This window comes from Hydrogenophaga sp. L76 (assembly GCF_057654755.1).
The window spans coordinates 1996052-2109287 of sequence record NZ_CM172807.1 but is presented as its reverse complement, the minus strand read 5'-3'; the positions used below and the strand labels follow the sequence as shown (position 1 = coordinate 2109287).

Sequence of the window (113236 nt, the reverse complement as noted above, 5' to 3'; positions counted from 1 at the left end):
GCGTCAACGTGCCCATGATGGTGATGTTGACCTACGGCGCAGGTGCTGCGCTCGCCGCACTGGCCGGTGTGCTGGCCGCACCCATCATCCAGGTCAGTCCGATGATGGGTTCCAACCTGATCATCGTGGTGTTTGCGGTTGTTGTGATCGGGGGCATGGGGTCCATCATGGGTTCGATCCTCACCGGCCTTGCACTGGGCGTGGTCGAAGGCATGACGCGCGTTTTTTATCCCGAGGCGTCGAACATCGTGGTGTTCGTCATCATGGTCCTGGTTCTCATGGTGCGCCCGGCCGGCCTGTTCGGCAAAGAGGCCTGAAGTCACAAGCAGCTCACCCGCGCTGTTCGCCCAGCCACACATATGAAAAAACTGTCCAACTCCACCCGCCTGACCTACGCCGTCCTGCTGGCGCTGGCCGTGGTCGCCCCCCTGGTGGGCCTGTACCCCGTGTTCCTGATGAAGCTGCTGTGCTTCGCGCTGTTCGCCTGTGCGTTCAATCTGCTGCTCGGCTTCACCGGACTGCTGTCCTTCGGACACGCGGCTTTCTTCGGTTCTGCGGCCTACATTTCGGGTCACATGATCAAGACCTATGCGCTGACACCCGAGTGGGGCTTGCTGGCCGGCACGGTGGGCGCCGGGCTGATTGGTCTCGTGGTGGGCCTGGTTGCGATCCGCCGCCAGGGCATCTACTTCGCCATGATCACCCTGGCCATCGCGCAGATGGTCTACTTTCTCTGTCTGCAGTTGCCCCAGACCGGTGGCGAGGATGGCTTGCAAAGCGTGCCGCGCGGAGAACTGTTTGGTCTGATCTCGCTGGCTTCGGACACCAGCATGTACTACCTGGTTCTCGCGATTTTTGTCGCCTGCTTCCTGGGCATATCCCGCATCGTCCACTCGCCCTTCGGACAGGTGCTCAAGATGATCCGCGAGAACGAACCGCGTGCCATCTCCCTCGGTTACCAGACCGATCGGTACAAGCTGGTGGCGTTCGTGCTGTCAGCCGCCCTGGCTGGCCTGGCGGGTTCACTCAAGACGCTGGTGATGGGCTTTGCAACCCTGTCCGACGCGCACTGGAGCATGTCGGGAGAGGTCATCCTCATGACCCTTCTGGGCGGGGTGGGCACCCTGTTCGGTCCCGTGCTCGGCGCGGGCATCGTGATCGCCCTGCAGAACTTGCTGGCTGACAAGGTGGGTTCCTGGGTCACCGTGATCATCGGCGTGATCTTCGTCGTCTGTGTGCTCGCGTTCCGCAAAGGCATTGTCGGGGAGCTGCACGCCACGCTGGTGCGCCGATTGAGGGCCTAGACATCTTGCTCGCCGCCGAAGGGCAGGCGCCCGGGATGTCGCAGGCGGGCAGGGTGAACCCGTCGAACACGGTCACCGGCTGCCACGCTGCAGCTGCGCCAGGCACGGTTCATGGCGCACCATTACAGTGTGCCGGTGGTCGTGGAGGTGATCCTGGAAAAGATGACCAACATCGATGAACTGAAAAAACACCAACATGCCCCGCTTTGCCGCCAACCTCTCCATGCTCTGGAGCGAGCTGCCCTTCCTCGACCGCTTTGAAGCCGCCGCCAAGGCTGGCTTCAAGGCGGTGGAGTTCCTGTTCCCCTACGACCACCCGGCCGAAGCCATTGCCCGGTTGCTGAAGGCCAACGGGCTGGAACTCGTGCTGCACAACCTGCCGCCCGGCGACTGGGCCGCGGGCGAGCGCGGCATGGCCTGCATTCCGGGCCGTGAGGGTGAGTTCCGCGCCGGTGTGGCGAAGGCGGCTGAATACGCGCCGGTGATCGGCGTGCAGCGCTGGCATTGCATGGCCGGGCTGAAGCCGGTGGGCGTGAGCGAGGCGCAGGCCCGCGCCACCTGGGTGGGCAATGTGCGTTTTGCGGCGGCCGAGGCGAAGAAGCTGGGCCTGCCGCTGCTGATCGAACCCATCAACAGCTTCGACATGCCGGGCTACTTCGTCAACCGCCCGCGCCAGGCCATCGAGATGATGGACGAAGTCGGCGCCGACAACGTTTTTCTGCAGTACGACATCTACCACGCGCAGCGCATGGAAGGCGAGCTGTGCAACACCATCCGCGACCTGCTGCCGCGCATCGCCCACATGCAGCTGGCCGACACGCCCGGCCGCCACGAACCCGGCACCGGCGAGATCCACCACCGCAACCTGTTCGACCACATCGACGCGCTGGGCTACAGCGGCTGGATCGGCTGCGAATACAAGCCGAAGGACGCGACGCCCGGCGGTACCGACCGCGGTCTTGGCTGGATCGCTGCGCATGGACAGCAGCTGTAAACACAACAACCAGGAGACAGGCACACGATCCAGAGCGGATTCCGGGTCGGCTCCATGGTCCTCGGCATCATGGGCACGCCCATGGCGCTGAACCTCAGCCAGGCCGGGCACCCGCTGTTCGTCAGCCGCCGCAGCAAGATCCCGGCGGCACTGGCGGAGCAGGGCGGGCATGACCCCTCTCCCGCGTGTGGGAAGGGGCTGGGGTGAGGGTCAGCGCCTACGTAACAACACGGCAGCCAGGCGCCGGTCATTTCCTTACACTTCCTGCCCATGACCGACGCCACCCCCACCGTCCCCAGCCTGGCCAACCCCCGTGCCCTGCTGCGCCACCTGTACGACGTGGCGGTGCAGCGCGCCCTGCCGCTGCACAACACCGCAGCCCACCTGCCCCAGCCACCCCAGGGCCGCACCCTCGTGCTCGGCGCCGGCAAGGCCGGTGGCGCGATGGCGCAGGCGGTCGAAGCGCTGTGGCCGGCCGACGCCCCGCTGTCGGGCCTGGTCGTCACGCGCTACCACCACATCCCCCCGCGCCCCGAGGGTCTGCCGCAGCGCATTGAGGTCGTCGAAGCCTCGCACCCCGTTCCCGACGCCGCCGGCCTGGAAGCCGCGCAGCGCATCCTGCAGCTGACCGAGGGCCTGACCGCTGACGACCTCGTGCTCTGCCTCATCTCGGGCGGCGGCTCGGCCCTGCTCACACTGCCCTGCGAAGGCCTCACGCTCGAAGACAAGCAGCGCATCAACCGCCAGCTGCTGGAGAGCGGCGCGCACATTGGCGAGATGAACACCGTGCGCAAGCACCTCTCGGCCATCAAGGGCGGGCGCCTCGCGGCGGCCTGCGCGCCGGCGCGCGTGGTCACGCTCACCATCAGCGACGTGCCCGGTGACGACGTGAGCGTGATCGCCAGCGGTCCCACCGTGGCCGACGCGTCCACCTGCGCCGAAGCACTGGACATCCTGCGCCGCTACGCCATCGAGGTGCCTGAAGCCGTCAGGCAGCAGTTGGAGAGCGGCGCACTGGAAACGCCCAAGCCCGGCGACGCCGCGCTCGCCGGTATCGCAACGCACCTGATCGCCACCCCCCAGCAAAGCCTGGACGCTGCCGCCGAGGCCGCCCGCGCGCTGGGCCTGAACGTGGTGGTGCTCAGCGACGAGATCGAAGGCGAGTCGCGCGAGGTCGGCAAGGTGCACGCTGCGCTCGCGCGCTCCACGGCGCTCGGTCGCAGCAGCTTCGCCAAACCCTGCGTCATCCTCAGCGGTGGCGAAACCACCGTCACGGTGCGCCCGCGCGCCGAAGGCCAGAAGAAAGGCCGCGGCGGCCGTGCTGGCGAGTTCTGCCTGGGTCTGGCCCAGGCGCTGGGCGGGCAGGGCGGTGTGTGGGCGCTCGCGGCCGACACCGACGGCATCGACGGCGTGGAAGACAACGCCGGCGCGCTGGTCACGCCCGACACCCTGGCCCGCGCCGCCGCGCTGGGCCTGAAGGTCACCGATCACCTGGCCCGCAACGACGCCTACGGCTATTTCGAACCGCTGGGCGATCTGGTCATCACCGGCCCCACGCACACCAATGTGAACGATTTCCGGGCCGTGCTGGTGGTGTGAACCCGGCCCGGACCGGCGGTTACAAACCCGCCGGCGGGATGGTTTCTAATTACGGCCTGCCGCCCGGCCCATCGGCCGGTCCGGCGCCAGCCCCCCGTTCGGGCCGGCAAATCCCCTGTTTTCCTCCACGCTCAGGCGCCCTGCGAGGCGCTGCGGACCGTTTTGCGCAGTTCTTTCTTCCACACCCAACCCACCGCCCTGGTGCGTCAGCTGGCGGGCTTTCTGCCCGCGGGGGCGGTTGCGCCCGGCGACGCGGCGCGGCAGGACGTGGCCGAGCGCCTGGGGCAGTGGCTCAACGTGGCCGACGCCATCAGCCTGAGTTCGGCGCACGCGGCCATCGCCGCCGCCGGGCGGCAGGCCGCCCGCACCCCCGGCCACCAGGCCACCAGCGCCGCAACGCTGCAGGCCGAGCTGGAGCGCGTGCGCGCCGTGCTCAGCCAGTCCATCACCACGCGCGACACGCGCCACCAGCCCGACCCGGACGACCTCGACACCGAGTTCGCCTTCTGCCTGCAGCGCTACCAGGACCAGCAACGCCGTCTGGAAATGAGCGTGGACGCGCTGCGAGAACACGTGCGCCAGACGCTCGCCAAAGGCCCGCCGCGCCTGGCCCAGCTCGCTGCGCTCGACGCGGTGCTGGGCGAGATGCTGGGCGGGCGCGAGCAGCGCCTGTTGAACAACGTGCCTGCTTTTTTGAAGCTGCGGTTCACCGAACTGCGCCGCCAGCCGCTGACCGCCGAAAACAACTGGCTGGCCACCTTCAACACCGAGCTGGAGCAGACCCTGCTTGCCGAACTCGACCACCGTCTGCAGCCAGTCGCCGGAATGATCGAATCCATTTCCCATGAGCCCTGAAGCCACCCCCATGAACCGTTCCACCAACGCTCCCCTGCTCATCGGTGCCTTCCTGCTCGGCCTCTTCGCCATCGCCTGGGTGGGCTTCGGCTTCATCGGCACCAGCAGCTGGCTCGCCCTGGGCATGACGGTGGCCATCGCCGTCGCCTACCTGGTGGGCGCATTTGAAATCCGCCGCTTCCGCAGCGCCAGCCACGGCCTGGCCCAGGCGCTCGCCCACATCTCGCAGCCGCTGGGCAACCTTGCTGACTGGCTCGCCCGCGTGCCAGCGCCGCTGCAGAACGCTGTTCGCCAGCGCGTCGAGAGCGGGCGCGGCGCACTGCCCGGCCTGTCGCTCACGCCCTACCTCATCGGTCTGCTGGTGATGCTCGGCATGCTCGGCACCTTCCTCGGCATGGTGGTCACCTTCAAGGGCGCCGTGTTCGCGCTCGAAGGCTCGGCCGATCTGGGTGCCATCCGTGGCGCGCTCGCCGCGCCCATCAAGGGCCTGGGCATTTCCTTCGGCACCTCGGTCGCCGGTGTGGCCAGCTCGGCCATGCTGGGCCTCATGTCGGCCATCGCCCGCCGCGAGCGTTTGGACGTGGCCCGCGCGCTGGAGCAGCAGACCGCCGGCGCTCTGCGCCCCTTCACCGCCGCCTTCATCGCGGCAGAAAACCGCGACCACACTTTCACCGCCCTGCAGCGCCAGGCCGATGCGCTGCCCCAGGTCGTCACGCAGCTGCAGGCGCTGATGGAGCAGGTGGAGCGCCGCCACCAGCAGCTGGACGAACAGCTCAGCGCGCGGCAAGACCAGTTCCATCGCGAAGCCGCTGCCGCGTACACCGGCCTCGGCCAGTCGGTGGCGCAGACGCTCAATCACAGCCTGTCGTCGAGCGCCCGCGTGGCCAGCGACAGCATCAAGCCCGTGGTGGAAAACGCCATGGCCGCCATCGCACAAGAGTCGACCCGCCTGCACGAGCGCGTGAGCGCGGCGGTGCAGACGCAGCTGACCGGCTTGTCCACCCAGTTCGCCGCCACCACCGGCACCGTGGCCGAAGGCTGGGCCACCGCGCTGCAGAACCACGCGCGCACCAGCGAGCAACTGGTGAGCGGCCTGGGCAACGCCTTGGACCAGTTCAACACCAGCTTCGAAGCCCGCGCTGCCCAGCTGCTGGCCAACGTGCAGCAGGCCACGGCGCAGCAGCACAGCGAGCAGGCCCAGGCCGAAGCGCTCAAACAGGCTGCGTGGACCACCGCGCTGCAAGGCATGGCCAGCGGCCTGCAAGCTGAATGGCAGCAGGTGGGCGCGGCCAACCTTGCGCAGCAACAGGCTGTGTGCCAGACGCTGGAGCACACCGCCAGCGCCATCCAGCACAGCGCCAGCGAGCAGGCCACGCGCAGCATGGAAAGCGTGGCCCGCCTGCTGGCACAGAGCGAAGCGCTGGTGCTGGCCCGCACCGAGTCGGAAGCGCAATGGACGCAACAACACGGCCAGCGCATGGATCAACTGGCCGCCCTCTGGCGCAGCGAACTCGCCGCCTTGCGCAGCGAAGAAAGCACGCACTTGCAGACCCTGCGCAGCGAAGAAGCCGCGCGCGGCCAGGCCGCCGCCGAACGCGCCACCGCGCTGCACGCCGAGCTGACCCAGCAACTGCAAACCCTGCGCGCAGAAGAAGCCGCGCGCCAGCAAGCCACCGCCGAGCAAGCCGCTGCGCTGCACACCGCCATCGGCACCCAGCTGCAAGCGCTGCGCGCAGAAGAAGCCAGCCACCTGCAGACCCTGCGCAGCGAAGAAGCCGCACGCGGCCAGGCCGCGGTGCAGCGCCTGGGCGAGCTGCAGGCCGCCGTCACCGAACACCTCGCCACGCTCGGCACCTCGCTCGAAGCGCCCATGTCGCGCCTGCTTGAAACGGCGTCCGAGGCGCCCAAGGCCGCGGCCGAAGTCATTGGCCAGTTGCGGCAGGAGATGAGCCGCCTCACCGAGCGCGACAACCTGGCTTTGCAGGAACGCACCGAGCTGGTGACGCACATCAGCAGCCTGCTGCAGAACGTGCAGCAGACCACCGGCGAGCAGCGCGCCGCCATCGAATCGCTGGTCGCTTCGGCCACCACCGTGCTCAACCAGACCGGCGCGCAGTTCGCGCAGACCCTGGGCGCGCAGGCGGGCAGGGCCGACGAGCAGACCGCACAACTCGCCACCAGCACCGCCGAACTCGCCGCGCTGGGCCAGGCCTTCCAGCAAGGCGTGGAGCTGTTCAGCAGCACGAATGAAAAACTCGTCGACGGCCTGCAACGCGTCGAAGGCGCCATCGGCCAGTCCATGGCGCGCAGCGACGAACAGCTCGCCTACTACGTGGCGCAGGCGCGCGAGGTGATCGACCTCAGCATCAGCGCACAGCAAGGCATCGTGGAAGACATGCGCCAGCTGCGCGCCAGCAAGCCTGCCGCCGCCAAAGCCGCCGCGCCCGCTGCACCTTCCGCTCAGGGAACCGTGTGATGAGCAGCAGCATGGACGACACCGCCATCGACGACGGCCTCGGCGAAACCGCGCCCGTCTGGGCCGTGTTTGGCGACCTCATGTCCGGCGTGGTCGGCGCGTTCGTGCTCATCCTCATCGGCGTGCTGCTGGTGCAGATGGACCTGGTGAGCAGCCTGCAGTCCGAGATCGCCAAACGCCAGCAGGAAGAAGCCCGCCGCATGGCGCTGGAAAAAGCGCTCGCCATTCCGCTGCAGAGCGGCCGCGTCACGCTCGACAACGGTCGCATCGGCATCAGCGGCAGCGTGCTGTTCGACTTCAACTCCGACCAGCTGCGCCCCGAAGGCCAGCAGCTGCTCAAGAGCCTGGTGCCGCCGCTGGAGGTGTACCTCGGCGAGCGCGACGAGATGCTCATGGTGAGCGGTTTCACCGACGACAAGCCCATCATCCAGGGCCCCCACCAGCGCTTCGAAGACAACCTGGAACTCTCGGCCCAGCGCGCGCTCACCGTGACGCGAACGCTCGTCAAGGAAGGCATGCCGCGCCAGCGCGTGTTCAGCGCCGCCTTCGGCGCCGAACAGCCCGTGGCCAGCAACGCCGACGAAAAGGGCAGAGCGCTCAACCGCCGCGTGGAAATGGCCCCCGTGCCCCGCGCCGCGCCCACGCCGAGCACGGCGGCGCCAGCGGCCACCGCCAAGCCATGAACACCAAGCGCTCTCCCCTGGCGGCCCTCAACGCCCACATAGCCCAAGCCAGCCAGGCCGCAGCAGGCGGACAAAAATCAAACGGCGACCAGTGGCCCGAACTGCGCAGTGCCCAGCGTTTCCGCGAAACCTGGGAACGCCTCGGCGCCGAAGACGCCGTGGTGAAGGCCACGCACCGCGCGCCTGAAAACGCCGGCCCGCTCAACTCCCACATGCTCGTGCTGCGCACGCTCGGCCTCATGCGCGAGCTCTCGCCGCACTACCTGCGGCGCTTCCTCTCCCACACCGAATCCCTGCTCTGGCTGGAGCAGGCGCAGGGGCAGCTCAAAGCGCCGGCGGGCAAGGGCAAGGCGGTGAAGGCGGCTCGACAGAAGAAGTGAAGTCGTCGGCCATGGCGGCGGGGAAAGCCCATGTGGCTGGTGCAAGAAAAAGTGGGGGCGTATCGTGACAAACCCCCGCGCGCGCTCATCGCCGAGTTCTCCGACCCCGACCGGTGGGCGACCGATGGGCCCCGCCGTGCAACACCACAGGAGAACCCCCATGTCTTACATCGACGGTTTCGTGATCGCGGTCCCGACCGGGAAACAGCAGCAGTTCATTGCCCACGCCAACACGGTTGACAGCGCCTTCATCGATCACGGCGCGACGCGGGTGGTCGAGTGCTGGGGGGCCGATGTGCCCAAGGGCCAGACCACCGACTTCCAGGGCGCGGTGGCGGCGCAGGACGACGAGACGGTGGCGTTCTCGTGGATCGAGTGGCCCGACAAGGCCACGCGCGACGGTGTGATGGGCCGGATGGCCGAACTGGCCAAGACCGACGAGCGCTGCGACCCGGCGAAGAACCCGATGCCGTTCGACGGCAAGCGGATGATCTACGGCGGCTTCGAGCCGATCGTCGAACAAGGCGAGGCGGCCGCCGACAGCTACGTCCAGGGCTTCGTCATCCCGGTGCCGACGGGCCGGCGCGAGGACTACCGGCAGGTGGCCGAAGAGGCGTGGGTGTTGTTCAAGGAATACGGTGCGCTGCGCGTGGTCGAAGCCTGGGGCGACGATGTGCCCGATGGCAAGCTCACCGACTTTCGCCGCGCCGTGAAGGCCGAGCCGGGCGAGAACATCGTGTTCTCTTTCATGGAATGGCCGTCGCGCGAAGTCTGCGACGCCGCGCACGACAAGATGGTGAAGGACGAGCGCATGAAGCCGCCCGAGGGCATGGACTGGCCGTTCGACGCCCAGCGGATGATCTATGCCGGGTTCACCCCGGTCGTGACGCTGGAGAAGTGACATGAGCAACCCCAAGGGCGACTTCATACGGTATCGCCCCGTCCCCGCCTTTTCATCATGGGTTCGACAGTACTTTCTTCATGCGCTTGAGATCTCGCCCGTATTTGCCCGCCAGTGAGATCTTTTGCTTGTCTGTCAGGATCTTTCCAGCCTGCTGAAAAAAGCCGCGTTCCTCCTCCTTCAGGTGGTGGCGAACTGTCTGGCTGAGCTCGACCGCCTTTTTTTGCCATGCGGCCGTGGATTTGTCGTTGACCGACATGTCTTCCAGAATCTCCTCGATCTCGTGATGCTCCGACAAGGCATGCCGCGAAGGCGTCAAACCGTTGTCGTCCATCAGGATGGGACAGTAAAGGTAGCGCTCCTCAGCGGCTGCGTGGGCCTCCAGTTCAATCTTGAGCTCCATGAATGTCGCCTCCTTTGCTGCCGTGCCCGACCTGGAACGGACCAGTCGGGTGCAAAGCTGGCGCTGGATGTCGTGGCTTTCGCGAAGGGCTTCAAAAATCGTGGTCGGCATAAGGGTCTCCTGGTTCAAGGGTTGCACCGTCCTGCTTTCTGATGGACCTTGCCACGCGGCCATTGTTGAGCGCTGCGTGCCGTCCAAGATCTGTCATCCACCAGGACGCTTTGGTGAACGGCTAGGGGTCGGCTCCACCAGTATGCGCGCGTGGGGTGCTGCACAGGCTGGAGGGCGAGGGGCGGAGCACAGGGTATGTGTTGGTCAGATCGGAAGTGCCGCTGCCGTGAATGTTCAAGATCGGCCATCTGCCGTCGTTCACGGCCGGCCGCTGAACGGCAGGCCAACAACATCGCAGCAATCCTGCCCGCGCCGACAATGCGTTTTGCGCATGCACCGCGCGGCATCAAAAAGGGCCAACCCCATGACCTTCCGTCCCGCCAATTTCGATCCGTCCATCGATCCCACGGCCGATCAGGTGCGCGCATTGCGTGATGCCGGCCCCGACGGCCCGGTGGTGATGCTCAATCTTTTGAAGTTCCGCGAGCAAGCGAACTACCCCGCAGGGTCTCCCCACGCGCCCTGTTCGGGTGCCGAGGCCTATCGCAGGTACCAGACGGCATTCGTGGAAAGCGTGGGCGACGTGAGCCGTGCCGAGGTGGTGTGGGAAGGGAAGATCGACAGACCCTTCATCGGCGATGCCAGCCAGGACTGGGACAAGTGCCTGCTTGTCCGCTACCCCAGTCGCCAGCACTTCCTCGCGATGATGGCCAACGCCGCGTACCGCGAGGCGCTGGTCCATCGCTACGCGGGCCTCGAGCGCACCATCCTCTTGCAGATGCAGGGCTGACGACTCGGCCTGCGAGCAAGGAGGCGTGGTACGGCCTGAGCCTCGCGGCTGTACAGGTTTTCCCTGTGGACGCGATCTGCCGCCTGAGTGCGTGATGATCGGTCTACCAAGTGCGCGGCGATCGGAGGGCAGTGCCTTGGTGCTGCGGCCTGCAAGCCGGCCGGCAAACGTTGCCGTCGTGGCAACTGGAGCATACAAGGCTGAGCACAGTCGGCCATGAGCAGCCAGTCACCAGTGACCTCCTTGAGCGTGGTACACATGGGCCTGAACGCTGTACATAAAACGACCATTGGGCGAGAAAAACGGCGTCGAGCGCTTGACCAGCAAGCTGCCGCCAACGCGTCGAACGGCCAACAGGGCAGAATGAAACTACATTAAAACGAGAAGATCCGATGACGACATTATCTGACGTCGAAATAGAGACCCGCATGGCAAAGGGCGAGCTCGTGCGAAACGGGTCCACTCGACAACTGGGGCCCGCTTGCTACGAGCTTCGCATGGGCACCGTGTACTACGACTTGACGGAGGGGGACAGGCGAATAGACGTTCCGGCGAACGGCACCGTCCTTATCAAGCCTGGTCACCGTGTCGTCCTCATTAGTTTGGAGGAGTTGGTTATTCCAAATGATGTGATCGCGCGCGTAACCAGCAAGGGGTCACTTTTCAGCATCGGACTAAGTCCGGTCAGCACGTACGCTGACCCTGGTTTTTCAGGAAATATTGGCATAGTCACGCAAAACTTGAGCGAGAAATTCATCGAATTGCCGGTAGGGGAGCCCATCTCGAAAGTCGACTTCTCGATGCTTTCCAGCAGTGCTAGAAAGCCTTACTGCGGGCAGCATGGTTTTCAGACACAAATCTGGCCAATTCGGCACCAGCTTCAAAAGACCTATGAGGAACTCAAGAACGATCCGCGGGTGGACAGCGAGGAAGTAGAGGCATACAAGATACTTCCAAGGGCTACCGTCAGCGTACTGCGAAAGATACAGCGAAGACAGCGCCGTATCGACTGGGCGATTCTTGGCGCCGTATTCCTAAATGCCCTGGTCCTTGCTGCAGTGACTAATAATTGGTTAGAAATAGCGGTCGCGATATGGACCAACCTGATTTCAACCGCACTCGTCGCAGGCTTTGTTTGGTTTCGTGACAAGGAGTAAGGCGATGGACTTGAAAAAAATAGCAGAGATGCAAATAAAAATGGATGAGTTGCACGGATTTCCTGTGCAGTTCCCGACAACGCAAGAGAAATACCAGCAACTCACTAAGGACCTCGTCGGACTGTTCGGAGAGATCGGCGAGTTCTCGAACATTGTCAAGAAGGTTAATATCAAACTCGATCGACCTGACGAATATCCACTCGAATTGCCGGAGGCCGAGAATCTCTTAAAGGAAGAATTGGTCGATAGCTTTATATACATCATTCGCATTGGTGCCATCTTGGGCATTGACCTCCAGGCCGAAACCTTGGACAAGATGCGCCGAAACGAGTCACGCTATGCGAAGTTGCGTCGAAAGTAGGAAGTACTTCTTCCTTGCGGTGAACACCGGATTCGCTATTGGAGGGGAGCCAGACTCAAGATGTCGTGATTTTTATCGTAGCCGCAGCGGCAACGGCCTTCACTGTGCAATTGTGGGAAACGTAGTTACACCACAAGGAATCGGAAGCAACGACGTTTGCGCTGAAATCTCCGACTCTGTGTCATGGCGAGAGCTCGCTCAAACCATTTCAGAACAAGGTGCGTTAGCAGGCGTTCAGCTCAGCTCAGCGTGGCAGGGCTACATCGGAATGAAGCAATTTGTCCCCCGCGCGGGAGAGGACCCACTGAACGAGTACAGGATGCTCGGAGCTTCCATTTCGGAAGCGCGTGCGAGAGCAGCATTCGATGAGCTGTTTCGCGGTACAGAACTCGCAATCAAAGCTGGCTTCCGACACGTTCAACTCCACGCTGCTCACGGTTACTTGTTCAACGTTCTGGTGGATCGTCGCCTGTCTTCGCACGCCGACTTCGCGTTTAGGTCAATCCGCCGTTGGGCGGAAGAGTTGGCATCAAGCCATATTGAGACATCGGTTCGCTTTTCAATGTGGGCCGGTCATCCAGTACTAGATCAAGATCGTGCCGCACAGTTCGCGGATGAGATCGCTGCCCTGCCAGTCAACTAGGTAATCCCCCCAATTTCCACAGTCCGCAGAAGTAGAACGGTTATGCAGCCATGGCCAGATGCTGCTTTGGGGTGAATCCGCCCAGGGCCATGTTCGGGCGGTCGTGATTGTAGGACCACATCCATTGCGTGGCGAAGTCCTGAACCTCTTCAAGGCTTGACCAGTGATACTGGGATAACCATTCGTATCGCACCGTCCGGTTGAACCGCTCAACGTAGGCGTTTTGCTGCGGCTTACCAGGCTGGATGTATTCGATCTGGATGCCCCATTCACTGGCCCAGTTCTGAATGGTGCCGCTGATGTTCTCCGGCCCGTTGTCGCAACGAATCACCAGCGGCTTGCCTCGCCAGGCAATGATCTGCTTCAGCGCCCGGATCACCCGCTCACTGGGCAGCGAGAAGTCCACCTCAATGCCAAGCGCCTCACGGTTGAAGTCGTCGATCACGTTGAACAAGCGCAGATTCCTGCCGTCCTCCAGCCTGTCGTGCATGAAGTCCATGGACCAGACCTGATTGATAGCCTGCGGCACGGCCAATGGTTGCGGCTTCTCCCGCATCAGCCGCTTGCGTGGCTTGATGCGCAGGTTGAGCTCCAGCTCGCGGTAAATGCGGTAGACCCGTTTGTGGTTCCAGCCAAAATTCTTCACGTTGCGCAGGTACAGGTAGCACAGGCCGAATCCCCAGTTGCGGTGGTTGTCCGTCAGGCGCATCAGCCAGTTGGCAATCTCCTCGTTCTCGGCGTTTTGTTTGCACTCGTAGCGGTAGCAGGATTCACTGATCGAGAACACCGCACAGGCGACTCGTATGGCGACGGCACGCTGCTGCACGACTTCCTTGGCCATCTCGCGCCGACGAGATGGCCGTGTTACTTTTTTGCGAGGTACTCGTTGGCGATTTCAGCCTTGAGCTTCTCCTCCAGATACATCTTCCTGAGGCGCCGGTTCTCGTCTTCAAGCTCCTTCATGCGGGCCATCATGGAGGTGTCCATACCGCCGAACTTGGCACGCCACTTGTAAAAAGTAGCGGTACTGATCCCCACCTCCCGGCAGATCTCTGGCACCGCCAGACCGGCCTCAACTCGCTTCAAGGCAGCCATGATCTGGCTGTCGGTAAATCTCGACTTCTTCACGTAGAACTTCCTTCTTGGAAAATTCTACTTCTGGGAACTTTGGTTTTTCGGGGGGATTACCTGACGACGTGAATGTTGCTTATGGGTCGGTACCGCCAGTCCAGGTGAAGGGGAAGCGGTCGGTGGTGCGGCGCCAACCTGGTCGCGAAAGCCCTATGACCGCAGTTCCTCATGCTGCCGCCATTCGGGCCAGCGCCGGTCGCCATACCGAACAGCCGCTTCGTGGCAGTCAGCGTGAGTACGCTTGGCAGAACCCACCGGCCGCTGTCGCTGCAAAGCCACATTTGGAACTCGTGGATCGCTTCAGGCTGTTTGCAGCCGGCCAGATTTTTAGGGGCCGGTCACTGCCACCGCCGGAACCTGCCATTCCGTGTTTGCCAGGCGACCGACCGTTGCACCTCCAACAGCGGCCACTCAACAGCACCAGTAAAAAAATGACTCCCGGGTGGCCTTTTCTCGGTCGGGTGAGGATTAGAACTTGAAGCCGACATCGTCGATAAGTCCCTGCAAATTACTCCTCGATAGGCCAGCAAATGTCGTAGTCGCCAGATTGGCGTTCAGCCTTGGCCTTCACCTTCTCGGCTTGCGACATCAGGGCGCACTTGTATCGTGGGTCCATCCCGGTCACCTTGTGGACCCCGTTCTCTGCTCTGGTCACAAACCATGCTGTCATGGGCGCTCCAAGCAGATTCTTCGCCAAGACTCCTACTGCTACTTGATCATCAACCGTTTTAGTCTCTACAACCTGAACGGGTGTCTTGATGCAGTTGTCCATTGCCATGCAGTTCCCAAGCCATTGAAGGCCAGAAACGATGTTATTGCCGAATCTATGCTCAGAGCCTAGTGTGCTGCGGATCGCCTCAAGATTATTTGCTTTGTAGGCCGTGATCAGCGCGTTAATGGCTTCTTCAGGTGTTTTTGCTTCTGCGAAAGGCGCGGCTTGTTGCTGGGTTGCCTTTTCCGAGCAGGCGGCGGTGAGAAGAACAAGTGCACCAGAAATTAGCGCTTTCGCGATACGAGAGGTCATTTTTCCTACCTATGATTATTCGTAAGCTCCCGTCAAAGGCCAAGGACAGGTTCCAGCAGCCCTACGGGAAACCCGGTGTCTGACAAGAGCGGTAAGTGCTCAATCCGTGAGGGTGTCGCTAGAGGGCTGAACTATGCCACAACCATCTTGCCCGCTGCGAGCGAGGCCCTCAAGTCAATGGCAGCTTCCTTTGATCCAACTTTGTATGTGTACGACAGAGACTTTCCTCTCGCAATGTCGATGAGGTCAATTAGAGATTCCGTTGCCCTCAGAGCTTCAGCCGGAATTTCTTGAGGCTCATAGCTGCTAAGTATGCCTTCCTTCATGTGAGCGATCTGCTGGTGTCGAATCTTCACGACTGGCTCAGAAAGTAGAAGAAATCTATCGACAGCAACTTTTACTTTGACGCGCGATACCGGGAACGAGCCTCTCTTTAAGAGCATATACACAGATCTTACGTCCCTCCGTTTATCAGCGAGACGAGCTATGCGGATCACTAACATTTCCAGTAATGCATTGAGGGCTACAAGCTGATTCGCCAGTTCAAATCTTGTCACGCTATTCGGAAGGCGTTCCACCAATCGCTGATATGTGTAAATGGACGTCAGAATGTGCCAAGCCTCAACCTCAATTTCATCAAGTATCGTCATGAATCCATCATCGTAGCATAATGAATGCATTCTGTAGCATCTACAGGGTAAACTGGAGAGTGCAAAGTATTCTAGCCATCCTTGTATTAAAGTTGAGCTTCAAAAGCTATCGTTTCAAATTGGAAATTGCGACGATTTCTGCTTTATTTTTCAGTTTCACTTCTTGCTTCCTCCATGGAGTCGTACTCTTTGTAATATCCGGATGGATGAGAAACAACTACCTTGCCATTGCCTCGAAGTGAGAAATCAAGGACCATGCCACGACCGATTTTACCTTTCTCAACTTCATGCTCGAATTGCATTTTTGGCTTATTTGAAAGTGTCTCGACATCGTGCGCAGCAGCTAGCGCATCATCTATTGTATTAAATCCTTGGTCGGAGAATATGTATTTATTTAGTATTTCGTTTTTGGAAATATTGTATTTTTTTACAAGATAGTCTTGATAGCCGATCAATTGAAGATTGACTGGGCCTGCGTATGATATTTTTTGGCTGATCCCATCGTTCTCCTTTTGAGGCGTATTAGGCAGCTCGCTTCTGCATGCAGGGCAAATTTTTGCAGCTTCAGGAATGATCGAAGAGCACTGAGGGCACTTCTTCATGCCTGGTGTATTCTCGTCTGGCTTTATTAACAAAGAGTGAATCAAAGCTATTAGAAAAAATGCTAAACCATAAAAATACCAAGGTGCAAAACTTCTTCCTTTGTTGCTCGCAATCATTGCGGGGATAATGGCCAGCAGCAAGACTAAAAGTATGAATAGTTCCATGATAAAATGAGGATTTTGTGTACTTCGGGGAATAAGAATGTATTGAATTCTATTAATTCTCATTGGAAACTTTGCGCATTCTAGACCAAGCGCAAGAAGTTTGATGATAATATAGCAGTAGGCTTGAAAATCGAATTCGCGCGAGAGCGAAACCACTCGGCGGGAGCCTTCTAGCCGAGGGACTTCCTGATCTTTGCAACAGGGAGGCGGTTGTGAGACCCCGTTTTCAGATGACTGCAACGGGTCGCAACCGGGCACTCACTCTTCGTGATCTAGGAACGTGGCGCAGGAAACGGCAGCGGCTGCCCGCTGTTCAGCTTGGGCATCGCCGCTTCGAACAGGGGGTGACTTGACCATCGGTCAAGCCACCTCGTCAACGCCAATAGCGGCAGCTCCCCAAACCACGCCGGCTCCACCGCAGCGAACTGCCGCACAAACGGAAAGATGGCGATGTCGGCCGCGCAGGGGGCCTGGCCACCCAACTGGCCGGTGCTTTGCAGCTGCGCGTCCAGTGGCCTCAGCAACACGTCCACCGCCTGTTCGCGGTGATGGACCTTTGAATCAACGCCGTCGAAGCGCTCGGGGTATTTGTACCGGTCCAGCTGGTGTTTGAATCCGCCGTCGCAGACCGCCAGCAGCTCCAGGTTCGCCGCACTTTGCGCGCGCGCCCACCAGCCATCGGCATCGCCGGTTTCCAGGAAGGCCCAGCGCATGATGTCCAGGCTCTGCTCCAGCACCTGGCCATCGGGCAGGCGCAGCACAGGCACCGTGCCTTTGGGGGAGAGGGCCAGCATCTCAGCGGGCTTGTCGCGCAACACGATCTCGAACGCATCAAACGCCACGCCCGCCTGCAACAGGGCCAAACGCGCACGCATGGCGTAGGGGCATCGGCGGTAGGTGTAGAGCAGCGGGGCGGGTGCGGCTTCGAGCGCTTGCAAGTGGTTTCCCCTCATACCATCCAGCGGCTCATTGTCCACGCTGGCGCCCTTGCCGCTCAACGAAACAGCTGCGCTTCACCAAAGTCCCCCACCGGCTGCAGGTGGGTCACCAGCTGCCCGTCCTGCACGGTGTGGACGTAGTAGCCGGGCGGCTCGAAGATGAACGAGGGCGGGCTGTCGGGCGCCAGGCCGAGGGTGATCTGGTGCGCGGTGGACGGCGCGGTCATGGCCACGGTGCCGCCGAAGCGGCGGGTGATGGGGCGGTGCAGGTGGCCGCAGAGGATGCGTTCGACCTGCGGGTGCAGGGCCATCAGCGCCTCCAGTTCGTCAGCCCCTTCGCGCAGGCCCATGCCATCCATGTGGCGGATGCCGGTGGTGAACGGGGGGTGGTGCATGGCCACGACGGTGGGGGTGTCGGGTGCGGCCTCCAGTTGCACTCGCAACCAGCCGAGGCGGGCGGCGCACAGGCTGCCATGGGGCTTGCCGGGCACCACGGTGTCGAGCGCGAGCAGGCGGCGGCTGCCCAGGCTCGCGGCATACAGCGCGAAGCCGGACAACGCGGGTTCGTGCGCTGTGCTGCTCAGGTAGCCGTGGTCCGCAAACGCCTGGCGCAGGTGGGGCACCGCGTCGTGGTTGCCCGGCATCAGCAGCACCGGGCAGGGCAGAGGCGCCAGCAGTTCCCGCAGGTGGGCGTATTCGTCCAGACCGCCGCGCTCCACCAGGTCGCCCGTGATGAGCACGTGGCTGGGCGGGGTCGGCAGGGCACGGACATGCGCCACGGCGCGCGCCAGGAACGCGGCCGTGTCCACCTGGCCCATGAGCAGCCGACCTTTGGCCACGATGTGCGGGTCGGAGAGTTGAACGAAGCATTCGGGCGTGGTGGCGGTGGTCATGAAGGGCACTCCCCTGTGTGGTTCTGGCGTGTTCATCTGAACACAGCGGTTTGACACGTGTGTGTCACGAGCGGCTTACAGAATTTCAAGTATGGAATCTTTAGACGTTCACATGAACACCAAAGAGGGGGATGTCTTTTCACGTGACCAGTCCATCGTGGATCTGGTGAGCGCGAAAGGGCTGGTCGACATTCACGATCTGGCGGAGCAGTTCGGCGTGACGCCGCAGACCATCCGCCGCAGCGTGAACCGCTTGTGCGAACAGGGGCTGCTGCGCCGCGTGCACGGCGGTGTCACGCTGCCCGCGTCGGTTTCCAATTTGCCATGGGACACGCGCCAGGTCCAGCAGCTGGACGCCAAGCGCGCCATCGCCATGAAGGTGGCCGTGCTGATCCCGGACGGCAGTTCGGTGTCCATTGGCCTGGGCACCACGCCCCATCAGGTGGCGCTGGCCTTGCGCGGCCACCAGGACTTGCGCGTGATGACCAACAGCCTGCGCGTGGTGCTGGCCCTGGCCGCTGCGCCGGGCGTTGAAATCCGCGCGGCCGGGGGTGCGCTGCGACTGCCCGACATGGACGTGGTGGGCGAGGCGGCGGCGCAGTTCTTCGGCAACTTCAAGACCGACTTCGCGGTGTTCGGCGTCGGGGGCATCGATGAAGACGGCGCCTTGCTGGACTTCGACCCCGCGGAGGTGACTGCCCGCGAGGCCATGCGCCTGAACTGCCGCAGCGCCGTGCTGGTGGCCGACCTCACCAAATTCGGCCGCGCGGCCGTGGCCCGGGGTGGCTCGCTGGGCGCGATGGACCACCTGGTCACCAACGGGCGCCCGGCCGAGCCGTTCAGCCAGCTGGTGGAGCAGGCGCCGCGCCATCTGCACCTGGCGGAGGGGTTGCTGTGAGCCGGGTGGTGCTGCACAACGTGAGCCGCCGGTTTGGCGCGCACACCGCTGTGGATGGCGTGAACCTGGTGGCCGAACCGGGGGAGTTCGTGGCGCTGCTGGGGCCATCGGGCTGCGGCAAGAGCACCACGCTGCGCCTGCTCGCCGGTCTGGAGCCTTGTGATGGCGGCAGCATCCACATCGGTGGTGTGGACCTCACGCAGGCGCCACCGGCCCAGCGTGGCGTGGCCATGGTGTTCCAGAACTACGCGCTGTTTCCGCACCTCTCGGTGGCTGAGAACATCGTGTTTGGCCTGAGCGTGCGCCGCGTGCCTGCGCCTGAGCGCCAGCGTCGGCTGGCGCGCGCGGCCGAGCTGCTGGGCCTGGGGCCCTACCTGGACCGCAAGCCCTCGCAGCTCTCGGGCGGGCAGCGCCAGCGCGTGGCACTGGGTCGCGCCATCGTGGCCGAAGCGCCGGTGTGCCTGATGGACGAACCGCTCTCCAACCTGGACGCCCAGCTGCGCCAGCAGATGCGCGCCGAGATCCGCGAGCTGCAGCAGCGCCTGGGCATCACCATGCTCTACGTCACCCACGACCAGACCGAAGCCATGACCATGGCCGACAAGGTGGTGCTGATGCGGGCGGGCAAGGTGGAGCAGCAGGGCAGCCCGCAAGAACTGTACGGCCAGCCGCAGACCAGCTTCGTGGCCGGCTTCATCGGCTCGCCGGCCATGAACCTGTTGCCCGCTGCGTTGCTGCAGCCAGGCCACCCGGACATGCTGCTGGGCGTGCGCCCGGAAGACATGGCCATCGCCACCGATGCGCCGCTGTTGCAGGCACGTGTGGTGGCGGTGGAGTACCTGGGCGCCGAGAGCCTGGTGATCTGCGAGGTGGGCCGGGAGGTCAGTCTGGCTGCGGGTCAGCCGGTTGACCCGTCTGGCGCCAGCGGCCCGCACCGGCTGGTGCTGCGCACCGGCGCCCTGCCCAAGCTGCCGCGGCGCGGCGAGGTGATGGGCCTGACCTGGCCTGCCGACGCGGTCCATTGGTTCAGCCCGAGCGATGGCCAGCGCATCACCGGCCCGTCACCCGTGGCACACGGGCCGTAGCTCTTGCTTCATCCCTTCGATTTTTCCCTTGTGGCCACCCGGCCGTTTTCCCCCAACCGCACTCAGGAGAGTCACCGTGAAACCCTGGAAACATGCCCTTTGCCGCCTCAGCGGCGCCTTGATCGCTGCGGCCGCCATTTCATTGCCGGCGGCTGCTCAAGAGCTGAGCTTCTACTACCCCGTCGCCGTGGGTGGCCCGGTCACCAGGATCATCGACGAGATGGCCGCCGACTTCGAGAAAGAAAACCCCGGCATCAAGATCAAGCCGGTGTACGCCGGCAGCTACCAGGACACCGTGACCAAGGTGCTCACGGCCGCCAAGGGCGGCGATGCACCGCACATCGCGGTGATGCTGTCCACCGACATGTACACCCTGATCGACGAAGGCGTGGTGGTGGCCATCGACGACCTGCTGAAGGCGCCCGAAGACAAGGCCTGGCTGAACAGCTTCTACCCCGGCTTCATGCAGAACAGCCAGACCGGCGGCAAGACCTGGGGCATCCCGTTCCAGCGCTCGACCATCGTCATGTACTGGAACAAGGACCTCTTCAAGCAGGCCGGTCTGGACCCGCAGCGCCCGCCCCAGAACTGGAACGAACTGGTGGAGTTCGGCCAGAAGCTCACCCAGCGCGATGCGGCCGGCAACGTGAGCACCTATGGCGTGCAGGTGCCGTCTTCGGGCTTTCCGTACTGGCTGTTCCAGGCCTTCACCACGCAGAACGGCGTCGAGCTGATGAACCCGGCCGGCACACAAACCTACTTCGACAAACCCGAAGTTGTGCAGGCGCTGCAGTACTGGGTGGACCTTTCTCGCAAGCACCAGATCCACCCGGCTGGCGTGGTGGAGTGGGGCACCACGCCGAAGGACTTCTTCGAGCGCAAGGCCGCCATGATCTGGACCACCACCGGCAACCTCACCAACATCCGGACCAACGCCAAGTTCGACTTCGGCGTGGCCATGCTGCCCGCAGGCAAGCAGCGCGGCACGCCCACCGGCGGCGGCAACTTCTACGTGCTGAACAAGACCACGCCGGCCGAACGCGATGCCGCCGTGAAGTTCATGAAGTGGGCCACCACGCCGGAGCGCGCAACGAAGTGGGCGATTGCCACGGGTTATGTGTCGGTCACGCCCGCGTCGTGGGAAACCGACGCCATGAAGAAGTACCTGTCCGAGTTCCCGGCCCCCACCGTGGCGCGCGACCAGCTGAAGTTCGCCAGGGCCGAGCTGTCCACGCACGAAAACCAGCGCGTGACCAAGGCGCTGAACGATGGCCTGCAGGCCGCGCTCACCGGCAGCAAGACGCCCGAGGCCGCGATGCGCGACGCGCAGCGCGAAGCCGATCGCATCCTGCGCAGCTACCGCTGATTCGCTGCAGGCGCTTCCAGGTCGAGTGCACATGAACACCCGTCGGCAATCCGTCACCGGCTGGCTGCTGTTGCTGCCGGCGGCGGTGCTGCTGGCGGCCTTCACGCACTACCCGGCGCTGGCCACCTTCTGGCACAGCTTCTTCACCACCCCGCGGGCCAACCGGACCGCCCGTTTCGTGGGGCTGGAGAACTACGAACTGCTGCTGGAAGACCCGGTGTTCTGGACCGCGCTCACCAACAACGCCTGGTACGCGCTGGGCACCATCCTGCCGTCCATGGCGCTGGCCATCGTGATGGCGCTGTGGGTGAACCGGCAGATGGTGGGCCGGGGCTGGGTGCGGCTGGCCTACTTCACGCCGACGGTGTTGCCCATGATCGCCGTGGCCAACATCTGGCTGTTTTTCTACACGCCCGACTACGGTCTGCTGGACCAGGTCCGCAGCCTGTGGGGCGGTGCGCCGCACAACTGGCTGGGCTCCAATGAAACCGCCCTGGGCGCGGTGGTCGCGGTGGCGGTGTGGAAGGAAGCCGGCTTCTTCATGATCTTCTACCTGGCGGCCCTGCAGCAGCAGTCGCCGGAACTGCGCGAGGCGGCGGCGCTGGAGGGCTGCAACCGCTGGCAGTTCTTCTGGCGCGTCACCTTCCCGCTGCTGATGCCCACGACCCTGTTCGTGCTGGTGAACGCGGTCATCAACGCCTTCCGGCTGATCGACCACATCTTCATCCTCACGCGCGGCGGGCCGGACAACGCCAGCTCGCTGCTGCTGTTCTACATCTACGAGGTGGGTTTCAAGTTCTGGGACGTGTCCTACGCGGCCGCGCTGACCGTGGTGTTGCTGCTGGTGCTGGCGGTGGTTGCGCTGTTCCAGTTCGGGGTGCTGGAACGCAGGACCCACTACCAGTGAACACCCACAGGCCACCGGCATGCTGAACCCCACCCGCTTCGACAACGCCCTGAACACGCTGGGCGCCTGGCTGCTCGCGCTGCTGTGGCTGCTGCCGCTGCTGTACGCCGTGTGGTCGGCCATTCACCCCAGCGAGTTTTCGGCCCGCTTCGACCTGCTGGCGCCGCTGACCACAGACAACTTCACCAGAGCCTGGAACGCCGCGCCGTTTCCGCGTTACTTCCTCAACACCTCGGCGCTGGTGCTGGCCATCCTGATCGGGCAGATCGTGCTGTGCACCCTGGCCGCCTACGCCTTTGCCCGGTTTGAGTTTCCCGGCAAGGACATCGCCTTTGCGCTGGTGCTGGTGCAGCTGATGGTGATGCCCGACGTGGTGCTGGTCGAGAACTACCGCAGCATGCACCGGCTCGGTCTGGTGGACACGCTCAGCGCCATGGCCTTGCCCTACATGGCATCGGCCTTCGGCATCTTCCTGCTGCGCCAGACCTTCAAGACCGTGCCCCGGGAGCTGGAAGAGGCCGCGCGCATCGAAGGCTGCGGCACCTTCGGTGTGCTCTGGCGGGTGTATGTGCCGCTGGCCCGGCCGGTGTACCTGGCCTATGCGCTGGTGTCCATCAGCCACCACTGGAACAACTTCCTGTGGCCGCTGGTCATGTCCAACTCGGTGGAGACCCGGCCACTCACCGTGGGCCTGTCGGTGTTCGCCAGCACCGACCAGGGCATCGACTGGGGCATCATCAACGCCGCCACCCTGATCTCCAGCGCGCCGCTGCTGCTGGCGTTCCTGCTGTTCCAGCGGCAGTTCGTGCAGAGCTTTCTGCGGGCGGGGATCCGGTAGTCGCCTGGCCGGCGTTTACCATCCCCCCATGACCCAAGACACCCAAGACCCGATCCACGAAGACCGCGTGTGGAGCGACGAGCACTGGACCGCGCGCGTGATCAAGAACGAAGACGACGATGGCTGGGCGGTGGCCATGTTCCTGGACGGCCAGGTTGAGCCCGCGCTGGTGGGCCCCTGGACCATGGGGCGCAACAAGAAGGACCCCAAGCCGCTGGACACCAGTGCGTTCAACACGCTGGTGAAGACGGCCAAGGAAGTGATCCGCCGCTCCGAGCAGCAGCGCTTTGCCGAGCTGAACAAGAACGTGAGCATCACGGTGGGCGGCCAGCGCATCCGCGTGGAGCTGGCCATCGTGCCCGACGAAGAGGGCGCCACCGCCACGCTGCGCGCGGTGAACGAGTTCGACGAGGAGCTGGCCCGCGTGCCGGTGTCGCCCGGCTTCAAGCTGAACGTGAACAGCGCCGAGGCCTGGGTGGTCTCGGGCTATGAAAGGCCACTGAAATGATCGACGGACTCATAGCCGGCCGCCTGATGGGCGACGCCTCCCGCCGCGTGGACAAGGCGGGCCGCACCTACATCGTGGCGCGCGTGCTGGCGCGCAACAAGATGGACGAAGAGTTCATCGTCAACGTGATCGCGTTCGACGAGGCGCCCTGCGCGGCGCTGCTGGCGCTGGCCGATGGCGAGGCGCTCACGCTCTCGGGCGCGCTGACGCCCAAGGTGTGGACCGACAAACAGGGCATCGCCCGCCCGAGCCTGGACCTCATCGCCACGCAGGTGATGACGGCCTACCACGTGAGCCGCAAGCAGGCGGCGCTGGGCGGGGCGGACGGCGAGCCACTGTGAGCCCCGGTCAGACCCGGATCACCTCACCCTTGAGGGACCAGAGGATGGCCAGCACTTCGCTGCGAGTGGGCGAGTCGACGCCGCAGGTTTCGAGCGCGGCCATCGCATCGTCGATCACGGCGACGAATTCCTGCTCGCTGATGTTCATGCCCTTGTGCGTGGCCAGCATGTCTTTGCCGCTGTAGGTTTCGGGTCCGCCGGTGCCGGCGCAGAAGAACTCGATGGCCCGCAGCTCCACACGGTCGATATCGTCGCTGGCGGCGTAGCGCGTGCTGATGAGCGGGTTGGCCAGGTGGTTCTTGATGAGCTGGCGGGTGATGTTCGTGATGCCGGGGCGCTTGCCCAGGCGTTCGTACAGGGTAGCGGCTGGTGTGTTCATGATGTTTCTCCTCGGGTGGGTGCGGGTTGGCTCGACGGTTGTGGTGGCATGGCGCGCAGCCGGCTGATCCATGACGCGTATTCGATGGCGCCCGGGCTTTGTTCGTCCGGCGCCGAGCGCTGTGGTGCGCCCGGATGCGTGCCCGGGTCGGCGGCTGTGCGCGGGGTACGGGGTGGGTGGGTTGTCTGCTGCTGCATGGTGCGGTCCTCCTGGGAGCACAGACCGGAATTGATCTGCGCACCCGCAGCCTGACGGCGCGGCGTTCCTGCAGCGTTCCTGGCGCAGCCGGTGCTTGCCGACAGCGCCCCGTCGCCGCACACTGGCGCCCATGAACAGCGGTCTGCCCCCTGCGTCAACCCGTTCGTCGGCCCGCCTCGGGGTGCGGCTGCTGGGCGGATTCGCCGTGTCGATCGATGGGGTCGAGGTCCCCGCGGGGCAATGGCCGGCCTTGCGCGCGGCCCATCTGGTGCAGCTGCTGAGTCTGCAGCCCCGCCACGGCATGAACCGCGAGCAGGCGATCGATGCGCTGTGGCCCACGCTGGAGCCCGAGGCCGGCGCCGCCAACCTGCGCAAGGCGGTTCACTACGCCCGACAGGCGCTCGGTCGGCCGGACGCGATGACGCTGCAAGGCGGCATGTTGACGCTGTGGCCAGACGGGCCGGTCGAAGTGGATGCCGAGACCTTCGAGCGCCAGGCAGAAGGCGCCTTGCGCCTGCGCGATGCAGGGTCTTGTGCCGACGCCGCTGCGCTATACGGGGGCGAGCTACTGCCCGCCGCGCGTTACGAGCCCTGGACCGACGTTGCCCGCGAGCACCTGCGGTTGCGCTGGCTGGACCTGCTTCGCGCCAGCGCGCAATGGGAGCGGCTGGCCGCGCTGGAGCCGACCGACGAGCCCGCGCACCGGGCGCTCATGGCGCGCGAACTCGATGCCGGCAACCGGGCGGCCGCCGTGCACTGGTATGCGCGCCTGAGAGACGCTTTGCAGCACACGCTGGGCGTCTTGCCCGATGCGCAGACGGAGGCGCTGTACCGGCGCTGCGTCGAGGGGTTGCAGGTGGCGGGCCCGACATTTGTGGGCCGTTCGGCCTTGTTGGCGCAGGCCGCGGCCTGGCTGTCGGCACCGGCTACCCAGCGGGCGGGCGGCATCGTGCTGCGGGCACCCGCCGGCATGGGCAAGAGCGCCCTGTGCTGCGAGATCGCGGCCCTGGCGGGCCAGCGGGGCTGGCAGGTGTTGCGGGTGGACGTGGCTCAGACGGGCCGGGCCTATGCCGTGACCACGCTGATCGCCGAGCGTTTGCTGCTGGGCGAGCGGGCCTTGCTGGAGCGCATCGGGCCGGCGGCGCGCGCGGTGCTGGCCCTGCTGACGCCGTTGGCTGGACCGGCCGGCGTGCTGCCCGGCCCCCTGGGCCGCCACCAGGTGGTGGGGGCTGTGCGCCGCCTTCTGCTGGCAGCCTCTGCAGAGGGTGGCATGCTGCTGCAGGTGGACGACGCGCACCTGCTGGAAGACGCAGACGTGGATGTGCTCTTGCAAATGGCCATGGCGGGCGCACCCGTGGGGCTGGTCCTGACCACGCGGCCGCCGGCCCAGGCCACCCCACTGGCCAAAGGGATTCACCGTCTGCAGCGCAGTGGGGCCCTGCTGTGCTTTGACCTGGAGCCTCTGGATGAAGACGACAGCCGCCGGCTGGTGACCCGTGCGGCGCAGGCGCCGCTGCCCGACGCGCTGGTTTCGCGCATTGTTCAGGCGGCCGAGGGCAATGCGTTTGCCTTGATCGAGCTGGCGCGTTGTGCACGGCCGGTCGATCCGGGGCACCTGCCCGGCGGGACCGCCGAGGCCATTGCCGAGCGCCTGTGCGACGTGCCCGCCGGGGCACTCGAGTTGTTGAAATGGATGGCGCTTGGCGGCGAGGAGCTCGATGTTGGAATGATCGAAGTGCTGGCCTTGCAGGCCGAGGTGCCCTTGCTCTCCTCGCTCGACGAAGCCCTGGACGCCGGGGTCCTGGTGCTGGCGGGTGCCGGCTACCGGTTCCGGCACGACCTGGTGCGCCAGGCCCTGCTGGCCCAGGTGCCGCCACATCGGCGCGTGGCCATGCACCGGGCCCTGGCCACGGCGCTGGCGCCGATGGGTGCGGCACCCAGCCTGGTGGCGCAGCATTGGTTGGCCGGTGGGCGGCCGCGCGAGGCCCTGCCGTGGTGGCTGCAGGCCGCACGCGACGCCGTGCGGCTGGCGGCCTTTGGCGATGCCCTGCACCACCTGGCGCCCGTGCTGGAGGTCGAGCCTGCTCAGGCCGAAGCGCTTCGCCTGCGGGCCGAGTCGCTGGACGCGATGGGCGACCCCGCTGCGCTGGCCGCTTACCGGCTGGCGGCCGACGCGGCGGGCGAACCCGGCTGCCACGACCTGCGCGCCAAGGCCGCGCTCGCCCAGGTGAAGCTCGGCGATCCGAAGGGTGCCTTGCTGGCGCTGGAAGGCGTGCATCCCACCACGGTGGAAGGCCGGCTGTGCGAAGCCCTGGCCTACAGCGGGGCGGCGGCGCTGGGGGTGGCGGACCCGGCCATCGGCACGGCCAAGTCGGCCGTGGCGCGCCGCCTGGCGCTGGAAAGCGGCGACACCGCCGCGCTGGTGGTGGCCTCCTGGGCGCAGGCCGCCGCCGCCCATGCGCGCGGTGAGCTGCACGCCAGCGTGATCGCGGACCTGCAGGAAACCAGCCAGGTGCCGCATCTTGCGCTCAGGGTCTTTGACGGACACCTGTGCATCACGCAGCGGTTTCTTTACGGCGCGCGCCCCTATGCCCAGGTGATCGCTTTCGCGGACGCCTTGGCCACCCAGGCGCAGCGTCTGGGTGCCGCGCGCGGCCATGCGTTCGGCGTGACCTTGCGCGGCGAAGCCGAGCTGCTCTCGGGTGATCTGACCGCAGCACGGGAGCACCTGACCGAGGGCGCCCGCTTGCACCGCGCCATCAGCGGTCCGGTGGGCGAAGCGCTGTCGCTGCAGCGTTTGTCCGAACTGGCCCTGCACGAAGGCCGCCGCGATGACGCGCGCGCGCTCATCGATGAAGCGCTCGACGTGGCGCGGCAGACCGACATCGGGTTCCACCTGCTCGATCGCATCTACGGCGCGCGCATCCAGCTGCACGCCGACGACCCGGCTGCGGCCCTGCATGTCATGGAGGACGCCAGCGAATCGGTTCGCGGGCCACTGGAGACCTGCCCGGGCTGCCGGATCACCTTTGCCGTGCCGGCGGCCATTGCCGCGGCGCGCGCCGGTGAAGTCGAGCTGGCGGATCGCCACGAAGCCCAATGCGCCTACCTGGCGAATGTGGTGATGCGATTGCCGGCCTGGTACGCGGCGCACGACGAAGTCCTGGGCCACCTGGCCCTGGCGCGGAGCCGGCCAGCCGACGAGGCCCTGGCGCGCTTCGCGGCGGCCGGTGCCCGTTTCCGGCAGGCGGGTCATCGGCTGGACGCCGAACGCTGCGAGCGCCTGGCCGCAGGGGGCGGTCCGGGCAGGTCTTGAGGGACGGTGTCCTGGCGGGACCGGTGGTAAGGGAAGGCAGGTGGGCTGGGCATCGGCTTTTCGCGTCTGCGGCGAGACGTGCCGATCCACGGCCACGCCTTTTCCCTGTTGCTTGCGCAAGCTCAAACAAGCCGCCCACTGCAGGGAGGAAACTGCCATCATGGAACTCAGTGAATGGGGCATGGATGCATGGCTCGCCCCCAGCATCAGCGAGCTGGCAGCGCTGGACCTGTGTCCTGCCCGGGTGACGGCGGTGGACCGGGGCCGCTACCTGGTGCGCAACGAAGCGGGCGAGGTGCCCGCCGAGCTGACGGGCAAGCTGCTGCACCTGGCCGAAAGCTCGGCCGATCTGCCCTGCGTGGGCGACTGGGTGGGCGTGCGTTACCGCGATGGCGGCACCCAGGCGAGCATCCACACGGTGTTGCCGCGGCGCTCGTTCCTGCGGCGCAAGACCGCGGGCCGCGATATCGAGGTTCAGATGATCGCCGCCAACATCGACGCGGCGTTCATCGTGATGTCGTGCCACTTCGATTTCAACCTGCCCCGGCTGGAACGCTACCTGGTGATGGCGCACGACGGACACATCGAGCCCGTGGTGCTGCTGACCAAGACGGACCTGATCAGTCCGGAGGCGCTGGAGCCGCTGATCGGGCAGATACGGCGCGTGGGCGTGGACGCAAAGATCGTCTGCGTCAGCAGCGTGACCGGCGCGGGCGTGGAGCAGGTGCGCGAGCTCATGACACCGGGCCAGACGTACTGCCTGCTGGGCTCATCGGGTGTGGGCAAGACGACGCTGATCAACCGCCTGCTGGGCGACGGCGATCTGGCCACCCGCGAGGTCAGCCACACCGGCGAGGGCCGCCACACCACCACGCGGCGCCACCTGATCGTGCTGGCGCACGGCGCGCTGTTGATCGACATGCCCGGCATGCGCGAGCTGGGCCTGCTGGGTGCGGGCGAAGGCATCGAAGACAGCTTCGCCGACATCGCCGCGCTGGCGGGCCAGTGCCGGTTTCCCGATTGCACGCATGGCAGCGAGCCCGGCTGTGCGGTGCGCGCGGCGGTTGAGCGGCACGAAATCAGCGAAGCGCACCTGCGCAACTACCTGAAACTGCGCAAGGAGTCCGAGTTTCACGAGCTCTCGCTCACCGAGCGGCGCAACAAGGACCGGGCCTTCGGCCGCTTCATGCACAGCTACAAGAAGCAGAAGGGTGGCCCGGACCGGGATTAGCGCCGGATGCGGTGCCCGGTCTTGAACACCCACCACACGACGGTCAGGCAGGCGAGCATGAAGGCCAGCGTCATGCCGGTGCTGACGGCGATGTGCACGTCGGCTGCGCCGTAGAAGGCCCAGCGCAGGCCGCTGATGAGGTAGACCACCGGGTTGAACAGTGACACGGTCTGCCACAGCGGTGGCAGCATGTTGATGCTGTAGAACGCGCCGCCCAGGAAGGTGAGCGGCGTGATGATGAGCAGCGGAATCACCTGCAGTTTCTGGAAGCTGTCGGCCCACAGGCCGATGATGAAACCGAACAGGCAGAAGGTGATGGCGGTGAGGATGAGGAATCCCACCATCCACACCGGGTGCGCAATCTCATACGGCACGAACAGGCGCGCGGTCAGCAGGATCAGCAGGCCCAGCGTGAGGCTCTTGGTGGCCGCTGCGCCCACGTAACCCAGCAGCACCTCGACCCAGTTCACCGGCGCGCTCAGCAGTTCGTAGATGGTGCCGGACCACTTGGGCATGTAGATGCCGAAGGCGGCGTTGGAGATGCTTTCGCTCAGCAGCGACAGCATGAGCAGGCCGGGAATGATGTAGGCGCCGTAGCTCACGCCGCCGATGTCGCCCATGCGCGAGCCGATGGCCGAGCCGAAGACGATGAAGTAGAGCGAGGTGCTGAGCACGGGCGCGATGATGCTTTGCGCCCAGGTGCGCAGGGCGCGGTTCATCTCGAACTGGTAGATGGCGCGGACAGCATGGAGGTTGAGGCCCATCATGTTCAGGCCTCCACTTTCTGTTCGTGGACCAGGCTGACAAAGATGTCTTCGAGGGAGCTTTCGCTGGAGCGCAGGTCCTTGAAGTGGATGCCGTGTTCGCCCAGCGCGGCCAGCAGCTCGGCGATGCCGGTGTCGTCTTTCTGCGCGTCGAAGCTGTAGGTGAGCGTGAGGCCGTCGGCCGTCAGCGTGAGCGGCCAGCGCGCCAGCGCCTCGGGCACAGTGGCCAGAGGCTGCTGCAGCGTGAGTGCGAGCTGCTTCTGGCCGAGCTGGCGCATGAGCGTGGCCTTTTCTTCCACCACGATGAGTTCGCCCTTGCGGATGACGCCGATGCGGTCGGCCATGTCTTCGGCTTCTTCGATGTAGTGCGTGGTGAGGATGATGGTGGTGCCGGCTTCGCGCAGCGCACGCACCATGCGCCACATGTCGTGCCGCAGCTCCACGTCCACACCCGCGCTCGGCTCGTCCAGAAACAGGATCTTGGGCTCGTGCGACAGCGCCTTGGCGATCAGCACGCGGCGCTTCATGCCGCCCGAGAGCGTCATGATCTTGTTGTCCTTCTTGTCCCAGAGCGAGAGGTCTTTCAGGATCTTCTCGATGTAGGCCGGGTTGGGCGCCTGGCCGAACAGGCCCCGGCTGAAATTCACCGTGGCCCACACGGTTTCAAACGCGTCGGTGTGCAGTTCCTGCGGCACCAGGCCGATGGTGGCGCGGGCTTTCCGGTAGTCGCGCACGGTGTCGAAGCCGTCGGCGGTGATCGTGCCCTCGCTGGCGTTGACCATGCCGCAGATGACGCTGATGAGCGTGGTCTTGCCGGCGCCGTTGGGGCCGAGCAGGGCAAAGATCTCGCCGCGGCGGATGTCGAGGTTGACGTTTTTCAGGGCCTGGAAGCCGCCGGCGTAGGTCTTGTTGACGCCGCGCACGCTGACGATGGCGTCGGCGGTGGCGACCGCGACAGGGGATGGGGTCATGGTGTGCTGGTGGTGGGTGGTCGGCTGCCGCACGGGTCCGGGTCTTCCGGGACGGTGACGGCAGCGGTCATGGCCCTGCACTTTATACAGGTCCGGGAACGGCCTTGCAGCGCCGGGGGTGAGCGCACGCGCCGGCTCGAAAAACCGGAAACAGGGAGGCGCGGCAAGGCGGTGGCTTTCCTCGCGACGCCGGGTGCTTCGATCCGGACCTTGTCCGTGCTGCGTCCGGATTCGCCGTCCCGCAGAGGTCCAACTATAGAGCTTATCGAATTCTCGTCGCCCGTCTGTGCGTTGGCGCACGGACGGCGCCGGTTTCGGGCCCCATGATGTCTCAATGATCTGCCACCCTTCCACACCCCCGCCTGCGAGAACGCGCGATGCCGCACTCCGGACGGCACTTTGCCGCTTGCCGGAAGTGATCCGGGTCTGCGATGGGCAGGGCCGCACCCCGCACCGCAACCCGGCGACGATCGCCATCGAGGAGGGTGAGCGTGTTGCCAACCTGAGCCGATTGTCTGGTTGCCTGACTCGGGTGGTCTGATTCAAAAACAACTCTCGTCAAAGGCCTCCCATGTTCAAAAAACCCCTTCTACCCTTTGCGATTCTGGTCCTGAGCCAGGGCGTGTATGCCCAGCAACCGCCGAGTGCCGGCAGCCAGATTCAGCAGATTCCGCCGGCCCCCACGCTGCAAAGAGCCGAGCCCACCATCCGCATCGAGCCCAGCACAGCGCCCGCAACGCCGGCTACCGACGCGGTCAAGATCACCGTCAACAGCCTGCAGGTGACGGGCGCGCGCGCCTATCCCGAAGCCGAACTGCTGGCACTGACCGGGTTCATGCCCGGCAGCGAACTGACCCTGGCCGACCTGAACGCCATGGCGCTGAAGATCACCGACCGCTACCGCAGCGATGGCTATTTCGTGGCCCAGGCGTATCTGCCCGCCCAGGAGATCCAGAACGGCGCGGTCACCATCGCCGTGATCGAGGGTCAGTATGGCGCGGTGACCGTGCGCAACCAGAGCACGCTGTCCGATGGGCTGATCCAGAGCCAGCTTGAGGGACTCAACAGCGGCGATCCGATCGTCATCGAGCCGATTGAAAGACGCCTGCTGCTGCTGTCCGACATTCCGGGCGTGAAAGTCAGCTCCACCCTGGCGCCGGGCGCATCCGTCGGAGCTTCCGACCTGATCGTTGACGTGGTGCCCGGTGATCGCATCACGGGCAGCATCGATGCCGACAACGCCGGCAACCGCTACACCGGCGAATACCGCCTGGGCGCCACGGTGAACCTGAACAACCCGGCGGGGCACGGCGACGTGGCCTCGCTGCGCGTGCTGACGACGGGCTCGGGCCTGAACTATGCACGGGCGTCCTATCAGATGCAGTTCGGCAAGGCGACGGCTGGCGTGGCGTACAGCTGGCTGGGTTACGAGCTGGGCAAGGAATTCAAGTTCGCGCAGGCCACCGGGACGGCCAGGGTGGCTAGCGTGTACGGAAGCTACCCGTTGATCCGTTCGCGCAACACCAATCTGTACGCCGGTCTGGCCTTTGACGCCAAGACGTTCCAGGACAAGCGGCCGCTGAACCTGGACATGCCGGTGGAAGACAAGAAGGCCCAGGTGCTGATGGCCAGCTTGCGTGGCGAACACCGCGACAGCCTGGGCGGCGGCGGGGTAAGCGGCTTTTCGCTGACCTTGTCAACGGGCAACATCGACCTGGAAACGCCCGGCTTGATGCGCGCCGACGCGCTGGCGCAAACCAGCGGTCACTTCAACAAGCTGGGTTTCAGTGCCATGCGGCTGCAAAGCGTGACCGATACCGTTTCGCTGTACGCCGGCATCAACGGCCAACTGGCCTCGAAAAACCTCGATGTCTCTGAAAAGATGGCGCTGGGCGGCATGTACGGCGTGCGGGCCTATCCGGAAGGCGAAGCCTATGCGGACGAGGGTTATGTGCTGACGCTCGAAGCCCGGATGCGGCTGCCCACCCCCGACCAGTTTCCCGGGCAGCTGCAGCTGATCGGTTTTGTCGATGCCGGCAGCGTGAGCATCAACAAGAACCCCTGGCCGGGTTCCGGGCCGAACAGCAGAACGCTGAGCGGCGCCGGCGTGGGCCTGAATTGGTCTGAGTACAACAACTATCTGGTGAGGGTGTTTTACGCCCGCAAGCTGGGCAACGAAATGGCCACCTCGGCGCCCGACAAGTCGGGCCGGTTCTGGATCCAGGCCGTCAAATATTTCTGAACCCGTCCAGCGCAGGCCGGGCCTGCGCTGATGCCGGACAGACGCCGCTTTTTTGAAGAACACGCGAAAGATCACCATGAACCTCATTCACCGCTCCATCTGGAACGACCGGACCGGCACCTTCGTGGCCGTTTCTGAAATGGCCCGCAGCGCCGGCAAAAAAATCTCGTCCTGCACGGCCGTGTCGGGCGCTGGCGGCCGCTTCAGGCTAAAGGTCCTGGCCTTTTCCCTGCTGCTGGTCTGCGGAGCCAGTGTCTATGCCCAGCCCACGGGCGGCGTGGTGACGGCTGGCAGCGCCACCATCGGTGGCACACCCGGCAACATGACGATCACCCAGACCTCGTCCAACGTGGCGATCAACTGGCAGAGCTTCGGCATCCAGTCCGGGCAATCGGTTCAGTTCGCGCAGCCGGGCAGCAGCTCGGTGGCGCTGAACCGGGTCATCGGATCGGATCCCTCGAACATCCTGGGCAGCCTGTCGTCCAACGGCAAGGTGTTCCTGGTCAACCCCAACGGCATCCTGTTCGGGGCGGGTGCATCGGTCAACGTGGGTGGCCTGCTGGCGTCCACGATGGCCATCTCCGATGCCAACTTCATGGCCAACAACTACACCTTCTCCGGTGCGGGCGCGGGTTCGGTGGTGAACCAGGGCTCGATCAACGCAGCCGACGGCGGCTATGTTGCCCTGCTGGGTGCGAATGTCAGCAACCAGGGTGTGATTGCCGCCCGGCTCGGCACGGTCGCTCTGGCGGCCGGCAACGCGGTCACGCTGGACATGGCGGGCGACAAGTTGCTCAACATCACGGTGAACCAGGGTGCGGTGAACGCGCTGGTTGACAACGGCGGCATGATCCAGGCCGACGGTGGCCACGTGCTGATGACCACGCAGGCGGCGGGCAGCCTGCTGGCAAATGCCGTCAACAACACCGGCATCATCCAGGCGCAGACGATCCAGAACGTCAAGGGCACCATAATGCTGATGGGCGGCATGGAAACCGGTGTCGTCAACGTGGGTGGAACCCTGGATGCGTCGGCGCCCGCAGGTGGCAACGGCGGCTTCATCGAAACGTCCGCGGCGCATGTGAAGATCGCCAGCGACGCCAACATCACCACGGTCGCCCCTGCGGGGACGACGGGCGATTGGTTGATCGATCCGGTTGATTTCAATATTGGCGGACTAGGGCGTGTTAACACTAATTGCTTTTGGACATCTCGGCTGCGAAACTATCGGCCATGGAGATCACAAAAGAGCAATTCGCGCGCATTGAACACTGCCTGCCCTTGCAGCGCGGCAACGTCAGCATGAGCAATTTGGAGGTCATCAACGCCATGCTGTATGTGGCCGAGCACGGTTGCAAGTGGCGCGGACTTCCCAAGCGGTTTGGCAACTGGCACACCATCTACACGCGCATGCGTCGCTGGACCAAGGCCGGTGTGCTGGACAAGATGTTTGATGCGCTGCAGCGCGAGCAGATCGTGCGCATCAAGATTGAAGCGGTGTCCCTGGACTCCACCAGCATTAAGGTGCATCCCGACGGCACAGGCGCTCTAAAAAAAACGGACCTCAGTCCATCGGCAAGTCCCGAGGCGGATGGAACACCAAGATTCATATGGTTGCCGCGGATGCTCGAACGGCCGTAACGTTCAGCCTCTCACCGGGCCAGGCGCATGACGCACCCGAAGGTCGGCGGTTGCTTCAGAGCCTGGGCGCAGCGAGTCGGCCGGTACATCTGCTCATGGACCGAGCCTACGAAGGAAACGAGACGCGACAGTTGGCGCTTGACCTGGGATTCATCCCGGTAGTGCCGCCGCTGAGGACGCGAATCGAACCATGGGAGTACGACCGTGAGATGTACAAGCGCCGCAATGAAGTTGAACGCCTGTTCCGCCGACTCAAGGGCTACAGGCGCATCTTCAGCCGCTTCGAGAAACTCGATGCGATGTTCCTGGGGTTTCTTAGCTTTGTGCTGGTGGTCGATGGCCTTCGAAGTTTGTGTTAACAGGCCCTAGATGCTGACATTGCCGCCGCCGACCTCAATGCCTTGCTCGTCAACAACAACGTGACCATCAGCACGGTGGTCACAGGAACCAGCACGTCGACGGAATATTTTGCGGACCCTGGCCAAGGTGATATCAACGTCAATGACGCAGTTTCATGGGTCGCAGCGACCACGACTGCGACCACGCTGAGGTTGGAGGCGGTGGGCGATGTGAACATCAACGCCCCCATCTCAGCGACCAACGGCAACCTGTTTGTGTGCTGCGGACGCGATGTGAATGTGCAAACGGGCGCAGACATCACGACGGTCAACGGCAGCGTTTTTCTCGGTGCCGGGAACAACATCAATTTGGATGGCGCTCTGACGACAACCGACGGCAACGTCATGATGTGCGCCTCGAACGACATCAACATTGCGGGCAAGCTCACACTGACCCACACCACCGGCATCGTTCCCAGTCAGAGTCTGGGCCTGCCGCTGGGCCTGGTGCTGAGTGCCGGGTATGGTGCGAGCGGTCCGGGTGTTGGCGGCGGTACGGTGACGTTCAGTCAGCCGGCGACGGTCACCATTGCGCCGACGACCATCATTTACAACCCGGTCACGTACGATGCGCCGACCGATTTTTCTCCCGACATCATCGGTGCCGCACCCACCCAGCAAATGCTGGTGTTCGCCCAGGGTGAGGACAAAGTCTTCGACGGAACCACCACGGCGACACTCTCTCCGTTTTTGATGGGAAACCCTGACGGTGTGACGCTGCTGGCAGGTTCCGGCAGCACGGCCAATTTCGACAACCCCGACGTGGGAACGGACAAGCCCATCACCTGGACCGGCTACAGCCTGAGCGGTGTTGATGCCGGCCTGTACGCCTTTGCCGTTCCCTGCTGCAGTGGCACTGTGGCCAGGACGACCGCCAACATCACCGCGGAGACTGTGATTCCTCCGGACACGCCTCCCGTGACTCCGCCGGTGGTGAGGCCTCCCGTGAGGCCACCCGTGGTGACGCCTCCGGTCGTGGTGGCTCCGGTGGTACCTCCGGTGGTGGCATCACCGACAGCGCCGACCCAGGACCTCGGGCCGTTTCCTCCCGTGTGGACGCCGTCCACACCACCCGCCGTCGACCGTCCCGAATACGTTCTCACGGTGCTGTCGCCAGCGCCCTTGCCGCCTTCGATGCTGGTCGTGGTCGCACCACCTCCTCCCCCACCCCCACCGGTCTCCGTGCCTGTTGTGGTGCCTGTCGAAACGCCGCCCGAGGTGTACCAGCCGCCCGTGCGCAAGCCCAGGCCGGAACGCAACTGAAATGGCGGTTGTGGGAAAACCTGTGACAGAACGGCGCTCATGATCCGCGAAATTTTCCTGGGCTTGCTGGCCGCTGGACTGATCAGCACCCAGGCGCACGCATCGCACGATGCTGCGCATGGGCCTGGCACCGGGTCGGGGTCGGCATTGTCGGGGCGGTCCGCTGAAGGCCAGGCTGTCCCGGCGGTCACGCCAACGCCAACCGCAGCGGTGGGGAAGAGCCCAAGACGCGCCCACTTTGCGCAGGCCAAAGCCTCCACGGAAGCCCGGCACGTGGCCCACTGGGTGGTGGATTCGGGCGACAACCGCAACAAGCCATTTGTCATCGTGGACAAGCGGGAGGCCAAGGTCTTCGTGTTCGATGCCCAGGGGAAGCTGAGTGGCGCGTCTTCCGTGCTGCTCGGACTGGCCATCGGCGATCACTCGGTTCCCGGCATTGGAACCAAAAAGATGTCCACCATTCGCCCGGAGGAACGCACCACGCCGGCAGGCCGTTTTGTGGCGAACCTGGACAAAAACATGAAGGGCGATGAAATGCTCTGGGTGGACTACGACACGGCCATCTCCATGCACCGTGTGGCCACAGGCAATGCCAGGGAACGCCGCGTCGAAAGGCTGGCCAGTTCGTCACCGGCCGAGCGCCGGATTTCCTATGGTTGCATCAACCTTCCCGTCAAGTTCTACGACAAGGTGCTGAGTCCGGCCTTTACCGGAACGGACGGCATTGTGTATGTGCTGCCCGAAACCCGCTCGGCCCGTGAAGTGTTCGGGTCCTACGACGTCGAGGAAGCGGCCAGCCTGCAGGCCGAACGTTAGGCCCCGCCAGCACCGGTGGACTGCCGCGCAGCCGGGAGCCTGCAGAGTGGCCCGGCCCCGCGCCCGCTGCGGGCTCCACGCGCTCCCGCCTGGCTTGCGGTGGATCGGGTGGGGTGGTCTTTTCAGGGCGTTGACGCTAAAGTCTGGATATCCATCCAGTGGTTTTCTTCCAGCGTCCCGCCATGCCCGACATCCTCATTCCCCTGCACGCCATCAAGGGCCGCGGCATCGCCCACCGCCAGCCGCACCGCTTCGAGCGCGATCTGCGGGCGGCGTTCGACGATGGCTGGGGCACGCTGGACGATGCGGCCGTCGCGGGCGAAGAAGCCGCCGCGCCGGCCACGCAGGTTACGTTCGAAGACGCCCGCAGCGCCATCACCCGAAACGACTCGCCCGACATCGGCTTCACCCTCGGCCTCAACCCCTACCGCGGCTGCGAGCATGGCTGCGTCTACTGCTACGCCCGACCCACCCACAGCTACCTGAACCTCTCGCCGGGGCTGGATTTCGAGACCAGGATCATCGCCAAGCGCAACATCGCCGCCGTGCTGCGCGACGAACTGCTGCGACAGGCCTATGCGCCCGACCTGCTGGCCATCGGCACCGTGACCGACGCCTACCAGCCCGTCGAACGCGAGCTGCGGCTGACGCGCGAGGTGCTCGAAGTGCTGCACACCGCGCGCCACCCGCTGGCGATGGTGACCAAGGGCAGCGGCGTGGAGCGCGACATCGACCTGCTCGCGCCCATGGGGCAGCAGCGCCTGGCCGCGGTGTACGTGACCATCACCACGCTGGATGCGCAGCTCGCGCGCATCCTGGAGCCGCGCGCGGCCGCGCCGCACCGGCGCCTGCGCACCCTGCGCACGCTGGCCGAGGCGGGTGTGCCCACGGGCGTGAGCGTGTCGCCGCAGATCCCGTTCATCAACGACGACATGGAACGTGTGCTCGAAGCCGCTTACGAAGCGGGTGCGCGGCGTGCGTTCTACCAGGTGCTGCGCCTGCCCTGGGAGCTGAGCGACATGTTCCGCCAGTGGCTGGCGCAACACTATCCGGACCGCGCCGCGCGTGTGATGGCGCGCATGCAGGACCTGCGCGGCGGCAAGGACTACGACGCCGACTTCGCCACCCGCATGAAGGGCCAGGGCCTCTGGGCCGACCTGCTGCGCCAGCGCTTCGTCAAGACCTGCGACCGGCTCGGCTTCAACCGCGACCGCGAGCCGCTGGACACGAGCCTCTTCCGGCCCGCGGCCCTCCGCGGGCAGGGCGATCTGTTTTAGGCGGCTGCGGCCAGCAGCGCCAGCGTGTCCACCCGCCAGTGGTGCAGCGCTTCGTAGTACCCCTCCCACACGCAGCCGTTGCAGCCGCGCCCGCAGCAGGTCGTGGGCTCGGGCGGTGGCGGGCGCAAGGCGGTGTCGAGGTCGATGCCGCGGCGCTGCGCCAGGCCGCGCAGGTGGGCCATCAGCGCGTGCGCCGTGGGCAGGTCGCCCAGCGGCACGGCGGCCGGTTCGTGGCGCACGAAGCGGGGCTGCTCCTGGCCGTCGAACACGCCCGATTGATTGAACATCGCCGCCGGTCGCACCCACAGCCCTCCCTTCGCCAGACCTTCGCCGTAGAGGGCGCGGTACAGCGTCATGCCCTGCAGCGTTTCGCTGCAGCGCACGGTCTCGAGAACGTCGTACCAGCCGCCCTTGTAGTGGCGGTACAGGCCGGGCGGTGTGGCGTTCAGCGGGGGCAGGTCGTGGTCGGTGGGGGCGGTCATGGGCGCGGCGCAAACGGGGGCAGGGCCCCGAGTGTGCCAAACCCGGGCGTGGCAGCAGACCACACCGAAGCCCCAAGAAAAAAAGCGCCCTCGAAGGGCGCTTTTTTCATGGGCTGAAGCCGGCGACCGGCCAGGGCATCAGATCTTGGCGCCGCCGATGTAGCTGTCGTAGCGCCACTCGGAGAACTTGCTCCACAGCACCTGGTCGCGCTGGAAGGCGCGCATGTCCTGGTGGATCTTCTTGAACTCGGGCGACTTGGCCTCGTGTTCGGCGAACACTTCCATGGCCGCCTTGAAACCGGCGTCCATCACCGCCTTGCTGAAGGGCTTGAGCTGGGTGCCGCTGGCCACCAGACGCTTGAGCGCAGCCGGGTTCTGGGCGTCGTACTTGGCCGTCATGTCACGCGCCGCCACGGCACCGGCCGCGCGCACGATGGCCTTGTTCTCGGCCGAGAGCGCGTCGAAGGCTTTCTTGTTGATGAAGAACTCCAGCTCCGCGCCACCTTCCCACCAGCCGGGGTAGTAGTAGAACGGGGCCACCTTGTTGAAACCCAGCTTCTCGTCGTCGAACGGGCCGACAAACTCGGTGGCGTCCAGGGTGCCCTTTTCCAGCGCCTGGTACACCTCGCCCGCGGGCATGTTCTGCGCCACCACGCCCAGCTTGTTCATGGTTTCACCGAACAGACCGCCACCCAGGCGCATCTTCAGGCCCTTGAGGTCGGCCACGGTCTTGATTTCCTTGCGGTACCAGCCGCCCATCTGGGTGCCGGTGTTGCCCGCGCTCATCGAGGTGATGTTGTACTTGGCGTAGAACTCGTCCATGTACTTGCGGCCGTTGCCGTGTTCCATCCAGGCGTCCATGTGGCGCGCGGTCAAGCCAAAGGGCACGGCGCAGCCGAAGGCGAAGATCGGGTCCTTGCCGGTGAAGTAGTACGACGCGGTCTGCGCCATTTCCACGGTGCTGTTCTGCAGCGCATCGACCACACCGAAGGGGGGCATCAGGTCACCGGCGGCGTGCACGGACACCTCGAACTTGCCGCCCGACAGGGCCTTGACGGTTTCCGAAAACTTCTCGGCCGAGCCAAAGATGGTGGGCAGCGACTTGGGAAAGCTCGATGCCAGGCGCCAGCGCACGGCGGCCTGGGCATGCACGGCGGGGGCGATGCCTGCGGACAACACGCCGGCAATGCCAGCGTTCTTGATGAGGGAACGACGATCCATGAAAGTACTCCTGAGGAAGAAAGTGCCGGTGCCCCGTGGCGGCAGGCGCCCCGATCGCCCGGCGTTGACGAACCCCTCAACCATACCCCAGTCGCGGGTTAACCCCGCCGGCCCGGTGTCACACCGGTTCTTCGATGGACAGCGAGGCGTGTGGCAGCGCGGGCACCGCGTGCCGGCCCCGTCCGGTCAGACCCGTTTGCCAGGCCGCCAGCCACACGGGCAGGGTGGTCGATGGGTCGTCGCCCAGGCCGCGCACCACGCAGCCACCGGCTGCGCCCGCCGCGGCCACGGCCTGCAACTGTGCCGGCTCCAGGATGCCGCCGATGCCCACCACCGGCGCGGGCGCCATGTGCGCCCACCAGGCGAGGTTGTCCATGCCTTGCGGCCGCCACGGCATGTCCTTGGTGGTGGTGGGCCACACCGGACCGCAGGCGATCAGGTCGGGCATCAGGGCGGCGGCGCGGCAGAGCTCCCACAGGCTGTGTGAACTCAGGCCGAGCATCACGCCCTGAGCGCGCGCAGCCTGAAGTTGCGCGCGGTCTTCCGGCGTGAGGGCGAGCAGGTCTTCCTGCCCCAGGTGCAGCGCGCGGGCGCCCGCTTGCAGGGCGAGTTGCCAGTGGTCGTTGATGACCAGCGTGGCGCTCGCCGCATGGGCCGCGCGCTGGCTGCGCTGGATAGCTTCGCTCAGCTGCGCTGTCCATGTCGCATCGGCCACGCCGGCCGGGCGCTTCATGCGCAGCTGGATGGTGGGTACGGTGGGTTGCGCGCGCAGCACGGCTTCCACGCGTTCGGCGCTGTCCACGATGGCGTAGACACCGGGCTCGAGCCCACGCAGGCGCTCGGGCCAGTCGGCGGGCGCGCTGTCGTCCAGGCTCAGACGCGGAAGCAGCGTGGGGTCGTTGCCGAAGCCGGGCAGCGCGATCACCGGACCCGCACCCTGGCCCACGGCGCGCGCATGGCGCAGCGCGTGGGTGGTGGCCATCTTGGCGAGCACGGCGGCGTCGGCCGCCACGAAGCCCAGCGCCAGCGCGGTGGCCAGCGAGGAGGCGAAGGTGCAGCCGGTGCCGTGGTTGTTGCAGGTGTCCACGCGCGGCAGGCTGAGCCAGCCTTGGGCGTGGGGGGTGTGCAGCCAGTCGAGCGAGAGGCCGGGCGTGCCGGCGTCACCGCCCGTCACCACCACCGCCTGCGCACCCAGCCGCTGCAGGGCCCCGGCGAGCCCGGGCACGTTGTTCGCCGCACTGGCGCCGAGCAGGGCGGCGGCCTCGCGCTGGTTGGGCGTGATCATGCTGGCGCGTGGCAGCAGTTCGTCGCGGTAGATCTGCAGCAGCTCGTCGCTGGTGAATGCCGCGCCGGTGCTGGCGCGCAGCACCGGGTCGATCACCAGCTGCACCGGCCCGCGCTCACGCAGGCGGTCCACCCAGCGCGCCACCACCCGCGCGTTGGCGGCGCTGCCGAGCAGCCCGGTCTTGATCACACGCGGCGGCAGGTCGGCGGCCAGGGCTTGGAGCTGAGCGTCCAGCAGCTCGGGCGCCACAGCCTGCACCTGCGTCACGGCGGTGGTGCTCTGCGCGGTGACGGCCGCCACCACCGGGCAGAGGTGCACGCCGAAGGCATCGGCCGCGCGCTGGTCGGCTGCCAGGCCCGCGCCGCCACCGCTGTCGGTGCCGGCGATGCTCCAGATCACAGGGGTCATGGTCAGTTGATCAGAAAAGGATGACCGGACACCGGCGTGCTCGCCACCGCCATGTCCTGCGGCGCCATCACACCCGCCTCGTACGCCGCGCGACCGGCTTGAATGGCCAGGCCGAAGCCGCGAGCCATGCGCACCGGGTCCACGGCCTGGGCCACGGCGGAGTTCAGCAGCACGGCATCGAAGCCCAGCTCCATGGCGGCGGCGGCGTGTGAAGGCGCGCCGATGCCGGCGTCCACGATCAGCGGCACGCCGGGCAGCCGCGCGCGCAGGGTGCGCAGCGCAAACGGGTTGATGAGGCCCTGGCCCGAGCCGATGGGCGCGCCCCAGGGCATCAGCACCTCGCAGCCCGCGTCCAGCAGGCGCTGGCAGGTGACAAGGTCGTCGGTGCAATAGGGGAACACGGCGAAGCCGTCTTTGGTGAGCTGCGCGGCGGCTTCCACCGTGCCCCAGGGGTCGGGCTGCAGGGTGTGTTCGTCGCCCACCACCTCGAGCTTGATCCAGCGCGTGCCGTAGAGCTCGCGTGCCATGTGCGCCAGCGTGATCGCCTCGCGCGCGGTGCGGCAGCCGGCGGTGTTGGGCAGCAGCTGCGCGCTGTGTTCGCGCATGGCGCTGCGGATGATCTCCACAAAGCCGTTGTCGCCACCCGCGGCCAGCGTGCGCTTGAGGCCCACGGTGACGATCTGCGTGCCGCTGGCGGCGATGCTGTGGGCCAGCACCTGTGGTGACGGGTAGCCGGCTGTGCCGAGCAGGAAGCGGCTGTTCAGTTCGACGCCGTAGGGCGCCCAGGTGTTTGTCGGTGTGCTCATGGTGTTCATCCGCCCACGATGGCTTGAAAGGTCAACACGGTGTCGCCGGCCTGCAATCTGTGTTGTGCCCGCAGTTCGCGAGCCACGAACTCGCCATTCACCGCCGTGGCCATCTGGTTGGCGTCCATGCCTTGCGCGTCCAGCAGTGCGGCCAGTGTCAGACCGTCTGGGCAGGGCAGGGTGTGTTCGTTGAAGCGCAGCGTGGCCTCGACCGGGATCAGGGTTTCAGGCATGGGCAGGCTCCTTCTCCATGTCGGCCAGAGCCGCCAGCGCGTCCTGCACCAGCGCCGGCGCGAGCAACCAGCCGTGGCGGAACAGACCGTTGATGCGCAGCAGGCCGGGCTCGGTGTGGGTGTGGGGTTCGTTGTCGGGCAGGGCGGGGCGCAGGTTGGCTTCCATGTGCACGATGCGCGCCTCGGCCAGTTCGGGCAGCACGCTCTGCGCCGCGGCCATCAGCTCCACGGCGCTGCGCAGGCTCACCGGCGAGCGGTCTTCGCTCTCCACCTCGCTCGCGCCGACCACGAACAGGTCGCCCGGGCGCGGCACGATGTAGACCCGGTGGCGCGGGTGCAGCAGGCGCACCGGGCGCTGCAGCGTCACGCCGGGGGCGTGCAGCCAGATGACTTCGCCACGCACGCCTCTGAGCGGCAGGTCGGGTGTCGCTCCCACTCCTCGCACATCGATGGCGAGATCAAACCGCACCGGCCCTTCACCCATCAAGTGCAGCACACCAGGCGCCACGCGTTCCACGCGTTCGCCCCAGCACCAGTGCACGTTCTTAGCGTGCACGGCCAGCGCGCTGAGCATGTCGCGCGACATGACCTGCGCCTCACCGGGCAGCAGCCAGGCGTGCAGACCCGGCGCCAGCGCGGGCTCCAGCGTGGCCAGCGCCGCACGGTCCAGCGGCTGCGGCGCGGGCAGCTCGGCGGCCAGGGTGGGCGCGGTGTCCAGCCGGGCCAGCACGCGGCGCGCCGCGCCCAGGTCGGACCCGTGCGCCAGCATCAGGCTGCCGTGCTGCTCGAACAGCGGTGCCCTGCAGCCGTCGGCGCGCAGCGCTTCGGCCACCTCGCGCCACAGGGCCAGCGATCGCCAGCCCAGGCGGGCGATCTCGGGGCCGGCGTTGTCCAGCTCCGCGATGGGGCTGAGCATGCCGGCGGCGGTGAAGCCCGCCGCAAACGGTGCGCCGCCCACCAACTGACCGGTTGGCGGAGCCTCTGGCCCCGAAGCCGGGTCGAACACCGTGACATGGTGCCCCGCGCGGGACAGCTGCCACGCGAGCAGGCGGCCGAGCACACCCGCGCCAGCGATGCCGATGCGTGCCATGGTTCAGACCTTGGTCGAGATGGATGACACCGGCACGTAGAACTCGCCGCCCACCGCCTTGAACTCCGCGCTCTTCTGCGCCATGCCTTCGGCCAGTGCCGCTTCTTCGCTCACACCTTTGGCGGCGGCGTAGTCGCGCACGTCCTGCGTGATCTTCATGCTGCAGAACTTCGGCCCGCACATGGAGCAGAAGTGCGCCTCCTTCGACGAGTCCTTGGGCAGGGTTTCGTCGTGGTAGTCCTCGGCGGTCTGCGGGTCCAGGCCGAGCGCGAACTGGTCGCGCCAGCGGAATTCGAAGCGCGCCTTGCTCATGGCGTCGTCGCGCGCGCGGGCGCCCGGGTGGCCCTTGGCGATGTCGGCCGCGTGGGCGGCGATCTTGTAGGCAATGATCCCTTGCTTCACGTCGTCGCGGTCGGGCAGGCCCAGGTGTTCCTTGGGCGTCACGTAGCAGAGCATGGAGGTGCCCATCCAGCCGATCATGGCAGCGCCCACGGCGCTGGCGATGTGGTCGTAGCCGGGTGCGATGTCGATGGTCAGCGGACCGAGGGTGTAGAACGGCGCTTCGTGGCAGTGCTTCAGCTGCTCGTCCATGTTGGCCTGGATCAGGTGCATGGGCACGTGGCCGGGGCCTTCGATCATGGTCTGCACGTCGTGCTTCCAGGCCACCTGGGTCAGCTCGCCCAGCGTCTTGAGTTCGGCGAATTGCGCTTCGTCGTTGGCGTCCGACGCGCTGCCCGGGCGCAGGCCGTCGCCGAGCGAGAAGCTCACGTCGTAGGCCTTCATGATTTCGCAGATCTCGTCGAAGTGCGTGTAGAGGAAGTTCTCTTTGTGGTGGGTGATGCACCACTTGGCCAGGATCGAGCCGCCGCGCGAGACGATGCCGGTGCGGCGCTGTGCCGTGAGGTGGATGTAGGCCAGGCGCACGCCGGCGTGGATGGTGAAGTAGTCCACGCCCTGTTCGGCCTGCTCGATCAGCGTGTCGCGGTAGATCGCCCAGGTCAGGTCTTCGGCCACGCCGCCCACTTTTTCCAGTGCCTGGTAGATCGGCACCGTGCCGATGGGCACCGGGCTGTTGCGCACGATCCAGTCGCGCGTGGTGTGGATGTTCTTGCCGGTGGACAGGTCCATCACGTTGTCGGCGCCCCAGCGGATCGCCCACACCAGCTTGTCCACTTCTTCCTCGATGCTGGAGGTGACGGCCGAGTTGCCGATGTTGGCGTTGATCTTCACGCCGAAATTGCGCCCGATGGCCATGGGCTCGACCTCGGGGTGGTTGATGTTGGCCGGGATGATGGCGCGGCCGCGCGCCACTTCGTCGCGCACGAATTCGGGCGTGAACAGCTCGGGGATGCGCGCGCCCATGGGGTTGCCGCGCAGGCGCGCTTCACGCGCCGGGTCGCCCAGGTACTCGCGCATCCACTCGCGCTTGCCGTTTTCGCGCAGGGCCACGTACTCCATCTCGGGCGTGACGATGCCTTTGCGCGCGTAGTGCATCTGCGTCACGTTCTGCCCGCTCTTTGCACGGCGCGGCGTGCGCTGCAGGCCGGCGGCCTCGGCGCGCAGGGCCTCGATGCGTTCGATGGTGGTGCCGTTGTTCTGCGCCTCGTTCTTGATGCCGTCGTCCAACGCGGCGCGCTGGCGGCCGGTGTAGGTTTCGGTGTCGCCACGCGCCGCGATCCAGGCGCCGCGCACGTCGGCCAGGCCGGTGCGCACGTCGATGGCGGCGGTCGGGTCGCTGTAGGGGCCGGAGGTGTCGTACACCGTGACCTGCTCACCATTGCTCAGCAGGATCTCCCGCATGGGCACCTGGATGCTGGCCTGCGAGCCGGGCACGTAGATCTTGCGCGAAGCGGGGAAGGGCTCGCGGCTGAGTGCGAACTGGTCGGCGAAGGGAATCTTGTCGGGGGCGTTCATGGCGGCGGTCTCCTGTTGGGGCTGTAAATGCTCCGGAGACCGCCCGTCAAAACATGCACCCGGGCCCACCGCTGGTGTGGACGGACCCGTTGCACGAGGAACGGGTCGGGGATGCAGGCCCTGGGGGCTGCGCTCTTCTTTCGCTGGTACTAGCCAGATCAAGTTCACGGGTTCGGTTTTTCAACCATCTCAGCGCTGGACCTTTCGGTCTGTGCACCCCGGAGCAGGGCGGAGTGTATCCCGGTTTTTTGAATGCGCTGAGCACCGACCCCACGGGGCGCTTGCCTATTGCGTTGCGCCCCGTGTCCGCCACCGCACCAATCATGCTGCCGCGTTTTGTTACGCTGCTTGATCGTGTTCCGCCGCCAACCCAAGCCATCGAGACCCTCCACGCCCATGACCTGGCTCACCTGGCTGTTCCTCATCGTCGCGGCGCTCGCGCTGATTTTCGTGGGCCTCACCGCCGTCGGCGGCATGCGCTGGACCGGGGCGACGCAGGCGATCCTGGCGCGTCTAGAGGCGAAACGCCTGCCCGCCGCACCCGCACGATACGACCCGCGCGAAATCGAAGGCCTGCCCGCGCCCGTGCAGCGCTATTTCAGCACCGTGCTCACGCCGGGTCAGGCCATCGTCACCGCGGCCACGCTGGAGCACACCGGCCGCTTCAACCTGTCGGCCACCGGAGAACAGTGGAAGCCGTTCACCTCGCGCCAGCGGGTGGTCGTGCAACGCCCGGGTTTTCTGTGGGACGCGCGCATCGCCCTGGCGCCCGGCGTGTCGGTGCGTGTGCACGACAGCTATGCGGACGGCGAAGGCCTGCTGCACGCTGCCGTTTTTGGTCTCTTCAGCGTGGCCGACCTGCGGGGCGGTGGCGAACTGGCGCGCGGCGAGCTGATGCGCTTCTTTGCCGAAGCCGCCTGGTACCCCACCGCCTTGTTGCCCAGCCAGGGCGTGCGCTGGACCGCGGTGGACAGGCACTCCGCCAAGGCCACGCTGACGGATGGCGCGCTCTCGATCACCCTGCTGTTCCGCTTCGATGCATCGGGCCTGATGACGTCCATGCGCGCCGAAGCGCGCGGCCGTATAGTCGGCAATGAGGTCAGTTCGGCTCCGTGGGAGGGCACCTGGGCCAACCACCAGCGCGTGGATGGCATGACCGTGCCCCTGTCCGGCGAAGTGGCTTGGCTGCTGCCCGAAGGCCGCAAGACCTACTGGCGTGGCACAGTCACCTCTCTCAACCACGAATGGTCGCCCTGAACCGGTCGCCGCCCAGCGAACCGCCACACTGTCACCCCGCCCCTCCCACCACCGCAAGGACATCACCATGTACGGATTCACCACCACCATCCAGGGCACCTCGTTCGATGAAGCGCTCGCCCACACCATCCAGGCCCTCAAGGAAGAGGGCTTCGGTGTGCTGAGCGACATCGACGTGCAGGCGGCCATGAAAGACAAGCTCGGCGTGGACATGCCGCGCTACCGCATCCTCGGCGCCTGCAACCCGCCGCTGGCGCACCAGGCCTTGCAGGCGGAGCCCGACATCGGGCTGCTGTTGCCCTGCAATGTGATCGTGCGCGAAGTGTCGAGCCACGAGATCGTGGTGGGCTTCCTGGACCCGCAGGTCATGGTGGGACTGGTCGGTGGCGCCGGGGTGAAAGCGGTGGCCGACGAGGCCGAGCAGCGCCTGCGCCGGGTCTGCACCAACCTTGGCGGACACACCGTCTCCGAGTGATGGAGGGCAGCACCTCGTGCTCATGCTCTTGAGCGGTGTCTGCCCGACGCTCGACGCCTGCCGGGGCGCTTGACCGCATGCCCACGGTGTATCGCGCCTTGCGCGGCCTGGTTTTGGCGCTGGGCCTGGCCGCGGGTGGCGCCTGGGCGTCCGAGGTTTCGTTGTGGTTCGCATCGGGCCGGCCCGGCCCCCAGGCCTGGCAGGCTCTGGACCTGCTGGCCGAAGCGCCCGGCCATGGACTGATCGCCGAAGACTACGAGATCGACACGCTGGCCCGGCAGGTGGGCGAGGCGCATCGAGGGCCGCCACCGGATGACGCTGCCCAGGAGCGGCTGGCACAAACCCTCAGCGCGACCCTGCAGCGCTACCTGACCGACCTGCACCAGGGCCGGCTGGACCCGCGGCACATTGACCACCATTTCAAGTCGTCGGTGCGCGCGGACTTTGATTCGGTTGCGCGGCTGCGCGACGGCCTGCAAGCCGGGCGGCTGGCCGAACTGGTGCGCGAGGCCGCGCCGCAGTTGCCGCAATACGAAGCATTGCGCGAGGTCCTGGCCCGGATGCGAGCGCTGGTGGACCACCCCGCCTGGCAACAGGAACTGCCTGCGTTGCCGCGCCCGGCCCACCCCCAGCCGGGCCGGACCGGCAAGCTGGCGCCAGGCCAGTCCTGGGCCGGCCTGGCCCTGCTGGCCGAACGGCTGCGGCTGCTGGGTGACCTGACGGCTGACGAGCCGCTCCCGGCGGTCTACGAGGGCGTCTGGGTGGAGGCGGTCCAGCGCTTCCAGGAACGCCATGGGCTGGACGTGGACGGTGTGGTCGGCAAGGACACCTGGGCCGCGCTGCAGGTGACACCGGACCAGCGGGCGCAGCAGATCGCCCTCAATCTGGAACGTCTGCGCTGGACGCCGCTGACCGAAGCCCCGCGCATGATCGTGGTCAACATACCGGAGTTCGTACTGCGCGCCTACGAAGTCCGCGAGGGTCGCATCGTTGTCCAGCAGTCCATGAAAATCATCGTCGGCAAGGCCATGGACACGCGCACGCCTGTGTTCTCCGAAGACATGCGCACCATCGAGTTCAGCCCTTTCTGGAACATTCCCCCGTCGATCGCGCGCACCGAAACCGTCCCCAGGCTCCAGCGCGACCCCGCTTACCTGGCGCGTGAGGACATGGAGTTTGTCCTGGCAGACGGCAGCACCGGCACCGAGGTCACCCCGGAAGTGTTGGCCGATGTGCTGGCGGGTCGTGCCCGCATCCGCCAGCGTCCCGGGCTGAAGAATGCACTCGGCGCGGTCAAGTTCTCCTTTCCGAACCGCGACCACATCTACCTGCACCACACGCCCGCGGCGCAGCTTTTTGGGCGCGGGCGCCGCGACTTCAGCCACGGCTGTGTGCGCGTCGAGCATCCGGTGGAGCTGGCCCTGTTCGTGTTGAAGGACATGCCCCAATGGAGCGAGCATCGCGTGCGCGAAGCCATGGCCTCGGGGCAGTTGCAGGCCGTCCGGCTCAGCACGCCGGTGCCGGTTCTGATCGCCTATGGGACGGCGCTGGTGAAACGGGGTCGCCCTTACTTCTACCCCGATATCTACGGTCATGACGGGGAGCTGGCCGAAGCCTTGCGCCAGCGATAGACCGCGGTCAGCGGCTGTGCCGGGCTCGGTGAAGGACCAGCCGGTCAGATCGGGTCGGCGAGCAGCTTGGACAAGGCGGCGATGTTGGCCGCGCTGGGCACTTGCGGTTTCATTTCGTCTTCCTCGGCGGTGGCGTTTTCGTGTGCCTGGATCGCGTTGACCAGGGCGTACTGGTTTTCCCACGAGAGGGTCTTGCCTTCCGGGCACATGTCGCGCAAAGTGCCAAACCAGTAGTAGCCGTCCTTGCCGCCGAACAGCGTGTCGATGGCGCCGGCGTCGCCGGTCTTGATGCCTTGGGCCGCGAGGATGAGCTTGAGTTTGTGGTGGGAGACGGAATAGTGCATGAGTGCTTCGAGGTTGTTTGGCCAGGTCAGGGCGGCCCGCCATTGTGCGGGTCACCAGGGGCGAGGATTTTACTGAAGGCGCCGCCGACCGGCGCGCTGCGCTGCAGCGTATCCTCGGGCGCTGTTGAAACCCTGCCGCCGAGGTGAACACCGATGCTCGATCTGCTGATCACCCACGCCAACCTGCCCGACGGCCGCACCAACATGTCGGTTGCCGTGCGGGACGGCCGCATCGTTGAAGTGGCCGAGGGACTGCAGGCGCTGGCGCATCAAACGCTGGACGCGGCCGGCCAGCTGCTCTCGCCGCCGTTCTGCGATCCGCACTTCCACATGGATGCGACGCTCAGCTACGGCCTGCCGCGGATCAACCAGAGCGGCACGTTGCTCGAAGGCATCGCGCTGTGGGGCGAGCTCAAGCCACAGCTCACCGAAGAAGCCCTGGTGGAGCGCGCGCTGACTTATGGGGACTGGGCGGTGGCCAAAGGTCTGCTGGCCATCCGCAGCCACGTGGACACCAGCGACCCCAGCCTGCTGCCGGTGCGCGCGATGCTGGAGGTGAAGCGGCGCATGGCGCCTTACCTGGACGTGCAGCTGGTGGCCTTTCCGCAGGACGGCGTGTTGCGCTCTCCGGGCGGGCTCGACAACCTCAAACGCGCGCTCGACCTGGGCGTGGACGTGGTGGGCGGCATCCCGCACTTCGAGCGCACCATGAGCGAAGGTGCGGCCAGCGTGAAGCTGCTGTGCGAACTCGCTGCCGAGCGTGGCCTGCCGGTGGACATGCACTGCGACGAAAGCGACGACCCACTTTCGCGTCACATCGAAACGCTGGCGTTCGAGACCCAGCGCCTGGGCCTGCAGGGCCGTGTCAACGGCTCGCACCTCACCTCCATGCACAGCATGGACAACTACTACGTGAGCAAACTGATCCCGCTGATCGCCGAAGCCGGCGTGAGCGCGGTGGCGAATCCACTGATCAACATCACCCTGCAGGGCCGGCACGACAGCTACCCAAAACGCCGCGGCATGACGCGCGTGCCCGAGCTCATGGCGGCTGGCGTGACGGTGGCCTTTGGCCACGACTGCGTGATGGACCCCTGGTATTCGCTGGGCAGCGGCGACATGCTGGAAGTGGCCCACATGGGCCTGCACGTGGCGCAGATGACCAGCCAGGCCGGCATGCGCCAGTGCTTTGAAGCCGTGACCACGAACGCCGCCAAGGTGATGGGGCTGGCCGGTTATGGCATCGAAACCGGGAACGACGCGAGCTTCGTGCTGCTGCAGGCACGCGACCCGATCGAGGCGATCCGCCTGCGCGCCACGCGGTTGAAGGTGTGGCGCAAAGGGCAACTGCTGTCGGACATGGCGCCCGCGATGGCGCATCTGACCCTGCCGGGGCGGCCCGGTTCAACGGCGTTCACCCGATAGCACCCACCGTGCTCTGGGCGCTGGCGCACAGATGACCGGGCGCATATCGCCCAAGCTACCCGATCCCGCCCAGCCTGGGCGCGGCGCGATCCTGCGCCTCCCGGCAGCGCTTCACGAAGGACCCCTCCGATGTTTCCAGAGTACCGAGACCTCATCACGAGCCTCAAAACCACCGACCTCCACTTCACGCGGCTGTTCGACCAGCACAATGAACTCGATCAGAAGATCCAGAACATGGAAAACGGCATTCAGATGGCCACCCCCGCAGAGATCGACACGCTCAAACGCGAAAAGCTGCAGCTCAAGGATGAGCTGTACGCTGTGCTCCAGAAGGCCAGTGGTGACTGACACCACCGAGCCGGATTTTCAACCGTTACAGGAGTGCCCATGGCCACCATGATGAAAGCAGCCGTCTTTGTCGAGAAGAACCGCATCGAGGTGGTGGACAAACCCATCCCCGATGTCGGTCCCAACGACGCCCTGATCCGCATCACGACCACCACCATCTGTGGCACCGACGTGCACATCCTCAAAGGGGAGTACCCGGTCGCCAAAGGCCTGACCATCGGCCACGAGCCGGTGGGCGTGATCGAAAAACTGGGCAGCGCCGTGATGGGCTACACCGAAGGCCAGCGTGTCATCGCCAGCGCCATCTGCCCCAACTTCAACTCCTACGCGGCGCAGGATGGCGCGCCGTCGCAAGACGGCAGCTACCTGATTCCCCAGGGCCTGTGTGGCTGCCATGGCTTCAAGGCCACAGCGGGCTGGCGCTTCGGCAACCTGATCGACGGCACCCAGGCCGAGTACGTGCTGGTGCCCGATGCGCAGGCCAACCTCGCGCCCATCCCCGACGGCCTGACCGATGAACAGGTGCTGATGTGCCCCGACATCATGTCCACCGGCTTCAAGGGTGCGGAGAACGCCCGCATCCGCATCGGCGACACCGTGGTGGTGTTTGCGCAAGGCCCCATCGGCCTGTGTGCCACGGCGGGCGCGCGCCTGCTGGGCGCGTCCACCATCATCGCGGTGGACGGCAACGATCACCGCCTGGACATCGCGAAGAAGCTGGGGGCCGATCTCACGCTGAACTTCAAGAATTGCGATGTGGTTGACGAAATCATGAAGATCACCGGTGGGCGCGGCGTGGATGCGTCCATCGAGGCGCTGGGTACCCAGTCCACGTTTGAGTCGGCCCTGCGCGTGCTCAAACCCGGTGGCACCTTGTCCAGCCTGGGTGTGTATTCGAGTGACCTCACCATTCCTCTGGGCGCCTTCGCCGCCGGACTGGGCGACCACCGCATCGTCACCGCGCTGTGCCCGGGTGGCAAGGAGCGCATGCGCCGGCTGATGAATGTCGTGGCCTCGGGTCGCATCGATCTGGGCCTGATGGTGACGCACCAGTTCAAGCTGGAGGACATCGTGGCCGCCTACGAGCTGTTTTCGAACCAGCGCGATGGGGTGTTGAAGGTGGCGATCAAGCCATGAAGTTCCGGAGGCGGCGCAACGCCATCTGCCCCGCGTCGCTGACAGCCACAGGCTCGTCAGAGTGACCGGGTGAATGGTTGCGCCGCAGCCGGGGTTTCGACCAGCTTCGTCAGCGTCCACAGCACCCGGTTCGCGGGCACGGGCACGTCCAGCGCTTCGCCGCGCCGCACCACGTAGCCGTTGAGGTGGTCGATCTCGCTCGGCTTGCCGCGCATCAGGTCCTGCGCCGTCGAGGAGTATTGGGAAGGCATGGTCTCGGCGATGCGGCGCACGGCGGTGTCCACGTCGTCGGGCAGGGTGACGCCGTCGGCCGCGGCCACCGCGCGGCATTCGGCCACCACGTCGCGCATCACGCCCTGCACGCCGGGGCGCTGCACCAGTTCGCCATACGGCAGGCGCGCGACGGCCGAGAGGGCGTTGTAGGCGCAGTTGAGGATGAGCTTGGCCCAGAGCGCGCCGCGCACGTTGTCGGAGATGGCGGTGGGTACGCCGGCCGCGGCCAGCGCCTGCGCCAGCTCGGCGCTGCGCGACGAAGGCTCGATCACGAGTTCGCCGCGTCCGTGGTGCCGCAGGTGGCCGGGTCCGGCCATCTCGGTGGCCACATAGACCACGGCGGCCGCAACCTCCTGACCGGGCAACACCCGCCGCAGCCGCTCGGCATTGTCCACGCCGTTCTGCAGGCACACCACCAGTGCGCCCGGTGCCAGTGATGCCCGGATCTGTTCGCCGGCGCTTTCGGTGTCGGGCGACTTCACGGCGAACAGCACCACATCGGCCCCGGCCACGGCGCAGGGTCCGGTGCTCGCGGACAGGGGCACGGTTTCGTCGAAGCTCAGCGTCTGCATGCGCAGACCGTTCGCGGTCACGGCCTGCACGTGCGCGGGCCGGCCGATCAGCGTGACCGCGTGGCCGGCGCGTGCCAGCATGCCGCCGTAGTAACAGCCGACGGCGCCTGCGCCCATGACGGCGATCTGGAGTCGGTGAGAGGTGTTCGCGTTCATGCGAATCATTCTAGGGGCGAGCCCACGGCCCCGGCTGCCACACTCAGGTGGTCTGCGCAGGACCCGGGGTCGAACGGGCCCGCATGGCCGCCAGCCCCAGGATCACCGTCTCGGTCCAGAACTCGAAGCTCTGCTCCAGCGGCTGATCGACGCCGCTGGATGCGCGCACCACGAAAGCGCCGCGCGTCAGATGGGGCATTTCGCGTGCCAGCGTGGGGCATTGCCGGGCGTCCACGTCCTGCATGCGCTGCCGGTGCGCCGCGGCCCAGCCCTCGGGGTCTTCTTCGGGCAGGGGCGCGAGTTCCAGTGTGACGAAGCCCACCATGCCCGCGACCAGCGTGTTGTAGGCGTGGCGCAGCCGGTCGCCGGAAAAGCCCGCGCGCTCCAGCAGCGCCAGCATGTGCTCGACGAGTTCGGACGGCATGCTTTCGTTGGAAACCAGCTGGGCACCGAGCACCGGGGCAATGGCGGGGTGCGCGCGCACCGCCTTGCGGTAGCGCCGGAACAGCCAGCGCACGCCCGTGGCCCAGTCGGCCGGCCGGCGCGCGGGCTTGAGGTCGCCCAGGGCCAGCGCCACGGCACCGGCAATCAGGGCGTTGCGACCCGGTACGTGCCAGTACAGGGCCGTGGGGTACACGCCCAGGTCACGCGCCAGATCACGAACACTGAAAGCCGCCACGCCTTTGCGGTCGATCAGCGCCAAAGCGGCGGCCAGCACGGCGTCGCGGGTGAGGCCGCCGCCGGGTTTCGGTGGAGCGGAAGCGGGCGGGACGGTGGTCATGGGGTGCGAGGATAACGGCGTTTGAAAACCTCACAACGCCTTGTACACTGTACAGGAAGCAATGGTGTGAAGGAGCGACCATGAACCTCATCGATACCCTCGAAGCCGCCCGCGCGCGCTACCGCGAACGCAACCCGGCCAGCGAGCGCCAGCTGGCCCAGGCGGCCACCGTCATGCCCGGGGGCAATACGCGCAGCGTGCTGTTTCACGCCCCCTTTCCACTGACCATGGTGCGGGGAGAGGGCGCCCGCCTGTGGGACGCCGACGGCCACCGCTACCTCGATGCCCTGGGCGAGTTCACCGCGGGGCTGTACGGCCACTCGAACGCCGCGATCCGGCAGGCCATCGTCGATGCGCTGGCCGATGGCTTGAGCCTGTCGTCCCACAACCGGCGCGAGTTGGCGCTGGCGGCCGAGATCCAGCGGCGTTTTCCGTCGATGGCCCTGATGCGTTTCACCAACTCGGGCACAGAGGCCAGCCTGCTGGCGCTGGCCGCAGCCAAGGCTTTCACCGCCCGGCCCAAGATCATGGTGTTCGACGGGGCGTACCACGGGGGGCTGCTGAGCTTCGGCCGGGGCGGCTCGCCGATCAACGTGCCCCACGAATACGTGGTGGCGCCCTACAACGATCTGGCCGCCGCGGAAGCGCTGGTGCGCGAGCACGGCCCGACGCTGGCGGCGATCATCGTCGAGCCCATGCTGGGCGCGGGCGGCTGCATTCCGGGTGAACCCGCGTTCCTGCACGGCCTGCGCGCGCTGGCCAGCGGCTGTGGCGCCCTGCTGGTGTTCGACGAGGTGCAGACCTCGCGCCTGTCCATCGGCGGGCGGCAGGCGCAACTGGGCATCACCCCCGACCTGACGGTGATCGGCAAGTACTTCGGCGGGGGCTTGTCCTTCGGCGCCTTTGGCGGGCGTGTGGACTGCATGGCGCAGTTCGACCCCCGCCGCGCGAACGCCCTGTCGCATGCGGGCACCTTCAACAACAACGTGCTGTCGATGGCCGCCGGTCTGGCCGGCCTGCAGCAGGTGCTGACGCCGGAGGCGCTCGCCGCGCTCAACCAGCGTGGCGACCGGCTGCGCGAGCGCCTGAACACCGTGCTGCAGACGCATGGCGTGGCGGCGCAGTTCACCGGCCTGGGCTCGGTCATGAACCTGCACGGCATGACCGGGCCGGTGCGCTGCGCGGCGGACCTGGCCCCGTCCAACACCTGGTTGAAGGAGCTGTTGTTCTTCGACCTGCTGGAGCGCGGGGTCTACATGGCGCAGCGGGGGCTGGTGACCCTGTCGCTGCCGTTCGACGACGCGGCCTGCGACGAGATGCTGGGCGCGTTCGAAGACGCGGTCCGGGCGCGTCGCGATGTGCTGCGGGGCTGAGGAGCGAGCACGACGCTGACTTCGGACCTGCGCGATGGCGTTCTGACACGGACGCTGAACCGTCCCGGCAAGCTCAATGCGATCAACAACGATCTCGCACTGCGCCTGCTCGATGCCTTGCGGTCGGCGGCTGCAGACCCGGGTGTCCGGGTGGTGCCACTGCGCGGCAAGGGGCGCGCTTTCTGCGCGCGTTTGCTGCTTTTTCTCTGCGAGGCGTTTGATGCCCAGCCGGCGCTGGAATGGGGGCTCGTCTACCGGGTGGTGAACGGTCCGGACCGGGAGGAGGCCTCCAGGCATGTCGCGACCGCACTGGCCGCGCTCGAGCCTGTGGTGGCCCGGGCATTCAGACGGGTCATGAACCAGATCGGCCTGCTGGCCTTTGATCGGGACATCGAGGCCGAAAACGGGGCGCAACGGCTGCTGGGATCAGAGCCCGGGCCAACCTGAGTTTTCCTGCGCAGGCCTTCAGGCGCCCAGCGCGCGCAACACCTCTTCGGCCGTGGCCGGTGCGTTCACCAGCAGGGGGTCACCGCCCGCCTGCGCCACCGCGTCCCGCAGCGCCTCGTACACGCTGATGGCCAGCATGAACGGGGGTTCGCCCACCGCCTTGCTGCCGTGCACGTTGTCCTCGCGGTTGGCTTCGGGCCAGAGCTCGACCTTGAAATGCGCGGGCACGTCGCCGGTGGCGGGGATCTTGTAGGTGCTGGGGGCGTGGGTCTGCAGATAGCCTTTGCCGTTCCACACCAGCTGTTCGGTGGTGAGCCAGCCCATGCCCTGGATGAAGCCGCCTTCGATCTGGCCGATGTCGATCGCCGGGTTGATGCTGTGGCCGACGTCGTGCAGGATGTCCACCTTCAGCACGCGGTACTCGCCGGTTAGCGTGTCGATGGCGACTTCGCTGACCGCCGCGCCGTAGGCGAAGTAATAGAACGGCCGGCCGGTGAGCGTGGTCTTGTCGTAGTGGATCTTGGGCGTGCGGTAGAAGCCGTCGCTCCAGAGCTGGATGCGGTTGGCGTAGGCCGCGCCCACCACGTCTTCCCAGCGACGAGTGCTCTTGTCGGTGATGACCTGGCCGCCTTCGAAGCGCACGGCACCCGCGCCGCAGCCGTCGAGACCGGCCACGAAAGCGGCGAGGTTGTCGCGCACATGGCGGGCGGCGAACTGCGCGGCGCGGCCGTTCAGGTCGGTGCCGCTGCTGGCCGCGGTGGCGCTGGCGTTGGGCACCTTGCTGGTGTCGCTCGCGGTGGCCAGCACGCGCTCGAACGGCACGCCGAGTTCGTCAGCCACGATTTGCGCCACCTTGGTGTTCAGGCCCTGGCCCATCTCGGTGCCGCCGTGGTTCACTTGAACACTGCCGTCGGTGTACACGTGCACCAGCGCGCCGGCCTGGTTGAACAGCGTGGCGGTGAAGCTGATGCCGAACTTGACCGGTGTGAGCGCGATGCCCTTCTTGATGACGGGGCTCTGCGCGTTCCAGGCTTCAATTTGTTCCCGGCGTTCGCGGTAGCCACTGGTGAGCACCAGGGTGTTGATCAGCGGGTCGAGGATGTTGTCTTCCACCTGCATCTGGTAGTGCGTGACGTTGCGCTCCGTGATGCCGTACAGGTTGCGCAGCCGCACGTCCAGCGGGTCCAGGCCCAGCGTTCGCGCGATGTCGCCCAGAATGCGCTCGATCACGATCACGCCCTGCGGGCCGCCGAAGCCGCGGAAGGCGGTGTGGCTCTGTGTGTTGGTCTTGCAGCGGTAGCTGGCCACGGCGACGTCTTCAAGGAAGTAGGCGTTGTCGGCGTGGAAGATGGCGCGGTCGGCCACCGGGCCGGAGAGGTCGGCGCTGAAACCGCAGTTGACCAGCATCTCCAGTTCCAGACCACACAGCAGGCCGCTGTCATCAAAGCCCACGCGGTAGTGGTAGGCGAAGGGGTGGCGCTTGCCGGTGATCATGAAGTCGTCGTCGCGGTCCAGCCGCAGCTTGACTGGGCACTTCAGCTGGTTCGCGGCGATGGCGGCCCACACGGCCAGGTGGCCAGCCTGCGTCTCCTTGCCACCGAAGCCGCCGCCCATGCGCCGGCATTCGACCGTGACGGCGTTGTTGGCGATGCCCAGCGCATGTGAGACCCAGTGCTGCACCTCGCCGGGGTGCTGCGTGCTGGTGTAGACCCACCACTGGTTCTGCTCCAGCGGCAGCACGTAGGCGATCTGGCCTTCGAGGTAGAAGTGTTCCTGACCACCGACTTCGAAGCGGCCTTCGAGCTGGTGCGGTGCGCGCTTCAGGGCGGCACCCGCATCGCCGCGTTTCACCTGCACCGGTGGCAGCACATAACTTTCCAGCGCATGGGCTTCGTGCACATTGAGCACGGCGGGCAGGGGTTCGATGTCCAGCTTCACGAGCCGCGCGGCGCGGCGCGCGGTCATCACGTCGTCGGCCACCACCAGCGCGATCACCTGGCCGGTGAACATCACCGTGTCGAGCGCGAACACCGGCTCGTCGTGCGCGAAGGCGGCGAGCGTGGTGTCGCCGGGGATGTCGCCGGCGTCGATCACCGCCCGCACGCCGGGCAGGGCCAGCGCGGCGGAGGCGTCGAGCTTGCGCAGGATGCCGTGGGCCACGGGCGAGCAGACCGGCGCCGCGTGCAGCGTGCCGCGCACCTCGGGGATGTCGTCGATGTAGGTCGCGGCGCCGGCCACCTGGGCGCGGGCGCTTTCGTGGAAACGGGATTGGCCGGCGGCGCGCAATGCCGTTCGCCCGGAGCCCGTCGAAGGGCTGGTGGGGGCTTCGACAGGCTCAGCCCGAACGGAAGGGGCTGCCGCATCCGCCCGGGAAGAGACCACCACCGGTGCATCGCTTGAATTTTTGTCGCGGGCGTTCATGCCGTGGCCTCCAGATCGGATGCGGTGAGGTTTTCCAGGTTGATGTGTTGCAGGCCCTGGCTTTCCAGCCAGAAGCGCCGCAGCAGGTTGCCCAGCACGGTCAGGCGGTAGGCGGCGCTGGCGCGCATGTCGCTGATGGGCTGGAACTCGGTGCGCAGCGCGGCGGCGGCGGCCATCACGGTGTCGGCGTTCCAGGGCTGGCCGAGCAGGGCAGCCTCGGTCCGGCGCGCGCGGGCCGGTGTCGCGGCCACGCCGCCCGCGCCGATGGAGACCTGTTGCACGGTGCTGTCTTTCAGGGTCATCTGGATCGCCAGGCAGACGGCGGAGATGTCGTCGTCGAAGCGTTTGCTGATCTTGTAGACCTTTTCCAGCCCATGCCCCGTGGGCCGCGGCACCTTGATCCAGCACAGCAGCTCGTCCGACCGCATCACATTTGTCCGGTAGCCGGTGTACAGGTCTTCCAGCCGCAGCTCGCGATGGGCGATCTCGCCACCGGCGGCGGTCTTCTTCCAGCGCATCAGCACCACGCTGGCGCCGAGTGCAATCAACAGCGGCATGGCGTCGCCGATGGGCGAGCCGTTGGCCACGTTGCCACCCAGCGTGCCCGAGTTGCGCACGGGCAGGCCAGCGAAGCGCTGACTGAAGGTCTTCAATTGCGGGCGCTCCTTCACCAGGGCTGCAAAGGCGTCGGTCAGCGAGACGGCGGCGCCGATGGCGATGTGGTGCGGGTAGGTTTCCACGCGCTGCAATTCGCGCGCCGCGGTCACGTCCAGCACGCGCTCGAAGCGCTGGTGCAGCTTGGTGACCCAGAGGCCCACGTCGGTGCACCCGGCCACGACCTGCGCCCTGGGGTGAGCAGAGCGGGCCTGCAGCAGAGCGGCCAGGGAGGTGGGGCGCAGGTAGCTTTCATCGCCGTTCTGTTTCGGCTTCAGCGCCTTGAGGGCGGCGACGGTGGCCGCTTCGTCCACGCCACAGCCGGCGGGCAGCGGCAAACTGCCCATTTTTTCAGCAGCGTCGAGGATGGGGCGGTAGCCGGTGCAGCGGCAGAGGTTGCCCGAGAGATCGACCTGGGCTTGTTCGCGGGAAATCGCCTGACCGTTCTGGTTGTTCTGGTACATGCCGAACAGGCTCATGACGAAGCCCGGCGTGCAGAAGCCGCACTGGCTGCCGTGGCACTGCACCAGGGCTTCCTGGCAGGGATGCAGGTCGGGGGATGCGCCCGCCTTGAGCGTGGGGGCAGACAGGTCCTCGGCCGTGAACACCGCCATGCCGTCCACCGAATGCGCCAGCCGGATGCAGCTGTTGATGGCCTGGTATTGCAGCTTCCCGTTGACGGCCTGCGCCAGCACCACGGTGCAGGCACCGCAGTCGCCTTCGCCGCAGCCCTCCTTGGTGGCGGTGAGTTGCAGGTCCTCGCGCAGCACCTCCAGCAGGGTGCGGTCGGGTGCTACATTGCCGAGCGCCACGGTCTGGCCGCGGCGCACGAATCTCAGGGTTTGTGCAGCGTTTTTTGAATTCATGCGCGCCAGCATAGCGCCCACCCCATGGCACAACATATGCTCAGGCATATGGGAAGAATGCCCAAACCACCATCCACACGCATAGCCTCAGGGTATGAAATACGTGTCCATGTTCGACAAGATTGACCTGCACCTGATCCGCGTGCTCTACACCGTGCTCACCGAGCGCAGCGTGTCGCGCGCGGCGTTGCGGCTGGGCATGTACCAGCCGGCGGTCAGCGCGTCGCTCAAGCGCCTGCGCGAACTCGCCGGTGACCCGCTTTTGGTGCGCTCCGGGTCCGGCATGGTGCCCACGGTGGCCGGGTTGCGCATGATCGAGCCAGCGGCCGACATCCTGCGCAGCGCCGAGGTGCTGTTTTCCGACGCCCGCAGTTTCGACCCCGCCACCGCCCACCACACCTTCAGCCTGGCCGCCAGCGACTACCTGGACCCGCTGTTCCTGCCCCAGCTGGTGGCCCAGATCAAGAGCCTGGCGCCGCAGTGCCCGATCGATATCCACCCGCTCTCGGCCGACTCCGACTACCGCCACCACCTCGCCCAGGGCGACTTCGACGTGGTGATCGGCAACTGGCCGCTGCCACCCGGCGACCTGCACCTGGGCCGGTTGTTTGGCGACGAAGTGGTGTGCCTGGTATCCAACCAGCACCCGGCGGTGCGCCGTGGCTGGGACGTGGAAGCCTGGCTCAGCGCCGAACACATCGCGCCCACGCCCACCCACCCCGGCGCGCGCGGCGTGATCGACGACCACCTGGCCGCCAAGGGCCTGGTGCGCAACATCACCGCGCGCTGCCCGCATTTCGGGCTCATTCCGGCCATGGTGGCGGGCAGCCTGCTGGTGCTGACCACCGGGCGCCAGTACTGCGAGCGTTTCACCGCCACCTTGCCGGTGCAGGTGCTGGCGTGTCCGGTGGAGTTCCCCCGCATGATGTATTACCAGCTCTGGCACGAACGCACCCACGCTTCCAGCGCCGGGCGCTGGCTGCGTGAGCAGATCAAGGGCGTGGCGGCTTCGCTGCGCCGCCCGGACGACGACGCGGCCCGAACACCCCAAGAGGAGAACCCGTGACCACGCCACGACTGCAACTCACCGGCATCACCAAACGCTACCCCGGCGTGGTGGCCAACAACGGCGTCTCGCTCAGCGTGGCGCCGGGCCAGATCCACGCCGTGCTGGGCGAAAACGGCGCCGGCAAGTCCACGCTGATGAAGATCATCTACGGCTCGGTCAAGCCCGATGAAGGCGCGGTCATGTTCAACGGCCAGCCGGTGCACGTGCGCAACCCGCAGGAAGCGCGTGCGCTGGGCATCAGCATGGTGTTCCAGCACTTCAGCCTGTTCGACACGCTGACCGTGGCCGAAAACGTCTGGCTCGGGCTGGACAAATCGCTCACGCTCGCCGAGGTCAGCGCCAGCATCGACGTCACCGCTTCCCAGTACGGCCTGGACATCGACCCCAAGCGCCCGGTGCACACGCTCAGCGTGGGCGAGATGCAGCGGGTGGAAATCATCCGCGCGCTGCTGACCAACCCGCAGCTGCTGATCCTGGACGAACCGACCTCGGTACTCACGCCGCAGGCGGTGGAAAAGCTCTTCGTCGTGCTCAACAAGCTGGCGGCCGAAGGCTGCAGCATCCTCTACATCAGCCACAAGCTGCATGAGATCCGCGAACTCTGCACCGCCTGCACCGTGCTGCGCGGTGGTCAGGTCACGGGTGTTTGCGACCCGCGCGAAGAAAGCAACGCCTCGCTCTCGCGCCTGATGATCGGCGCCGAACCGCCCGCACTGGAGGTGCGCGCGCTCAACGCTGGCGCTGCCGTGCTGGAGGTGCAGGGCCTGACGCTGGCCAGCGACGATCCCTTCGGGACCGATCTGGCCGATATCGCGCTCACCGTGCGCAGCGGCGAGGTGGTGGGCATCGCGGGCGTGTCGGGCAACGGCCAGAGCGAACTGCTGTTTGCGCTCTCGGGCGAAGACCGCCGCGCGCCGGCGGGCAGCATCCGGGTGACGGGCAAGGACGCTTCGCACCACGGGCCGGGCAAGCGCCGCGCCCTGGGCCTGCATTTTGTGCCCGAGGAACGCCTGGGCCGCGGCGCCGTGCCCACGCTCTCGCTGGCGCACAACCTGTTGTTGACGCGGAGCGACGCGCTGGGTGCGGGCGGCTGGCTCAAGCTGGGTGTGCTCAAGACCCAGGCGACCGACATCATCCAGCGCTACAACGTCAAGGCCAACGGGCCGGACGCGGCGGCCAAATCGCTCTCGGGCGGCAACCTGCAGAAATTCATCGTCGGCCGAGAGATCGAGGCCAAACCGAAGTTGCTCATCGTCAGCCAGCCCACCTGGGGCGTGGACGTGGGCGCCTCGGCGCAGATCCGCGGCGAGATCCTGGCGCTGCGCGATGCCGGTTGTGCGGTGCTGGTGGTGAGCGAAGAGCTGGACGAGCTGTTCGAGATCAGCGACCGCCTGCACGTGATCGCCAAGGGGCGGCTCTCGCCCAGCCTGGACCGGGCCGACGCCACCATCGAGCACATCGGCGAATGGATGTCGGGTCTGTGGGATGCCCAGGGCGCACCGGACAACAACAAGAATGAGGAGACCGCCCATGCTGCGGCTTGAAGTCCGTCCCCAGCCCTCTGCGCGCTGGGGCTACGCCTCGCCTTTGCTGGCCCTGGCCATCACGGTGGTGATCGGCGTGATCCTGTTTGCGGTGCTCGGCAAAGACCCGGTGCGCGGCCTGCAGGTGTTCTTCTGGGAGCCCATCAAGAACACCTATGCGTTGTCGGAGCTGATGGTCAAGGCCACACCCCTGCTGATCATCGCGCTCGGGCTGGCGGTGTGTTTCCGCTCCAACGTGTGGAACATCGGCGCCGAGGGCCAGTACCTGATTGGCGCCATCTTCGCCGCGGGTGTGGCGCTGACGGCCGACAAGACCACCGGGCCCTGGATCGTCCCGGCCATCATCGTCGCAGGCATCGTCGGCGGCATGGTCTGGGCGGGCATCGTGGCGTTGCTGCGCGACCGCTTCAATGCCAACGAAATCCTGGTCAGCCTGATGCTGGTCTATGTGGCGATCCAGGTGCTCAACTTCCTGGTCTACGGCCCCTGGAAAGACCCGCTGGGCTACAACTTTCCGCAGACCAAGACCTTCGAGTCGGTCACGCAGATCCCCAAGCTGATGCAGGGTTCGCGCGTCAACATCGGTCTGCTGCTGGCGCTGGCCGGGGTGGCCGCGGTCTGGGTCTTCCTGTTCCGCACCTACGCGGGCTACGGCCAGCTGGTGGGCGGTCTGGCCCCGGCCGCGGCGCGCTACGCCGGCTTCTCCTCGCGCAAGGCGCTGTGGATCGCGCTGCTCACCTCGGGCGGTGCGGCCGGCCTGGCCGGTGCGCTGGAGGTGGCGGGCCCGATCGGCCAGCTCACGCCCTACGTGCCGGCGGGCTACGGCTTCGCGGCCATCATCGTGGCGTTCGTGGGGCGGCTGCACCCGGTGGGCATCGTTTTTTCGGCCATCCTGATGAGCATGTTCTACATCGGCGGTGAGCTGGCGCAGTCGCGCCTGGGCCTGCCGAAATCGATCACCGGTGTGTTCCAGGGCTTGCTGCTGTTTGCGCTGCTGGCCTGTGACACGCTGATCGCTTATCGCATCAAGTGGAGTAAATGATGGAATCCATCGCTCTTCTCATTGGCGCATCGCTCAACGCGGGCACCGTGCTGGCCATCGCTTCGCTGGGCCTGCTGATCAACGAAAAGGCCGGTATCGTCAACCTCGGTGCCGAGGGCATGATGCTCTGTGCCGCGCTGGCCGGTTTCGCCACCGTGGTGCACACCGGCAGCACGCTGGCCGGCTTTGCCGCGGGCATGGCGGCGGGCGCGTTGCTGGCGGCGATCTTCGGCGGCCTGGTGATCTGGCTCAACACCAACCAGTACGCGACCGGCCTGGCGCTGTCGCTGTTCGGTGCGGGGTTCTCCGCCTTTGCGGGTAGCCGTTACGTGCAGGAGAAACTGCCCGAGCAGATGCAGTTCAACATTCCCGTGTTGAGCGACATCCCGCTGCTGGGCCCGGCGCTGTTCCGCCACCACCCCATGGTCTACGTCTGCATCGGCATCGTGTTCGGCCTGATCTGGTTCCTCTACCGCACACGCGCCGGACTGGTGCTGCGCAGCGTGGGCGAAAGCCCGGAGTCGGCCCACGCGCTGGGCTACCCGGTGCGCCACATCCGGCTGATGGCGGTGATGGCCGGGGGTGCGCTCTGCGGGCTGGCGGGCGCCTATGTGTCGACCATCTACACGCCGCTGTGGGTCGAGGGCATGATCGCCGGCAAGGGCTGGATCGCGCTGGCGCTCACCACCTTCGCCACCTGGCGCCCGGCACGGGTGTTGCTTGGTGCCTACCTGTTCGGTGGCGTGACCATGTTGCAGTTCCACCTGCAGGGTGTCGGTGTGAATGTGCCCAGCCAGTTCCTGACCATGATGCCCTACCTGGCCACCATCGTGGTGCTGGTGCTGATCTCGCGCAACCCGACCTGGATCCGCATCAACATGCCTTCGTCGATCGGGAAGCCTTTTTATCCCGGCGCATAATCTTTTTTCGGTTTTTGTCACTGTTTCCGTTACCACCAACTCTCCCAACAAAGAGGTTTCCATGACTGACCTGAGCAAACGTTCCCTGATGAAGCTCGCCGCGTTGACCGCGGTGGCCAGCGCTGCGCTGATCGGCTGCGGCAAGAAGGAAGAAGCCGCGCCTGCGCCGGCGCCCGCACCTGCCGTGGTCGAGGCGCCCAAGGCCGAGCCGCTGAAGATCGCGTTTGCCTACGTCGGCCCGGTGGGTGACGGTGGCTGGACCTTCGCGCACGACAACGGCCGCAAGGCCGTCGAGGCCGAGTTCGGCGACAAGGTGGTGACAAGCTTCGTGGAGAACGTGCCCGAGAGCGCTGACGCCGAGCGCGTGATCCGCGACCTGGCCAGCCAGGGCAACAAGCTGATCTTCGGCACCACCTTTGGCTACATGGAGCCCATGCTCAAGGTCGCGCCCGACTTCGCCGACGTGAAGTTCGAGCACGCCACCGGCTACAAGACGGCCGCCAACCTGCGCACCTACGACAGCCGCACCTACGAAGGCGCCTACATGGCCGGCGTGATCGCCGGTTCCATGACCAAGACCAACACGCTGGGCGTGGTGGCCTCGATCCCGATTCCCGAGGTGATCCGCAACATCAACAGCTTCACGCTGGGTGCGCAGTCGGTCAACCCCAAGGTCAGCACCAAGGTGGTCTGGATCAACAGCTGGTTTGATCCACCAAAGGAAACCGAAGCGGCCACCTCGCTGATCAACGGCGGCGCCGACGTGCTGATGCAGAACACCGACTCCTCGGCCGTGCTGCAGACCGCCGAGAAGATGGGCAAGCGTGCCTTCGGCTGGGATTCCGACATGACCGCCTACGGCCCCAAGGCCCACCTCGGTTCGGCCGTGATCAACTGGGCGCCGTACTACATCAAGTCCACCAAGGACGCGCTGGAAGGCACCTGGAGCACCGGCGGCGTGTGGTGGGGGCACAAGGAAGGCGCGATCGACATGGTGTCCATCGCCGAAGACGTGCCGGCCGAAGCCAAGGCCAGGATCGACGAAATCAAGGCCGGTCTGAAAGACGGCAGTTTCGCGATCTGGAAGGGTCCGCTCATGGACCAGGCGGGCAAGGAAGTGCTGGCCAAGGACGTGGTCGCTGACGACGCGTTCCTGGGCGGCGTGAAGTTCTATGTGAAGGGTGTGGAAGGCAAAGTGCCCAATTGATGCACCCCCCGCGCCGCTTCGCGTCACCCCCCGAGGGGGCGATGCGAGTGGCCCGGCGAAGCCGGTTCCACCGCATCCTGGGGCGAAGACACGCGCGCCGGAGACCATCGCCGCTGCCTTTTTTGCAGCGGCGATTTGCTTTTTGAAGGATCACACCCATGATCGAGACACAACTCTGGCATCCGGTGACCGCGTCGCACATGGTGCGCGATGCGCCGGTGGCGGTGGAGCTGCTGGGCAAGCCCCTGGTGCTCTGGCGCGAGCCGGGACACGAGGGCGCACACGGTGTGGTGCACGCCTGGTCCGACCGCTGTCCCCACCGCGGTGCACGCCTGTCGCTCGGTCGCGTGCTGAACCACCTGCATGGCGCGCGGCTGGAGTGCCCGTACCACGGCTGGCAGTTCGGTGGCGACACCGCGGCCCATCAGGCGGTGGTGCCGGTGGCCGTGGGGCGTTGTGTGCATGTGCCGGCGGCACCGGTGTTTGAGCCGCCCGCGTCCCATTGCGCTACCGTGTTTGAGGCGGTCGAGCGCCACGGGCTGGTGTGGGTGCGCCTGGAGCGGCCCGACCGCACCCGCGTGCCAACGGCCCTGACGGAACCGCCCGCGTTCGAGCCCTGGAGCGATCCGCTCTGGCGCCAGGTGCTGTGCGGTCCCTACGAGGTGGCCACCAGCGCGCCACGCCTGGTCGAGAACTTCCTGGACCTGAGCCATTTCGGTTTTGTGCACGAGGGCTGGCTCGGTGAGCGCAGCCATGCGCAGGTGGAAACGGGCCGGGTGGAAGAGGGCGCCGAGGGTCTGTTGGCCAGCGACTGCAAGGCCTGGCAGCCGCGTGCCTACGCGGGCGCCAGCGAAGGTGGCTTCATCACCTACCGCTACACGGTCCCGCACCCGTTTGCCGCGGTGCTGCGCAAGGACGCGGTCGAGGGCGATCCGGTGAGCAACGCGATCGCGCTGTTCATCCGGCCCGATTCGGCGACGGGCTGCACCGCCTGGTTTGCCATGGCCGCGCTGGGCGACCTGTCGGACGACGAGGAACTGCGTGCTTTCCAGGACGCCGTGTTCGCCCAGGACCGCCCCATCGTCGAATCCCAGGTGCCGAAGACGCTGCCGATCGGCCAGGACGGACCGATCAACGAGGTGCACAGCCCGGCCGACCGCATGTCCAGCGCCTACCGGCGCTACCTGGCCCGGGTGGGTGTGTCTTTGGGCGTGTGTTGAGGCGCGACCCCATGCCGGGTCTGTGGGTATCGACAGCCTGTAAATTCCAGTTCGACAGCAAGGAGCACCGTCATGAAGAACCCCGCCATTGAACGCGCCGTGGCCCTGGCCCGGGTGATCCCGAAGGCCGAGCTGCACATCCACATCGAGGGTTCACTGGAGCCCGAGCTCATCTTTGCGCTGGCGCAGCGCAACGGCGTGCAGCTGCCCTATGCCGATGTCGAAGCCCTGCGCGCGGCCTACGCCTTCACCGACCTGCAGAGCTTCCTGGACATCTACTACGCGGGTGCCAGCGTGCTGCTGCAGGAGGCCGATTTCTACGACATGGCCTGGGCCTATTTCGAGCGCGCCAAGGCCGATCACGTGATTCACACCGAGATCTTTTTTGACCCGCAGACGCACACCGCGCGGGGCGTCCCCATGGCGACGGTGGTCCAGGGCCTGTCACGCGCCTGCGCCGACGCGCAGAGCAAGCTGGGCATCAGCTCGGCGCTGATCCTGTGTTTCCTGCGCCACCTGAGCGAAGCCGAAGCCTTCGCCACGCTGGAAGCCGCTCTGCCGTACCGCGAACACTTCATCGGCGTGGGGCTGGATTCCAGCGAGGTGGACCATCCGCCCGAGAAGTTTGTGCGCGTGTTCGCGCGTTGCCGGGAACTGGGTTTGCGCATCGTCGCGCACGCGGGCGAAGAAGGACCACCCGAGTACATCTGGGAAGCGCTGGAGCTGTTGCAGGCCGAACGCATCGACCACGGCGTGCGCTGCCTGGAGGACCCGGTGCTGGTGGCCGAACTGGCGAAGCGCCGCACGCCGCTGACCGTGTGTCCGCTGTCCAACCTGAAACTCTGCGTGGTGGACGACCTGGCCGACCACCCGATGAAACAGCTGCTCGACTCGGGCCTGTGCGCCACCGTCAATTCGGACGATCCGGCCTATTTCGGCGGCTACCTCAACGCGAACTTCGAACAGACCGTGCGCGCCCTGGCGCTGACGGAGGCCGACGTGATCAAGCTGGCGAAAAACAGTTTTGAAGCGAGCTTCGTCAGTGAGGCACAGCGGGCCGCGATGGTTGACGCGCTGGACCGTTCGGTCGGCCTGGCCGCACTCGCCTGAACGGGCGGCATCAACGCCCCACGGTACAATCTGCCCCCTGCGAGCCGGTGCTTCCCCGGCTCGCTTTTTTTGTCCTTCGGAAGCCATGTAGAGGAACACCATGTACAAAAACCTCGTGGCCCGGCGCGCCTGCGCCCTGGCGGTCACCAGCTTTTTCTTTTCTTTTCCCTTCTCCGCACAAGCCCAGACGGCGCCCGTCGCTCCACCGGTCAAAGCCGCGTTCGTCTACGTCGCGCCGCTGACCGACGCCGGCTGGGTGCGCCAGCACGACCAGGGCCGCAAGGCCGTGGAAGCGGCGCTGTCCGGCAAGGTGCAGACCACGTTCGTGGAAAACGTGGCCGAAGGCCCGGACGCCGAGCGCGTGATCCGCGACCTCGCGCAGCAGGGGCACCAGATCATCTTCACGCCCAGCTTCGGCTACATGGAGCCCACGCTGAAGGTGGCGCGTGAATTTCCGAACGTGAAGTTCGAGTCGGTCACGGGTTACAAGACCGCGCCCAACGTGGCCACGTCCAATGCGCGTTATTACGAAGGCCGTTACCTGGCCGGTGTGGCGGCCGGGCGTTTGGCCACGCAGGCCGGCTACGTGGCCGGTTTCCCGATTCCCGAGGTGGTGCAGGGCATCAACGCCTTCACGCTCGGCATGCGTTCGGTGAACCCGGCGGCCACGGTGCGCGTGGTGTTCCTGGGCGAGTGGTTCAACCCGCCGCGCGAGCGCGAGGCGGCCATGACGCTGATGAACCAGGGCGCCGAGGTGCTGGCTTTCCACACCGGCTCCACCGCCGTGATGACGGCGGCGCAGGAGCGCGGCAAGCTCGCCGTGGCCTACCACTCGGACATGCGCAAGGTCGCGCCCGACGCGCAGGTGGTGGCGGTGACCCACCTCTGGGGCGACTACTACACCCGCCGCGTCAAGGCCGTGCTGGACGGCAGCTGGAAGAGTGGCAGCGTCTGGGGCGGCGTGAAGGACGGCATGATCCGCGTCGACGGGTTTGGCAGCAAGGTGCCCGCCGCCGTGCAGGCGGAGGTGCTGGCGCGCCAGGCCGACATGGCCGCGGGCCGGCTGCAACCGTTTGCCACGAAGGCCGACGTGCGGAACAACGAAGGCCAGGTGGTGATGGCCGCCGGCCAGTCGCTCAGCGACGCCGAGATCCTGAACATGAACTGGCTGGTCGAGGGCGTGGTGGGCAAACTGGCGCGCTGAAGGCGGGGTGCGACCGGTGGGCTGTGTGACGTTCGTCATGGGGTTATCTGTCCCGCCGTATGCCGCAGGCGGGCGGTGCCGGTAAGCTTCAGACTGCATGAAAGCCTACCGAGCCGCCCTTCTTCGTTTCTCCGACGACCACACCCCCCTCTACGAATCCGATGGCCTGCTCGTGGTCGGCCCCGACGCGAACGGGCGCCGGGTCGTGCGGGCGGTGGGATCCTATGACGCGCTGGTGGACCGCTTTCCCGGCGTGGCTGTGGAAGACCTGCGCGGCCGCCTGATCGCACCGGGCTTCGTGGACATGCACGTCCACTACCCGCAGACCGACGTGATCGGTGCACCCGCCGCGGGCCTGCTGCCCTGGCTGGAAAACTACACCTTCCCGCACGAATCGCGCTTCAGCAACGAAGACCATGCACGCGAGGTGGCGGGCTTTTTCTTTGACGAATTGCAGCGCCATGGCGTCACCACGGCCTTGACCTTCGCCACCTCGCACCCGCAGTCGGTGGACGCGGCGTTCAAGGAGGCCCAGGCGCGCGGCCTGCGTTTCATCACCGGCAAGGTGCTGCAGGACCGCCACAGCCCCGATGGTGTGCGCGATGACACCGAACAGAGCCTGATCGACACCGAGAACCTGATCCAGCGCTGGCACGGCGTGGACCGCCTGGGTTACGCCATCACACCGCGTTTTGCGCCCACCAGCACACCCGCCCAGCTGCGAGGCGCCGGCGAGCTGGCGGCGAAATACACCGGCGTGTGGATCCAGTCGCACGTGGCCGAAAACCTCGACGAAGTGAAGTGGGCGGCCGAGCTGTTCCCGGACGCGCGCAGCTACCTCGGCGTTTATGGCGACCACGGCCTGCTGCGCGAGCGCGCGGTGTACGCCCACTGCATCCACCTCGATGCGGACGACCGGGCGCTCATGCGCGAAACCGGTGCCGCAGCGGCCGTGAGCCCCACCAGCAACCTGTTCCTGGGCAGTGGATTCTTTGACTTCGCCGCGGCCGACGCCGCCGGCATGCGCTACGGCCTGGCCAGCGACGTGGGCGGCGGCACCAGCTTTTCGCCTTTCCACACCATGCTCGCAGCGTATTACGTGGGCCGCGAAGGCCAGAGCAAGACAGGCCTGAGCCTCACGCCAGGCCAGCTCTGGTGGCAACACACGGCGGGTGCGGCGCAGGCGCTGGGGCTGGACGGCGTGGTGGGCAACCTGCAACCCGGCTGTGAGGCCGACTTCGTCGTGCTCAACCCGCAGGCCACGCCGCTGCTGGCGCGCAAGACCGCGCAGGCCAGCAGCCTGGACGAACTGCTGTTCGCGCTGATCGTGCTGGGCGATGACCGGGTGGTGGAGCGAACGCACACGGCCTGAAGACCGCGCGCCCCACGCTCCGCCGCTGCGCGGGTTGCAGCCGCTTATGGGGGCTGATCTGGCTGGGGGCGGCCCGGCGCCAGATCGTTGGGTGGTCCTGAGTGCCTACAATCCGGGGCAACCGGAGCAAATACATGAGCATCAAGAGCGACAGATGGATCCGCCGCATGGCCGAGCAACACGGCATGATCGAGCCCTTCGAACCGGGCCAGATCCGGCAGAACGCCGCCGGCGAAAAGATCGTGAGCTACGGCACCAGCAGCTACGGCTACGACATCCGCTGCGCGCCCGAATTCAAGGTCTTCACCAACATCCACAGCACGGTGGTGGATCCGAAGAACTTCGACGAAAACAGCTTTGTGGACATCAACAAGGATGTCTGCGTCATCCCGCCCAACAGCTTCGCGCTGGCGCGCACCCTGGAGTATTTCCGCATCCCGCGCAATGTGCTGACCATCTGCCTGGGCAAAAGCACCTACGCGCGCTGCGGCATCATCGTCAATGTGACGCCGTTCGAGCCCGAGTGGGAAGGATATGTGACGCTGGAGTTCAGCAACACCACGCCGCTGCCCGCCAAGATCTACGCCGGTGAAGGCTGTGCCCAGGTGCTGTTCTTCGAGAGCGACAAGGACGACGTCTGCGAGACCAGCTACAAGGACCGCGGCGGCAAATACCAGGGCCAGGTGGGTGTGACGCTGCCCAAGACCTGAAATCGCCACACCGATCGCAACGGAAGCGCTGCCCCCGGCAGCGCTTTTTGTTTGGAGCTTTGCATAATGGGTCTGGCTGTGTCGCCAGACCCGAGGAGAACGCACCATGAAATGGGGAAACAACCGCCAGTCGGACCAGGTTGAAGACCGTCGCTCCTCATCGGGGGGCGGCATGTTTGGCGGTGGAGGTCGGCGCTCCGGCGGACGCAACGTCGGCCTGGGCACCATCGTGATCGCGCTGATCGGCGGCTGGATCTTCGGCATCAACCCGATGACCATCCTGAGCTTCCTGGGCGGTGCGGGCGACCTCGCACCATCACAGACGCAGAATGCGCCGGCATCGGCCCCGGCGGGCAAACCGACCGATGAAATGGGCCAGTTCGTGGCCGCCGTGCTGGGCGGCACCGAAGATGTGTGGATGACGGTTTTCCAGCAGAGCGGCTCGCAGTACCAGAAACCGCGCCTGGTGCTGTTCCGTGGCGCCGTGCCCACGGCCTGCGGCACCGGCCAGTCGGCCATGGGCCCGTTTTATTGCCCGGGTGACCAGAAAGTCTACATCGACCTGAGCTTCTACGAGACGCTGCGCAGCCAGCTCGGCGCGCCCGGCGACTTTGCCCAGGCCTACGTGATCGCGCACGAGGTGGGCCACCATGTGCAGAACCTGATGGGCCTGACCCAGCAGATGGAACAGTCCCGGCAGCGCGTGAGCGAGCGTGAATACAACGCGCTGTCCGTGCGCCTGGAATTGCAGGCCGACTGCTTTGCCGGCATCTGGGCGCACCACAACCACAAGACCAACGCCATCCTGGAGCCGGGCGACGTGGAAGAGGCGCTGAACGCGGCCGCGGCCATCGGTGACGACGCCATCCAGCGCAAGAGCCAGGGACAGGTGGTGCCCGACAGCTTCACCCACGGCACCAGCGAACAGCGCCAGCGCTGGTTCCACAAAGGGCTGGAAACCGGCAGCGTCAAGGCCTGCGACACATTCAACGCGCGGCAGATCTGACGCCTGCCTGCGGGTGGCGTCTGGCGGGTGCCACCCGGGACTTCGCCGTCTGCGCTGGGTGAAAAGCGCTCAAAGTGCGACAATATCAGGCTAAAGCCCTGCCAGCGCGCATGGACACGCAACGCGCATTGAAATGACCCTATCCTTCTCCCAACTCTCTCTCTCTCCTTCGCTGGAGCGCGCCGTGGCCGAAATGGGCTACGAGAACATGACGCCGATCCAGGCACAGGCCATCCCCGTGGTGCTGCAGGGACGTGACGTGATGGGTGCCGCCCAGACCGGTACCGGCAAGACCGCCGCCTTCACGCTGCCCCTGCTGCAGCGCATGATGAAGCACGACAACACGTCTACCTCGCCCGCGCGCCACCCGGTGCGCGCCTTGGTGCTGTTGCCCACGCGCGAGCTCGCCGACCAGGTGGCCGAGCAGGTCAAGCTCTACGCCAAGTACACCAACCTGCGCAGCACCGTGGTGTTCGGTGGCATGGACATGAAGCCGCAGACCGCCGAGCTGAAAAAGGGTGTCGAGGTGCTGGTGGCCACGCCGGGTCGTCTGCTGGACCACATCGAGGCCAAGAACTGCGTGCTCAACCAGGTCGAATACGTGGTGCTCGATGAGGCCGACCGCATGCTCGACATCGGCTTCCTGCCCGACCTGCAGCGCATCCTGTCTTTCCTGCCCAAGCAGCGCACCACGCTGCTGTTCTCGGCCACGTTCTCGACCGAGATCAAGCGCCTGGCCAACAGCTACCTGCAGGATCCGGTGACCATCGAGGTCGCCCGCTCCAACGCGACAGCTTCCACGGTGGAGCAACATTTCTACCGGGTCGACGACGACGACAAGCGCGGTGTGCTCAAGAAGATCCTGGCCGAGCGAGGTCTCAAGCAGGCCTTCGTGTTCGTCAACAGCAAGCTCGGATGTGCCCGCCTGGCGCGTTCGCTGGAGCGCGAAGGCCTGAACACCACGGCCCTGCACGGCGACAAGAGCCAGGACGAGCGCCTGAAGGCGCTCGAAGCCTTCAAGAGCGGCGCGGTCGACCTGCTGGTGTGTACCGATGTGGCCGCACGCGGCCTTGACATCAAGGACGTGCCGGCGGTCTTCAACTTCGACATCCCGTTCAACGCCGAAGATTATGTGCACCGCATCGGCCGCACCGGCCGCGCGGGCGCGTCGGGTCTGGCGGTGTCGTTTGTCAGCGCGCGCGACACGCGCCTGATGGGCGATCTGGAAAAACTGCTGGGCAAGAAGCTCGAACTCGAAGCGCTGGAGCTGGAGGCCGACAAACGACCGGCCGGCCACTTCAACGACGGCCAGCGTGCCTGGCAGCAGCCCGAAGAGGCCCGCGAACAACGCGAGATCCGCGAGAGCCGTGGCGCGCGTCCCGAGCGCGAGGCGCGTGCGCCGTCCAGCCGCCCGGTGCGCGCACCCCGTGCGCCCGCCGATCCCCTGTTCGACAAGCCTTACGAGCCCAGCCTGGCCGCCGAGGCCACGCCGTCCTGGGAATCCGCGCAGAAGCCGGCCAGCCGCCTGTCGCCCAACATCAAGACCCGCAAGAAGGTGCCGGCGCTGTTCAAGAGCGCGCCGGTGGCCCCTGTGACCCCTGTGACCGACAACAGCTGAATCAATCAGCCCTTGCCCGGTTGGCGGGTCTGCGGGCAGCGCACGGCGATGCGTTCGACCTCGCCCGGTTGCGCCCCCAGCCGCGCGGCCGTCAGGCAGCCCCCCCACACACAACCCGTGTCCAGTGCCAGCACACCCGGGCGCTGCATGTCGGCGTCCAGCGTGGACCAGTGGCCGAACGCCACCGGCGTGCCTTCGGTGCGCCGTCCCGGTACCTCGAACCACGGCATGAAGCCCGCCGGTGCGCTGTCCGCGCTGTCCTTGGTGTCGAATTCCATCACGCCCTGCGGCGAACAGAAACGCAGCCGCGTGAGCGCATTGACAATCACGCGCAGCCGCGCGGCGCCGCGCAGGCCGTCGCTCCAGAAGTCGGGCTGGTTGCCGTACATCCCGTGCAGGAAAACGCCCCAGTCCGCGCTGCGCAGTGCCGCTTCCAGCTCGCCCGCCAGCGCCAGGGTCTGCGCGGTGTCCCATTGCGGCAGCACGCCTGCGTGCACCATCAGCCAGCCGTGGGCCTGCAGCGCCATGGAGCGCGTGCGCAGCCAGTCCAGCAGGTCGTCGCGGTCGGGGGCGTTCAGGATGTCGGCCACGGTATCGCTGCGGTGCGGCTTGCGCACGCCGTGCGCCACGGCGAGCAGGTGCAGGTCGTGGTTGCCCAGCAGGCAATGCGCCGCCCCTTCGAGCGCCATCAAGCGGCGCAACACCGCCAGCGACGCCGGACCGCGATTGACCAGGTCGCCCAGCAGGTACAGCGTGTCGCGGCTGGGTGAAAAACCGATCTCGTCCATCAGACGTCCGAGGGCCTCGTCGCAGCCCTGCACGTCGCCAATCATGTAAAGTGCCATGCGCCCATTATGGATACCCTCTTAATCATCTTTCTCACCCTGCTCAATGGCGCCTTTGCCATGTCGGAACTGGCACTGGCGTCCAGTCGCAAGGCCCGGCTGTCGGCCATGGCGGAAGCTGGTGACAAGGGCGCTGAGACCGCTCTGAAGCTGCTCGAAGACCCCACGCAGTTCCTCTCTTCGGTGCAGGTGGGCATCACCTCCATCGGCATGCTCAACGGTATCGTCGGTGAAGCCGCATTCAGCGGTGACCTGGCGGCCAGGCTGCAGGGTCTGGGGCTGACCGAGGCCACGGCCAGCGTGAGCGCCACCGCGGTGGTGGTGGTGGTGATCACCTTCATCACCATCGTGTTCGGCGAACTGGTGCCCAAGCGGATCGGTCAGCTCTACCCGGAAACGGTCTCGCGCTGGGTTTCGAGGCCCATGGCCTGGGTGGCGAAAATCGCGCGCCCCTTCGTGCTGCTGCTGTCGGTGACCACGCAGGGCACGCTCAAGCTGCTGCGCGTCGATACCAACGCCGTACAGCACGTGACCGAAGAAGAAATCAACGCCAGCCTGGAAGAGGGGGTCGACGCGGGCCTCATCGAGGAGCACGAACACCAGATGGTGCGCAACGTGTTCCTGCTCGACGACCGCCAGCTCACCTCCATCATGGTGCCGCACGCCGACATCGAATGGCTGGATGCGGAAAGCGCCATCGACGAAGCGGTGCAAAAGGCCTGGACCACCGGCCATTCGTGGTACCCGGTCTGCCGCGGCGGGCTCTCCGATGTGGTCGGGGTGATCCACCTGCCCCGCATGCTGGCGCTGCAGGCCGAGGGCAACAACGAGCCGATCATGCGCCACGTGCAACCGGCGGTGTTCGTGCCCGAAACGCTCTCGGGCATGGAGCTGCTGGAGCAGTTCCGCGAGCGCTCCACGCGCATGGTGCTGGTGGTGGACGAATACGGGGTGGTGCAGGGCCTGCTCACACCGCTGGACATGCTCGAAGCCATCACCGGCGAACTCTACCCCCACGAGGCACTGGATGCCTGGGCCACGCAACGCGAGGACGGTAGCTGGCTGGTGGACGGGGCCATGCCGGTGGCTGAACTCAAGGCCCGGCTGGACATCGAGGATTTGCCCGACGAAGACAAGGGCCGCTACAACACCGTGGCCGGGCTGATGCAGACCGTGGCCGGGGAGTTGCTTGCGCAGGGCGACACCGTTGATTGCGCGGGCTGGCGCTTCGAGGTGCTGGTGCTTGACGGCCGCCGCATCGACCAGATCCTCATCACCCCGCTGGAGCCCGCCGAAGACATGGCCTGAGGACCGTCCCGGGTGTTCAGCCGATCGGCTGCGGCCGGTGCTCGAACAGCCAGTCCTTGAACGCCAGCGCCGCGGCCGACAGCCGCTTGCCACGCGGGTAGACCACGTGCCAGCGGCGGATCAGCGGAAAGCCCACCACGTCCAGCAGCACCAGCTCGCCCAGCGCCAGCTCTGAGGTGACCGTGGTGGCCGACAACACCGCCAGACCCAGGCCACCGGCCACGGTCTGCTTGATCGCTTCGTTGCTGCCCACCTCCAGCCGGTTCTTCAGCGTCACGCCATGGCTGGCGAAGAACTTCTCGGCGGTAAGCCGTGTGCCCGAGCCAGGTTCGCGCAGGATGAAAGGTTCGCTGTTCAGGCGGCTGGGAGCGATCTTTTTCTTGCCCGTCAGCGGGTGGTCGGGCGGCGCCACCAGCACCAGCGGGTTGTCTGCAAAAGCCTCGCTGACCACGTCCATTTGCTCGGGTGGTTGTCCCATGATGTAGAGGTCGTCCTCGTTGTTGGCCAGGCGTTGCAGCAGCTTTTCGCGGTTGCCCACCAGCATGGCCACTTCGATGCCCGGGTGCGCCGCGCAGAAGCCGCCCAACAGCTTGGGCACGGTGTATTTCACCGTGGTGAGGATCGCGAGTTTCAGGCTGCCACGTTCCACACCTTGCAGAGCCGCGAGATCTTCGGAGAGGCGTTCCATGCGACTTTGAATGTCTTCACACGCCTCAGCCAATGTCTTGCCGGCGGCCGTGAGGTAGATCTTTTTTCCCAGCTGTTCGAACAGCGGCTGGCCCACCGTTTCCGCCAGTTGCTTGACCTGCAGCGACAGCGTGGGCGGGGAGAGGTGCAAGTCTTCGGCGGCGCGGGCAAAGCTGCTGTGCCGAGCCACAGCGAGAAAGATGCGCAGCTGGTGCAGGGTGGCGTGGCGCAGGTTCATGGGCTTGTCTCTAATGTTTGAGTTTAATAAACCGTAATATTAAAAACATTTTACTTTTATTTATTGATTGTGCAGTCAACAATCCGCACCAGTTCAGAGCAACGGCGCCCCATCTCAGCACACCGGGGCCGCTTTGAGCACCACAGTGAGACGTTTGACCACCCCGAAAAGGAGCAACCCGCAATGGCTACGAAGATCTACAGCGCCGGTGTCAAGGAATACCGCAGCACGTACTGGGAACCCCACTACACCCCCAAGGACACTGACATCCTCGCGTGTTTCAAGATCACGCCGCAGGCCGGCGTGGACCGCGAAGAAGTGGCCGCAGCCGTGGCCGCCGAATCGTCCACCGGCACCTGGACCACGGTCTGGACCGACCTGCTGACCGACCTGGACCACTACAAGGGACGCGCCTACCGCATCGAAGACGTGCCCGGCGACGACACCTGCTTCTACGCCTTCGTGGCCTACCCGATCGACCTGTTCGAAGAAGGCTCCATCGTCAACGTGCTGACCTCGCTGGTGGGCAACGTGTTCGGCTTCAAGGCACTGCGGGCCCTGCGCCTGGAAGACATCCGCTTCCCGATTGCCTATGTCAAGACCTGCGGCGGTCCTCCGGCCGGTATCCAGGTCGAACGCGACCGTTTCAACAAGTACGGTCGCCCGCTGCTGGGTTGCACCATCAAACCCAAGCTGGGCCTCTCGGCCAAAAACTACGGCCGTGCGGTGTACGAGTGCCTGCGCGGTGGTCTGGACCTGACCAAGGACGACGAGAACGTCAACAGCCAGCCGTTCATGCGTTGGCGTGATCGTTTCGAATTCGTGGTCGAAGCCTGCCAGAAGGCCGAGCGCGAAACCGGCGAGCGCAAGGGTCACTACCTGAACGTGACCTCACCGACGGTGGAAGAGATGTTCAAGCGCGCCGAGTTCGCCAAGGAACTGGGCGCTCCGATCATCATGCACGACTTCCTCACCGGCGGCTTCACCGCCAACACGAGCCTGGCCAACTGGTGCCGTGACAACGGCATGCTGCTGCACATCCACCGTGCCATGCACGCCGTGCTGGACCGCAACCCGCACCACGGCATCCACTTCCGCGTGCTCAGCAAGTGCCTGCGCCTGTCGGGTGGTGACCACCTGCACTCCGGCACCGTGGTGGGCAAGCTCGAAGGCGACCGCGAAGCCACGCTGGGCTGGATCGACATCATGCGCGACTCGTTCATCAAGGAAGACCGCAGCCGCGGCATCTTTTTCGACCAGGACTTCGGTTCGATGCCGGGCATGTTCCCGGTCGCCTCGGGCGGCATCCACGTGTGGCACATGCCCGCGCTGGTCAACATCTTCGGCGACGACTCCTGCCTGCAGTTCGGTGGCGGAACGCTGGGTCACCCCTGGGGCAATGCGGCGGGCGCCTGTGCCAACCGCGTGGCGGTCGAGGCCTGCGTCAAGGCCCGCAACGAAGGCGTGGCGGTGGAAAAAGAGGGCAAGACCGTGCTGATGGATGCCGCCAAGCACTCGCCCGAACTCAAGATCGCCATGGAAACCTGGAAAGAGATCAAGTTCGAGTTCGACACAGTGGACAAGCTCGACGTGGCGCACAAGTGAGCCTGTCGATTTCGATCCATGACTTTGTCGCAAAGCCTTGCCGTGCCTTCAGCACTGTCTGCGGCTTTGCTTCGCGTCCTGAATCGAACTTGACAGGTTCGGACGCAGCGCTATTTTTTAAAGGAACCCATCATGAGCATGCAAGACTACACCTCACGACTCTCCGACCCTGCCAGCCGCAAGTTCGAGACCTTTTCCTACCTGCCGGCCATGACCGATGCGGATATCCGCAAACAGGTCGAGTACCTGGTGAAAAAGGGCTGGAACCCCGCGATCGAACACACCGAGCCGCAGTACCTGATGGACTCCTACTGGTACATGTGGAAGTTGCCGATGTTCGGTGAGACCGACGTGGACAAGGTGCTGGCCGAAGCCGCAGCCTGCCGCAAGGCCAACCCGGACAACCATGTGCGCCTGATCGGCTACAACAACTTCTCGCAGTCGCAGGGCACCTCGATGGTGATCTATCGCGGGAAAACGGTGTAGCTGTTGATCCCCCCGCGCCGCCTGCGGCGTCACCCCCCAGGGGGCGATGCCTGTGGCCCGGCGAAGCCGGTTCCACGGCATCTCTGGTTACTGCACGCGCTCCGGACGTTTGGTTGGAATTTCTTCTCAACTGATCGCCCGTGAGCGTGGTGCGGTGTGGCCGACGCAGTGAGGTAAAGGAGGAGCCGGCCGCAGGCCGGCGGGGGACACGAACGGAGTTGGCCGCGCCGCAGCACGCGGTGCAGGCCAACGCCAATGGACAACGAGTGCAAGGTCTGTGGAGACGAACATGAGCGAAACACTAGACGCCTACCGCGTCGCACAGCAACCCTATTACCGCCCGGTGGCCGATGAGGTCGAACTGTACGAGGCTGCGTACTCGGTGCGCATGCCCATGATGCTCAAGGGCCCCACCGGCTGCGGCAAGACACGCTTTGTCGAGTACATGGCGTGGAAGCTGAACAAGCCGCTGATCACCGTGGCCTGCAACGAAGACATGACGGCCAGTGACCTCGTCGGCCGCTTCTTGCTGGACGCCCAGGGCACCCGCTGGCAGGACGGCCCGCTGGCCATGGCCGCGCGCCTGGGCGCCATCTGCTACCTTGACGAAGTCGTTGAGGCGCGGCAAGACACCACCGTGGTGATCCATCCGCTGACCGACAACCGCCGCGTGTTGCCGCTGGAGAAAAAGGGCGAGCTGGTCAAGGCCCACCCGGACTTCCAGATCGTCATCTCCTACAACCCGGGCTACCAGAGTCTGATGAAGGACTTGAAACAGTCCACCAAGCAGCGCTTCGGTGCGCTGGATTTCAACTACCCGGAACACGACATCGAAGCGGAGATCGTGGCCCACGAAACCGGCGAGAGCCTGGACGTGGCGGGCAAGCTGGTCGGCATCGCCGAGCGTGCACGCAACCTCAAGGGCCATGGCCTGGATGAAGGCATCTCCACCCGCATGCTGATTTACGCGGGCAGCCTGATCGCCAAAGGCGTGGCCGCTCAGGCCGCCTGCCGCGTGGCCCTGGTGCGCCCGATCACGGACGACCCGGACATGCGCGACGCGCTGGATGCAGCGGTTTCGACATTCTTCTGATATCGCCATGAGCGTTCACCTGCACGACCACACCGAGTGGACCGACCAGCTGGAGCCGGCTTCGCGCGAGCTGCTGGAGCGCAGCTGGCCCGATGCGACCAAGGTGTTTTCGGCGCGTGGACTGGACAACTACGTGAAGGGCGCCGCCGCGCTGCGCGGTCTGGGCCGTGGCCACGAACTGGTCAACGCCTGGATCGACGGTGCGCCACAGGTGGCGCAGGAGATCGGCGAGGACGTGGTTGGTGAACTGGCCACCACCGCGCTCATGCTTGCGTCCAAGACATCGGGTGCGGTGATCGAACTGGTGCTGGCGACCGCGCCCACCGCCGCACGCCGCCTGGCCGATGGCGCGCTGTTCATGCAGTACCTCCAGTTCCTCAACACCCTGGTGGCGCAGGCGCCGCGCGGGCTGCGGCCCATGCTGGGCCAGCTGGACGCGCTGTTCGGTCAGCTCACGCTCGGCGGCCTGCGGCGCTGGGCTACCTGGGGCGCGCAGGCGCACCGCACGAACTACGAAGAACAGGTCGCGTACTTCGGCCTGCAGTCCAAAGAGTCGCTGGCCATGTTGCAGAAGGAACGCAAGGGCACGCTGCTGGTGGACGTGCAGCGGCGCATCAACATGTACCTGCGCGCGCTCTGGGGGCGCGACTTCTTCATGCGCCCCACGGCGGGCGACTACGAGAGCCGTGAGGGCTACCGTCCCTTCATCGAGGACTATTTCATCCACCTGCCCGACGCGTATGACGCGGTGGAGGGCAACGCCGGCCCGGTGGACGCCACACAGCTCTACCGCGCCGCCGCCGCGCACGCCGCGGCGCACGTGGTGTTCACGCGCCAGCCGATCTCGGCCGAATCGCTGAGCCCGTGGCAGATGGCGTTGATCGGTCTGGTGGAAGACGCGCGGGTCGAGGCGCTCACGCTGGCGCGTTTTCCCGGCATGCGCCCGCTCTGGGCCAACCTGCACACCGCGCAGGCCTCACAGGACAAGACAGCGGGTGACTGGCTCAACCGCCTGGCGCGCGCACTGCTCGACCCGGCCTTTGAAGACGCGCATCCCTGGATCGCCCAGGGCCGTGTGCTGCTGGCCGAAGCGCTGCCGCGCATGCAGGCCGATCCACACGACAACGCCGTGTCGTGGGAGCTGGGCGTGCAGCTGGCGCACAGCTACCGCGAGCTCACGTTGGGGCCCAGCTACCAGCCGCGCACCGATCTGCAAAGCGCGACCTATCGCGACGACAACCGCTACTTCTGGGCCTTTGACGGTTTTGACTTTGAACGTTCCATCGCTGCGGGGTACGAGCCACCGCAGCAGGTGCGCAAGCAGGTCGGTCTGATGGAGTTCGTCAACGAGCTGGAAGTGGAGGGCGCGGGCGACGATGCGCAGGAGGTCTGGGTACTGGGCACCGAGCTCTTCCCGTACGAAGATCTGGGTGTGTCCTTCAACCAAAGCGAAGGCCGCGAGCCGGTGCTGCCGCCGGTGCACTACGGCGAATGGGACCACATGATCCAGCTCGAACGCCCGGCCTGGGCCACGGTGCAGGAACGCCGACCCAAGGTCGGCGACGTGGCGGTGATCGACGGCATCCTCGCCGAGCACCGGCGCCTGATCGGCCGCATGAAGTACATCCTGGACGCGATGCAGCCACAAGGTGTGCAGCGCATCCGCAAGCTCGAAGACGGCGACGACATCGACCTCAACGCGGCGCTCGCGTCGGTGATCGAGATGCGCATGGGCCGCCAGCCCGATCCGCGCATCATGATGCGCAGTGTGCGCAAGACGCGCGACATCTCGGTGCTGGTGCTGCTTGATCTCTCGCAGTCCACCAACGACAAGGTGGCCGGGCAGGACCACACGGTGCTCGAACTCACGCGTTCGGCCTGCGCGCTGCTGGCGGATGCGATCCAGAAAGTGGGTGACCCGTTCGCCATCCACGGCTTCTGCTCCGATGGCCGCCACGACGTGAACTACTGGCGATTCAAGGACTTTGACCAACCCTACGACAGTGTGGCCAAGGCGCGCCTGGCCGGCATGGAAGGGCAGCTCTCCACCCGCATGGGCGCGGCCGTCCGCCACGCCGCGGCGGCGCTGAAGGCGCAGCGCAGCAGCAAAAAGCTGTTGCTGGTCATCACCGACGGTGAACCCGCCGACGTGGACGTGCGCGACCCGCAGTACCTGCGTCACGACACGAAAAAAGCGGTGGAAGAAGCGGGCCGAAACGGCGTCATGACCTACTGCATGAGCCTGGACCCGCGCGCCGACCAGTACGTGCGCCGCATCTTCGGCGAGCGCAACTACCTGGTGGTGGACAAGGTGGAACGCCTGCCCGAGAAGCTGCCGGTCCTGTATGCTGGATTGACCCGATAACCTGGACTCCCACCATGAGCATCATCCAAAGCCGTACGAAAACCTATGCGGGTATCGACAACGAAGAACACAACGGCATGACCATGACCGGGCGCATCATCCGCGACGCCTGGGTCTTCGGCCTGCTGCCCGAGGGCGAGGGTTTTGCCGGCAAGAACGCGGGCGATCTCCAGAACCTGTTCGAGGCCGTGCACAAGGCCTGGGAGCCCTATGGGCAGTTGCCCAGTCGCCTGCCGACCGAGCTGGCCGAGCGCCACGCGCGCATCCACGCCGAAGCGGTGGAACGCGCCAAGGGGATGGGTTGGGATGCCGAGCTGGGCGAAGACGACTGAAGCCGTTTTGCCTTCAGCGCGATCACTTCGTTGCTGAAGTCCTGGCCGTGACAGCACGATCTGTCGCTTTGCGCCTTGAATGCCAATCGGTATGAACCGTATGCGTCTCAAGGCATGGCGGAGCTGGCCTGGGGCAACTTCAGCAGGGGACCGTACTTGGCGGCCAAGTGTCCTTCAGCGTGTTCGAGCATGAAGTAGCGGAAGGCTTCAGCCGCGGGTGAGAGAAGTTTCGCGCGCGTGTGCACGATGTTCCACGCCCGCACCACCGGCGCGCCGCGCACGTCCAGCACCTGGATCAGGCCGTTTTCCAGCTCAAGCCCTATGGTGTGCAGTGACAGGAAGCCCAGGCCCAGCCCGGCCATGACGGCCTGCTTGATGGTTTCGTTGCTGTTGAGCTGCATCTGCAGGCGGGGCTCGACGCGTGCATCGACAAAGAATTTCTCCATCGCGGCGCGCGTGCCGGAGCCGACCTCACGCACGATGAAGTCGTAGGGGCGCAGGTCTTCGACCTCCAGATCGCCTTGCTGGCCCAGCGGGTGTTTGGGTGCGCTCACAAAAACGTGCGGATGCGCAGCGAAGGGCTCGGCCCGCGTGTCCAGTTCTTTGGGCGGACGCCCCATGACGGCGATGTCCACATCGTTGTTCTGCAGCATGCCCACCAGCTGGTCGCGGTTGCCGATGGCCAGCCTCAATTCGACACCGCGGTGCTTGTCGAGGAATTCGCCGAGCAGGCCCATGAGGAAATACTTGGCCGTGCCCACCATGCCCACCGTCAGCACGCCGACTTCGGCACGCTTGAGCCGCGCGGCCACGTCTTCGGCGTCCTTGAGCGAGGCCAGGATCTTGCGCGCGTGAACGAGGATGTACTCGCCCGCAGTGGTCAGGCTGACCTGCCGACCACTGCGCTCAAACAGGGGCATGCCCACACGCTCCTCAAACTCCTTGATCTGCATGGTCACAGCGGGCGGCGTCAGGTGCAGTGCTTCGGCCGCGCGGGCAAAGCTCAACTGCCGCGCCACCTCGTTGAAGACGCGCAATTGGCGGAAGGTGGTGTTTTTCATTAAGGTAAAGCTGAATCGAATGACGACAATATTTGAATTTACCTGATGCTAAAGGTTTTCTAAAGTCCAGTCTTATCTAAAACCTGAACCCCCTGAACCTCAACGGAGACAAGCATGGACCAAAGCGCACGTTACGCCGACCTTAGCCTCAAGGAAGAAGACCTGATCGCCAAAGGGGGACACATCCTCGTGGCCTACAAGATGAAGCCCAAGGCCGGCCACGGCTACCTGGAGGCCGCGGCCCACTTTGCGGCCGAGTCGTCCACCGGCACCAACGTCGAAGTGAGCACCACCGACGACTTCACCAAGGGCGTCGACGCGCTGGTGTACTCCATCGACGAAGCCACGGAAGACATGCGCATCGCGTACCCGATGGACCTGTTCGACCGCAACGTCACCGACGGCCGCATGATGATGGTTTCCATCCTGACGCTGGTGATCGGCAACAACCAGGGCATGGGCGACATCGAGCACGCCAAGATCCACGACATCTACTTCCCCGAGCGCGCCATCCAGCTGTTCGACGGTCCGAGCAAGGACATCTCGGACATGTGGCGCGTGCTGGGTCGCCCGATCAAGGATGGCGGCTACATCGCCGGCACGATCATCAAACCCAAGCTGGGCCTGCGCCCCGAGCCGTTCGCGGCCGCGGCGTATCAGTTCTGGCTGGGTGGCGACTTCATCAAGAACGACGAGCCCCAGGGCAACCAGGTGTTCTGTCCGCTGAAGAAGGTGTTGCCGCTGGTGTACGACGCCATGAAGCGCGCCCAGGACGAAACCGGCGAGGCCAAGCTGTTCTCGATGAACATCACCGCCGATGACCATTACGAAATGCTGGCCCGTGCCGATTTCGCGCTGGAGACCTTCGGCCCCGATGCCGACAAACTGGCCTTCCTGGTGGATGGCTTCGTGGGTGGCCCGGGCATGATCACCACCGCCCGCCGCCAGTACCCAGGCCAGTACCTGCACTACCACCGCGCCGGCCACGGCATGATCACCAGCCCGAGCGCCAAGCGCGGTTACACGGCTTTCGTGCTGGCCAAGATTTCGCGTCTGCAAGGTGCCTCGGGCATCCACGTCGGAACCATGGGCTACGGCAAGATGGAAGGCGAGAACTCGGACAAGAACATCGCCTACATGATCGAGCGCGACGAAGCGCAAGGCCCTGTCTACTACCAGAAGTGGTACGGCATGAAGCCCACCACCCCGATCATCTCGGGCGGCATGAACGCGCTGCGTCTGCCGGGCTTCTTTGAAAACCTGGGTCACGGCAACGTGATCAACACCTCGGGTGGCGGCGCCTACGGTCACATCGATTCGCCCGCTGCCGGTGCGATCTCGTTGCGCCAATCCTACGAGTGCTGGAAGTCGGGCGCCGACCCGATCGCCTACGCCAAGGAGCACAAGGAATTCGCCCGCGCGTTTGCCTCGTTCCCTGGGGACGCCGACAAGCTTTACCCTGGCTGGCGCGAGAAGCTCGGCGTGCACAAGTAACTCCCTCTGTTGTCTGCGAGGGGCTGCTTCGGGATCGGGGCCACTGGGCGCACTGCGACGCTCGTGTCCCCCGGCGGCGTTCCGCCGCCTCCTCCTTTACCTCGCTTTGCAGTACACCCAGCGGCCCCGAGGCCGAAGCAGCTTTGGCGTTCCAACGGTTGCGCGCCAAGAGGTCTGCGGTGAGAGCGCACGGTGCTTGACGCAGCGAAGTAAAGGAGGAGGGGCGGGCGCAGCCCGACCCGGGGGACATGAGCGGAGTTGAGTACCGTGCGCTCTCACCGCGGGTGCGAAGGGTCTTCACAGCGCGAACGAAGCAACGCAACTCCGAACGAACGCATCACGCAGGAGATACAAGATGACCACCGACTACCGCATCGAACAAGAACCCTACTACCAGCCGCAAAGCAACGAGGTTGCGCTGTACGAGGCCGCCTACGTCGCGCGCCTGCCGGTCATGCTCAAAGGCCCCACCGGCTGCGGCAAGTCGCGCTTCGTCGAATACATGGCCTGGAAGCTGCAGCGCCCGCTCATCACCGTGGCCTGCAACGAAGACATGACCGCCTCCGACCTCGTGGGCCGCTACCTGCTCGAAGCCGGCGGCACGCGCTGGCTCGACGGCCCGCTCACCATGGCCGCGCGTTTGGGCGCCATCTGCTACCTCGACGAAATCGTCGAAGCACGCCAGGACACCACCGTCGTGATCCACCCGCTCACCGACCACCGCCGCACCCTGCCGCTGGACAAGAAGGGCGAGCAGGTGCGTGCCCACCCGGACTTCCAGCTCGTCATCTCCTACAACCCCGGCTACCAGAACCTCATGAAGGACCTGAAGCCCTCGACCAAACAGCGCTTCGTCGCGTTCGATTTCGACTACCCGCCGCCCGAGCAGGAAGCGCGCATCGTGGCCAGCGAAACCGGCATCGACGAAGCCCTCGCCGCCCGGCTGGTGAAGATCGCCATCACCGCGCGCAACCTCAAGGGCCACGGTCTGATCGAAGGCATCTCCACCCGCCTGATGGTCTACGCCGCCACGCTCATGAAGGGTGGCGTGGCGCCGCGCGACGCCTGCCGCATGGCGCTGGTGCGGCCCATCACCGACGACGCCGACATCCGCGAGACGCTGGACCACGCCATCGACGCCGTTTTTGACGCCGCTTGAACCCGCGGAGCCCGGCATGACCACCGCCGCCACCGACATGCCCGCTGACCACCTGCAGGCCTGGCGCGCCCGGCTCGACACGCGTTTTCCCGAGGTGGATCCGGTGTTTGAGGCGTGCCTGGTGGATGCGGTGCGCGTGCTCAGTCCCGAGGGGCTGGACGCCTACATCGACTACGCGCGCACACTAGGCAAGCTGGGCCGCGGCGTCGAGCCGATGTTGATCTTTCTGGCCGAGTGGCCGCAGATCGCGCGCTCGCTCGGTGAAGACGCCTTGCCCGCCATCGCGGCCACCATCCACACGCTCTACAAGTCGCCCAACGGCAAGGCCATCACGCCCTTTCTGCAGAGCCTGGCGGCCGTCGCCAGAAGACTGCCTTCGCGTGAGCCGTTCCAGCGTTACCTGAGCCTCTCGCTCGATTTCATGGAGCGCACCACCGGCTCCATCCACGGCCACCACAAGACCTTTGCCAGCCCCGGGCTGCCGCTGTTCTTCGAGCGTGCGCCGCAGCTGCTGGGCCTGCTCAGCGTGGGCGGGCTCAAGCGCTGGGTCGAATACGGCGTGCGCAACTACCACCACCACCCCGAGCGCCAGCGTGACTACTTCAGCCTGCGGTCGGCCGACGCCAAGGCCGTGCTGCAGCGCGAGCGCCGCGGCACGCTGCTGGCCGACCACACGCGCGTGCTCGACCTGTACCTCCAGGCCCTGTGGCAAGAGGAAGCCTTGCTGGTGCCCTACGCCACGGCCCATCTGGGTGACGACAGCGCTTCACTCAGCGCACCGCACCACAGCCAGCCGTATTTCGACGACCTGGGCATCCGCCTGCCCGACGTGTACGAAGACCGCGCGGGCGTGCGCGGCATCGACCGCTACCGCGCCGCGCTCGCCCACATGGCCGGCCACCGCCGCTGGAGCCTGCCGCAGGTGGCCGACAACTGGAGCCCGTTCCAGCGCCTGGCGGTGGAGATGTTTGAAGACGCGCGCATCGACACCCTGCTGCTGCGCGAATACCCTGGCTTGCGCAGCACGCTGCTGCGCCTGCACCCGCGCCCGTTGGAGGGCGCCTGCGACCCGGCCACACACTCGTGCCTGCGCCACCGCCTGGCCATGCTCTCGCGCGCCATGCTCGATGCGCAGCACGGCTACACCGATCCGGACCTGCTTCATTTCCGTCAGCGCTTCCACCAGGCGCTGGCCGCGGGCGAGTCGAGCACACAAGAGATGGCCAGCCTCGCGCTCTTGTGCGTGGCTCGCATCCGCCGCCAGAGCGACCAGCAGCCGAATGTGTATTTCACCGACACCGAGGTGGACTACCGCGACGACAACCGCCACCTGTGGATCTACATCGAGGCCGGTGACGAAGAAGAGAGCTTCGACGACCCTCGGCAACGCGAGACCCCGCCCGACGTGCCCGGCCTGCCGCCGCGCCACTACCCCGAGTGGGACCCGGCCAGCCAGACCTACCGGCCCGACTGGGTGAGCCTCTACGAGCGCCTGCAACCGAGCGGCAACCCCGCCGACATCCACCGCATCCTCGCGCGCCACGCGGCGCTGGCCAAGCAGCTCAAGCGCCTGCTCGATCTGCTCAAACCGCAGGACAAAGTGCGCATCCGTTTCCAGGAAGAGGGCAGCGAGCTCGACCTGGACGTGGCGATCCGCTCCCTGATCGATTTCAAGAGCGGCGCCGCGCCCGACCCGCGCATCAACATGAGCCACCGAACCGACGGGCGCGACATCGCGGTGCTGCTGCTGCTCGACCTGTCGCAGTCATTGAACGAGCCGGCCGCTGGCAGTGAACAGACCGTGCTCGAACTCAGCCGCGAAGCCGTCACCCTGCTGGCCTGGGCCATCGAACAGCTCGGCGATCCCTTCGCCATCGCGGGCTTTCACTCCAACACGCGGCACGACGTGCGCTACCAGCACATCAAGGGTTTCGACGAAGGCTTTGATGAAGACGTGAAGGGGCGCCTGGCGGACATCGAAGCGGGTTGGTCCACCCGCATGGGCGCGGCCCTGCGCCACGCGGGCCACTACCTCGGCGCACGCAAAACGGACAAGAAGCTGCTGCTGATCCTCACCGACGGCCAGCCCAGCGACATCGACACACCCGACGAGCGCACGCTGATCGAAGACGCGCGCGAGGCCGTGCGCGAACTCGGGCAGGACGGTATCTACACCCACTGCATCAGCCTCGACCCCAAGGCCGACGCCTACGTGGGCGACATCTTCGGCGGGCGGCACACCGTGATCGAGAACGTGCAGCGCCTGCCCGAGCGGCTGCCGCAGTTGTTCATGTCGCTCACGCGCTGAAGCGCGCGCCGCTCAGGCGTGTGCGGTGGTGGCGATCTGCGTCAGCCGTTCCGACACCGAAACGGGCGCGGCCAGCATGCCAAACAGATTCTTCGGATCGGCCAGCTGCGGGATCAGCGCGATGCGTTCGCCCATGCCCAGCCGGACCGCACTGTCCATCATGAAACGCAGGGCGGAGAAGTCTTCCAGCGCGAAGCCGACCGAATCGAACACGGTGACCTGCTCTGCGTTGTCGCGGCCGGCGCGTTCGCCGCGCAGCACCTGCCAGAGTTCGGTGACGGCGAAGTCCGCGGGCTGGTGCTGGATCTCGCCTTCGATGCGCGATTGCGGCTCGTATTCCACGAAGACCTTGGCCGCGTCGAGGATGGTGCCGTGCAGCTCGGTCTTGCCCGGGCAGTCGCCGCCCACGGCGTTGAGGTGCATGCCGGGTTGGATCATGTCGGGCGTGAGGATCAAAGCCATGGCTTTGTCGGCGGTGACGGTGGTCACGATGTCGGCACCCTTGACCGCCTCGGCCGTGCTCTGGCACACCGTGATCTCCAGCCCGCTGCCCTGCAGGTTGGCCACCAGCTTGGCGCTGGCGGCGGGGTCCACGTCGTACACGCGCAGTTCTTCGATACCGACCAGGTGCTGGAAGGCCAGGGCCTGGAACTCGCTCTGCGCACCGTTGCCGATCAACGCCATCACGCGGCTGCCGGGGCGCGCCAGTGTCTGGGCGGCCAGCGCCGACATGGCGGCGGTGCGCAGCGCGGTGGTGAGTGTGAGCTCACTCAGGAAGAGCGGGGCGCCGGTGTCCACGTCCGCCAGCACGCCGAAGGCCATCACCGTGGACATGCCGAAACGCGTGTTGCCCGGGTGGCCGTTGACGTATTTGAAGCTGTAGCGGTGGTCATCGGCCACGGGCATGAGTTCGATCACGCCGTCTTTCGAGTGCGCGGCCACGCGGGCGGTTTTGTCGAAATCGGCCCAGCGCAGGAAGTCGGCGCGGATGTGTTGTGCCATGTGCTGCAGGCAGTGCGGCAGGCCGAGGCGGCGGACCAGCTCGGCGGCTTCGGGCGCGCTCAGGTACAGGGTGCCGGTGCCGCGGAATTGGGTGAGTGCGGTGTTCTTCATGGTCGTCTCGTGTTGTGCGGAAAACGGTGCGAACAGAAGTCCGCCAACCGGTCCCCAGAGTTTGCCGGTGGAGCGAGACAATGAAAATCGGCAACAAAGTAGAGAAATGGCAGAAAATCCACCCATTCGGCAACCTTGATTGGCGTTTTGATCATGGACCAGCTCGATCAGCAACTCATTGCCCTGCTGCGGCAGGACGCGCGGCTCGCCGTGGCCGACCTCGCGCACAAGCTCCAGGTGTCGCGCGGCACCGTCACCAACCGGCTGCGCAAGCTGGAAGACTCGCAGGTGATCGTGGGCTACACCGTGCGCCTGCGGCCCGAGTCGCAGCCCGAACGCATCCGCGCCTGGATGAGCGTGCAGGTCGAGGGCAACCAGACCCGGCTGGTGATCGCCAGCCTGCTGGGTGAGCCGGGCGTGGCGGCGTTGCACGACACCAATGGCCGCTGGGACCTGCTGGCCGAACTGGAGGTGGGCTCGATGAAAGAGCTGTCCGACGTGCTGGAGCGCGTGCGCCTGATCAGCGGCATCCGCTCGACCGAGACCAGCATCCACCTCGCCAGCTACCGCTAGGCGGCTTTGCCATGGCAGCGAGCACAAGGCGCGAAGCCACCAGCGCGGTGTGAGGATCAGGATGGGTATTGCACCCGCCACCACGCCGGCAGCAGCCGCCGCACCTCGGCGCGCGCGTAGCGGTCGTCGAGCAGCCAGACCGTGCCGTGGTCCTGTTCGCTGCGGATCACGCGGCCCGCGGCCTGCACCACCTTCTGCACGCCGGGGAACAGGTAGGTGTAGTCGTAGCCGCGGCCGAACCTGGCCTGCAGCCGGGCCTTGAGCTGTTCGTTCACCGGGTTCACCTGCGGCAGGCCCAGCGTGGCGATGAAGGCGCCGATGAGCCGGCGCCCGGGCAGGTCGATGCCCTCGCCGAACGCACCGCCGAGCACGGCAAAGCCGATGCCCTGGCCGCTGTCGGTGAAGCGGGCGATGAAAGCCTCGCGCTCGGGCTCACCCATGCCGCGCGACTGCACCCAGACCGGAATGGAAGGGTGGCGCTGCTGCAGCCGGTCGAGCGCCTGCGCCAGGTAGTCGAAGCTGCTGAAAAACGCGAGGTAGTTGCCGGGCTCGGCCGCGAACTGCGCCGCCATGGTGTCGGCCATGGGCGTGAGCGATGCCAGCCGGTCGGTCCAGCGGGTGGAGATGTGCGGCGCCACGCGCACCGCGAGCTGTTCACCGGCAAACGGCGAGGGCACGTCCACGCGCAGGGTGTCGGCCGGCAGGCCCAGCAGGTCGGCGACGTAGTCCATGGGCGCGAGCGTGGCAGAGAACAGCGTGGCGCTGCGCACGGCGCTCCAGCGGTCCTGCAGCAGCGGGCCGGGCACGAGGTTGCGCAGGCTGATCAGCGGTTGTGCCACGCGCGTGCCCGGGGCGGGGTGGGGCGTGCGCGTGAGGTCGCAGAGCGTGTGGTCACCGTACAGCTCGGCCACGCGCTGGAAGTGCAGCGCATCGAAGAACCAGGCCTGCAGCGGACCACCCGCGGCGTCTTGCGGGTGCAAGGCCAGGTGGTCGCCGATCTCGCCGCAGAGCTGCTGCAGCGCGGCGGTGAATGCGCCTGGGGGTTCGGGCAACACCGTGTAGTCCCCCGCCTGTTCCCGCGCCAGCGCGTTCCACTGGCGGTGCAGCCGGTCGAGGCCCGTTTTCAGCGCGGCCGGCGCGCTGCGGCGCAGCGCCTGGAAGGGGGCAGGGTCGAGCTGGGCGCTGTACATGGCGCGGGCGCGTTCGATCAGGTTGTGCGCCTCGTCCACCAGCAGCGCGCTCTGCCAGCCGTGTTCGAGCGTGAGGCCGTGCCAGTGGGCGCCGATGTCGAAGAAGTGGTTCACGTCGCCCACCGCCACATCGCTCCAGCGCAGCATCTCCTGCCCCAGGTAGTAGGGGCACACGCTGTGTTCCAGCGCCAGTTCGCGCAGCGCGCCCTTGTCCAGCCAGCCGGCCTGCGCCGCGGCGGCGCGGGCCGCGGGCAGGCGGTCGTAGAAGCCGCGCGCGAGCGGGCACGACTCGCCGTGGCAGGCCTTGTCCGGGTGTTCGCAGGCCTTGTCGCGCGCCACGCGTTCGAGCGCGCGCAGCGGCAGCGCCGGGCGCGCGGGTGGGTGGCCGGCGGCGCCGAGCCGTGCCAGCGCGTCCAGCGCGAGCTGGCGGCCGGTGGTGCGCGCGGTCAGGTAGAAGAGCTTGTCCAGTCCCTGCGCGGGCGCGGCCTTGAGCGCGGCGAACAGCGTGGCCGCCGTCTTGCCGATGCCGGTCGGCGCCTGCGCCATGAGCACGCGGCCCGCCGCGTGGGCGCGGTAGACGGCTTCGGCCAGCGCCCGCTGGCCGGCGCGGAAGCTGGGGAAGGGAAAGGCCAGGGCGCGCAAGGCGGCGTCGCGCGCGCTGCGGTGCGCGCGCTCCTGCCGGGCCCAGCCGCTGTAGCGTTCGCACAGGTCTTCGAAGTGCGCGCGCAGGGCGCTGGCGCTCTGGGTTTCCGACAGCGGAGTCTCCTGGCCGGTGTCGATGTTGAAGTACACCAGCACCAGCTCGATGCGCTCCAGCCCGAGCTGTTCGCACAGCATCCAGCCGTAGACCCGGGCCTGCGCCCAGTGCAGGGCGCGCGCGTTGTCTGCGATCAGCGCCGCGTCGCCGCGGTGCGTCTTGATCTCTTCCAGGTGCATCACGCTGGCGTCCCAGCCGTCCGCCCGGCCCTGCACACGCAGGCCGTGCCACTGGCTGGCCAGCGGCACCTCGCGCTGGTAGCCCGCGCCGCGCCGCGACGTCACCTCGCCATGGCCGGCCACGCCTTCGCTGCCGGAAGGCGAGGGCGTGAAGCGCAGATCCAGGTCGCCCCGGCGCGCTGCGAAATCGCACAGCGTGCGCACCGCCACGGCGCCCAGCGGGGCGTCGGCGGCGGCTTCGTCAACCAGTCGGGGCGTGGCGGTGTTCTCGGTCGGGCTCATCTTGTGAGGGGCATGGTACTGGATATATAGTCAGTTCATGGAGTCCGCCTTTTCCCCCGAACCGCCCCCGCTCAACCGCCAGCACCACCGGCGCCTGCGCGACATCTACCGCTCGGCCGGCTGGCCCTGCGCCGACATGGTCGAGGTCGAGCTGCTGGCGGCCGGCTTGCTGGAGCGCCGGGTGTCCGCCGATGGCTTTGAGACCCTTCGCGTGACCGACGCCGGCATCCAGACGCTGGCGCGCGTGTTCGCCAGCAACAAGGCCGCGCGCACGCCGCACGAGGCCCTGGTCGAGCAGGTCGCGGTGGCCATGACGCGCGCGGGCCGCCTGGCCTGGCGTGGGCTGATGCTGCGCGTGCCGCTGCCGCGCGCGCTGCTGCTGGGCGAGGCCGCAGCGCCGGTAGCTGCAGAGCCCGCGCCCGGCTGGGCGGCGCAGCTGGCGGTTTTTGAATCCGAAGCGACCACCCAGCCCAACGAGCCACAACACGCCTGGTGCATGGCCTGCCCCGATGTGTTTTCCATCCGCCGCAGCTCGGTCGAGTCCTACCTGGAGCCGGTGGTGCACGAGATCAAGGTCAGCCGTGCCGACCTGCTGGGCGACCTGAAGAAGCCCGCCAAGCGCGCCGCGTACCTGGGCATGGCCAGCGCCTGCTGGTACGTGCTCGGCCACGACGCCAGGGGCCGGCCCATCGCCCAGCCCGAAGAGGTGCCGCCCGAGTGCGGCGTGATGTACGCGCGCGACGGCGAGCTCAGCATTGCCCGCGAAGCGCCGCGCCGCGCCATTCAGCGCCTGCCGTTTCATGTGTGGATGACGCTGGCACAGACAGAGCCCGCCGTGCGGCTGGAGGAATCGGGCCAGGCCCGGTTTTGAGCCCTTGTATGCACTGGAGGGTGTGAGCCCGTCCTCGGAATGCGCTTCGTCGGCAGTTGCTCAGGTTCAGGGACGCTCACACCGTTCGGACGGAAAACAGAGCCGGGCTTCCATGCCCGCAACCGGGCGCGGCGCCAGGTGCAACTCGCCGCCATAGCGCCTTGCGATGGCGTCGACGATGGAGAGGCCCAGGCCGCTGCCGGTATCGCCATCCGCACCGCCGCTGCCGCGTCGCCAGAACCGCTGCGCCGCCTGTGCCCGTTCGGCATCGGTCATGCCCGGTCCTTCGTCGAGCACGCAGAACGCCACCTGACCTGGCAGCCGTTCGATCCGCAGCACGACCGAGCCCGGCCTGGGTGAATGCCGCAGGGCGTTGTCGAGCAGGTTGCGCAAAGCCGACACCAGCAAGGTCTCGGGCACTGCGAGCGATGCGGCCGATGATGCTGCCTGCAACTCGACGTGCGGTCCGCTGGATGCAACGCCCTGTGCGACGCCGGCCGAGGCATCGTCGATCGCCAGCAGCGCTGCATGCAGCGCATCGACCCGCTGTGGCGACTCGGGCTTTGCCGCGCCTTCGAGCCGGGCCAGCAACAACAGCTGTTCGAGCGTGCGGTGCAGCCGCGCGACGCCCTGCTGCGCATTCGCCAGCGCCTCGCCCGCGGCGCCATGCAAACCCGATTCGCCGCACGCCAGGCGCAACACCTGCAGATGCGTCTTGATGGCGGTCAGCGGTGTTCTCAGCTCGTGCGCGGCGTTGTCGGTGAAGCGCCGCTCGCGTTCGATCGCGTCCTGCACGCGCACCAGCAGGTGGGCGATGGTGTCGATCAGTGGCTGCAGTTCGGGCGGCGCATCGATGGCGGGCAACGGCGCTTCGGCATCCGCACGCCGGTCCAGCAGCACCTTGCGCACCCGTTCGATCGGCGCGAGGCCCCGCCCGACACCGATCCACAGCAGCACCAGGCTGCCCGCCATCGCCACGGCGAACGGTACCGCTGCGGAGAGCGCAATCTCGCGCAGCAGGTCTGCGCGCGCATCGGTTCGGTCGGCGGTGGCAATGCGCACCTCGCCGACTTGCAGCACGTAGGTGCGCCAGGGTTTGCCGCCGTAGACGGAGGTGCTGTAGCCCAGCGACGCACCTTCCAGGCCGGGGCTGGTGGCGGTGCGCGCGATCGGCTGGACCGCCACCTCGCCGCGAACCAGGCTGACCTCGCACGCCAGGCCGTCGCGCGCGATCACATCGAGCGGCAACACCGGGGGGCCGCTGACCTGCAGGCGCTCCGCCGGGAGGCGCGCGACCAGGCCGGCCACCATGCGCGCCGAGGCCGCCAGGCGCTCGTCCAGGGCGCTGCGCAGCTGCTCGCGCACATCCATGAACATCCACACCGCGACGACGCTCCACAGCAGCGTCAGCGACAAGCCGATGATGGCGACCAGGCGCAGGCGCAGCGTCACCGCGGGTCCTCGCCAGCGGCCGCCTCGCCCAGCCGGTAGCCCAGGCCGCGCACCGTCTCGACGATGGTGGGGCCGAGCTTGCGGCGCAGGTGGTGGATGTGCACGTTCACGGCGTTGCTTTCCACATCGGTATCGAAGCCGTAGAGGCTGGCCTGGAGTTGCTCCAGGCTCAGGATGCGGCCAGGGTTCTGCAGCAGCGCGCGCAACAACGCCAGCTCGCGCCGCGACAGATCGACCCGCACACCATGCAGCCGAACCTCGGCGCTGGAAGCGCTGAAAGAGAGATTGCCGTGTTCGACGAGGTCGCTGCTGCGGCCGCTGGCGCGGCGCACCAGCGCGTGCAGCCGGGCCACCAGTTCGTCGAGCTCGAAGGGCTTGAGCAGGTAATCGTCGGCACCGGCCCGCAGGCCCGCGACGCGGTGTTCTAGCGCATCGCGCGCCGTCAGCACGAGCACCGGGATCGACTGCCCCTGGGCGCGCCAGCGCGCGAGCACCGCCATGCCGTCTTCGTCGGGCAGGCCCAGGTCGAGCACACAGACATCGAAGTGCGACGTGCCGAGCGCCGCACGCGCCTTCGCGGCGGTGTCGACGTGATCCACGGTCACGCCGAGCAGGCGCAGCCCGGCGACGATGCCACTGGCGACGAGGCGGTCGTCTTCAATCAGCAAGACGTGCACGGCTGTCTCCGCAGGGGCCGATGAAATTCATGGCGCGATTATGGTGGCTGGGGGCGTCAAGCACGGGTGGCGACAGGCCATGAGGGTCGTTAACGCCGCCTTAATCGCGGTATTCAAGGATGGCCCTCCGTTGACATCCCGTCACGCTCTGACACCAGTCCATGCCCGACCTTCCCGATCGCTTTCGAAGCAGCCTGCGCGCTGCGCTCGCCGCCCTGGTGCTGCTGTGGGGCGTGGCTTGGCCGGCTCACGCCGCCGAAGAGTTCCTGCAGCCCGAGCAGGCCTTTCGCCTGTCGGCCACGAAGTCCGATGCCGGCGGGCTGCAGCTGACCTGGTCCATTGCGCCGGGCTACTACCTGTACCGCGACCGCATGGCGGTCACGGCATCCCCGTCCGGGAGTCCCATGGAGACCGAACGCCCGCCCGGCGTCCGTAAGGACGACCCCAACTTCGGCGTGATGGAGGTCTACCACGACGCTGTCACGGTGAAGGTGGCGCATGCCGGTGCCCCCGCACTCGACGTGACCTGGCAAGGCTGCGCCGACGCGGGGCTGTGTTATCCGCCGCAGACCGAGACGATCCAGGTCGCCAGCCTGTCGTCGGTTGTTGCTACCGCTGCACCCGCTGATCTGTCGGAACGGCAGCAAGAGCCAGGCGCCACCAGCCTGTGGAACAGCGTTTCCGGTAGCGACACCCAGATCACGCAGTGGCTCGGCGAACGCTCGCTCGGCTGGACCCTGCCGCTCTTCTTCCTGCTCGGCATCGCGCTGGCGTTCACGCCCTGTGTGCTGCCGATGTTGCCCATCGTCTCCGGCATCGTGGTGGGCAGCCAGGCGCCCCCGCGGCGCGCGTTCGCGCTGTCGATGGCGTTCGTGCTGCCGATGGCGGCGACCTATTCGGCCCTGGGCTTGGCGGCTGCGCTCGCGGGTGCGAACCTGCAGGCGATGCTGCAGAACCGCTGGACGGTGCTCGTTCTGGGCGGCGTCTACATCGTGCTCGCGCTCGGCATGTTCGGCGTCTTCACCTTGCAACTGCCGGCCCGTCTGCGCGACAGGCTCGATGGTGCGAGCCGCGGCCTGCGCGGCGGATCGCTGCCCGGTGCGGCGGCCATGGGTGTGCTGTCGGCACTGCTCGTCGGGCCGTGCATGACCGCGCCGCTGGCGGGTGCGCTGCTCTACATCGCCCAGAGCGGCAACGTGGTCCAGGGCGCGCTGTTGCTGGCGGCGCTGGGCCTGGGCATGGGCGCGCCGCTGGTGATCGCCGGTACGCTGGGTTCGCGTTTCCTGCCCAAGCCGGGGCCCTGGATGGACCGCGTGAAGGGCACGCTGGGCTTCCTGCTGCTGGGCACGGCGGTGTGGATGTTCGAACGCGTGGTGCCGGAACCGGCCGCCTTGCTGATGTGGGGTGCGCTGCTGCTGGCGGTCGCGGTGACGCTGGTTCATGCGGCTTCGCGCAGCGCCTCGAGCGTCGCTGCCAGCGGGTCGCCGCTGCGGCTCGCGACCCGCACGCTCGCGGTTCTGGCCGGCCTCTGGGGCAGCGCGATGGTGCTTGGCGCGGCAGGCGGCGCCGGGGATCCCTGGCGGCCACTGACGTTCGCCACAGCGTCGGCCAAAGGCATTGAGCAAGCAACGGCGGGCTTGCAGTTCGAAGCGATCGCCAGCGAACCCGAACTTCAAGCAAAGCTCGCTGCCGCGCGCGCCGCGGGGCAACCCACCCTCGTGGACTTCTATGCCGACTGGTGCGTTTCCTGCAAGGCCATCGAGAAGGAGGTCTTTGGAGACCCTCGCGTGCAGCGCTCGCTGGCCGGTGTGCTGTTGCTGCGTGCCGACGTGACCGCCAACGACGCGCGCCAGCGCGAACTGATGCGCACGCACCAGGTGATCGGCCCGCCAACCGTGATGCTGTTCGATGGCGCCGGGCGCGAGCGCCGCGACGCCCGCCTGGTCGGTGAGTTCACCGTCGAACAGTTCCTGCAGCGACAGCCGCCTTCACGAACGCCCGGCATGGAGGAGCCGACATGAACCAGGCCCTGCAGATCGGTCCGCTGTCGCTGCCGTATTCGCTGCTGCTGACCTTGCTGGCCATCACACTTGGCGGATTCGTCGCGCGGCGGCTGGCGCGGTCCGCGGGCACCGAGGTCGAACCGACGCTGACGCACATGCTGCTCGTCGGCCTGGTCGCGGCGCGACTCGCCTTCGTCTGGCAATGGCGCGAACAGTACCTGAAGCTCCCGCTGAGCATCCTCGACATCCGCGACGGTGGCTGGGAGCCGGCAGCGGGCCTTGTGGTGGCCTTGCTGTTCGGCCTGCAACGCGCATACCGACAGACCGGCCTGCGCAAACCCGTGGTCGCCGCTGTGTTGACCACCGGCATGGTGCTGCTGCTCGGTGGCGTCGCGACGTTCCTGATGGCGTCCTCGGCAGCGCCCTTGCCGCCGCTGACCCTGAGTTCGCTGGACGGCCGGCCCGTGGCGCTCGCCGGCTTCGCAGGCAAGCCCACCGTGGTCAACCTCTGGGCCACCTGGTGCCCGCCTTGCCAGCGCGAGATGCCGGTGATGCAGCAAGCACAGGCCGCCAACCCGGACGTGAACATCGTCTTCGTCAACCAGGGCGAAGAGGCCCGCACGATTGCCGCCTTCCTGGACCGTCACAGCCTGACGCTGCGCCATGTGCTGGTCGATCAGCAGCATCAAACCGGCGCGGCGCTGGGCCACCGCGCCTTGCCGACCACCCTGTTCTTCGATGCGCAGGGAAGGCTGGCCGACACCCGCATCGGCGAGCTGTCACAAGCCACGCTCACCCAGCGCCTGACCAGTCTTCGCGCCGCCTCACCCCTGAAACAACAACCCACACCTCCATGAACCCTCTGAACACCCCTTCCGCCGTGCAACCCCGGCCGTCCGTCATCGTGACCTCGACCGTGGTCGTTCTGATCGCCCTCGCATCGACTGCTGCCTCGCTGGCCTTCGCAGCCCCGCCGCTTCCCGCGCCGCTTCAGGCCCTGCAGAAACAGGGGCTGAGCATCATCGGCACGTTCCCGAGTCCGGGCGGGATGACCGCCTACGCCGCGCACGCGGGCACCGAACCGATCGCCTTCTACCTGACGCCCGACGGCAAACACGTGATCGCCGGATCGTTGTTCGACGCCACCGGCAGGAACCTCACCACGACCGCCCTGGAAAAAGTCGTCGCCCAGCCGATGGCCGATTCGATCTGGGGCCAGCTCGCCAAGAGCCACTGGATCGCCGACGGCCGCGAGGACGCGCCGAGAACGGTCTATGTGTTCACCGATCCGAACTGCCCCTACTGCAACAAGCTGTGGGCCGACGCACGACCGTGGGTCGATGCGGGCAAGGTGCAGTTGCGTCACGTCATGGTCGGCATCCTGACGCCGACCAGCGCCGGCAAGGCGGCCGCTTTGATGGGGGCCAGGCAGCCGGCTGCCGCGCTGGAGGCACATGAACGTGCGCACGTCGCATCGAATGCGAAGACGCTGGCCAGCGGGCGACCCAAGCCCCTCGGTGACGACAGCCTGAAACCGCTGGCGGTGATTCCTGCCGCTTTGGCCACCCAGCTGGATGCGAACGCGGCCCTGATGGCAACCTACGGCTTGCAAGCGACCCCGGCGCTGGTGTGGAAGGACAGCAAGGGCAGCGTGCAGATGCGCCAGGGCGCGCCGGAGTCCGACCTGCCTGGCATCTTCGGGCCGCGCTGAACACCTGGCCATCGGCAGGTTCTCCGAACTTCACCGGGCTCGCCACCGCACAGAGGCGCATCGCCCGTATCTTCAAGCGGGTGCGCGCTGAGCACCCTGGGGAAGTGCTGGCGCTGGACAACGGCGACAAGGGCATGCCGCCGAGTTTCTCCGAAGGGGTGCGCTTCACGCTGGGCAACACCGAGCTCCCGGGCCACATCGACAGGCTGCGCAGCGTCGACAGGGTGGATCTGGTGGTGGTGTCGCACCTTGGCTTCGCACAGGACGCCCGGCTCGCCGCCGAGATGGCCCAGCGGGTGGCGGAGACCGTCGCCCCGCACCGCGACTTCCTCGACCGTTCGACCTCGCTCAAAGCGTCGATGGACAACGTGCTGCTCGACGCCATCGCTGCCGCGGCGGGCACGCTCCTGGCGTTCTCCAGCGGCTGGCGCTACGGCGCGCCCATTCTGCCCGGCCATGTGACGATGCAGCACCTGTGGAACATCGTGCCCACCCATCCGCCGGTCTCCACGGCAGTTCGCGCGCGGCACCCAGGTGCGCGGCAGCGTGGTGGCGGTCTGACCGGGTGGACCCTTCGGGGCGCCAGCGGCGCCACGACGAACAGGCCGCCTCGCCATGCCCTTGGCGGCCACGGTTGTGTGCGCCACCCCACAGACTCGCCTTCCTCGGGACACTACCGTTCAGTGCGCTGCCCATGCAATGGGCATGGCACTTCCCGACCCACACCCATGAAATCCGCACTGTCGCAACGGTCGATGCATCACGCCAAGCGGGCGAAAGTTGCCCAAGGAGTCCGAACATGAACGCAGATAGGTGGATTCTCGGACTCGGCCTGGGCCTGATGCTGAGCGTCAGCTGTCATGCCGACGGCGCGGCGATCGCCAAAACGGGCCTGGGGGCCGCACCGGCCTGCCAGACCTGCCATGGCGCTGCCGGCGAGGGTGTCGCGCAGGCCGGTTTTCCACGCCTGGCCGGTCTGGGTGCGACCTACCTGGAACGCCAGCTCGCCGCCTTCGCGGACGGCACGCGGGTCAACGACGTGATGATGCCGATCGCCAAGGCCCTGTCGCTTGCCGATGGGGCTGAGGTGTCTGCGTACTACGCCGCGTTGCCCGCCCCCGCTGCACCGGCCGGAGCCCCGCCCACGGCTTCCCCGCAAGCCACTGCGGCGGCGCCGGCGCCTGCCTCGGTCGGCGCCACCCTGGCCACGCGCGGCCGCTGGGCCGACAAGCTGCCCGCGTGCGAGCAATGTCACGGCCCGGGTGGGCGCGGCGTGGGCCCGGACTTCCCGGCCCTGACCGGGCAGAGCGCGACCTATCTCGCCAACCAGTTGACGGCGTGGAAAACCGGCGCACGACCGCCCGGCCCGATGGGCCTGATGGCCGACGTCGCCAGGAAGCTGTCGGAGGCCGAGGTGCGCGCCGTGGCCGATCACTATGCTTCGCTGCCATCGAGGGCCGCGCGATGATCACGGCACGTCAACGGCTCTACGTCGGCGGCGCACTGGCGGTGCTGGTGATCGGCGTCGGCCTCTATGCGGGCGGGGTGTTTCACTACTTCGGCATGCAGGCCTACAGCGAACGGTGGGCCACCAGGCGGGAAAGCGCCCGGCCCGGCGTGGCCGCACCCGCGCCGCGAGCATCGAATGACCTGGTGGGGGATCCACCGCGAGCCGAACTCACGGCGCCGGCAGCCACGCCCGGCGCGGACGTGGTGTTCCAGCCGCCGCTGGAGTCCGAGATACCGGCGGGCGAGTTCGGTGACGTGATCCGTCGCGGCCGCGAAATCTTCATCGATACGCCCCGCGCCGCGCGTGCGTATGTCGGCAACAGCCTGCGCTGCGTCAGTTGCCACCTCGACGCCGGGCGCCTGGCGGACTCTTCACCCATGTGGGCCGCGTTCGTGAGTTACCCCGCCTACCGCAGCAAGACCCAGAGCGTCACCACATTCCAGCAGCGCCTGCAAGGCTGTTTCGAGTACAGCATGAACGGACGGGCACCGCCGCTCGGCGCGCCGGAGCTGGTGGCGCTGGAGAGCTACGCGTATTGGCTCGCATCCGGCGCACCGCTCGACCCGAAGATCGCGGGCCGCGGCTACCCGCCGCTCGCCCCGCCGGCGCAAAAGGCCGACTTCGTCCGCGGCGAAAAGGTCTACGCCGAGAACTGCCTGCTCTGCCACGGCGCCGATGGCGCAGGGCAGCGCACCCCGGACGGCTACGCGGTGTTCCCGGCGCTCTGGGGGACGGACTCGTTCAACTGGGGTGCCGGCATGGGGCGTATCAGCAACGCCGCCGCCTTCGTCAAAGCCAACATGCCGCTGGGCCTGCCCGGCACGCTGACCGACCAGCAGGCGTGGGACGTGGCGCTGTACATGAACAGCCACGAGCGGCCGCAGGACCCGCGTTACACCGGCAGCGTGCAGGACACACAGCAGGCGTTCCACGCCACAAAGGATTCGATGTACGGCCGTGAGGTGGCGGGCCAAGTGCTCGGCGCCATCGGCCCGCCGAAGCCATTCAAGCCGTTGAAGGAAAGCCGACCATGATCTTCAGGCAACTGTTTGAACCCGTGTCCAGCACCTACACCTACCTGCTGGCCTGCGAGACCACAGGGCAGGCGATGCTGATCGACCCGGTCATCAACGCCATCGACCGCGACTTGCAGGTGTTGCAGTCGCTGCGGCTCACGCTGGCGCTGACGCTCGACACCCACATCCACGCCGATCACATCACCGCGGCGCTGCAGTTGAAGCAGCGCGTCGGCAGCCAGATCGCCGCGCCCGCGATGGACGGTCTGCCCTGTGTCGACGTGGGCATCGAGGAGGGCACACCGCTGCAACTCGGTGGCATCACCGTGGACCCGCTGCACACACCTGGGCACACCGACAGTCACTTCGCCTACCGGTGCATCGACCATGGCAACGACCGCCTGTTCAGCGGCGACGCCTTGCTGATCGACGGCTGTGGTCGAACCGACTTCCAGAACGGCGACGCCACAGCCCTCTACCAGAGCGTGACCGGGAAGCTGTTCGCCCTGCCCGATGACGTGCTGGTCTATCCGGCGCACGACTACGAGCAACGTCGCGTTTCAACGATCGGCCAGGAGAAGAGCCGCAATCCGCGCCTGGGGCAGGGCCGGACGCTGGAAGAGTTCAGGACTCTCATGGCCGGGCTCGACCTGCCGTACCCCAAGTTCATCGACCATGCCGTGCCCGGCAACCGCCACTGCGGCCTGTGCCCGGAGGATCTGCCTGAGCAGATGCGCGAATACTGCGAGCGCATGACCCAGAGCCAACAAGGCTGAAGGGCTCCCCTTGCCCGGGTTCTGTGTGCCATCTCACCGACGCCAACAAGACCGCCATTCAACAATCTGCACTCGCGGCCTCCGCGCGAATCCGAATGGACGAGCAAGGTGTTGCTTGCTGTCAAGGCCATGGAGGCGCTGAACGTCGGCGCATGGCCGATCGTTGAAGGCGCGCGCGTGACCGGGCGTGATCACCGACCGCGACATCGTGCTGCGCGGCGTCGCGCGGGAGATGCCGATGGCCACCACCCCGCTCAGCAAGCTGATGGAGAAGTCCCCGAGCCAGGGCAAGGGGACCGCCGCATCAGGCGCCCGTTCTCATCGGCCAGGCCTAGGGCTGCGAAATGCCGACCAGTGCATCAGCGGTAGGCTGGATGTCGTCGGCTGCGACGGCAAAGTCGCCGAGTGACACGATGCCCACCAGGCGCTTCTCGCGGTTCACCACAGGCAGGCGCCTGACCTGATACTGGCTCATCTTGTCGGCACCCGTCTCCACGGTGTCGTCCTCATAGCACCAGATCACGTCTTCCGACATCACGTCGCGAACCAGCGTGTCGCTGCCCTTGCCTTCGGCGACGGCACGCACGGCCATGTCGCGGTCGGTCACGGCGCCGATCATGCGGTCGTGCTCGCCGACGGGCAGCATCCCGAAGCCGTCGTCCCGCATCCGGGCAGCGGCTTCCTGGATCGTTGCCTCGGGGCTGATCACCTGCACGTCGTGGCTCATCACGTCTTTGAGTAGTTGCATCTTTGTCTCCGGGTTGAGGTTGGTGGCGTGTGTGGCCACAGGTTTTGCGGGGTTGCCCGCGCGGACTGCAGTCGCTTGCGCTGGCGCTTGACCGACTGCGCTCGAATCCTCCGGGCCCACCAGGCTGCCGGCCGCGGCGCCACCCAGTGCGCCCGCAACGGCCCCCACCGTGCCACCCACCACCGCACCCACGGGTCCCGCGACCACGCTGCCGACGGCAACACCCGCGGCCGCACCGGCCACCACGCCGCCGCCCGTCAGCACCGAGTTGGCCTCGCGCCGGGCTTCCTCGGGTTCCAGCAACGACTGGGCTGCGGGGTTCAGATCCTGCGACGGAATGCCGTGGCCGGGACGGGCTTGCTCAGCGAGGTCTCCGTCAAGCGGTACCGGCTTTGCCTGGGGAGAAGTGGATGGATTCATGATGGCTCTCCTGTGCGTCAGTGACGCGTTGGGGGTGAAAGGCCCGGGTCGGTGCTGAGGGGGAGGTGCTCGCCGGGCTGGTGCGGCTCGCGGATTTCGGGTGGGATCTGAGGCGGTATGTCCAGCGGCTCCAGGGGCAGCGGCACGCCGTCGGGTGACGGCGCTTGCCCCGGTGGCAGGGACGGTTCGGGTTCGGGCCAGGGTCCGGGCACCGGCGACTGGACCGGGATCGACGCCAGGACAGGCGGTTGGGATGTGACGGGCAGGTCAGCGAGGCGGTTCATGGAACGGGCCTTTCAAGGTGGGCGAGGGCGCCTGGAAGCGGGTTCCGGGGCTGGAAAAGACATCATTGACTCGCCGTTGCCCCCGGTCTGTGCGGTTGCGCACACCCCAGGGACCGGGGTGGGTGTGCTGTCGCACAGACGCTGGCTGGCGCCCGCCATGCTGAATGCAACAGTTCGTCACACAAGGGGTGCGCCCCTCCAACCGGCTTCACCCCCCCAGACGGCGTGCCCGTGTCCCCGATGGTCCTTGTGGTCGATGACGATGCGTTCATGCGCTCCCTGCTCGGTCGGTTGTTGACCTCGGCCGTCATGCGCATCGAATCCGGTGCGCCGGGCGGTGATCATGGCCAATAGGTACGGCTGCGTATGGGGCTTTCGACGGCGTATCCCTTCCTCCGGCGTTTTCTGTGTAGCCTGCAACGCCGATCGCTGAAACAATGATGCTCGGCCAGACCGACACGTTCGATTCCCTGCAAACAATCCCATGACCGCTCCGCTCTCTCCAGCCACCACCGCCGGCAATGCCGCGAACCCGGCGCGCGCCCTGAGCCAGCCGCGTAGCGGCCTGTGATGCCGGTGGTGCCTTCCGACGCCGACCGGGGCCGCCAGGCGCGCATCGCGGCGCTCATCGACACCCTGCACGATGTGGACCAGCAGCTGCAGGCGCTGACAGCGGATGAGATCGACACCGTGGCCAACCGGGCTGGCAGCAAGCTGCTGCTCAACGCCCTGGAACAGCTGCGTCGCCAGGAAGCCCGGAAGCGGGCCGCGATGCTCGACGCGCTGCCGTCGAATGTCGCGTTGCTTGATGCAGACGGCGTGATCGTCGCGGTGAACGAGGCGTGGAAGCGCTTTGGTGACGCGAACGGCCTGCGGGATACCAACCACGGCGTGGGTCGCAACTACCTCGACGTCTTCGACCCGGGCGCCAGCCCGGACGCCGCCCTGAACCCGGGCGTGGCAGCCGCGCTGCGCGCCGTGCTGGCGGGCGGGCGCAGCACCCTCGCGATCGAGTACCCCTGCGACTCGCCGCAGGAGCAACGGCGCTTTCTCCTGACGGCGGCTCCGCTGGAGCCGGGACGACGCGCCGGCGCGGTGGTCATGCATGTGAACGTCAGCGACCGGGCGCGTGCCGAACAGGCCTCCCTTCGCAGTGCGGAACTGCTGCAAGCGGTGGCCGACGGCACGCCCGACGTTGTCTACGTCAAGGACCTGCAGGGCCGTTATCTGCTGTGCAACAGCGCACTGGCCCGTTTCACCGGGCGCACGGTCGAACAGATCCTGGGCTGCGACGACCGGGACCTGTACGACGCAGCGGAGGCATCGCAGATCGTCGAGAACGACCGCACGCTGCTCGCAACGGGGGAGGTGCACACCTCCGAGAAGTGGCTCACCGGCGTGAGCGGCCGGCGCATCTTCAATTCGACGCGTGCCCCCTACCGCAACGCCCGCGGAGAGGTGATCGGCGTCATCGGCATCGCCCGCGACATCACCGACGACAGGCTCGCCGAGCAGGCGCTGCGCGACAGCAAGGCGATGCTCGACATCGCGGGCCGCAGCGCCAAGGTCGGCGGCTGGACTTTCGACGTGACGCAGCGGCGCCTGCACTGGTCCGACATGGTTGCCAGCCTGCACGACGAACCGGCCGGCTATTCGCCCTCGATGGAGCTGGGCCTGGCCGCCTTCGTCCCCGAGCACCGCGCCACTGTCCAGGAAGCCGTCCAGCGCTGCATTGCGTCCGGCACGCCCTACGACCTGGAAGCCGAGAAGATATCGGCCACCGGGCGCCGTTTCTGGGTGCGCACCATCGGCGAAGCGGTGCGCGACGCCGAGGGCCGCATCGTGCGCATCCAGGGCGCGCTGCAGGACATCACCGAACGCAAGCTGGCGGCGCTGGAAACGCAGAAGCTGGCGCAACGGCTGAGCAACACGCTCGAAAGCATCAGCGACGGCTTCTTCGCCCTCGACCGCGACTGGCGCTTCACCTACTTCAACCGCGAGGCCGAGCGGCTGTTGGGGCGCAAGCGCGACACGACACTCGGGCGTGTGATCTGGGAAATTTTCCCCGAAGCGGTGGGCACGGTCTTTGACCGCTCTTACCAGCGCGCGATGAACGGCGAAACAGGCGTCACCTTCGAGGCCTTTTTCCTGCCTTTGCAGGCCTGGTTCGGTGTCGACTGCCACCCGTCGGGCGACGGGCTGTCGGTGTACTTCCGCGACGTCACCGCCAGCCGCGCGGCGCGTCAGCAGCTGAAGCTGCTCGAAGCCAGCGTGGCGCAGTTGAACGACGTCGTCATCATCACCGAGCCGGCGCCCGAACTGCAGCACGGCCGGCGCATCGTGTTCGTCAACGATGCCTTCGTGCGCCTGACCGGCTACGCGCGGGAGGAGGTGATCGGCCGGTCGCCCGGCTTGCTCGACGGCCCCTCGACGGATGCGGCCGAGCTGGCGCGTATCCGCGACGCGGTCGACCGTTTCGCGCCGGTGCACGTCGAGCTGATGCGGTCCACGAAGGATGGCCGGGAGTACCCCGTCGAGATCGACATCACACCGGTGGCCACGGCCGGCGAGGGCTTCACGCACTTTGTCTCCGTCATACGCGACATCAGCGAACGCCGCCGCAGCGAACAGGCACTGCTTGAGCTGAACGCCGGGCTCGAGGAGCGGGTGCGCCACCGCACGCTGGAACTGGAGCAGGCGCGTGAGCTGGCCGAGCAGGCCAACCGCGCCAAGTCCGCTTTCCTCGCGACGATGAGTCACGAGATCCGCACGCCAATGAACGGCGTTGTCGGCATGATTGACGTGCTGGAAGAGAGCCGGCTGGACCCGGAACAGCGCGACCTGTTGAAGACCGCGCGCGAATCGGCCTACGCGCTGATGGCCATCGTCGACGACGTGCTGGACTTCTCGAAAATCGAAGCCGGCCAGTTCGACATCGATCACGAGCCGATGGACGTGACGGCGGTCGTCGAGGGGGTCAGCGATGCCCTGTACCCGCTGGCCGTGAACCAGGGTGTGGGCCTCCACCTGTACACCGATCCGCGCCTGCCGCCAGGCATGCTGGGTGACGCCGCGCGGCTGCGCCAGGTGCTGATGAACCTGGTCGGCAACGCGATCAAGTTCAGCCACGGGCTGTCGCGCCCCGGCTCGGTGTCCTTGCGCGCCCTGCGCGTGGCCGGCCCCGGCGGCGACGACACGCTGGCGCTGGAGGTGTCCGACAACGGCATCGGCATGGACCCCGACGCCCAGGCACGCCTGTTCTCGCCGTTCACCCAGGCCGACGCCAGCACCACCCGGCGCTTCGGCGGCACCGGGCTGGGGCTCAGCATTTCGCACCGCCTGCTGACGCTGATGGGGGGCGAAGTGACGGTGCGCAGTGCGGCGGGTGAGGGATCGACCTTCACGGTGCGCCTGCCCATCGTGCGGGTGCCGGCCGACAACGACACGAAGCCCGCCCCGATGCCGCAGCCGCTGGCAGGGCTGCCCTGTCTGGTGGTCGGCGCTGCCGCCGGTCCGGCCGCCGACCTGGCCGACTACCTGATCCACGCGGGCGCCGCCACGACCTGCCGGCAGACCGTGGCGCAGGCCCAGGCGTGGTTGCGGCGTGTCGACCCGGGCCGGTGCGTCGTCGTCATCGCCGACGCCAAAGACGCCATCGAAGGCAGCGCCCCGTTGCTCGCGGCCTGCCGTGCCGTCGGGTCGGAGCGCCCCGAGCTGGTGCTGACTTTCGTGGTCATCGAGCGGGGCAGCCAGCGCCGGCCGCGCCGGCAAATGTCGGATCCGATGTGGTTGTACGGTGAATGCCTGCACCGCGACAAATTCCTGCACGGCGTGGCCCTGGCGGCCCGGCTCCAGCCGGCGCAAGAACCGGTCGAGCCGCTCGCCGAGGTGGACGCCGCTCCGGTCCCGCGGCATCCGGCGCCGCAGCCTGATGCGAACCGCCACGAAGCGAAACCGTTGATCCTGGTGGCCGAAGACAACGAGATCAACCAGAAGGTGCTGGCCCAGCAGCTCTCGCTGCTCGGTTACCGCTCCGAGATGGTGGCCAACGGTGCCGAGGCCCTGGCCTGCTGGCGCCAGAGGGGCCATGCCCTGCTGCTGACCGACCTGCACATGCCGATCATGGACGGCTATACGCTGGCCGCCGCGGTGCGTGCCGAGGAGGGTGGTGGTCCGCGCCTGCCCATCATCGCCCTGACCGCGAACGCCCTGCGCGAGGAAGAACTGCGCTGCCACCAGGCCGGCATGGACGTCTACCTGAGCAAGCCGGTTCGCCTGGCACAGCTGAAATCGACCATCAATGCCTGGCTGCAGCCCACGGCAACGCGGCCGAGCGGGGCCGTGGCTGACGAAGTGGCGTCATCCACCGCCTCGCCACCGGTCGACCTCGGCGTGCTGGCCGATCTGCTCGGTGATGAACCGCAGGTGGTGCAGGAGGTGCTGGCGGCCTTTCGGGCGGGCACCACGGGCTCGGCGCTGGCGATGGCCAGGGCACACGCCGGCGGTGAGGTGCAGACCATGTCGGATCTCGCCCACAAGCTGAAGTCGACCGCACGGGCCATTGGTGCGGCGCGCCTCGGGCAGATCTGCGCCGACATCGAAAAGACCGCCGTCACACGCCCCGCGCCACACATCTCGGTGCTCGATCCGCTGATGGCCGATTTTGAGATCGAGCTGCGAGCGGTTCACGCCTTTCTCGATCAACGATAGGACCGTGGCGGCTTGCCGCCGGGGCCGGGCACCAGGCGGGCGCGGCGCTCCGCATCCAGGCCGGGGGTCGCGTGCATGTCGGTGTCGACCAGGCCAGCGTCGATGTCGCGCTGGGCCTGGACCATCTGGGGGTCCGGTGTTTCGGCCGTAAGGGCACGGGCCAGGTCGGTCTGTGCGCTCGCGCACGCACCCCGGTCAGCGCAGAATGACCCGAATGAAAAAACGATCACGCCCGTCCGCTTGGGCCAAAAGCTTCGAGCGGAGCCTCAAGGCGATGACACGCCTGGCCACCGCTTCCAGTACCCGGGCGCTCAAGAAGTCCCTCAAGCCCGCGGTGGCCAAGCGCGCGCCGCCGCCCGGTGCCGGTGCGTGGATGCCCGGCGTCGTCATGGGCGCGGCCGGCGCCCGGCGCTTCAGGGTCTACCGCCCGCCAGGGGTCGGGTTCGGCGAGAAGCTGCCGCTGGTGGTGATGCTGCATGGTTGCGGTCAGGACGCCAACAGCTTCGCGGCCAGCACGCGCATGAACCGCATCGCGATGCGCGAACGTTTTCTGGTGCTCTACCCCGAGCAAGACCGGCTCGCCAACGGGCAGGGTTGCTGGAACTGGTTCGACACCAAGACCGGCCGTGCCTATGGCGAAGCCGCCCTGATCATGCAGGCGGTCGACCAGGTCTGTCTGCTGCATCCCGTGGACCGGGCGCGCATCGCCATCGCCGGCCTGTCGGCCGGCGCGAGCATGGCCGCCTTGCTGGTCACCCGGCACCCGGGGCGTTTCAAGGCCGTTGTCATGCATTCGGGCATTCCACCCGGCACCGCGCACTCCACCCTGTCGGCGCTGGGCGCCATGCACGGCCACCGCGTCACGACCCCGTTGATGACCACGCCGAACGCGATGGAGGCCCACTGGCCACCCCTGCTGGTGATCCACGGTGACGCCGACGCCGTGGTCTCACCCAAGAACGGCCAGGCCGCAGCGCAGGTCTGGGCCGACGCGGCGGGGGCGAAGGCGAGCGAGGCGCGCAGCGTGCAACGGGGCCAGCGCTACCCGATGTCGGTCACCGACTTCAAGCGCCAGGGCAGCACGGTGGCGACGCTGGTCGCCGTGAGCGGCCTGGCCCACGCGTGGAGCGGTGGCGCTGCGAGCAAGGCCTTCAGCGACGGCCAGGGGCCGGATGCGTCGCGCATGGTCTGGGCTTTTGCGGCCAGGCAGTTCCGGATGCAGCAGGACCCCTGATTGTTGGCTGGCGAACAGACAGATGGCGTCAATCCTGCCCCCATGGGGGCTCTGCGATTGGCAGACAACGGTCCCGCCCCCCAACCGAAAGGAAACACCATGACCAGCCAGAAAACGGCCCACATTGAGCCATCCAGGCACTCCACCGACGAAGTCGATGAATTTCTGGACATGGTGGAAGACAACGTCGACGACGCTCCAGGCGCGGGTTCGCCGGCCATCAAGCCGAACACGGATCTGGATGACGACGGCAAGCCCACCACGGACACACCGAAGAACCCGAGAATCTGAACCACCCGGATCAGGGTCAGAACGGCACCTCGTGCCCTGAGCGAAAAGCCTCCAGCTGCTGACGCAGCGCTGCGTTTTCGGTCTGCAGTTCACTCACCTGGTTGCGCAAGCGCTGCAGTTCATCGCCCGCTTCGTCGGCCGGCTGATCGGGCGCGGCTTCCGACGGTTTGCGCTTCGCTTCGCGCACCCGCTTGGCCGCCAGCTTGAGTTCGTCCTTGCCGGCCAAGGCGGCGGCCTTCTGCTCTTCGGCCGGCAAGCTGGCCACGGCGGCGGCCGCGTTGAGCGAGATCGCCCCGGACTTCAGCGCTGCCACCAGCTCGGGCTCGGCCTGCTTCTGGATCTTTTCGATCATCACCACCTGGCTGCTGCTGAGCCGCGCCGCCCGGGCGATGTCTTCGCGGCTGTTCAGCGGCCGGGGCTCCGGCACGGGCGCTGCGGCCGCCGGGGTGGCAAATGGTGCGTCCTGCTCGGCCGGCTCGGGCTGGGCATCCTCGCGCGGCGCAGCCAGAAACCGGGCGCGCCGCTCGGCGATGATTTCGCGCTTGCGCAGCGCCAGCACGCCGCGCTGGAAGTCCGACACGCTGCGGCGCCCCAGGTGCTGGTCGATCATCCACAGGTGCACGTCTTCCATGGACTGGAAGCGCGGGTTCTGCACCGTCTCGAAGGGCAGGCCGTGTTGCTGGCAGATGCCGTAGCGGTTGTGCCCGTCCACCAGCACATCGCCCCAGAGCACCAGCGCATCGCGGCAGCCCTCGGCCAGGATGCTGCGCTCCAGCGCCTCGTGTTCCTCCGGGGTCAAGGGGTCGATATAGGCTTTGAGTTCCGGGTTGACAGTGATGTTCATGAAGTCGGGGTTCGGGGAAATGGCTTGGGGGCGCGAATTGTAGAGGGGCGCCGCGGGCCCCAGAAACCGGCAGAATGATCCGGGTCAGACGGACCGGGATGTGCCCGGTTCGAACACTCGATGACCTTGAACGAAGAGGGTGCTCATGAGACTCGTGGTTTTGTTGCTGGCTCTTCTGGTGGTGGGGCTTCTCGTGGCCCGTCAACTGGGCGGCGGCGCGCCAGCCCAGGTTCAGAAGCCGGAGGCCATTTCGGATGTGGCTGTTCCCGCTGTGCCAGCTGTTCCCACAAGGCCTCAGGATGTGCCCGGGTTTGAACGGCAGGTCGAGGGCTACGTCAATGATCTGGCCGCTGAGCGGGCCAAACAGCTGGAGCAGGCGGAATCGGGGAAATGACGGGGGCTGGCCATGTTTTCGAATCAGCCAGTTTCGCAATCAGGAATCAGGCGGTCGAGTTCCTTTTTCACCACCCGATAACACTCGCAAGTGCCTTCCTCCAGCTTGGCCCGGTCCAGCACCCAGATGTGGCCGCGCGCGTAGTGGATCTGGCCAGCAGCCTGCAATTTGTGCGCTGCTTCGGTGACGCTCTCACGGCGCACGCCCAGCATGTTGGCGATCAGCTCCTGCGTCATCACCACTTCGTTGTCGGGCAAACGGTCCAGTCTGAGCAACAGCCACCGGATGAACTGCTCTTCCAGCGAGTGGTGGCGATTGCACACAGCCGTCTGGCTCACCTGCGTGATCAGGGCTTGCGTGTACCGCAGCATCAGGTGCTTGACCGGGCTGGAAAGCTCGAACTCATCCTTGAACGCGTTGGCACGAAGCCGGTAACCCATGCCCGCGCTTTGCACCACGGCATGGCTCGGCGTGGAGCCGCCGCCCATGAGAATGGGTACGCCCACCAGGCCCTCAAAACCGACCGCCGCCATCTCCGCCGACGATCCATCCTCCAGCACATAAAGCAGCGAGACGATCGCGCTGGTGGGAAAGTACACGAAAGTCTGCTGCGCGCTCGGCTCGTACAGCACCTTGCCCAGCGGCAGATCGACCAGTTCAAGCTGCGGTTTCCAGCGTTGCCACTCAGCTTGGGGCAAACATGCCAACAGCTTGTTGTTGCGTGGGTGATATGGATGTACCAAGTGGGGCCCCCTCGTGTGTGCGTTTTGTCTCGTTTCCCGCCTCGACATTCACTCTACCCACCATCTTGAGGACGCTACCTTAAATTCGTTCCAAAACGTACGCGCAACCATCCAGGCCATTTCGTCTCTCCACGTCGAGGCGACGGTCCGATCTGGGCGGCCCGCTGGAGGGATCACCACTGCCTTGAGAACGCCGCTTCTGGCCGAGTACCTGCCCCACACAGCCTGCAACCACCGAGCCAGCCCAGGTAAAAAGCCCTCCCACCCGAGGGCCGTTCCCCCGTCCCTCTCCCCCGCCGTCCTCTCTCTTGGTAATATACGAACCAGCTACAAACCGTATACAAGGGATCGCCATGG

105 protein-coding genes, 5 pseudogenes and 1 riboswitch (2 of these 111 cut by a window edge) are annotated in these 113236 nt (G+C 66.5%); of the genes and pseudogenes, 74 read left to right on the top strand and 36 right to left on the bottom strand.

Translation table 11 applies throughout. From position 1 onward, the window contains the following. From AC23D4_RS10070 to AC23D4_RS10020, 11 genes and pseudogenes are all read left to right on the top strand, one after another. Window positions 1-317: the final stretch of a branched-chain amino acid ABC transporter permease gene (locus AC23D4_RS10070; RefSeq protein ID WP_472889496.1), read on the top strand. Its footprint begins 568 nt before the window's first position; 317 of the gene's 885 nt are visible here — the last part of the coding sequence; its start codon lies off the left edge, out of view; its stop codon occupies window positions 315-317. A 42-nt stretch (window positions 318-359) separates the two neighbouring features. Further along, window positions 360-1304, top strand: coding sequence for a branched-chain amino acid ABC transporter permease (locus tag AC23D4_RS10065; RefSeq protein WP_472889495.1), 945 nt, complete (start codon window positions 360-362; stop codon window positions 1302-1304). A 196-nt stretch (window positions 1305-1500) separates the two neighbouring features. Further along, window positions 1501-2298 (top strand): hydroxypyruvate isomerase, encoded by a 798-nt coding sequence (gene hyi, locus AC23D4_RS10060; protein WP_472889494.1) that lies wholly within the window; start codon window positions 1501-1503, stop codon window positions 2296-2298. 54 nt (window positions 2299-2352) lie between these two features. Next, a complete protein-coding gene (locus AC23D4_RS10055; RefSeq protein WP_472889493.1) occupies window positions 2353-2505 on the top strand; it encodes an NAD(P)-binding domain-containing protein in 153 nt (50 codons plus the stop codon). 63 nt (window positions 2506-2568) lie between these two features. After that, complete coding sequence (locus AC23D4_RS10050; RefSeq protein WP_472889492.1) at window positions 2569-3897, top strand: glycerate kinase type-2 family protein; 1329 nt, start codon at window positions 2569-2571, stop codon at window positions 3895-3897. A gap of 162 nt (window positions 3898-4059) precedes the next feature. After that, window positions 4060-4752, top strand: coding sequence for a DUF3348 family protein (locus tag AC23D4_RS10045; RefSeq protein ID WP_472889491.1), 693 nt, complete (start codon window positions 4060-4062; stop codon window positions 4750-4752). A gap of 10 nt (window positions 4753-4762) precedes the next feature. After that, window positions 4763-7228, top strand: a complete 2466-nt coding sequence (locus AC23D4_RS10040; protein ID WP_472889490.1) for a DUF802 domain-containing protein — start codon at window positions 4763-4765, stop codon at window positions 7226-7228. An 11-nt stretch (window positions 7229-7239) separates the two neighbouring features. Then, on the top strand, window positions 7240-7911 hold the full coding sequence (locus AC23D4_RS10035) for an OmpA family protein (RefSeq protein WP_472889489.1): 672 nt from the start codon (window positions 7240-7242) through the stop codon (window positions 7909-7911). Continuing rightward, window positions 7809-8291 (top strand): annotated as a pseudogene (locus AC23D4_RS10030) (DUF2894 domain-containing protein); the annotation flags it as partial. The gene AC23D4_RS10035 and the pseudogene AC23D4_RS10030, both read left to right, overlap by 103 nt. A gap of 160 nt (window positions 8292-8451) precedes the next feature. Next, a pseudogene (locus AC23D4_RS10025) lies at window positions 8452-8811 on the top strand (DUF1428 domain-containing protein); the annotation flags it as partial. Window positions 8812-8859: 48 nt separating this feature from the next. Then, entirely contained in the window at window positions 8860-9192 is a 333-nt protein-coding gene (locus AC23D4_RS10020; RefSeq protein ID WP_487623739.1) for a DUF1428 domain-containing protein, read from the top strand. Window positions 9193-9247: 55 nt separating this feature from the next. On the opposite strand, the gene AC23D4_RS10015 is transcribed toward AC23D4_RS10020, so the two are convergent. Next, entirely contained in the window at window positions 9248-9706 is a 459-nt protein-coding gene (locus AC23D4_RS10015; protein ID WP_472889488.1) for a hemerythrin domain-containing protein, read from the bottom strand. Window positions 9707-10070: 364 nt separating this feature from the next. On the opposite strand from AC23D4_RS10015, the gene AC23D4_RS10010 reads away from it, so the two are divergent. From AC23D4_RS10010 to AC23D4_RS09995, 4 genes are all read left to right on the top strand, one after another. Then, window positions 10071-10496, top strand: a complete 426-nt coding sequence (locus tag AC23D4_RS10010) for a DUF1330 domain-containing protein (RefSeq protein ID WP_472889487.1) — start codon at window positions 10071-10073, stop codon at window positions 10494-10496. 392 nt (window positions 10497-10888) lie between these two features. Beyond that, a complete protein-coding gene (locus AC23D4_RS10005) occupies window positions 10889-11653 on the top strand; it encodes a dCTP deaminase domain-containing protein (protein ID WP_472889486.1) in 765 nt (254 codons plus the stop codon). A gap of 4 nt (window positions 11654-11657) precedes the next feature. Beyond that, the gene (locus AC23D4_RS10000) at window positions 11658-12014 is read left to right on the top strand and encodes a hypothetical protein (protein ID WP_472889485.1); all 357 of its coding nucleotides are present in this window, start codon (window positions 11658-11660) and stop codon (window positions 12012-12014) included. Beyond that, the gene (locus tag AC23D4_RS09995) at window positions 11992-12657 is read left to right on the top strand and encodes an oxidoreductase (RefSeq protein WP_472889484.1); all 666 of its coding nucleotides are present in this window, start codon (window positions 11992-11994) and stop codon (window positions 12655-12657) included. Before AC23D4_RS10000 ends, AC23D4_RS09995 begins: the two co-directional genes overlap by 23 nt. Before the next feature lie 40 nt (window positions 12658-12697). Here AC23D4_RS09995 and AC23D4_RS09990 read toward each other — a convergent pair. From AC23D4_RS09990 to AC23D4_RS09965, 6 genes are all read right to left on the bottom strand, one after another. Continuing rightward, window positions 12698-13785 (bottom strand): IS3 family transposase gene (locus AC23D4_RS09990; protein WP_472887725.1). Its coding sequence is split into 2 segments (ribosomal slippage): window positions 12698-13533 and window positions 13533-13785, totalling 1089 coding nucleotides; the frame shifts between segments, so codons are not numbered across the junction. A gap of 511 nt (window positions 13786-14296) precedes the next feature. Beyond that, on the bottom strand, window positions 14297-14812 hold the full coding sequence (locus AC23D4_RS09985) for a hypothetical protein (protein WP_472890436.1): 516 nt from the start codon (window positions 14810-14812) through the stop codon (window positions 14297-14299). A 131-nt stretch (window positions 14813-14943) separates the two neighbouring features. Continuing rightward, entirely contained in the window at window positions 14944-15462 is a 519-nt protein-coding gene (locus AC23D4_RS09980) for a hypothetical protein (protein WP_472890435.1), read from the bottom strand. 143 nt (window positions 15463-15605) lie between these two features. Beyond that, window positions 15606-16229 carry a hypothetical protein gene (locus AC23D4_RS09975; RefSeq protein ID WP_472890434.1) on the bottom strand — a complete coding sequence of 208 codons (624 nt, stop codon included), beginning with the start codon at window positions 16227-16229 and terminating at the stop codon, window positions 15606-15608. Window positions 16230-16501: 272 nt separating this feature from the next. Continuing rightward, entirely contained in the window at window positions 16502-17167 is a 666-nt protein-coding gene (locus AC23D4_RS09970) for a glutathione S-transferase (RefSeq protein WP_472890433.1), read from the bottom strand. A gap of 56 nt (window positions 17168-17223) precedes the next feature. Beyond that, the gene (locus AC23D4_RS09965) at window positions 17224-18060 is read right to left on the bottom strand and encodes a phosphodiesterase (protein ID WP_472890432.1); all 837 of its coding nucleotides are present in this window, start codon (window positions 18058-18060) and stop codon (window positions 17224-17226) included. A 112-nt stretch (window positions 18061-18172) separates the two neighbouring features. On the opposite strand from AC23D4_RS09965, the gene AC23D4_RS09960 reads away from it, so the two are divergent. The 7 genes from AC23D4_RS09960 (at window position 18173) to AC23D4_RS09930 (ending at window position 24003) form a co-directional block, all read left to right on the top strand. Next, window positions 18173-18958, top strand: a complete 786-nt coding sequence (locus AC23D4_RS09960; protein WP_472890431.1) for a DeoR/GlpR family DNA-binding transcription regulator — start codon at window positions 18173-18175, stop codon at window positions 18956-18958. Then, a complete protein-coding gene (locus AC23D4_RS09955) occupies window positions 18955-20043 on the top strand; it encodes an ABC transporter ATP-binding protein (RefSeq protein WP_472890430.1) in 1089 nt (362 codons plus the stop codon). The genes AC23D4_RS09960 and AC23D4_RS09955 overlap by 4 nt, the downstream gene beginning before the upstream one ends. A gap of 76 nt (window positions 20044-20119) precedes the next feature. Further along, window positions 20120-21409 carry an ABC transporter substrate-binding protein gene (locus AC23D4_RS09950; protein ID WP_472890429.1) on the top strand — a complete coding sequence of 430 codons (1290 nt, stop codon included), beginning with the start codon at window positions 20120-20122 and terminating at the stop codon, window positions 21407-21409. 31 nt (window positions 21410-21440) lie between these two features. Next, window positions 21441-22316: a carbohydrate ABC transporter permease gene (locus AC23D4_RS09945; RefSeq protein ID WP_472890428.1), complete on the top strand. Its 876-nt coding sequence runs from the start codon at window positions 21441-21443 to the stop codon at window positions 22314-22316. A 19-nt stretch (window positions 22317-22335) separates the two neighbouring features. Then, entirely contained in the window at window positions 22336-23154 is an 819-nt protein-coding gene (locus AC23D4_RS09940; protein WP_472890427.1) for a carbohydrate ABC transporter permease, read from the top strand. A gap of 28 nt (window positions 23155-23182) precedes the next feature. After that, complete coding sequence (locus AC23D4_RS09935) at window positions 23183-23662, top strand: hypothetical protein (RefSeq protein WP_472890426.1); 480 nt, start codon at window positions 23183-23185, stop codon at window positions 23660-23662. After that, window positions 23659-24003, top strand: a complete 345-nt coding sequence (locus tag AC23D4_RS09930; protein ID WP_472890425.1) for a single-stranded DNA-binding protein — start codon at window positions 23659-23661, stop codon at window positions 24001-24003. Before AC23D4_RS09935 ends, AC23D4_RS09930 begins: the two co-directional genes overlap by 4 nt. A 7-nt stretch (window positions 24004-24010) precedes the next feature. On the opposite strand, the gene AC23D4_RS09925 is transcribed toward AC23D4_RS09930, so the two are convergent. Beyond that, the gene (locus AC23D4_RS09925; protein ID WP_472890424.1) at window positions 24011-24382 is read right to left on the bottom strand and encodes a group I truncated hemoglobin; all 372 of its coding nucleotides are present in this window, start codon (window positions 24380-24382) and stop codon (window positions 24011-24013) included. A gap of 328 nt (window positions 24383-24710) precedes the next feature. Between AC23D4_RS09925 and AC23D4_RS09920 the strand changes: the two genes are divergently transcribed. Continuing rightward, entirely contained in the window at window positions 24711-27896 is a 3186-nt protein-coding gene (locus AC23D4_RS09920; protein WP_472890423.1) for an ATP-binding protein, read from the top strand. 160 nt (window positions 27897-28056) lie between these two features. Continuing rightward, window positions 28057-29127, top strand: a complete 1071-nt coding sequence (gene rsgA, locus AC23D4_RS09915) for a ribosome small subunit-dependent GTPase A (RefSeq protein WP_472890422.1) — start codon at window positions 28057-28059, stop codon at window positions 29125-29127. Here the strand turns inward: rsgA and AC23D4_RS09910 are convergent. Together AC23D4_RS09910 and AC23D4_RS09905 are read right to left on the bottom strand one after the other, a co-directional pair. Beyond that, window positions 29124-29891 carry an ABC transporter permease gene (locus AC23D4_RS09910; protein WP_472890437.1) on the bottom strand — a complete coding sequence of 256 codons (768 nt, stop codon included), beginning with the start codon at window positions 29889-29891 and terminating at the stop codon, window positions 29124-29126. The two genes, rsgA and AC23D4_RS09910, sit on opposite strands and share 4 nt — an antisense overlap. Window positions 29892-29896: 5 nt before the next feature. After that, entirely contained in the window at window positions 29897-30862 is a 966-nt protein-coding gene (locus tag AC23D4_RS09905; RefSeq protein ID WP_472890421.1) for an ABC transporter ATP-binding protein, read from the bottom strand. Between the two features lie 571 nt (window positions 30863-31433). On the opposite strand from AC23D4_RS09905, the gene AC23D4_RS09900 reads away from it, so the two are divergent. From AC23D4_RS09900 to AC23D4_RS09875, 6 genes are all read left to right on the top strand, one after another. Then, window positions 31434-33104: a ShlB/FhaC/HecB family hemolysin secretion/activation protein gene (locus AC23D4_RS09900; RefSeq protein ID WP_472890420.1), complete on the top strand. Its 1671-nt coding sequence runs from the start codon at window positions 31434-31436 to the stop codon at window positions 33102-33104. Window positions 33105-33180: 76 nt separating this feature from the next. Next, window positions 33181-34410, top strand: coding sequence for a two-partner secretion domain-containing protein (locus tag AC23D4_RS09895; protein ID WP_472890419.1), 1230 nt, complete (start codon window positions 33181-33183; stop codon window positions 34408-34410). Beyond that, window positions 34338-35104 (top strand): IS5 family transposase gene (locus AC23D4_RS09890; RefSeq protein WP_487623619.1). Its coding sequence is split into 2 segments (ribosomal slippage): window positions 34338-34653 and window positions 34653-35104, totalling 768 coding nucleotides; the frame shifts between segments, so codons are not numbered across the junction. Before AC23D4_RS09895 ends, AC23D4_RS09890 begins: the two co-directional genes overlap by 73 nt. A gap of 42 nt (window positions 35105-35146) precedes the next feature. Continuing rightward, on the top strand, window positions 35147-36406 hold the full coding sequence (locus tag AC23D4_RS09885; protein WP_472888432.1) for a YDG domain-containing protein: 1260 nt from the start codon (window positions 35147-35149) through the stop codon (window positions 36404-36406). 39 nt (window positions 36407-36445) lie between these two features. Continuing rightward, window positions 36446-37222, top strand: coding sequence for a hypothetical protein (locus tag AC23D4_RS09880; RefSeq protein ID WP_472888431.1), 777 nt, complete (start codon window positions 36446-36448; stop codon window positions 37220-37222). A 182-nt stretch (window positions 37223-37404) separates the two neighbouring features. Then, window positions 37405-38499 (top strand): PA0069 family radical SAM protein, encoded by a 1095-nt coding sequence (locus AC23D4_RS09875; protein ID WP_472888430.1) that lies wholly within the window; start codon window positions 37405-37407, stop codon window positions 38497-38499. Here the strand turns inward: AC23D4_RS09875 and AC23D4_RS09870 are convergent. From AC23D4_RS09870 to thiC, 8 genes and pseudogenes are all read right to left on the bottom strand, one after another. After that, window positions 38496-38681, bottom strand: coding sequence for an oxidoreductase-like domain-containing protein (locus AC23D4_RS09870; RefSeq protein WP_472888440.1), 186 nt, complete (start codon window positions 38679-38681; stop codon window positions 38496-38498). The two genes, AC23D4_RS09875 and AC23D4_RS09870, sit on opposite strands and share 4 nt — an antisense overlap. Before the next feature lie 51 nt (window positions 38682-38732). Further along, a pseudogene (locus AC23D4_RS09865) lies at window positions 38733-38981 on the bottom strand (DUF1653 domain-containing protein); the annotation flags it as partial. Between the two features lie 138 nt (window positions 38982-39119). Further along, window positions 39120-40202 (bottom strand): TRAP transporter substrate-binding protein, encoded by a 1083-nt coding sequence (locus AC23D4_RS09860; RefSeq protein WP_472888429.1) that lies wholly within the window; start codon window positions 40200-40202, stop codon window positions 39120-39122. 118 nt (window positions 40203-40320) lie between these two features. Further along, window positions 40321-41895 (bottom strand): bifunctional hydroxymethylpyrimidine kinase/phosphomethylpyrimidine kinase, encoded by a 1575-nt coding sequence (gene thiD / locus AC23D4_RS09855; RefSeq protein WP_472888428.1) that lies wholly within the window; start codon window positions 41893-41895, stop codon window positions 40321-40323. 2 nt (window positions 41896-41897) lie between these two features. After that, entirely contained in the window at window positions 41898-42701 is an 804-nt protein-coding gene (locus AC23D4_RS09850; protein ID WP_472888427.1) for a thiazole synthase, read from the bottom strand. Between the two features lie 5 nt (window positions 42702-42706). Next, window positions 42707-42934 carry a sulfur carrier protein ThiS gene (gene thiS / locus AC23D4_RS09845; protein ID WP_472888426.1) on the bottom strand — a complete coding sequence of 76 codons (228 nt, stop codon included), beginning with the start codon at window positions 42932-42934 and terminating at the stop codon, window positions 42707-42709. Then, window positions 42927-44024 carry an FAD-dependent oxidoreductase gene (locus tag AC23D4_RS09840; protein ID WP_472888425.1) on the bottom strand — a complete coding sequence of 366 codons (1098 nt, stop codon included), beginning with the start codon at window positions 44022-44024 and terminating at the stop codon, window positions 42927-42929. The genes thiS and AC23D4_RS09840 overlap by 8 nt, the downstream gene beginning before the upstream one ends. Before the next feature lie 3 nt (window positions 44025-44027). Then, window positions 44028-45938 carry a phosphomethylpyrimidine synthase ThiC gene (gene thiC / locus AC23D4_RS09835; protein WP_472888424.1) on the bottom strand — a complete coding sequence of 637 codons (1911 nt, stop codon included), beginning with the start codon at window positions 45936-45938 and terminating at the stop codon, window positions 44028-44030. A 118-nt stretch (window positions 45939-46056) separates the two neighbouring features. Further along, window positions 46057-46169, bottom strand: a riboswitch (TPP riboswitch). 165 nt (window positions 46170-46334) lie between these two features. Between thiC and AC23D4_RS09830 the strand changes: the two genes are divergently transcribed. The 3 genes from AC23D4_RS09830 (at window position 46335) to AC23D4_RS09820 (ending at window position 49301) form a co-directional block, all read left to right on the top strand. Next, window positions 46335-47195, top strand: coding sequence for a DUF6920 family protein (locus AC23D4_RS09830; RefSeq protein ID WP_472888423.1), 861 nt, complete (start codon window positions 46335-46337; stop codon window positions 47193-47195). A gap of 67 nt (window positions 47196-47262) precedes the next feature. Beyond that, window positions 47263-47670, top strand: a complete 408-nt coding sequence (locus AC23D4_RS09825) for a DUF302 domain-containing protein (protein ID WP_472888422.1) — start codon at window positions 47263-47265, stop codon at window positions 47668-47670. Between the two features lie 77 nt (window positions 47671-47747). Further along, complete coding sequence (locus tag AC23D4_RS09820) at window positions 47748-49301, top strand: L,D-transpeptidase family protein (RefSeq protein WP_472888421.1); 1554 nt, start codon at window positions 47748-47750, stop codon at window positions 49299-49301. Between the two features lie 44 nt (window positions 49302-49345). On the opposite strand, the gene AC23D4_RS09815 is transcribed toward AC23D4_RS09820, so the two are convergent. After that, window positions 49346-49645, bottom strand: a complete 300-nt coding sequence (locus AC23D4_RS09815) for a hypothetical protein (RefSeq protein WP_472888420.1) — start codon at window positions 49643-49645, stop codon at window positions 49346-49348. 153 nt (window positions 49646-49798) lie between these two features. Between AC23D4_RS09815 and AC23D4_RS09810 the strand changes: the two genes are divergently transcribed. The 3 genes from AC23D4_RS09810 to AC23D4_RS09800 all read left to right on the top strand — a co-directional run bounded on the left by AC23D4_RS09810 (window position 49799) and on the right by AC23D4_RS09800 (window position 52555). Then, window positions 49799-51070 carry an amidohydrolase family protein gene (locus AC23D4_RS09810; RefSeq protein ID WP_472888419.1) on the top strand — a complete coding sequence of 424 codons (1272 nt, stop codon included), beginning with the start codon at window positions 49799-49801 and terminating at the stop codon, window positions 51068-51070. 129 nt (window positions 51071-51199) lie between these two features. Continuing rightward, window positions 51200-51418: an HP1242/YdcH family protein gene (locus tag AC23D4_RS09805; protein ID WP_472888418.1), complete on the top strand. Its 219-nt coding sequence runs from the start codon at window positions 51200-51202 to the stop codon at window positions 51416-51418. Window positions 51419-51457: 39 nt separating this feature from the next. Continuing rightward, on the top strand, window positions 51458-52555 hold the full coding sequence (locus tag AC23D4_RS09800; RefSeq protein WP_472888417.1) for an NAD(P)-dependent alcohol dehydrogenase: 1098 nt from the start codon (window positions 51458-51460) through the stop codon (window positions 52553-52555). A 56-nt stretch (window positions 52556-52611) separates the two neighbouring features. On the opposite strand, the gene AC23D4_RS09795 is transcribed toward AC23D4_RS09800, so the two are convergent. Together AC23D4_RS09795 and AC23D4_RS09790 are read right to left on the bottom strand one after the other, a co-directional pair. Next, window positions 52612-53556, bottom strand: a complete 945-nt coding sequence (locus AC23D4_RS09795; RefSeq protein WP_472888416.1) for a ketopantoate reductase family protein — start codon at window positions 53554-53556, stop codon at window positions 52612-52614. A 43-nt stretch (window positions 53557-53599) separates the two neighbouring features. Continuing rightward, a complete protein-coding gene (locus AC23D4_RS09790; RefSeq protein WP_472888415.1) occupies window positions 53600-54337 on the bottom strand; it encodes a TetR/AcrR family transcriptional regulator in 738 nt (245 codons plus the stop codon). An 80-nt stretch (window positions 54338-54417) separates the two neighbouring features. Here AC23D4_RS09790 and AC23D4_RS09785 point away from each other — a divergent pair, with 80 nt between their 5' ends. The 3 genes and pseudogenes from AC23D4_RS09785 (at window position 54418) to AC23D4_RS09775 (ending at window position 56157) form a co-directional block, all read left to right on the top strand. Beyond that, window positions 54418-55710 (top strand): aspartate aminotransferase family protein, encoded by a 1293-nt coding sequence (locus AC23D4_RS09785; protein WP_472888414.1) that lies wholly within the window; start codon window positions 54418-54420, stop codon window positions 55708-55710. Window positions 55711-55725: 15 nt separating this feature from the next. Continuing rightward, window positions 55726-55839, top strand: a pseudogene (locus AC23D4_RS09780) (enoyl-CoA hydratase/isomerase family protein); the annotation flags it as partial. 24 nt (window positions 55840-55863) lie between these two features. Continuing rightward, window positions 55864-56157: an enoyl-CoA hydratase/isomerase family protein gene (locus AC23D4_RS09775; protein WP_487623728.1), complete on the top strand. Its 294-nt coding sequence runs from the start codon at window positions 55864-55866 to the stop codon at window positions 56155-56157. 18 nt (window positions 56158-56175) lie between these two features. Here the strand turns inward: AC23D4_RS09775 and xdhB are convergent, their stop codons facing one another. Next, window positions 56176-58578, bottom strand: a complete 2403-nt coding sequence (gene xdhB / locus AC23D4_RS09770; RefSeq protein ID WP_472888413.1) for a xanthine dehydrogenase molybdopterin binding subunit — start codon at window positions 58576-58578, stop codon at window positions 56176-56178. Beyond that, window positions 58575-60098: a xanthine dehydrogenase small subunit gene (gene xdhA / locus AC23D4_RS09765; protein WP_472888412.1), complete on the bottom strand. Its 1524-nt coding sequence runs from the start codon at window positions 60096-60098 to the stop codon at window positions 58575-58577. The genes xdhB and xdhA overlap by 4 nt, the downstream gene beginning before the upstream one ends. 94 nt (window positions 60099-60192) lie before the next feature. Here xdhA and AC23D4_RS09760 point away from each other — a divergent pair, with 94 nt between their 5' ends. The 12 genes from AC23D4_RS09760 (at window position 60193) to AC23D4_RS09705 (ending at window position 74120) form a co-directional block, all read left to right on the top strand. Next, window positions 60193-61164 carry a LysR family transcriptional regulator gene (locus tag AC23D4_RS09760; RefSeq protein ID WP_472888411.1) on the top strand — a complete coding sequence of 324 codons (972 nt, stop codon included), beginning with the start codon at window positions 60193-60195 and terminating at the stop codon, window positions 61162-61164. Then, window positions 61161-62711: an ABC transporter ATP-binding protein gene (locus AC23D4_RS09755; RefSeq protein WP_472888410.1), complete on the top strand. Its 1551-nt coding sequence runs from the start codon at window positions 61161-61163 to the stop codon at window positions 62709-62711. The genes AC23D4_RS09760 and AC23D4_RS09755 overlap by 4 nt, the downstream gene beginning before the upstream one ends. Continuing rightward, window positions 62698-63753 (top strand): ABC transporter permease, encoded by a 1056-nt coding sequence (locus tag AC23D4_RS09750; RefSeq protein ID WP_472888409.1) that lies wholly within the window; start codon window positions 62698-62700, stop codon window positions 63751-63753. The genes AC23D4_RS09755 and AC23D4_RS09750 overlap by 14 nt, the downstream gene beginning before the upstream one ends. Continuing rightward, complete coding sequence (locus tag AC23D4_RS09745) at window positions 63753-64673, top strand: ABC transporter permease (RefSeq protein ID WP_472888408.1); 921 nt, start codon at window positions 63753-63755, stop codon at window positions 64671-64673. Before AC23D4_RS09750 ends, AC23D4_RS09745 begins: the two co-directional genes overlap by 1 nt. A gap of 61 nt (window positions 64674-64734) precedes the next feature. Continuing rightward, window positions 64735-65880 carry a BMP family ABC transporter substrate-binding protein gene (locus AC23D4_RS09740; protein WP_472888407.1) on the top strand — a complete coding sequence of 382 codons (1146 nt, stop codon included), beginning with the start codon at window positions 64735-64737 and terminating at the stop codon, window positions 65878-65880. A gap of 158 nt (window positions 65881-66038) precedes the next feature. Beyond that, window positions 66039-67100 carry a Rieske 2Fe-2S domain-containing protein gene (locus AC23D4_RS09735; protein ID WP_472888406.1) on the top strand — a complete coding sequence of 354 codons (1062 nt, stop codon included), beginning with the start codon at window positions 66039-66041 and terminating at the stop codon, window positions 67098-67100. Window positions 67101-67172: 72 nt separating this feature from the next. Then, entirely contained in the window at window positions 67173-68210 is a 1038-nt protein-coding gene (locus AC23D4_RS09730) for an adenosine deaminase (protein WP_472888405.1), read from the top strand. Window positions 68211-68310: 100 nt separating this feature from the next. Beyond that, the gene (locus tag AC23D4_RS09725; RefSeq protein WP_472888404.1) at window positions 68311-69414 is read left to right on the top strand and encodes a BMP family ABC transporter substrate-binding protein; all 1104 of its coding nucleotides are present in this window, start codon (window positions 68311-68313) and stop codon (window positions 69412-69414) included. Window positions 69415-69511: 97 nt separating this feature from the next. Beyond that, window positions 69512-70786, top strand: a complete 1275-nt coding sequence (gene guaD, locus AC23D4_RS09720; protein ID WP_472888403.1) for a guanine deaminase — start codon at window positions 69512-69514, stop codon at window positions 70784-70786. Between the two features lie 134 nt (window positions 70787-70920). Then, window positions 70921-71496, top strand: a complete 576-nt coding sequence (gene dcd, locus AC23D4_RS09715; protein WP_472888402.1) for a dCTP deaminase — start codon at window positions 70921-70923, stop codon at window positions 71494-71496. A gap of 106 nt (window positions 71497-71602) precedes the next feature. After that, window positions 71603-72502, top strand: a complete 900-nt coding sequence (gene ypfJ / locus AC23D4_RS09710) for a KPN_02809 family neutral zinc metallopeptidase (protein ID WP_472888401.1) — start codon at window positions 71603-71605, stop codon at window positions 72500-72502. A 133-nt stretch (window positions 72503-72635) separates the two neighbouring features. Continuing rightward, on the top strand, window positions 72636-74120 hold the full coding sequence (locus tag AC23D4_RS09705; RefSeq protein WP_472888400.1) for a DEAD/DEAH box helicase: 1485 nt from the start codon (window positions 72636-72638) through the stop codon (window positions 74118-74120). A 5-nt stretch (window positions 74121-74125) separates the two neighbouring features. Here the strand turns inward: AC23D4_RS09705 and AC23D4_RS09700 are convergent, their stop codons facing one another. Beyond that, entirely contained in the window at window positions 74126-74965 is an 840-nt protein-coding gene (locus AC23D4_RS09700) for a symmetrical bis(5'-nucleosyl)-tetraphosphatase (protein WP_472888399.1), read from the bottom strand. A 9-nt stretch (window positions 74966-74974) separates the two neighbouring features. On the opposite strand from AC23D4_RS09700, the gene AC23D4_RS09695 reads away from it, so the two are divergent. Beyond that, complete coding sequence (locus tag AC23D4_RS09695; protein ID WP_472888398.1) at window positions 74975-76273, top strand: hemolysin family protein; 1299 nt, start codon at window positions 74975-74977, stop codon at window positions 76271-76273. Between the two features lie 16 nt (window positions 76274-76289). Here the strand turns inward: AC23D4_RS09695 and AC23D4_RS09690 are convergent, their stop codons facing one another. After that, window positions 76290-77198 carry a LysR family transcriptional regulator gene (locus AC23D4_RS09690; protein ID WP_472888397.1) on the bottom strand — a complete coding sequence of 303 codons (909 nt, stop codon included), beginning with the start codon at window positions 77196-77198 and terminating at the stop codon, window positions 76290-76292. Window positions 77199-77381: 183 nt separating this feature from the next. Between AC23D4_RS09690 and AC23D4_RS09685 the strand changes: the two genes are divergently transcribed. From AC23D4_RS09685 to AC23D4_RS09665, 5 genes are all read left to right on the top strand, one after another. Next, the gene (locus tag AC23D4_RS09685; RefSeq protein WP_472888396.1) at window positions 77382-78803 is read left to right on the top strand and encodes a form I ribulose bisphosphate carboxylase large subunit; all 1422 of its coding nucleotides are present in this window, start codon (window positions 77382-77384) and stop codon (window positions 78801-78803) included. 132 nt (window positions 78804-78935) lie between these two features. Next, window positions 78936-79289: a ribulose bisphosphate carboxylase small subunit gene (locus AC23D4_RS09680; RefSeq protein WP_472888395.1), complete on the top strand. Its 354-nt coding sequence runs from the start codon at window positions 78936-78938 to the stop codon at window positions 79287-79289. A 289-nt stretch (window positions 79290-79578) separates the two neighbouring features. Then, window positions 79579-80382: a CbbQ/NirQ/NorQ/GpvN family protein gene (locus AC23D4_RS09675; protein WP_472888394.1), complete on the top strand. Its 804-nt coding sequence runs from the start codon at window positions 79579-79581 to the stop codon at window positions 80380-80382. Between the two features lie 7 nt (window positions 80383-80389). Further along, window positions 80390-82747 (top strand): nitric oxide reductase activation protein NorD, encoded by a 2358-nt coding sequence (locus AC23D4_RS09670; RefSeq protein WP_472888393.1) that lies wholly within the window; start codon window positions 80390-80392, stop codon window positions 82745-82747. 14 nt (window positions 82748-82761) lie between these two features. Further along, window positions 82762-83079, top strand: coding sequence for a hypothetical protein (locus AC23D4_RS09665; protein ID WP_472888392.1), 318 nt, complete (start codon window positions 82762-82764; stop codon window positions 83077-83079). A 107-nt stretch (window positions 83080-83186) separates the two neighbouring features. Here AC23D4_RS09665 and AC23D4_RS09660 read toward each other — a convergent pair whose 3' ends face one another. Next, complete coding sequence (locus AC23D4_RS09660; protein ID WP_472888391.1) at window positions 83187-84140, bottom strand: LysR family transcriptional regulator; 954 nt, start codon at window positions 84138-84140, stop codon at window positions 83187-83189. 114 nt (window positions 84141-84254) lie between these two features. Here AC23D4_RS09660 and AC23D4_RS09655 point away from each other — a divergent pair, with 114 nt between their 5' ends. The 3 genes from AC23D4_RS09655 (at window position 84255) to AC23D4_RS09645 (ending at window position 89101) form a co-directional block, all read left to right on the top strand. After that, the gene (locus AC23D4_RS09655) at window positions 84255-85634 is read left to right on the top strand and encodes a ribulose-bisphosphate carboxylase (protein ID WP_472888390.1); all 1380 of its coding nucleotides are present in this window, start codon (window positions 84255-84257) and stop codon (window positions 85632-85634) included. Window positions 85635-85989: 355 nt separating this feature from the next. Beyond that, on the top strand, window positions 85990-86793 hold the full coding sequence (locus tag AC23D4_RS09650; protein ID WP_472888389.1) for a CbbQ/NirQ/NorQ/GpvN family protein: 804 nt from the start codon (window positions 85990-85992) through the stop codon (window positions 86791-86793). Window positions 86794-86809: 16 nt separating this feature from the next. Continuing rightward, entirely contained in the window at window positions 86810-89101 is a 2292-nt protein-coding gene (locus AC23D4_RS09645; RefSeq protein WP_472888388.1) for a nitric oxide reductase activation protein NorD, read from the top strand. A 12-nt stretch (window positions 89102-89113) separates the two neighbouring features. Here AC23D4_RS09645 and AC23D4_RS09640 read toward each other — a convergent pair whose 3' ends face one another. Further along, window positions 89114-90214 carry an ornithine cyclodeaminase gene (locus tag AC23D4_RS09640; RefSeq protein WP_472888387.1) on the bottom strand — a complete coding sequence of 367 codons (1101 nt, stop codon included), beginning with the start codon at window positions 90212-90214 and terminating at the stop codon, window positions 89114-89116. Between the two features lie 153 nt (window positions 90215-90367). Here AC23D4_RS09640 and AC23D4_RS09635 point away from each other — a divergent pair, with 153 nt between their 5' ends. Continuing rightward, the gene (locus AC23D4_RS09635; protein WP_472888386.1) at window positions 90368-90787 is read left to right on the top strand and encodes an Lrp/AsnC family transcriptional regulator; all 420 of its coding nucleotides are present in this window, start codon (window positions 90368-90370) and stop codon (window positions 90785-90787) included. Window positions 90788-90843: 56 nt separating this feature from the next. Here AC23D4_RS09635 and AC23D4_RS09630 read toward each other — a convergent pair whose 3' ends face one another. Beyond that, complete coding sequence (locus AC23D4_RS09630; protein ID WP_472888385.1) at window positions 90844-93195, bottom strand: ATP-dependent DNA helicase; 2352 nt, start codon at window positions 93193-93195, stop codon at window positions 90844-90846. Window positions 93196-93232: 37 nt separating this feature from the next. On the opposite strand from AC23D4_RS09630, the gene AC23D4_RS09625 reads away from it, so the two are divergent. Next, window positions 93233-94066 carry a hypothetical protein gene (locus AC23D4_RS09625; RefSeq protein WP_472888384.1) on the top strand — a complete coding sequence of 278 codons (834 nt, stop codon included), beginning with the start codon at window positions 93233-93235 and terminating at the stop codon, window positions 94064-94066. A gap of 66 nt (window positions 94067-94132) precedes the next feature. On the opposite strand, the gene AC23D4_RS09620 is transcribed toward AC23D4_RS09625, so the two are convergent. Together AC23D4_RS09620 and AC23D4_RS09615 are read right to left on the bottom strand one after the other, a co-directional pair. Further along, complete coding sequence (locus AC23D4_RS09620; RefSeq protein ID WP_472888383.1) at window positions 94133-95518, bottom strand: sensor histidine kinase; 1386 nt, start codon at window positions 95516-95518, stop codon at window positions 94133-94135. Continuing rightward, window positions 95515-96195, bottom strand: coding sequence for a response regulator (locus AC23D4_RS09615; protein ID WP_472888382.1), 681 nt, complete (start codon window positions 96193-96195; stop codon window positions 95515-95517). The genes AC23D4_RS09620 and AC23D4_RS09615 overlap by 4 nt, the downstream gene beginning before the upstream one ends. A 161-nt stretch (window positions 96196-96356) precedes the next feature. Here AC23D4_RS09615 and dsbD point away from each other — a divergent pair, with 161 nt between their 5' ends. The 7 genes from dsbD to AC23D4_RS09580 all read left to right on the top strand — a co-directional run bounded on the left by dsbD (window position 96357) and on the right by AC23D4_RS09580 (window position 103211). Next, on the top strand, window positions 96357-98216 hold the full coding sequence (gene dsbD, locus AC23D4_RS09610; protein WP_472888381.1) for a protein-disulfide reductase DsbD: 1860 nt from the start codon (window positions 96357-96359) through the stop codon (window positions 98214-98216). After that, entirely contained in the window at window positions 98213-99055 is an 843-nt protein-coding gene (locus AC23D4_RS09605; RefSeq protein WP_472888380.1) for a TlpA family protein disulfide reductase, read from the top strand. Before dsbD ends, AC23D4_RS09605 begins: the two co-directional genes overlap by 4 nt. Then, on the top strand, window positions 99052-99909 hold the full coding sequence (gene dsbG / locus AC23D4_RS09600; RefSeq protein WP_472888379.1) for a thiol:disulfide interchange protein DsbG: 858 nt from the start codon (window positions 99052-99054) through the stop codon (window positions 99907-99909). The genes AC23D4_RS09605 and dsbG overlap by 4 nt, the downstream gene beginning before the upstream one ends. A 104-nt stretch (window positions 99910-100013) precedes the next feature. Next, window positions 100014-100712: a hypothetical protein gene (locus AC23D4_RS09595; RefSeq protein WP_472888378.1), complete on the top strand. Its 699-nt coding sequence runs from the start codon at window positions 100014-100016 to the stop codon at window positions 100710-100712. Next, window positions 100709-101377 carry a c-type cytochrome gene (locus AC23D4_RS09590; protein ID WP_472888377.1) on the top strand — a complete coding sequence of 223 codons (669 nt, stop codon included), beginning with the start codon at window positions 100709-100711 and terminating at the stop codon, window positions 101375-101377. The genes AC23D4_RS09595 and AC23D4_RS09590 overlap by 4 nt, the downstream gene beginning before the upstream one ends. Then, window positions 101374-102453 carry a c-type cytochrome gene (locus AC23D4_RS09585; protein WP_472888376.1) on the top strand — a complete coding sequence of 360 codons (1080 nt, stop codon included), beginning with the start codon at window positions 101374-101376 and terminating at the stop codon, window positions 102451-102453. The genes AC23D4_RS09590 and AC23D4_RS09585 overlap by 4 nt, the downstream gene beginning before the upstream one ends. After that, a complete protein-coding gene (locus tag AC23D4_RS09580; RefSeq protein WP_472888375.1) occupies window positions 102450-103211 on the top strand; it encodes an MBL fold metallo-hydrolase in 762 nt (253 codons plus the stop codon). Before AC23D4_RS09585 ends, AC23D4_RS09580 begins: the two co-directional genes overlap by 4 nt. 331 nt (window positions 103212-103542) lie before the next feature. Here the strand turns inward: AC23D4_RS09580 and AC23D4_RS09575 are convergent, their stop codons facing one another. The 3 genes and pseudogenes from AC23D4_RS09575 to AC23D4_RS09565 form a co-directional block, all read right to left on the bottom strand. Then, complete coding sequence (locus AC23D4_RS09575; protein WP_472888438.1) at window positions 103543-103938, bottom strand: CBS domain-containing protein; 396 nt, start codon at window positions 103936-103938, stop codon at window positions 103543-103545. A 96-nt stretch (window positions 103939-104034) separates the two neighbouring features. After that, window positions 104035-104379, bottom strand: a pseudogene (locus AC23D4_RS09570) (hypothetical protein); the annotation flags it as partial. Between the two features lie 17 nt (window positions 104380-104396). Continuing rightward, a complete protein-coding gene (locus AC23D4_RS09565; RefSeq protein ID WP_472888374.1) occupies window positions 104397-104663 on the bottom strand; it encodes a hypothetical protein in 267 nt (88 codons plus the stop codon). 579 nt (window positions 104664-105242) lie between these two features. On the opposite strand from AC23D4_RS09565, the gene AC23D4_RS09560 reads away from it, so the two are divergent. After that, on the top strand, window positions 105243-109373 hold the full coding sequence (locus AC23D4_RS09560; RefSeq protein WP_472888373.1) for a PAS domain-containing protein: 4131 nt from the start codon (window positions 105243-105245) through the stop codon (window positions 109371-109373). On the opposite strand, the gene AC23D4_RS09555 is transcribed toward AC23D4_RS09560, so the two are convergent. Beyond that, the gene (locus tag AC23D4_RS09555) at window positions 109364-109498 is read right to left on the bottom strand and encodes a hypothetical protein (protein WP_472888372.1); all 135 of its coding nucleotides are present in this window, start codon (window positions 109496-109498) and stop codon (window positions 109364-109366) included. The genes AC23D4_RS09560 and AC23D4_RS09555 overlap by 10 nt on opposite strands. Window positions 109499-109587: 89 nt before the next feature. On the opposite strand from AC23D4_RS09555, the gene AC23D4_RS09550 reads away from it, so the two are divergent. After that, window positions 109588-110607 carry an extracellular catalytic domain type 1 short-chain-length polyhydroxyalkanoate depolymerase gene (locus tag AC23D4_RS09550; protein ID WP_472888371.1) on the top strand — a complete coding sequence of 340 codons (1020 nt, stop codon included), beginning with the start codon at window positions 109588-109590 and terminating at the stop codon, window positions 110605-110607. Window positions 110608-110706: 99 nt separating this feature from the next. Further along, the gene (locus tag AC23D4_RS09545; protein WP_472888370.1) at window positions 110707-110898 is read left to right on the top strand and encodes a hypothetical protein; all 192 of its coding nucleotides are present in this window, start codon (window positions 110707-110709) and stop codon (window positions 110896-110898) included. A gap of 16 nt (window positions 110899-110914) precedes the next feature. Here AC23D4_RS09545 and AC23D4_RS09540 read toward each other — a convergent pair whose 3' ends face one another. Next, a complete protein-coding gene (locus AC23D4_RS09540) occupies window positions 110915-111742 on the bottom strand; it encodes a ParB N-terminal domain-containing protein (RefSeq protein ID WP_472888369.1) in 828 nt (275 codons plus the stop codon). A 145-nt stretch (window positions 111743-111887) separates the two neighbouring features. On the opposite strand from AC23D4_RS09540, the gene AC23D4_RS09535 reads away from it, so the two are divergent. Next, window positions 111888-112136 (top strand): hypothetical protein, encoded by a 249-nt coding sequence (locus AC23D4_RS09535; RefSeq protein WP_472888368.1) that lies wholly within the window; start codon window positions 111888-111890, stop codon window positions 112134-112136. A 23-nt stretch (window positions 112137-112159) separates the two neighbouring features. On the opposite strand, the gene AC23D4_RS09530 is transcribed toward AC23D4_RS09535, so the two are convergent. After that, window positions 112160-112834 (bottom strand): Crp/Fnr family transcriptional regulator, encoded by a 675-nt coding sequence (locus AC23D4_RS09530; protein ID WP_472888367.1) that lies wholly within the window; start codon window positions 112832-112834, stop codon window positions 112160-112162. A 398-nt stretch (window positions 112835-113232) separates the two neighbouring features. On the opposite strand from AC23D4_RS09530, the gene AC23D4_RS09525 reads away from it, so the two are divergent. Next, a protein-coding gene (locus AC23D4_RS09525) for a ParD-like family protein (RefSeq protein ID WP_472888366.1) crosses the window boundary here: on the top strand, window positions 113233-113236 show its 5' portion. Its footprint extends 236 nt past the window's final position; the window shows 4 of its 240 coding nt (coding positions 1-4); it begins with the start codon at window positions 113233-113235; the stop codon falls past the right edge of the window.

Coding starts and splice junctions, on each gene's coding strand:
- AC23D4_RS09670 (WP_472888393.1), top strand. CDS start 80,390: ATGAGCGTTCACCTGCACGACCACACCGAGTGGACCGACCAGCTGGAG.
- AC23D4_RS09880 (WP_472888431.1), top strand. CDS start 36,446: ATGATCCGCGAAATTTTCCTGGGCTTGCTGGCCGCTGGACTGATCAGC.
- AC23D4_RS09705 (WP_472888400.1), top strand. CDS start 72,636: ATGACCCTATCCTTCTCCCAACTCTCTCTCTCTCCTTCGCTGGAGCGC.
- guaD (WP_472888403.1), top strand. CDS start 69,512: ATGAAAGCCTACCGAGCCGCCCTTCTTCGTTTCTCCGACGACCACACC.
- AC23D4_RS09820 (WP_472888421.1), top strand. CDS start 47,748: ATGCCCACGGTGTATCGCGCCTTGCGCGGCCTGGTTTTGGCGCTGGGC.
- AC23D4_RS09700 (WP_472888399.1), bottom strand. CDS start 74,965: ATGGCACTTTACATGATTGGCGACGTGCAGGGCTGCGACGAGGCCCTC.
- AC23D4_RS09665 (WP_472888392.1), top strand. CDS start 82,762: ATGAGCATCATCCAAAGCCGTACGAAAACCTATGCGGGTATCGACAAC.
- AC23D4_RS09900 (WP_472890420.1), top strand. CDS start 31,434: ATGTTCAAAAAACCCCTTCTACCCTTTGCGATTCTGGTCCTGAGCCAG.
- AC23D4_RS09590 (WP_472888377.1), top strand. CDS start 100,709: ATGAACGCAGATAGGTGGATTCTCGGACTCGGCCTGGGCCTGATGCTG.
- AC23D4_RS09795 (WP_472888416.1), bottom strand. CDS start 53,556: ATGAACGCGAACACCTCTCACCGACTCCAGATCGCCGTCATGGGCGCA.
- AC23D4_RS09850 (WP_472888427.1), bottom strand. CDS start 42,701: ATGAGCACACCGACAAACACCTGGGCGCCCTACGGCGTCGAACTGAAC.
- AC23D4_RS09760 (WP_472888411.1), top strand. CDS start 60,193: ATGAAATACGTGTCCATGTTCGACAAGATTGACCTGCACCTGATCCGC.
- xdhB (WP_472888413.1), bottom strand. CDS start 58,578: ATGAACGCCCGCGACAAAAATTCAAGCGATGCACCGGTGGTGGTCTCT.
- AC23D4_RS09895 (WP_472890419.1), top strand. CDS start 33,181: ATGAACCTCATTCACCGCTCCATCTGGAACGACCGGACCGGCACCTTC.
- AC23D4_RS09685 (WP_472888396.1), top strand. CDS start 77,382: ATGGCTACGAAGATCTACAGCGCCGGTGTCAAGGAATACCGCAGCACG.
- AC23D4_RS10050 (WP_472889492.1), top strand. CDS start 2,569: ATGACCGACGCCACCCCCACCGTCCCCAGCCTGGCCAACCCCCGTGCC.
- AC23D4_RS09565 (WP_472888374.1), bottom strand. CDS start 104,663: ATGAACCGCCTCGCTGACCTGCCCGTCACATCCCAACCGCCTGTCCTG.
- AC23D4_RS09825 (WP_472888422.1), top strand. CDS start 47,263: ATGTACGGATTCACCACCACCATCCAGGGCACCTCGTTCGATGAAGCG.
- AC23D4_RS09910 (WP_472890437.1), bottom strand. CDS start 29,891: ATGGGCCTCAACCTCCATGCTGTCCGCGCCATCTACCAGTTCGAGATG.
- AC23D4_RS09945 (WP_472890428.1), top strand. CDS start 21,441: ATGAACACCCGTCGGCAATCCGTCACCGGCTGGCTGCTGTTGCTGCCG.
- AC23D4_RS09830 (WP_472888423.1), top strand. CDS start 46,335: ATGACCTGGCTCACCTGGCTGTTCCTCATCGTCGCGGCGCTCGCGCTG.
- AC23D4_RS09985 (WP_472890436.1), bottom strand. CDS start 14,812: ATGACCTCTCGTATCGCGAAAGCGCTAATTTCTGGTGCACTTGTTCTT.
- thiD (WP_472888428.1), bottom strand. CDS start 41,895: ATGACCCCTGTGATCTGGAGCATCGCCGGCACCGACAGCGGTGGCGGC.
- AC23D4_RS09870 (WP_472888440.1), bottom strand. CDS start 38,681: ATGGCCCACCTGCGCGGCCTGGCGCAGCGCCGCGGCATCGACCTCGAC.
- AC23D4_RS09585 (WP_472888376.1), top strand. CDS start 101,374: ATGATCACGGCACGTCAACGGCTCTACGTCGGCGGCGCACTGGCGGTG.
- AC23D4_RS09640 (WP_472888387.1), bottom strand. CDS start 90,214: ATGAAGAACACCGCACTCACCCAATTCCGCGGCACCGGCACCCTGTAC.
- AC23D4_RS09810 (WP_472888419.1), top strand. CDS start 49,799: ATGCTCGATCTGCTGATCACCCACGCCAACCTGCCCGACGGCCGCACC.
- AC23D4_RS09750 (WP_472888409.1), top strand. CDS start 62,698: ATGCTGCGGCTTGAAGTCCGTCCCCAGCCCTCTGCGCGCTGGGGCTAC.
- AC23D4_RS10065 (WP_472889495.1), top strand. CDS start 360: ATGAAAAAACTGTCCAACTCCACCCGCCTGACCTACGCCGTCCTGCTG.
- AC23D4_RS09815 (WP_472888420.1), bottom strand. CDS start 49,645: ATGCACTATTCCGTCTCCCACCACAAACTCAAGCTCATCCTCGCGGCC.
- thiS (WP_472888426.1), bottom strand. CDS start 42,934: ATGCCTGAAACCCTGATCCCGGTCGAGGCCACGCTGCGCTTCAACGAA.
- AC23D4_RS09555 (WP_472888372.1), bottom strand. CDS start 109,498: ATGGTCCAGGCCCAGCGCGACATCGACGCTGGCCTGGTCGACACCGAC.
- AC23D4_RS09550 (WP_472888371.1), top strand. CDS start 109,588: ATGAAAAAACGATCACGCCCGTCCGCTTGGGCCAAAAGCTTCGAGCGG.
- AC23D4_RS09625 (WP_472888384.1), top strand. CDS start 93,233: ATGGAGTCCGCCTTTTCCCCCGAACCGCCCCCGCTCAACCGCCAGCAC.
- dsbG (WP_472888379.1), top strand. CDS start 99,052: ATGAACCCTCTGAACACCCCTTCCGCCGTGCAACCCCGGCCGTCCGTC.
- AC23D4_RS10010 (WP_472889487.1), top strand. CDS start 10,071: ATGACCTTCCGTCCCGCCAATTTCGATCCGTCCATCGATCCCACGGCC.
- AC23D4_RS09580 (WP_472888375.1), top strand. CDS start 102,450: ATGATCTTCAGGCAACTGTTTGAACCCGTGTCCAGCACCTACACCTAC.
- dcd (WP_472888402.1), top strand. CDS start 70,921: ATGAGCATCAAGAGCGACAGATGGATCCGCCGCATGGCCGAGCAACAC.
- AC23D4_RS09695 (WP_472888398.1), top strand. CDS start 74,975: ATGGATACCCTCTTAATCATCTTTCTCACCCTGCTCAATGGCGCCTTT.
- AC23D4_RS09545 (WP_472888370.1), top strand. CDS start 110,707: ATGACCAGCCAGAAAACGGCCCACATTGAGCCATCCAGGCACTCCACC.
- AC23D4_RS09790 (WP_472888415.1), bottom strand. CDS start 54,337: ATGACCACCGTCCCGCCCGCTTCCGCTCCACCGAAACCCGGCGGCGGC.
- AC23D4_RS09735 (WP_472888406.1), top strand. CDS start 66,039: ATGATCGAGACACAACTCTGGCATCCGGTGACCGCGTCGCACATGGTG.
- AC23D4_RS09785 (WP_472888414.1), top strand. CDS start 54,418: ATGAACCTCATCGATACCCTCGAAGCCGCCCGCGCGCGCTACCGCGAA.
- AC23D4_RS09740 (WP_472888407.1), top strand. CDS start 64,735: ATGACTGACCTGAGCAAACGTTCCCTGATGAAGCTCGCCGCGTTGACC.
- xdhA (WP_472888412.1), bottom strand. CDS start 60,098: ATGAATTCAAAAAACGCTGCACAAACCCTGAGATTCGTGCGCCGCGGC.
- AC23D4_RS09675 (WP_472888394.1), top strand. CDS start 79,579: ATGAGCGAAACACTAGACGCCTACCGCGTCGCACAGCAACCCTATTAC.
- AC23D4_RS09575 (WP_472888438.1), bottom strand. CDS start 103,938: ATGAGCCACGACGTGCAGGTGATCAGCCCCGAGGCAACGATCCAGGAA.
- AC23D4_RS09935 (WP_472890426.1), top strand. CDS start 23,183: ATGACCCAAGACACCCAAGACCCGATCCACGAAGACCGCGTGTGGAGC.
- AC23D4_RS09905 (WP_472890421.1), bottom strand. CDS start 30,862: ATGACCCCATCCCCTGTCGCGGTCGCCACCGCCGACGCCATCGTCAGC.
- thiC (WP_472888424.1), bottom strand. CDS start 45,938: ATGAACGCCCCCGACAAGATTCCCTTCGCCGACCAGTTCGCACTCAGC.
- AC23D4_RS09980 (WP_472890435.1), bottom strand. CDS start 15,462: ATGACGATACTTGATGAAATTGAGGTTGAGGCTTGGCACATTCTGACG.
- AC23D4_RS10040 (WP_472889490.1), top strand. CDS start 4,763: ATGAACCGTTCCACCAACGCTCCCCTGCTCATCGGTGCCTTCCTGCTC.
- AC23D4_RS10000 (WP_472889485.1), top strand. CDS start 11,658: ATGGACTTGAAAAAAATAGCAGAGATGCAAATAAAAATGGATGAGTTG.
- rsgA (WP_472890422.1), top strand. CDS start 28,057: ATGGAACTCAGTGAATGGGGCATGGATGCATGGCTCGCCCCCAGCATC.
- AC23D4_RS09725 (WP_472888404.1), top strand. CDS start 68,311: ATGTACAAAAACCTCGTGGCCCGGCGCGCCTGCGCCCTGGCGGTCACC.
- AC23D4_RS09690 (WP_472888397.1), bottom strand. CDS start 77,198: ATGAACCTGCGCCACGCCACCCTGCACCAGCTGCGCATCTTTCTCGCT.
- AC23D4_RS10035 (WP_472889489.1), top strand. CDS start 7,240: ATGGACGACACCGCCATCGACGACGGCCTCGGCGAAACCGCGCCCGTC.
- AC23D4_RS09960 (WP_472890431.1), top strand. CDS start 18,173: ATGAACACCAAAGAGGGGGATGTCTTTTCACGTGACCAGTCCATCGTG.
- AC23D4_RS09805 (WP_472888418.1), top strand. CDS start 51,200: ATGTTTCCAGAGTACCGAGACCTCATCACGAGCCTCAAAACCACCGAC.
- AC23D4_RS09655 (WP_472888390.1), top strand. CDS start 84,255: ATGGACCAAAGCGCACGTTACGCCGACCTTAGCCTCAAGGAAGAAGAC.
- AC23D4_RS09680 (WP_472888395.1), top strand. CDS start 78,936: ATGAGCATGCAAGACTACACCTCACGACTCTCCGACCCTGCCAGCCGC.
- AC23D4_RS09930 (WP_472890425.1), top strand. CDS start 23,659: ATGATCGACGGACTCATAGCCGGCCGCCTGATGGGCGACGCCTCCCGC.
- dsbD (WP_472888381.1), top strand. CDS start 96,357: ATGCCCGACCTTCCCGATCGCTTTCGAAGCAGCCTGCGCGCTGCGCTC.
- AC23D4_RS09965 (WP_472890432.1), bottom strand. CDS start 18,060: ATGACCACCGCCACCACGCCCGAATGCTTCGTTCAACTCTCCGACCCG.
- AC23D4_RS09630 (WP_472888385.1), bottom strand. CDS start 93,195: ATGAGCCCGACCGAGAACACCGCCACGCCCCGACTGGTTGACGAAGCC.
- AC23D4_RS09605 (WP_472888380.1), top strand. CDS start 98,213: ATGAACCAGGCCCTGCAGATCGGTCCGCTGTCGCTGCCGTATTCGCTG.
- AC23D4_RS09875 (WP_472888430.1), top strand. CDS start 37,405: ATGCCCGACATCCTCATTCCCCTGCACGCCATCAAGGGCCGCGGCATC.
- AC23D4_RS09840 (WP_472888425.1), bottom strand. CDS start 44,024: ATGGCACGCATCGGCATCGCTGGCGCGGGTGTGCTCGGCCGCCTGCTC.
- AC23D4_RS09920 (WP_472890423.1), top strand. CDS start 24,711: ATGAACAGCGGTCTGCCCCCTGCGTCAACCCGTTCGTCGGCCCGCCTC.
- AC23D4_RS09745 (WP_472888408.1), top strand. CDS start 63,753: ATGGAATCCATCGCTCTTCTCATTGGCGCATCGCTCAACGCGGGCACC.
- AC23D4_RS09660 (WP_472888391.1), bottom strand. CDS start 84,140: ATGAAAAACACCACCTTCCGCCAATTGCGCGTCTTCAACGAGGTGGCG.
- hyi (WP_472889494.1), top strand. CDS start 1,501: ATGCCCCGCTTTGCCGCCAACCTCTCCATGCTCTGGAGCGAGCTGCCC.
- AC23D4_RS09540 (WP_472888369.1), bottom strand. CDS start 111,742: ATGAACATCACTGTCAACCCGGAACTCAAAGCCTATATCGACCCCTTG.
- AC23D4_RS10055 (WP_472889493.1), top strand. CDS start 2,353: ATGGTCCTCGGCATCATGGGCACGCCCATGGCGCTGAACCTCAGCCAG.
- AC23D4_RS09635 (WP_472888386.1), top strand. CDS start 90,368: ATGGACCAGCTCGATCAGCAACTCATTGCCCTGCTGCGGCAGGACGCG.
- AC23D4_RS09535 (WP_472888368.1), top strand. CDS start 111,888: ATGAGACTCGTGGTTTTGTTGCTGGCTCTTCTGGTGGTGGGGCTTCTC.
- AC23D4_RS09995 (WP_472889484.1), top strand. CDS start 11,992: ATGCGAAGTTGCGTCGAAAGTAGGAAGTACTTCTTCCTTGCGGTGAAC.
- AC23D4_RS09730 (WP_472888405.1), top strand. CDS start 67,173: ATGAAGAACCCCGCCATTGAACGCGCCGTGGCCCTGGCCCGGGTGATC.
- AC23D4_RS10005 (WP_472889486.1), top strand. CDS start 10,889: ATGACGACATTATCTGACGTCGAAATAGAGACCCGCATGGCAAAGGGC.
- AC23D4_RS09650 (WP_472888389.1), top strand. CDS start 85,990: ATGACCACCGACTACCGCATCGAACAAGAACCCTACTACCAGCCGCAA.
- AC23D4_RS09800 (WP_472888417.1), top strand. CDS start 51,458: ATGGCCACCATGATGAAAGCAGCCGTCTTTGTCGAGAAGAACCGCATC.
- AC23D4_RS09645 (WP_472888388.1), top strand. CDS start 86,810: ATGACCACCGCCGCCACCGACATGCCCGCTGACCACCTGCAGGCCTGG.
- AC23D4_RS09975 (WP_472890434.1), bottom strand. CDS start 16,229: ATGGAACTATTCATACTTTTAGTCTTGCTGCTGGCCATTATCCCCGCA.
- AC23D4_RS09940 (WP_472890427.1), top strand. CDS start 22,336: ATGCTGAACCCCACCCGCTTCGACAACGCCCTGAACACGCTGGGCGCC.
- ypfJ (WP_472888401.1), top strand. CDS start 71,603: ATGAAATGGGGAAACAACCGCCAGTCGGACCAGGTTGAAGACCGTCGC.
- AC23D4_RS09925 (WP_472890424.1), bottom strand. CDS start 24,382: ATGAACACACCAGCCGCTACCCTGTACGAACGCCTGGGCAAGCGCCCC.
- AC23D4_RS09860 (WP_472888429.1), bottom strand. CDS start 40,202: ATGGATCGTCGTTCCCTCATCAAGAACGCTGGCATTGCCGGCGTGTTG.
- AC23D4_RS10015 (WP_472889488.1), bottom strand. CDS start 9,706: ATGCCGACCACGATTTTTGAAGCCCTTCGCGAAAGCCACGACATCCAG.